The 112,364-nt window shown below is 63.3% G+C and carries 112 protein-coding genes, 1 tRNA gene, 1 other RNA gene and 1 pseudogene (2 of these 115 running past the window's edge); 80 read left to right on the top strand and 35 right to left on the bottom strand.

The features are described 5' to 3' along the window. From atpA to ACSU1G_RS03660, 8 genes are all read left to right on the top strand, one after another. Window positions 1-251, top strand: the 3' portion of a protein-coding gene (gene atpA / locus ACSU1G_RS03695) for a F0F1 ATP synthase subunit alpha (RefSeq protein ID WP_439278536.1). 1,390 nt of this gene lie to the left of the window's left edge; only the last 251 of its 1,641 coding nucleotides appear in the window; its start codon lies off the left edge, out of view; the stop codon is at window positions 249-251. Between the two features lie 20 nt (window positions 252-271). Then, window positions 272-1,174: a F0F1 ATP synthase subunit gamma gene (locus tag ACSU1G_RS03690; RefSeq protein ID WP_439278535.1), complete on the top strand. Its 903-nt coding sequence runs from the start codon at window positions 272-274 to the stop codon at window positions 1,172-1,174. Between the two features lie 23 nt (window positions 1,175-1,197). Beyond that, window positions 1,198-2,649: a F0F1 ATP synthase subunit beta gene (gene atpD / locus ACSU1G_RS03685; RefSeq protein ID WP_439278534.1), complete on the top strand. Its 1,452-nt coding sequence runs from the start codon at window positions 1,198-1,200 to the stop codon at window positions 2,647-2,649. A 2-nt stretch (window positions 2,650-2,651) separates the two neighbouring features. After that, the gene (locus ACSU1G_RS03680) at window positions 2,652-2,912 is read left to right on the top strand and encodes a F0F1 ATP synthase subunit epsilon (RefSeq protein ID WP_439278533.1); all 261 of its coding nucleotides are present in this window, start codon (window positions 2,652-2,654) and stop codon (window positions 2,910-2,912) included. A 73-nt stretch (window positions 2,913-2,985) separates the two neighbouring features. Further along, window positions 2,986-3,732, top strand: a complete 747-nt coding sequence (locus ACSU1G_RS03675; RefSeq protein ID WP_439278532.1) for a YaaA family protein — start codon at window positions 2,986-2,988, stop codon at window positions 3,730-3,732. Between the two features lie 96 nt (window positions 3,733-3,828). Further along, complete coding sequence (locus tag ACSU1G_RS03670; protein WP_439278531.1) at window positions 3,829-4,638, top strand: DUF5684 domain-containing protein; 810 nt, start codon at window positions 3,829-3,831, stop codon at window positions 4,636-4,638. Window positions 4,639-4,857: 219 nt separating this feature from the next. After that, a complete protein-coding gene (locus ACSU1G_RS03665; protein ID WP_439278530.1) occupies window positions 4,858-5,715 on the top strand; it encodes a PP2C family protein-serine/threonine phosphatase in 858 nt (285 codons plus the stop codon). A gap of 58 nt (window positions 5,716-5,773) precedes the next feature. Beyond that, the gene (locus ACSU1G_RS03660) at window positions 5,774-8,581 is read left to right on the top strand and encodes an FtsK/SpoIIIE domain-containing protein (protein ID WP_439278529.1); all 2,808 of its coding nucleotides are present in this window, start codon (window positions 5,774-5,776) and stop codon (window positions 8,579-8,581) included. 13 nt (window positions 8,582-8,594) lie between these two features. Here the strand turns inward: ACSU1G_RS03660 and ACSU1G_RS03655 are convergent, their stop codons facing one another. Beyond that, window positions 8,595-9,590, bottom strand: a complete 996-nt coding sequence (locus ACSU1G_RS03655; protein ID WP_439278528.1) for an asparaginase — start codon at window positions 9,588-9,590, stop codon at window positions 8,595-8,597. A 62-nt stretch (window positions 9,591-9,652) separates the two neighbouring features. Here ACSU1G_RS03655 and ACSU1G_RS03650 point away from each other — a divergent pair, with 62 nt between their 5' ends. Beyond that, entirely contained in the window at window positions 9,653-10,129 is a 477-nt protein-coding gene (locus ACSU1G_RS03650; protein WP_439278527.1) for an OsmC family protein, read from the top strand. 2 nt (window positions 10,130-10,131) lie between these two features. Here ACSU1G_RS03650 and ACSU1G_RS03645 read toward each other — a convergent pair whose 3' ends face one another. Then, a complete protein-coding gene (locus ACSU1G_RS03645; RefSeq protein ID WP_439278526.1) occupies window positions 10,132-10,953 on the bottom strand; it encodes a lysophospholipid acyltransferase family protein in 822 nt (273 codons plus the stop codon). Window positions 10,954-11,099: 146 nt separating this feature from the next. Between ACSU1G_RS03645 and ACSU1G_RS03640 the strand changes: the two genes are divergently transcribed. Then, window positions 11,100-12,050 (top strand): FKBP-type peptidyl-prolyl cis-trans isomerase, encoded by a 951-nt coding sequence (locus ACSU1G_RS03640; protein WP_439278525.1) that lies wholly within the window; start codon window positions 11,100-11,102, stop codon window positions 12,048-12,050. Between the two features lie 29 nt (window positions 12,051-12,079). Continuing rightward, window positions 12,080-13,162 carry a 1-deoxy-D-xylulose-5-phosphate reductoisomerase gene (gene dxr, locus ACSU1G_RS03635; RefSeq protein WP_439278524.1) on the top strand — a complete coding sequence of 361 codons (1,083 nt, stop codon included), beginning with the start codon at window positions 12,080-12,082 and terminating at the stop codon, window positions 13,160-13,162. Between the two features lie 49 nt (window positions 13,163-13,211). Here dxr and ACSU1G_RS03630 read toward each other — a convergent pair whose 3' ends face one another. The 3 genes from ACSU1G_RS03630 to ACSU1G_RS03620 form a co-directional block, all read right to left on the bottom strand. Beyond that, window positions 13,212-14,828 carry a Mur ligase family protein gene (locus ACSU1G_RS03630; RefSeq protein WP_439278523.1) on the bottom strand — a complete coding sequence of 539 codons (1,617 nt, stop codon included), beginning with the start codon at window positions 14,826-14,828 and terminating at the stop codon, window positions 13,212-13,214. Between the two features lie 94 nt (window positions 14,829-14,922). Then, on the bottom strand, window positions 14,923-15,627 hold the full coding sequence (locus tag ACSU1G_RS03625; RefSeq protein ID WP_439278522.1) for a YcnI family copper-binding membrane protein: 705 nt from the start codon (window positions 15,625-15,627) through the stop codon (window positions 14,923-14,925). Window positions 15,628-15,703: 76 nt separating this feature from the next. Further along, window positions 15,704-16,276, bottom strand: coding sequence for a hypothetical protein (locus ACSU1G_RS03620; protein WP_439278521.1), 573 nt, complete (start codon window positions 16,274-16,276; stop codon window positions 15,704-15,706). A 51-nt stretch (window positions 16,277-16,327) separates the two neighbouring features. Here ACSU1G_RS03620 and ACSU1G_RS03615 point away from each other — a divergent pair, with 51 nt between their 5' ends. The 3 genes from ACSU1G_RS03615 to ACSU1G_RS03605 all read left to right on the top strand — a co-directional run bounded on the left by ACSU1G_RS03615 (window position 16,328) and on the right by ACSU1G_RS03605 (window position 19,996). After that, window positions 16,328-17,638 carry a M50 family metallopeptidase gene (locus ACSU1G_RS03615; RefSeq protein WP_439278520.1) on the top strand — a complete coding sequence of 437 codons (1,311 nt, stop codon included), beginning with the start codon at window positions 16,328-16,330 and terminating at the stop codon, window positions 17,636-17,638. Between the two features lie 137 nt (window positions 17,639-17,775). Beyond that, complete coding sequence (locus tag ACSU1G_RS03610) at window positions 17,776-18,210, top strand: hypothetical protein (protein ID WP_439278519.1); 435 nt, start codon at window positions 17,776-17,778, stop codon at window positions 18,208-18,210. Between the two features lie 151 nt (window positions 18,211-18,361). Continuing rightward, window positions 18,362-19,996 (top strand): DUF222 domain-containing protein, encoded by a 1,635-nt coding sequence (locus ACSU1G_RS03605; RefSeq protein ID WP_439278518.1) that lies wholly within the window; start codon window positions 18,362-18,364, stop codon window positions 19,994-19,996. Window positions 19,997-20,047: 51 nt separating this feature from the next. Here the strand turns inward: ACSU1G_RS03605 and ACSU1G_RS03600 are convergent, their stop codons facing one another. Continuing rightward, window positions 20,048-21,937, bottom strand: coding sequence for an anthranilate synthase family protein (locus tag ACSU1G_RS03600; protein ID WP_439278517.1), 1,890 nt, complete (start codon window positions 21,935-21,937; stop codon window positions 20,048-20,050). A gap of 203 nt (window positions 21,938-22,140) precedes the next feature. Between ACSU1G_RS03600 and ispG the strand changes: the two genes are divergently transcribed. Next, window positions 22,141-23,292 carry a flavodoxin-dependent (E)-4-hydroxy-3-methylbut-2-enyl-diphosphate synthase gene (gene ispG, locus ACSU1G_RS03595; protein WP_439278516.1) on the top strand — a complete coding sequence of 384 codons (1,152 nt, stop codon included), beginning with the start codon at window positions 22,141-22,143 and terminating at the stop codon, window positions 23,290-23,292. Here the strand turns inward: ispG and ACSU1G_RS03590 are convergent. Together ACSU1G_RS03590 and ACSU1G_RS03585 are read right to left on the bottom strand one after the other, a co-directional pair. Then, complete coding sequence (locus tag ACSU1G_RS03590; RefSeq protein WP_439278515.1) at window positions 23,282-23,800, bottom strand: NUDIX hydrolase; 519 nt, start codon at window positions 23,798-23,800, stop codon at window positions 23,282-23,284. The two genes, ispG and ACSU1G_RS03590, sit on opposite strands and share 11 nt — an antisense overlap. Then, complete coding sequence (locus tag ACSU1G_RS03585) at window positions 23,761-24,426, bottom strand: helix-turn-helix transcriptional regulator (protein ID WP_439278514.1); 666 nt, start codon at window positions 24,424-24,426, stop codon at window positions 23,761-23,763. Before ACSU1G_RS03585 ends, ACSU1G_RS03590 begins: the two co-directional genes overlap by 40 nt. 98 nt (window positions 24,427-24,524) lie before the next feature. Here ACSU1G_RS03585 and folE point away from each other — a divergent pair, with 98 nt between their 5' ends. The 4 genes from folE (at window position 24,525) to ACSU1G_RS03565 (ending at window position 28,015) form a co-directional block, all read left to right on the top strand. Beyond that, window positions 24,525-25,130, top strand: coding sequence for a GTP cyclohydrolase I (gene folE, locus ACSU1G_RS03580; RefSeq protein WP_439278513.1), 606 nt, complete (start codon window positions 24,525-24,527; stop codon window positions 25,128-25,130). Between the two features lie 24 nt (window positions 25,131-25,154). Then, window positions 25,155-26,384 (top strand): NAD(P)/FAD-dependent oxidoreductase, encoded by a 1,230-nt coding sequence (locus tag ACSU1G_RS03575; RefSeq protein ID WP_439278512.1) that lies wholly within the window; start codon window positions 25,155-25,157, stop codon window positions 26,382-26,384. Window positions 26,385-26,456: 72 nt separating this feature from the next. Further along, window positions 26,457-27,278, top strand: a complete 822-nt coding sequence (gene folP / locus ACSU1G_RS03570; RefSeq protein ID WP_439278688.1) for a dihydropteroate synthase — start codon at window positions 26,457-26,459, stop codon at window positions 27,276-27,278. Next, on the top strand, window positions 27,275-28,015 hold the full coding sequence (locus tag ACSU1G_RS03565) for a pyrimidine reductase family protein (protein ID WP_439278511.1): 741 nt from the start codon (window positions 27,275-27,277) through the stop codon (window positions 28,013-28,015). Before folP ends, ACSU1G_RS03565 begins: the two co-directional genes overlap by 4 nt. A gap of 31 nt (window positions 28,016-28,046) precedes the next feature. On the opposite strand, the gene ACSU1G_RS03560 is transcribed toward ACSU1G_RS03565, so the two are convergent. Continuing rightward, entirely contained in the window at window positions 28,047-29,468 is a 1,422-nt protein-coding gene (locus ACSU1G_RS03560; RefSeq protein WP_439278510.1) for an RNB domain-containing ribonuclease, read from the bottom strand. Between the two features lie 51 nt (window positions 29,469-29,519). Here ACSU1G_RS03560 and ACSU1G_RS03555 point away from each other — a divergent pair, with 51 nt between their 5' ends. The 8 genes from ACSU1G_RS03555 (at window position 29,520) to ACSU1G_RS03520 (ending at window position 40,160) form a co-directional block, all read left to right on the top strand. Then, window positions 29,520-30,290 carry an isocitrate lyase/PEP mutase family protein gene (locus ACSU1G_RS03555; RefSeq protein WP_439278509.1) on the top strand — a complete coding sequence of 257 codons (771 nt, stop codon included), beginning with the start codon at window positions 29,520-29,522 and terminating at the stop codon, window positions 30,288-30,290. A 42-nt stretch (window positions 30,291-30,332) separates the two neighbouring features. Then, complete coding sequence (locus ACSU1G_RS03550; protein WP_439278508.1) at window positions 30,333-32,087, top strand: proline--tRNA ligase; 1,755 nt, start codon at window positions 30,333-30,335, stop codon at window positions 32,085-32,087. A 1-nt stretch (window position 32,088) separates the two neighbouring features. Continuing rightward, a complete protein-coding gene (locus ACSU1G_RS03545; protein ID WP_439278507.1) occupies window positions 32,089-33,129 on the top strand; it encodes a TIGR00730 family Rossman fold protein in 1,041 nt (346 codons plus the stop codon). Window positions 33,130-33,209: 80 nt separating this feature from the next. Then, complete coding sequence (nusA, locus tag ACSU1G_RS03540) at window positions 33,210-34,193, top strand: transcription termination factor NusA (protein WP_439278506.1); 984 nt, start codon at window positions 33,210-33,212, stop codon at window positions 34,191-34,193. A gap of 41 nt (window positions 34,194-34,234) precedes the next feature. Next, window positions 34,235-34,507, top strand: coding sequence for a YlxR family protein (locus ACSU1G_RS03535; RefSeq protein WP_439278505.1), 273 nt, complete (start codon window positions 34,235-34,237; stop codon window positions 34,505-34,507). Between the two features lie 59 nt (window positions 34,508-34,566). After that, window positions 34,567-37,347 carry a translation initiation factor IF-2 gene (gene infB / locus ACSU1G_RS03530; RefSeq protein WP_439278504.1) on the top strand — a complete coding sequence of 927 codons (2,781 nt, stop codon included), beginning with the start codon at window positions 34,567-34,569 and terminating at the stop codon, window positions 37,345-37,347. Window positions 37,348-37,407: 60 nt separating this feature from the next. Then, on the top strand, window positions 37,408-37,863 hold the full coding sequence (gene rbfA, locus ACSU1G_RS03525) for a 30S ribosome-binding factor RbfA (protein ID WP_439278503.1): 456 nt from the start codon (window positions 37,408-37,410) through the stop codon (window positions 37,861-37,863). A gap of 86 nt (window positions 37,864-37,949) precedes the next feature. Beyond that, entirely contained in the window at window positions 37,950-40,160 is a 2,211-nt protein-coding gene (locus tag ACSU1G_RS03520) for a LuxR C-terminal-related transcriptional regulator (protein ID WP_439278502.1), read from the top strand. Between the two features lie 16 nt (window positions 40,161-40,176). Here ACSU1G_RS03520 and ACSU1G_RS03515 read toward each other — a convergent pair whose 3' ends face one another. Next, complete coding sequence (locus ACSU1G_RS03515; RefSeq protein ID WP_439278501.1) at window positions 40,177-41,076, bottom strand: A/G-specific adenine glycosylase; 900 nt, start codon at window positions 41,074-41,076, stop codon at window positions 40,177-40,179. 62 nt (window positions 41,077-41,138) lie between these two features. Here ACSU1G_RS03515 and truB point away from each other — a divergent pair, with 62 nt between their 5' ends. The 6 genes from truB (at window position 41,139) to ACSU1G_RS03485 (ending at window position 47,388) form a co-directional block, all read left to right on the top strand. Further along, window positions 41,139-42,032 (top strand): tRNA pseudouridine(55) synthase TruB, encoded by an 894-nt coding sequence (gene truB / locus ACSU1G_RS03510; protein WP_439278500.1) that lies wholly within the window; start codon window positions 41,139-41,141, stop codon window positions 42,030-42,032. Then, entirely contained in the window at window positions 42,029-42,397 is a 369-nt protein-coding gene (locus tag ACSU1G_RS03505) for a hypothetical protein (RefSeq protein WP_439278499.1), read from the top strand. The genes truB and ACSU1G_RS03505 overlap by 4 nt, the downstream gene beginning before the upstream one ends. Window positions 42,398-42,470: 73 nt before the next feature. After that, window positions 42,471-42,863 (top strand): hypothetical protein, encoded by a 393-nt coding sequence (locus ACSU1G_RS03500; RefSeq protein WP_439278687.1) that lies wholly within the window; start codon window positions 42,471-42,473, stop codon window positions 42,861-42,863. Next, a complete protein-coding gene (locus ACSU1G_RS03495; RefSeq protein WP_439278498.1) occupies window positions 42,860-43,816 on the top strand; it encodes a bifunctional riboflavin kinase/FAD synthetase in 957 nt (318 codons plus the stop codon). The genes ACSU1G_RS03500 and ACSU1G_RS03495 overlap by 4 nt, the downstream gene beginning before the upstream one ends. Window positions 43,817-44,008: 192 nt before the next feature. Further along, window positions 44,009-46,144 carry a DEAD/DEAH box helicase gene (locus ACSU1G_RS03490; protein WP_439278497.1) on the top strand — a complete coding sequence of 712 codons (2,136 nt, stop codon included), beginning with the start codon at window positions 44,009-44,011 and terminating at the stop codon, window positions 46,142-46,144. A gap of 215 nt (window positions 46,145-46,359) precedes the next feature. Then, entirely contained in the window at window positions 46,360-47,388 is a 1,029-nt protein-coding gene (locus tag ACSU1G_RS03485) for a 6-phosphofructokinase (protein WP_439278496.1), read from the top strand. Between the two features lie 124 nt (window positions 47,389-47,512). Here the strand turns inward: ACSU1G_RS03485 and ACSU1G_RS03480 are convergent, their stop codons facing one another. Beyond that, on the bottom strand, window positions 47,513-48,022 hold the full coding sequence (locus tag ACSU1G_RS03480; RefSeq protein ID WP_439278495.1) for an endonuclease domain-containing protein: 510 nt from the start codon (window positions 48,020-48,022) through the stop codon (window positions 47,513-47,515). Window positions 48,023-48,569: 547 nt separating this feature from the next. Next, the gene (locus ACSU1G_RS03475; RefSeq protein ID WP_439278494.1) at window positions 48,570-50,663 is read right to left on the bottom strand and encodes a S9 family peptidase; all 2,094 of its coding nucleotides are present in this window, start codon (window positions 50,661-50,663) and stop codon (window positions 48,570-48,572) included. Between the two features lie 153 nt (window positions 50,664-50,816). Here ACSU1G_RS03475 and ACSU1G_RS03470 point away from each other — a divergent pair, with 153 nt between their 5' ends. The 3 genes from ACSU1G_RS03470 (at window position 50,817) to ACSU1G_RS03460 (ending at window position 54,121) form a co-directional block, all read left to right on the top strand. Next, window positions 50,817-52,229: an inorganic phosphate transporter gene (locus ACSU1G_RS03470; RefSeq protein ID WP_439278493.1), complete on the top strand. Its 1,413-nt coding sequence runs from the start codon at window positions 50,817-50,819 to the stop codon at window positions 52,227-52,229. Further along, on the top strand, window positions 52,226-52,561 hold the full coding sequence (locus ACSU1G_RS03465) for a peptidase (protein WP_439278492.1): 336 nt from the start codon (window positions 52,226-52,228) through the stop codon (window positions 52,559-52,561). Before ACSU1G_RS03470 ends, ACSU1G_RS03465 begins: the two co-directional genes overlap by 4 nt. Before the next feature lie 99 nt (window positions 52,562-52,660). Continuing rightward, a complete protein-coding gene (locus tag ACSU1G_RS03460) occupies window positions 52,661-54,121 on the top strand; it encodes an aspartate ammonia-lyase (RefSeq protein WP_439278491.1) in 1,461 nt (486 codons plus the stop codon). 43 nt (window positions 54,122-54,164) lie between these two features. On the opposite strand, the gene ACSU1G_RS03455 is transcribed toward ACSU1G_RS03460, so the two are convergent. Beyond that, window positions 54,165-55,034, bottom strand: coding sequence for a fumarylacetoacetate hydrolase family protein (locus ACSU1G_RS03455; protein WP_439278490.1), 870 nt, complete (start codon window positions 55,032-55,034; stop codon window positions 54,165-54,167). 61 nt (window positions 55,035-55,095) lie between these two features. On the opposite strand from ACSU1G_RS03455, the gene ACSU1G_RS03450 reads away from it, so the two are divergent. The 3 genes from ACSU1G_RS03450 (at window position 55,096) to ACSU1G_RS03440 (ending at window position 57,616) form a co-directional block, all read left to right on the top strand. After that, complete coding sequence (locus ACSU1G_RS03450; RefSeq protein WP_439278489.1) at window positions 55,096-56,310, top strand: PrsW family intramembrane metalloprotease; 1,215 nt, start codon at window positions 55,096-55,098, stop codon at window positions 56,308-56,310. 236 nt (window positions 56,311-56,546) lie between these two features. After that, a complete protein-coding gene (locus ACSU1G_RS03445; protein WP_439278488.1) occupies window positions 56,547-56,915 on the top strand; it encodes an FKBP-type peptidyl-prolyl cis-trans isomerase in 369 nt (122 codons plus the stop codon). 146 nt (window positions 56,916-57,061) lie between these two features. Beyond that, window positions 57,062-57,616 (top strand): YceI family protein, encoded by a 555-nt coding sequence (locus ACSU1G_RS03440; protein ID WP_439278487.1) that lies wholly within the window; start codon window positions 57,062-57,064, stop codon window positions 57,614-57,616. 28 nt (window positions 57,617-57,644) lie between these two features. Here ACSU1G_RS03440 and ACSU1G_RS03435 read toward each other — a convergent pair whose 3' ends face one another. Then, window positions 57,645-58,928: an MFS transporter gene (locus ACSU1G_RS03435; protein WP_439278486.1), complete on the bottom strand. Its 1,284-nt coding sequence runs from the start codon at window positions 58,926-58,928 to the stop codon at window positions 57,645-57,647. Window positions 58,929-59,098: 170 nt separating this feature from the next. Here ACSU1G_RS03435 and rpsO point away from each other — a divergent pair, with 170 nt between their 5' ends. The 3 genes from rpsO to ACSU1G_RS03420 all read left to right on the top strand — a co-directional run bounded on the left by rpsO (window position 59,099) and on the right by ACSU1G_RS03420 (window position 60,704). Further along, window positions 59,099-59,368: a 30S ribosomal protein S15 gene (gene rpsO / locus ACSU1G_RS03430; RefSeq protein ID WP_439278485.1), complete on the top strand. Its 270-nt coding sequence runs from the start codon at window positions 59,099-59,101 to the stop codon at window positions 59,366-59,368. Window positions 59,369-59,536: 168 nt separating this feature from the next. Then, complete coding sequence (locus tag ACSU1G_RS03425; RefSeq protein WP_439278484.1) at window positions 59,537-60,397, top strand: hypothetical protein; 861 nt, start codon at window positions 59,537-59,539, stop codon at window positions 60,395-60,397. Beyond that, window positions 60,390-60,704, top strand: coding sequence for a transcriptional regulator (locus ACSU1G_RS03420; RefSeq protein ID WP_439278483.1), 315 nt, complete (start codon window positions 60,390-60,392; stop codon window positions 60,702-60,704). The genes ACSU1G_RS03425 and ACSU1G_RS03420 overlap by 8 nt, the downstream gene beginning before the upstream one ends. On the opposite strand, the gene ACSU1G_RS03415 is transcribed toward ACSU1G_RS03420, so the two are convergent. Beyond that, entirely contained in the window at window positions 60,692-61,702 is a 1,011-nt protein-coding gene (locus tag ACSU1G_RS03415) for an isopenicillin N synthase family dioxygenase (protein ID WP_439278482.1), read from the bottom strand. The two genes, ACSU1G_RS03420 and ACSU1G_RS03415, sit on opposite strands and share 13 nt — an antisense overlap. Window positions 61,703-61,775: 73 nt before the next feature. On the opposite strand from ACSU1G_RS03415, the gene ACSU1G_RS03410 reads away from it, so the two are divergent. Continuing rightward, a complete protein-coding gene (locus ACSU1G_RS03410) occupies window positions 61,776-62,219 on the top strand; it encodes a hypothetical protein (RefSeq protein ID WP_439278481.1) in 444 nt (147 codons plus the stop codon). On the opposite strand, the gene ACSU1G_RS03405 is transcribed toward ACSU1G_RS03410, so the two are convergent. Further along, entirely contained in the window at window positions 62,220-63,356 is a 1,137-nt protein-coding gene (locus ACSU1G_RS03405) for an acyltransferase family protein (RefSeq protein WP_439278480.1), read from the bottom strand. It lies immediately after the preceding gene. Window positions 63,357-63,466: 110 nt separating this feature from the next. Here ACSU1G_RS03405 and ACSU1G_RS03400 point away from each other — a divergent pair, with 110 nt between their 5' ends. Together ACSU1G_RS03400 and ACSU1G_RS03395 are read left to right on the top strand one after the other, a co-directional pair. Then, a complete protein-coding gene (locus ACSU1G_RS03400; protein ID WP_439278479.1) occupies window positions 63,467-64,693 on the top strand; it encodes an LLM class flavin-dependent oxidoreductase in 1,227 nt (408 codons plus the stop codon). Between the two features lie 2 nt (window positions 64,694-64,695). Further along, the gene (locus tag ACSU1G_RS03395) at window positions 64,696-65,340 is read left to right on the top strand and encodes an FMN reductase (RefSeq protein ID WP_439278478.1); all 645 of its coding nucleotides are present in this window, start codon (window positions 64,696-64,698) and stop codon (window positions 65,338-65,340) included. Between the two features lie 96 nt (window positions 65,341-65,436). Here the strand turns inward: ACSU1G_RS03395 and ACSU1G_RS03390 are convergent, their stop codons facing one another. Continuing rightward, window positions 65,437-65,616 (bottom strand): DUF5302 domain-containing protein, encoded by a 180-nt coding sequence (locus ACSU1G_RS03390; RefSeq protein ID WP_439278477.1) that lies wholly within the window; start codon window positions 65,614-65,616, stop codon window positions 65,437-65,439. 156 nt (window positions 65,617-65,772) lie between these two features. Between ACSU1G_RS03390 and ACSU1G_RS03385 the strand changes: the two genes are divergently transcribed. The 4 genes from ACSU1G_RS03385 (at window position 65,773) to ACSU1G_RS03370 (ending at window position 72,071) form a co-directional block, all read left to right on the top strand. Beyond that, on the top strand, window positions 65,773-67,701 hold the full coding sequence (locus ACSU1G_RS03385; RefSeq protein WP_439278476.1) for a GDSL-type esterase/lipase family protein: 1,929 nt from the start codon (window positions 65,773-65,775) through the stop codon (window positions 67,699-67,701). A gap of 160 nt (window positions 67,702-67,861) precedes the next feature. Further along, window positions 67,862-70,138: a polyribonucleotide nucleotidyltransferase gene (locus tag ACSU1G_RS03380; RefSeq protein ID WP_439278475.1), complete on the top strand. Its 2,277-nt coding sequence runs from the start codon at window positions 67,862-67,864 to the stop codon at window positions 70,136-70,138. Window positions 70,139-70,351: 213 nt separating this feature from the next. Beyond that, window positions 70,352-71,380 carry an aldo/keto reductase gene (locus ACSU1G_RS03375; protein WP_439278474.1) on the top strand — a complete coding sequence of 343 codons (1,029 nt, stop codon included), beginning with the start codon at window positions 70,352-70,354 and terminating at the stop codon, window positions 71,378-71,380. A gap of 88 nt (window positions 71,381-71,468) precedes the next feature. Next, entirely contained in the window at window positions 71,469-72,071 is a 603-nt protein-coding gene (locus ACSU1G_RS03370) for a histidine phosphatase family protein (RefSeq protein WP_439278473.1), read from the top strand. Window positions 72,072-72,105: 34 nt separating this feature from the next. On the opposite strand, the gene ACSU1G_RS03365 is transcribed toward ACSU1G_RS03370, so the two are convergent. Continuing rightward, window positions 72,106-72,576, bottom strand: coding sequence for a GNAT family N-acetyltransferase (locus tag ACSU1G_RS03365; protein ID WP_439278472.1), 471 nt, complete (start codon window positions 72,574-72,576; stop codon window positions 72,106-72,108). A gap of 78 nt (window positions 72,577-72,654) precedes the next feature. Between ACSU1G_RS03365 and dapB the strand changes: the two genes are divergently transcribed. After that, entirely contained in the window at window positions 72,655-73,401 is a 747-nt protein-coding gene (gene dapB / locus ACSU1G_RS03360) for a 4-hydroxy-tetrahydrodipicolinate reductase (RefSeq protein ID WP_439278471.1), read from the top strand. Next, complete coding sequence (locus tag ACSU1G_RS03355; RefSeq protein ID WP_439278470.1) at window positions 73,398-73,835, top strand: hypothetical protein; 438 nt, start codon at window positions 73,398-73,400, stop codon at window positions 73,833-73,835. The genes dapB and ACSU1G_RS03355 overlap by 4 nt, the downstream gene beginning before the upstream one ends. Before the next feature lie 79 nt (window positions 73,836-73,914). On the opposite strand, the gene ACSU1G_RS03350 is transcribed toward ACSU1G_RS03355, so the two are convergent. The 3 genes from ACSU1G_RS03350 to ACSU1G_RS03340 all read right to left on the bottom strand — a co-directional run bounded on the left by ACSU1G_RS03350 (window position 73,915) and on the right by ACSU1G_RS03340 (window position 75,420). Continuing rightward, on the bottom strand, window positions 73,915-74,340 hold the full coding sequence (locus tag ACSU1G_RS03350) for an OsmC family peroxiredoxin (RefSeq protein WP_439278469.1): 426 nt from the start codon (window positions 74,338-74,340) through the stop codon (window positions 73,915-73,917). Between the two features lie 70 nt (window positions 74,341-74,410). Next, on the bottom strand, window positions 74,411-74,983 hold the full coding sequence (locus ACSU1G_RS03345; protein ID WP_439278468.1) for a DUF4395 domain-containing protein: 573 nt from the start codon (window positions 74,981-74,983) through the stop codon (window positions 74,411-74,413). Next, window positions 74,980-75,420, bottom strand: coding sequence for a TlpA family protein disulfide reductase (locus ACSU1G_RS03340; RefSeq protein WP_439278467.1), 441 nt, complete (start codon window positions 75,418-75,420; stop codon window positions 74,980-74,982). The genes ACSU1G_RS03345 and ACSU1G_RS03340 overlap by 4 nt, the downstream gene beginning before the upstream one ends. A 110-nt stretch (window positions 75,421-75,530) precedes the next feature. Between ACSU1G_RS03340 and ACSU1G_RS03335 the strand changes: the two genes are divergently transcribed. From ACSU1G_RS03335 to ACSU1G_RS03325, 3 genes are read left to right on the top strand one after another with little or no spacing between them, the layout of a single operon-like run. Then, window positions 75,531-76,340, top strand: coding sequence for a thymidylate synthase (locus tag ACSU1G_RS03335; protein WP_439278466.1), 810 nt, complete (start codon window positions 75,531-75,533; stop codon window positions 76,338-76,340). Then, window positions 76,337-76,813 carry a dihydrofolate reductase gene (locus tag ACSU1G_RS03330; RefSeq protein WP_439278465.1) on the top strand — a complete coding sequence of 159 codons (477 nt, stop codon included), beginning with the start codon at window positions 76,337-76,339 and terminating at the stop codon, window positions 76,811-76,813. The genes ACSU1G_RS03335 and ACSU1G_RS03330 overlap by 4 nt, the downstream gene beginning before the upstream one ends. Continuing rightward, a complete protein-coding gene (locus ACSU1G_RS03325) occupies window positions 76,813-77,574 on the top strand; it encodes an SDR family NAD(P)-dependent oxidoreductase (protein ID WP_439278464.1) in 762 nt (253 codons plus the stop codon). Before ACSU1G_RS03330 ends, ACSU1G_RS03325 begins: the two co-directional genes overlap by 1 nt. A gap of 16 nt (window positions 77,575-77,590) precedes the next feature. Here ACSU1G_RS03325 and ACSU1G_RS03320 read toward each other — a convergent pair whose 3' ends face one another. Beyond that, window positions 77,591-78,136, bottom strand: coding sequence for an NUDIX domain-containing protein (locus ACSU1G_RS03320; RefSeq protein WP_439278463.1), 546 nt, complete (start codon window positions 78,134-78,136; stop codon window positions 77,591-77,593). Window positions 78,137-78,191: 55 nt separating this feature from the next. On the opposite strand from ACSU1G_RS03320, the gene dapA reads away from it, so the two are divergent. The 12 genes from dapA (at window position 78,192) to ACSU1G_RS03260 (ending at window position 90,644) form a co-directional block, all read left to right on the top strand. Further along, window positions 78,192-79,169 carry a 4-hydroxy-tetrahydrodipicolinate synthase gene (gene dapA, locus ACSU1G_RS03315; protein WP_439278462.1) on the top strand — a complete coding sequence of 326 codons (978 nt, stop codon included), beginning with the start codon at window positions 78,192-78,194 and terminating at the stop codon, window positions 79,167-79,169. Window positions 79,170-79,262: 93 nt separating this feature from the next. Continuing rightward, window positions 79,263-80,939 (top strand): ribonuclease J, encoded by a 1,677-nt coding sequence (locus ACSU1G_RS03310; protein WP_439278461.1) that lies wholly within the window; start codon window positions 79,263-79,265, stop codon window positions 80,937-80,939. A gap of 63 nt (window positions 80,940-81,002) precedes the next feature. Further along, window positions 81,003-83,819: a DNA translocase FtsK gene (locus ACSU1G_RS03305; RefSeq protein WP_439278460.1), complete on the top strand. Its 2,817-nt coding sequence runs from the start codon at window positions 81,003-81,005 to the stop codon at window positions 83,817-83,819. After that, window positions 83,819-84,397: a CDP-diacylglycerol--glycerol-3-phosphate 3-phosphatidyltransferase gene (pgsA, locus tag ACSU1G_RS03300; protein WP_439278459.1), complete on the top strand. Its 579-nt coding sequence runs from the start codon at window positions 83,819-83,821 to the stop codon at window positions 84,395-84,397. The genes ACSU1G_RS03305 and pgsA overlap by 1 nt, the downstream gene beginning before the upstream one ends. Next, the gene (locus ACSU1G_RS03295; protein ID WP_439278458.1) at window positions 84,390-84,872 is read left to right on the top strand and encodes a CinA family protein; all 483 of its coding nucleotides are present in this window, start codon (window positions 84,390-84,392) and stop codon (window positions 84,870-84,872) included. Before pgsA ends, ACSU1G_RS03295 begins: the two co-directional genes overlap by 8 nt. Before the next feature lie 156 nt (window positions 84,873-85,028). Next, window positions 85,029-85,337, top strand: a complete 309-nt coding sequence (locus tag ACSU1G_RS03290) for a helix-turn-helix domain-containing protein (RefSeq protein ID WP_439278457.1) — start codon at window positions 85,029-85,031, stop codon at window positions 85,335-85,337. 9 nt (window positions 85,338-85,346) lie between these two features. Continuing rightward, a complete protein-coding gene (locus ACSU1G_RS03285) occupies window positions 85,347-85,571 on the top strand; it encodes a DUF3046 domain-containing protein (protein WP_439278456.1) in 225 nt (74 codons plus the stop codon). A 261-nt stretch (window positions 85,572-85,832) separates the two neighbouring features. Beyond that, window positions 85,833-86,888: a recombinase RecA gene (gene recA / locus ACSU1G_RS03280; RefSeq protein WP_439278455.1), complete on the top strand. Its 1,056-nt coding sequence runs from the start codon at window positions 85,833-85,835 to the stop codon at window positions 86,886-86,888. Further along, window positions 86,888-87,550 (top strand): regulatory protein RecX, encoded by a 663-nt coding sequence (locus ACSU1G_RS03275; protein ID WP_439278454.1) that lies wholly within the window; start codon window positions 86,888-86,890, stop codon window positions 87,548-87,550. Before recA ends, ACSU1G_RS03275 begins: the two co-directional genes overlap by 1 nt. A 55-nt stretch (window positions 87,551-87,605) precedes the next feature. Then, window positions 87,606-89,165: a tRNA (N6-isopentenyl adenosine(37)-C2)-methylthiotransferase MiaB gene (miaB, locus tag ACSU1G_RS03270; protein WP_439278453.1), complete on the top strand. Its 1,560-nt coding sequence runs from the start codon at window positions 87,606-87,608 to the stop codon at window positions 89,163-89,165. Further along, window positions 89,158-90,069, top strand: coding sequence for a tRNA (adenosine(37)-N6)-dimethylallyltransferase MiaA (gene miaA, locus ACSU1G_RS03265; protein ID WP_439278452.1), 912 nt, complete (start codon window positions 89,158-89,160; stop codon window positions 90,067-90,069). The genes miaB and miaA overlap by 8 nt, the downstream gene beginning before the upstream one ends. Window positions 90,070-90,101: 32 nt before the next feature. After that, window positions 90,102-90,644, top strand: coding sequence for a dihydrofolate reductase family protein (locus tag ACSU1G_RS03260; RefSeq protein WP_439278451.1), 543 nt, complete (start codon window positions 90,102-90,104; stop codon window positions 90,642-90,644). Here ACSU1G_RS03260 and ACSU1G_RS03255 read toward each other — a convergent pair. Continuing rightward, complete coding sequence (locus tag ACSU1G_RS03255) at window positions 90,608-90,838, bottom strand: PLDc N-terminal domain-containing protein (protein WP_439278450.1); 231 nt, start codon at window positions 90,836-90,838, stop codon at window positions 90,608-90,610. The genes ACSU1G_RS03260 and ACSU1G_RS03255 overlap by 37 nt on opposite strands. A 98-nt stretch (window positions 90,839-90,936) precedes the next feature. Here ACSU1G_RS03255 and dapF point away from each other — a divergent pair, with 98 nt between their 5' ends. Both dapF and ACSU1G_RS03245 read left to right on the top strand, forming a co-directional pair. Further along, the gene (gene dapF / locus ACSU1G_RS03250; protein ID WP_439278449.1) at window positions 90,937-91,809 is read left to right on the top strand and encodes a diaminopimelate epimerase; all 873 of its coding nucleotides are present in this window, start codon (window positions 90,937-90,939) and stop codon (window positions 91,807-91,809) included. A 4-nt stretch (window positions 91,810-91,813) separates the two neighbouring features. After that, window positions 91,814-92,476 (top strand): HAD family hydrolase, encoded by a 663-nt coding sequence (locus tag ACSU1G_RS03245; protein WP_439278448.1) that lies wholly within the window; start codon window positions 91,814-91,816, stop codon window positions 92,474-92,476. A 32-nt stretch (window positions 92,477-92,508) separates the two neighbouring features. Here the strand turns inward: ACSU1G_RS03245 and ACSU1G_RS03240 are convergent, their stop codons facing one another. Next, the gene (locus ACSU1G_RS03240; RefSeq protein WP_439278447.1) at window positions 92,509-93,150 is read right to left on the bottom strand and encodes a class I SAM-dependent methyltransferase; all 642 of its coding nucleotides are present in this window, start codon (window positions 93,148-93,150) and stop codon (window positions 92,509-92,511) included. Between the two features lie 59 nt (window positions 93,151-93,209). Between ACSU1G_RS03240 and hflX the strand changes: the two genes are divergently transcribed. Continuing rightward, entirely contained in the window at window positions 93,210-94,715 is a 1,506-nt protein-coding gene (hflX, locus tag ACSU1G_RS03235; RefSeq protein WP_439278446.1) for a GTPase HflX, read from the top strand. A 102-nt stretch (window positions 94,716-94,817) separates the two neighbouring features. Here the strand turns inward: hflX and ACSU1G_RS03230 are convergent, their stop codons facing one another. Continuing rightward, entirely contained in the window at window positions 94,818-95,489 is a 672-nt protein-coding gene (locus tag ACSU1G_RS03230) for an SIMPL domain-containing protein (protein WP_439278445.1), read from the bottom strand. Window positions 95,490-95,619: 130 nt separating this feature from the next. Between ACSU1G_RS03230 and ssrA the strand changes: the two genes are divergently transcribed. Next, window positions 95,620-95,989, top strand: a transfer-messenger RNA (tmRNA) gene (gene ssrA / locus ACSU1G_RS03225). A gap of 294 nt (window positions 95,990-96,283) precedes the next feature. Here ssrA and ACSU1G_RS03220 read toward each other — a convergent pair. Further along, window positions 96,284-96,703, bottom strand: a complete 420-nt coding sequence (locus ACSU1G_RS03220) for a tyrosine-type recombinase/integrase (protein WP_439278444.1) — start codon at window positions 96,701-96,703, stop codon at window positions 96,284-96,286. Window positions 96,704-96,760: 57 nt separating this feature from the next. Between ACSU1G_RS03220 and ACSU1G_RS03215 the strand changes: the two genes are divergently transcribed. The 7 genes from ACSU1G_RS03215 to ACSU1G_RS03185 all read left to right on the top strand — a co-directional run bounded on the left by ACSU1G_RS03215 (window position 96,761) and on the right by ACSU1G_RS03185 (window position 104,138). After that, window positions 96,761-98,959, top strand: coding sequence for an McrB family protein (locus ACSU1G_RS03215; protein ID WP_439278443.1), 2,199 nt, complete (start codon window positions 96,761-96,763; stop codon window positions 98,957-98,959). Beyond that, window positions 98,949-100,193 carry an McrC family protein gene (locus tag ACSU1G_RS03210; protein ID WP_439278442.1) on the top strand — a complete coding sequence of 415 codons (1,245 nt, stop codon included), beginning with the start codon at window positions 98,949-98,951 and terminating at the stop codon, window positions 100,191-100,193. The genes ACSU1G_RS03215 and ACSU1G_RS03210 overlap by 11 nt, the downstream gene beginning before the upstream one ends. Window positions 100,194-100,354: 161 nt before the next feature. Beyond that, window positions 100,355-101,989, top strand: coding sequence for an AAA family ATPase (locus tag ACSU1G_RS03205; protein ID WP_439278441.1), 1,635 nt, complete (start codon window positions 100,355-100,357; stop codon window positions 101,987-101,989). Between the two features lie 8 nt (window positions 101,990-101,997). After that, window positions 101,998-102,438, top strand: coding sequence for a hypothetical protein (locus tag ACSU1G_RS03200; protein ID WP_439278440.1), 441 nt, complete (start codon window positions 101,998-102,000; stop codon window positions 102,436-102,438). Continuing rightward, complete coding sequence (locus ACSU1G_RS03195) at window positions 102,435-102,653, top strand: DUF2997 domain-containing protein (RefSeq protein WP_439278439.1); 219 nt, start codon at window positions 102,435-102,437, stop codon at window positions 102,651-102,653. Before ACSU1G_RS03200 ends, ACSU1G_RS03195 begins: the two co-directional genes overlap by 4 nt. Continuing rightward, window positions 102,650-103,507, top strand: coding sequence for a ComEA family DNA-binding protein (locus ACSU1G_RS03190; protein ID WP_439278438.1), 858 nt, complete (start codon window positions 102,650-102,652; stop codon window positions 103,505-103,507). Before ACSU1G_RS03195 ends, ACSU1G_RS03190 begins: the two co-directional genes overlap by 4 nt. Window positions 103,508-103,529: 22 nt before the next feature. Then, window positions 103,530-104,138, top strand: coding sequence for a 4Fe-4S single cluster domain-containing protein (locus ACSU1G_RS03185; RefSeq protein WP_439278437.1), 609 nt, complete (start codon window positions 103,530-103,532; stop codon window positions 104,136-104,138). Window positions 104,139-104,808: 670 nt separating this feature from the next. Here the strand turns inward: ACSU1G_RS03185 and ACSU1G_RS03180 are convergent. Together ACSU1G_RS03180 and ACSU1G_RS03175 are read right to left on the bottom strand one after the other, a co-directional pair. Further along, complete coding sequence (locus ACSU1G_RS03180; RefSeq protein WP_439278436.1) at window positions 104,809-106,671, bottom strand: alkaline phosphatase family protein; 1,863 nt, start codon at window positions 106,669-106,671, stop codon at window positions 104,809-104,811. 191 nt (window positions 106,672-106,862) lie between these two features. After that, window positions 106,863-107,651, bottom strand: coding sequence for an inositol monophosphatase family protein (locus tag ACSU1G_RS03175; protein ID WP_439278686.1), 789 nt, complete (start codon window positions 107,649-107,651; stop codon window positions 106,863-106,865). A 121-nt stretch (window positions 107,652-107,772) separates the two neighbouring features. On the opposite strand from ACSU1G_RS03175, the gene ACSU1G_RS03170 reads away from it, so the two are divergent. Beyond that, a tRNA-Lys gene (locus ACSU1G_RS03170) sits at window positions 107,773-107,845 on the top strand. 146 nt (window positions 107,846-107,991) lie between these two features. On the opposite strand, the gene ACSU1G_RS03165 is transcribed toward ACSU1G_RS03170, so the two are convergent. From ACSU1G_RS03165 to ACSU1G_RS03145, 5 genes are all read right to left on the bottom strand, one after another. Further along, a complete protein-coding gene (locus tag ACSU1G_RS03165) occupies window positions 107,992-108,813 on the bottom strand; it encodes a DUF1206 domain-containing protein (RefSeq protein ID WP_439278435.1) in 822 nt (273 codons plus the stop codon). Between the two features lie 154 nt (window positions 108,814-108,967). Continuing rightward, window positions 108,968-109,525 (bottom strand): Dps family protein, encoded by a 558-nt coding sequence (locus tag ACSU1G_RS03160; protein ID WP_439278434.1) that lies wholly within the window; start codon window positions 109,523-109,525, stop codon window positions 108,968-108,970. Window positions 109,526-109,551: 26 nt separating this feature from the next. Next, window positions 109,552-110,181, bottom strand: a complete 630-nt coding sequence (locus tag ACSU1G_RS03155) for a DUF488 domain-containing protein (RefSeq protein ID WP_439278433.1) — start codon at window positions 110,179-110,181, stop codon at window positions 109,552-109,554. 5 nt (window positions 110,182-110,186) lie between these two features. Further along, window positions 110,187-110,405, bottom strand: a complete 219-nt coding sequence (locus ACSU1G_RS03150) for a DUF2945 domain-containing protein (RefSeq protein WP_439278432.1) — start codon at window positions 110,403-110,405, stop codon at window positions 110,187-110,189. Window positions 110,406-110,441: 36 nt separating this feature from the next. Next, the gene (locus tag ACSU1G_RS03145; RefSeq protein ID WP_439278431.1) at window positions 110,442-110,579 is read right to left on the bottom strand and encodes a hypothetical protein; all 138 of its coding nucleotides are present in this window, start codon (window positions 110,577-110,579) and stop codon (window positions 110,442-110,444) included. Window positions 110,580-110,764: 185 nt separating this feature from the next. On the opposite strand from ACSU1G_RS03145, the gene ACSU1G_RS03140 reads away from it, so the two are divergent. Both ACSU1G_RS03140 and ACSU1G_RS03135 read left to right on the top strand, forming a co-directional pair. Continuing rightward, window positions 110,765-111,127 (top strand): DUF7882 family protein, encoded by a 363-nt coding sequence (locus ACSU1G_RS03140; protein ID WP_439278430.1) that lies wholly within the window; start codon window positions 110,765-110,767, stop codon window positions 111,125-111,127. Between the two features lie 188 nt (window positions 111,128-111,315). Continuing rightward, window positions 111,316-111,636, top strand: coding sequence for a hypothetical protein (locus ACSU1G_RS03135; RefSeq protein ID WP_439278429.1), 321 nt, complete (start codon window positions 111,316-111,318; stop codon window positions 111,634-111,636). Between the two features lie 43 nt (window positions 111,637-111,679). On the opposite strand, the pseudogene ACSU1G_RS03130 reads toward ACSU1G_RS03135, so the two are convergent. Next, window positions 111,680-111,742 (bottom strand): annotated as a pseudogene (locus tag ACSU1G_RS03130) (hypothetical protein); the annotation flags it as partial. Window positions 111,743-111,766: 24 nt separating this feature from the next. Next, window positions 111,767-112,364, bottom strand: the 3' portion of a protein-coding gene (locus tag ACSU1G_RS03125; protein WP_439278428.1) for an FUSC family protein. It continues 503 nt past the right edge of the window; 598 of the gene's 1,101 nt are visible here — the last part of the coding sequence; its start codon lies off the right edge, out of view; the stop codon is at window positions 111,767-111,769.

The raw sequence follows: 112,364 nt of genomic DNA, 5'->3' as shown, positions 1-112,364 counted from the left end.
ATGTGCTGCGCTTTGAGCGCGAGCTTCTCGACCACCTGCGTCGCAACACCAAGGTGCTCGACACCCTGCGTGAGACGAACGTTCTCTCTGACGACACCGTTGCCGAGCTCAACAAGCAGGTGGACGCGTTCATCCTTGAGTTCCAGGGCGGCAACGGCAAGTCCATCGGTGCCGTTGGCAACGAGGCGCACGCTGCGGCTGAGGCGGAAGACGTCAACCAGGAGAAGATCGTCAAGGGTCGTCGCGCGTAATCGCGTGAGGAACGGAAAACATGGGCGCTCAACTCAAGGTCTATAAGCAGAAGATTTCTTCTGCTCAGACGACCAAGAAGATCACGAAGGCGATGGAACTCATCGCGGCTTCGCGTATTCAGAAGGCGATGGCGCGTGTTCGCGCGTCGTCGCCCTTCGCGCGCGCCGTGACTCAGGCCGTCTCTGCCGTCGCGACATATTCCAATGTCGACCACCCGCTCACCCGTGAGCCAGAGACGATCACGCGCTCCGCCGTCGTGGTCTTCTCCTCGGACCGCGGCCTTGCCGGTGCCTTCAACTCGCAGATTCTTCGCGAGGCGATGGAACTGGGTGAGCTCATCCGCTCACAGGGCAGCGAGCCGGTGTACTTCCTCGTCGGACGCAAGGCCGTCGGGTACTTCCAGTTCCGTGGCATCAAGGCTGCGGCCGAATGGACGGGCGACACCGATACTCCGCAGTTCAAGACTGCGGAGGAGATCTCGGCGTCACTGCTCGAGGCGTTCAACCGTGGCGGCGACGATGGCGGTGTGGATGAACTCCACCTCGTCTACAACCGCTTCGTCAGCATGATGACGCAGACGCCCGAGACTGTGCGCCTGCTTCCGTTGGAGATCGTGGAGAACGAAGCTGCGGTCGAACCGAGTGGAGCGGTGTACCCGCTCTACGAGTTCGAACCGGATGCCGAGACCGTGCTTGACGCGATCCTGCCGGTGTACATCCAGAGCAGGGTCTTCAACGCCCTGTTGCAGTCGTCGGCCGCCAAGCAGGCCGCGACGCAGAAGGCGATGAAGTCGGCCAGCGACAACGCTGACAAGCTCATCACCGACTACACCCGTCTGCGCAACAACGCGCGTCAGGCGGAGATCACGCAGCAGATCGCTGAGATCGTCGGCGGTGCCGACGCCCTCTCCTCGAGCAAATAGACCATCAAGAAAGAGACGAAGATATGACCCCCACCGCCACAGCTGAGGCTGGGACCGCGGTCGTCGGGCGCGTCGCACGCGTCACGGGCCCGGTCGTCGACATCGAGTTCCCGCACGACTCGATTCCTGACATCTACAACGCGCTGAAGACCACCATCGTCATCGGCGAGGAGTCGACCGAGATCACCCTCGAGGTTGCACAGCACCTCGGCGACGATCTGATCCGCGCTATCGCATTGAAGCCCACCGACGGCATCGTCCGCGGCCAGGAAGTGCGCGACACCGGTGAGCCGATCTCGGTTCCCGTCGGTGACGTCACAAAGGGCCGGGTCTTCAACGTGATCGGCGAGGTGCTCAACGCCGAGCCTGGCGAGCAGATCGAGATCACCGAGCGGTGGCCGATCCACCGTCAGGCTCCGCCCTTCGACCAGCTTGAGTCGAAGACGCAGATGTTCGAGACCGGCATCAAGTCGATCGACCTTCTCACCCCGTACGTGCTGGGTGGAAAGATTGGACTCTTCGGTGGTGCAGGTGTCGGTAAGACCGTCCTCATCCAGGAGATGATCCAGCGTGTCGCTCAGAACCACGGTGGTGTCTCCGTGTTCGCGGGTGTCGGCGAGCGTACCCGTGAGGGCAACGACCTGATCCACGAGATGGAAGAGGCCGGTGTCTTCGACAAGACCGCCCTCGTCTTCGGCCAGATGGATGAGCCGCCGGGAACGCGTCTGCGCGTCGCCCTTTCGGCTCTGACGATGGCGGAGTACTTCCGTGACGTGCAGAAGCAGGACGTGCTGTTGTTCATTGACAACATCTTCCGCTTCACGCAGGCCGGTTCCGAGGTATCCACGCTGCTGGGTCGTATGCCCTCCGCTGTGGGTTACCAGCCGAACCTCGCCGACGAGATGGGCCTCCTTCAGGAGCGCATCACCTCGACCCGTGGCCACTCGATCACCTCGCTGCAGGCGATCTACGTCCCCGCCGACGACTACACCGACCCGGCTCCGGCCACGACGTTCGCGCACCTTGACGCAACGACTGAGCTCAGCCGTGCGATCGCGTCGAAGGGCCTGTACCCGGCCATCGACCCGCTGACGTCGACCTCGCGCATCATGGACCCCCGCTACCTAGGCGAGGACCACTACCGCGTTGCGACCACGGTCAAGCAGATCCTCCAGAAGAACAAGGAGCTGCAGGAGATCATCGCCATCCTCGGTGTCGATGAGCTCTCTGAGGAAGACAAGATCGTCGTGTCGCGTGCACGTCGCATCGAGCAGTTCCTCTCGCAGAACACCTACATGGCGAAGAAGTTCACCGGTGTTGAGGGCTCGACGGTTCCGCTCAAGGAGACCATCGCGTCGTTCGACGCGATTGCCAAGGGCGAGTTCGACCACGTGGCTGAGCAGGCATTCTTCAACGTCGGCGGCATCGGCGACGTGGAAGAGAAGTGGGCTCAGATCCAGAAGGACAACGGCTGATCATGGCGCTCAATGTCAGCCTCGTCTCTGCAGACGCGGAGATCTGGACGGGACAAGCGACACTCGTCGTCGCCAAGACCGTCGAGGGTGAGATCGGCATCATGACCGGCCACGAGCCGATCCTGGCCATCCTCGCTGAGGGCCAGGTACGCATCACCCAGCTGGACGGTACCAAGGTGCTCGCCAACGCTCAGGATGGTTTCCTCTCCATGGAGGGAAACCAGCTGACGGTTGTCGCGGGTAACGCGGCGCTCATCGCCTGAAACAACTCATCGCGGACGCGTCCGCCCATCATCCTTGAGATGTTGGGCGGGCGCGTTCTCGCCTGTGGAGCTCATGAAGATCCTGCTTCCTCCCTCTGAGACCAAGCGCGCCGGTGGCAGTGCAAAGCCGCTCGCCTTCGAGGCTCTCGCGTTGCCAGTGTTGTCCGCACAGCGCGTTGCCGTCGCCGACGCGCTCATCGCGTTGGCACAGGATCCCGTCGAGGCGCGCCGCGTGCTCAAGCTGAGCGATCGACAACTCGGCGATATCGAACACAACGCGGCGTTGCGCTCCGCGCCCACGATGCCGGCGATCGATCGTTATACCGGTGTGTTGTACGACGCGCTGGATGCTACGGCACTCGACGCCAAGGCACGGCGCTGGCTCGGGCAGCACGTGTGGATTCACTCGGCGCCGTTCGGCCCGATCGGCGCGCTCGACCGCATCCCCGCATACCGGCTCGCCGCAGGAACCTCCCTGCCCGGTGTGCCGCCATTGCGCCGGCACTGGGCGGATGCGACATCCGCGGCGATGGCACAAGAGGAAACGTCCTTCATCCTCGATTTGCGCAGCGAGGCGTATGTCGCACTCGGTCCGTTGCCGGCATCCCTTCCCTCCGCGTACGTGCGGGTAGTCACAGAGCACGGACGCGCCCTCAATCACTTCAACAAGAAGGCGAAGGGGGAGTTGGTTCGTGCGTTGTCTGAAGATCGCCCACGTGTGCGGGGGTTCAGCTCTTTGCAGGAGTGGGCGGCCACGAGAGGAATCATCATTCGTTCGGGGGAGCAGCTCGGAGTTATCGAGCTCGTCGTCGCGTCCTGATCCGACACGGCGAGGCAGACGGGTGCGCTGGCCCAACAGGCACGCTAATGTGTGTCACGCGACGCGGAATGCGTCGCTCACTCCATGGAGGGGCTAATGGACTCTTACTACAACGACAGCGGCGCTGCGGCGGCCGTGCTGGTCGTGATGATGCTGTTCGGCTTTATTTTCGCCATCGCCGGATATGTGCTGACTTCGCTGTTCCTGATGAAGATCTTCGAAAAGGCCGGTGTTCAGGGCAAATGGCGCGCGTGGGTCCCGGTGTACAACGCGATGGTCTTCCTCAAGCTCGGTGACATGAGCCCCTGGCTGATTCTGTACGGTGTCGGTGCAACGATTCTGCTCGGCTGGGTTCCGGTCATCGGCCAGATCGTCGGCATCGCCGCCGGTGTGCTCATGGTCCTCGCCGCATACCGCGTGGGTCAGAAGCTGCAGAAGGAGGGCGCATGGGTCGTTCTCTACATCTTCCTGTCTGTCATCTGGCTCGGCATCAACGCCTTCGACAAGTCTCGATGGAACACGCAGATTCCTCCTGCCCCGTGGGCCGGTAACGCGTTCTTCGGCGACCGCACGGTCTGGGATGGCGTTCCGGTTCAGTCCTCAGCACAGGCCGCTCCCGGCTACGGAGCAGTGCCTCAGGGCTACGGTGGCGCACCGCAGGGCTACGCGCCGCCGCAGGGTTACCAGCCGCCAGCAGCTCCTGGCTACCAGCAGCCGGCAACCCCCGGATACCAGCCTCCGGCCGCACCGGCCACGCCTCCCGCAGCCCCGGCGGCTCCGGCAGTGCCTCCCGTGACACCGCCGCCGGCCGCGCCGGGGACGCCCCCGGCACCGCCCACCGCGCCGCCTGCCGCGCCGCCGGTTCCGCCCGCACCGCCGGCCGACCCGACTCAGCCGTCTGCGTGATGGGTTGAGCTCTGCCAGCAGAGCTCAAGGTCGGCTGCAAGCCTGAACGAAGGACTCTCGATTTGATCGAGGGTCCTTCGTCGTTTTGCCGTCCATACTCCGATAACGTTGATGCATGGTCATGTCGCAGCGACTCAGCGCACACAGTGCACAGTTCCACTACGATGTCTGATTATCCTGCGGCTACCCGAATCGCCGCTTTCACCCCGGAGGCTTCCTTTGTCTGAGACGACTACGCACACTCAACGCGTTGTCGTCGCCGACGGTGATGAGGTCGTTCTGACGTGGGCGGGGATCACCGACACTGGCCGTCGCCGTGACAACAACCAGGACGCGTTTCTTGCCCAGTATCCGCTGTTCGTCGTCGCTGACGGTATGGGCGGCCATGCGGGCGGCGAGGTAGCCAGTCAGAGCACGATCGCTCAGTTGCAGGAAGTCGTCGACTCAGGTTCGGTGACGACCAGTGCGATCGAGCGTGCACTCGAACGGGCCGTCGCAGACATCGCGTCGCATCCGGAGACCACGGACGAGGGTACCGGAACGACGCTGACCGGCATTTTCCTCGAATCATCCGCAGACGAACCACGGTGGGTGTCGCTGAATATCGGTGACTCGCGGGTATACCTGCTGCGCGAAGAGCGCCTGGTGCAGGTCACGACGGATCATTCCGTGGTTCAGGAGCTGATCAGTTCTGGCAAACTCAGCCCAGAAGAGGCGGAGAGTCACCCCTACAGCAACGTCATCACCCGTGCCGTCGGCGCCAGCGAACTCAACGCCCCTGACTACCTCGGCATCGAGGTTCTCGACGGCGACCGTTTCGTCATCTGCTCGGACGGGTTGACCAAAGAGCTCACCGATTACGGCATCCAGCACTTCTTGCGAGAGCAGTCGGATCCGGCAGCCGCAGTGGATGCGATGCTGGCGGCGGCACTGGAGAACGGCGGGCGTGACAACGTGACGCTGATCATCGTAAAAGTGACTCGTACCGGGACAGGAATTGTCACCGACGAGGTTGTCACATCGGTGATCCCGACCGTCGATGACTCTTCCTCCACAGCGGAGCAGTCCGCCGAATAGTCCGGCAGGGCTGTGCACAACGGCATCCGTCGATATCGGATGCCGTGCAATAGGGGGTATGGACCTCGAACCGCTGACGCTTCCTGCTGGAGCCGCAGCACCCCGCAAACAGCCGGTGCCCGTGCTCGCAGCCGTCGTGCCGATCGCTGCGGGTGTTGTGCTGTGGCTGGTCACAGGATCGATCTTCTCGTTGTGCTTCGCCGCTCTCGGTCCGTTGATGATCGGCGCCTCTCTGCTGGACGGCCTGCGAACTAAACGTCGCGATCGGCGAACAGCCGCAGAGGATGAGACTGCCGGGTGGCGACGTGCCGAGCAGGAGCTGCGGCGGCGGCACCAGCGGGAGCGCCGAGAGCTGCGACGCGTGCATCCGGATGCGGCGGCGAGCATACAAGATCCGCCGCTTCGCGACCTCCAGTCGGTCGACGACACCACACCATTGGTCATCGGTGCAGGGTCGCAGCGCAGTGCGTTGCGGGTCACGGGAGATGAGAGCGAACGGGCTCGAACTTTCCGAGAACGCGCGGCCAACGTCACCGACGTTCCTATCGTCGTGGCGATGCGGCGCGGTGTCTGCTTCCGAGGCCCGACACCGATAGCGTCGGCCGCCGCGCGAGCTCTCATCGTTCAGCTTTGCCTGCGGCATGCTCCGGCGCAGCTCGCGTTGGTGGGCAACGGCCTGGAGCCACTGGGGCTCAATGGATTTCCCCATGCCGGGCGGCCTCGTCGTGGTGCGTGGCGACTCGCCGTGGTTCTGGGAGAGGGTGATGACGCGGATGCCTCGGCTCAGGTGCGGGTATGCGGCGTTGGAGGCGATGTGCCAGAGGGGGTGACAACGGTTGTGGATTGCACCGGCCCCGCGCATGCGCGCCTTCGAACCGGCGCCGGCGTCGAGGAGATCGCGATGGAGTGTCTCTCTCGGGCGCAGGCCGTGGCCATCGCGTCCAGCAGCGTCGAACGAGAAGGTGATGTCGCGCAGTTGCCAGACAGCGTCGCCCTGGCAGATCTGATGATGACGTCAGTTGATGACGCGCAGGGGCTTCGCGCCGCGATTGGACGCACGGAGAGCGCGGACGTCATCCTCGATCTCGTCGAGGACGGCCCACACGCCATCGTGACCGGGATGACGGGGTCAGGCAAGAGCGAACTTCTTGTCACGTGGATCGCGGCGATGGCCAGATCGCACGGTCCAGAAGAAGTGGCATTCGTGCTCGCTGACTTCAAAGGCGGGACGGCTTTCGATCCATTGCGGGCGCTGCCGCATGTGGCCGCGGTGATGACCGATCTCGATGAAGAAGGCGCCAGGCGCGGTGTGCAGAGTCTCACGGCCGAGCTGCGACGCCGAGAGGCGGTTCTTGCAGAGCTGGGTGCGCGCAACATCGCTGAAGCACACGGGCAGTTGCCACGCCTGGTGATCGTGGTCGACGAGTTCGCTGCACTCTTGCAGGAGCATCCCGATCTGGGGGCGGTGTTCACTGACATCGCGGCTCGAGGGCGAGCGCTGGGCATGCACTTGATCCTCGGCACGCAGCGTGCGGCAGGTGTAATCCGTGACGCTCTGGCTGCGAACTGTCCGCTGCGAGTGAGCCTGCGCGTGACAGAGGCGGCTGACAGTCGCCTCGTCATCGGATCAGATCACGCGGCTGAGCTTCCGGGCGGATCCGGCTCACGCGGACTCGCGTTCGTGCGTCGCCCGCAAGACTCGGAGGCTGTAGCCGTCCGCATCGCGCTGGCGGGGGCCGCAGATCTACGCGGAGCCGCAGCGCGGTGGGAGAGCGCAGCGGAACCCGCGAGTCCGTGGCTGCCGTCGCTTCCTGCGCAGCTCACCCTGGACGAGCTGCGTAACGGGACTGTCCCTGACGGCTCGCTGTTCCTCGGGCTCGTGGACGAACCAGAGCGACAACGCCAAACGCCGAGAATGCTGCGTCCTGGTATTGACCGTGGCATCGCGGTGATCGGTGGCAGCGGATCAGGCAGGTCAAGCGTGTTGCGGGCGCTGGCCGCGCAGAGTGACCGGTACGTCCTGATTCCTGCTGATCCTGAGCGTGCGTGGGATGCTGTCGCGGAGCTTGCCGAAGGAGGCCAGGGGAGCGCGGATCTTGTTCTGTGCGATGATCTCGACCAGCTGACGGCATCGTTCCCTGTCGAGCACGCGCAGGTGTTCATCGATCGCTTCGAGAAGCTGGTGCGCTCTGCTGCCGTGCGTGGATGCACAGTCGTGGTCACCACCGGGCGCGCGTCCGGGCAGAACGCTCGCGTCGTAGACGCCCTGCCGACGCGGATGTTCCTGAGGATGGGCACCAAGATGGAGCACCTCGCAGCAGGCGGCGACAACGACGGCTACCGCCGCGACCGACCGGCGGGGCGTGCGCGCATCGACGAACTTGAGCTGCAGATCGCGTGGAGCCCGGATGCGGCGACCGCTCTCTCAACGGATGCGAGTGACACCGCCACTCGCACGTGGACGCCGGCCGCCGCGCTCGTCGGGGTCATCGCGCCCGGGGTGCGTCGTGTCGTCGAGTGCCTGCGCGGGGCGTTCCCAGAATACGTAGTGGTGCCGGTGAGCGATCGTAGTCCGGACCCAGCCGCGTTGCCGCAGCAAGGGTCGGCAGTTTCGTTGTCATCACGCCCGGTGCCGACGATCCTGGTCGGCGATGCCGAGAGCTGGCAGCGGCAGTTCGCTCAGTGGCAACGCATCCGGGTCGAAGGAGAGATGCTGATCCTCGCCGAGTGCCAGAGCGAGCTCCGGTCCCTGGCTGGATGGCGCGAGCTGCCACCCTATGCCGAGACGCATATGGGACGAGCCTGGGCTCTCCACGACGGTGCGTCACCACAACGTGTGATCGTTCCAGGGCTGAACGGACGGTGAGGGTGTCAGCCCCTCAGATTCCGGCGCCGGGACGGATCATCCCGACGTCGATCCCTCCGCCGAGGACAGTGAGGGGAAGAGCTGTGGCGAGCACGGCGACATCCGCCTCGCTGAGCGCCCCGGTACGAGCGAGTAGCGTAGCCGCCACGATCGTTGACGCCCGCGACGAACCATCGAGCATCTTCAACGCGACAGTGGCGCCGTTCGGGGCAACCATGACCATGATTCCCTCGGCGCCACCCTTGGCGAACACTCCGAGAGTCTCAATCGCGACCGTGTCCGGTTTGCCTGGGCCTTCGATGGTCCACGGGTTCTCCTTGACGGCGCGGACGAGAGTGCCGGCAACGCGGTGCAGTGCGAACGGCGAACGCTCGGAGGCCGTGCCGATGCGGTGGATGCCACGGGCGAGACCTGAAAGCGTCATGGCGTGCACGGGGGCACCGCAACCGTCCACAGAGGTGTGGGCGATCTTCTCGCCGGTCAGTCGCTCGACAACTTCGCGGATGTGCAGCTGTAGCGGGTGTGAGAGGTCGAGATATCCTTCGACCGGCCAGCCGGTTGCTACGCAGGCGCGCAGCATCGCTGCATGCTTACCGGAGCAGTTCATACGAATACGCGTTTGCTGGCCGTGCTCGCGGACGAGTTCGTCACGGCTGGCGCTGTCACTAGGCCATGCCGATGGGCACGCCAGGTCGTCTTCGGTGAGGCCACCTGCCATGAGCACCTCACGCACGACATCGGCATGCCGATCGGTGCCGACGTGGCTTGCCGTCGCGAGGGCGAGCTGCTCACCGGCCAGATCTGCACCGGCCGTGATGCACGCAACGGCCTGCAGCGGCTTCAGGCTGGAGCGGGGGAGGATCAGCGCGTCGGTGTTCCCCAGCTTTCGGAGAACCTCTCCGTCAGGAGAGAGCACGATCGCCGCCCCCGAGTGGCGGGATTCAATGAGCCCGCTTCGTTCGACGACGGCAAGTTCGACAGCATCCGCGACAGTGAGAGTCTCCAGCACCTCACAAGCCTAGCCCCGTCGGCTTTCGCCATGATGGTGGCGCACCGTGCCAGACTGACGCCATGAAGCTCGGCGAACATCATTACGCACTCACGGCGACGTGGGACGGCAATCGAGGCAGTGGCACCAGCGGGTACAGAGACTACTCCCGAGACGTCACGATCGCGGTCGAGGGCAAGCCGCAGCTGCTGGCATCGGCAGACAGACCATTTCGAGGTGATCCGCAGCGCTGGAATCCTGAGGACCTGCTGCTGGCCGCGCTGTCGGAGTGTCACCTGCTGTCCTACCTGCACGCGTGCGTGACTGCCGGTGTCGTCGTGGTCGCCTACCGCGACAGTGCGAGCGGTGTGATGACCGAGGACGGCAATAGCGGAGGCGCGTTCACCGACGTCCTGCTCCGGCCGCAGGTTGTCGTGGCCGACGCATCGATGATTGACGCAGCTCAGCGTGCGCACGATGACGCACACCGTATGTGCTTCATTGCGAACTCGGTGAACTTCCCGGTACGCCACGAAGCGACCATCACAGCGGTGGCGTAGGGTCAGCGCCGTTCGTGGGGCAGAGCCTGTTTGATCTTCTCGAGCGCGCCCTGCGCAGGCGGCTCGTTGTAGACGCCGGCGAGTTCCTGACCGCTGAGCGCGTGGATCGCCGTCATGATCTGATCGGTGGCGAGGCGGCGCGCTTTGCCGCTTGTGGAGGGGCCGTGCACTGACACATCGATCGGATCACCGAATCGGACGGTGATCCGCTTCGTCATCGACGGCATCTTGGCGTCCCTCGGCATCACCGTGTCGGTGTCGATGAGGCCGACCGGAACCACCGGTGCGCCTGTCTGCAGAGCGAGGAAGGCGACGCCGGTGCGCCCCTTGTAAAGCCGTCCGTCTGAGGAGCGGGTGCCCTCCGGGTAGAGCGCGACGGCCAGCCCCTCATCAAGCAGCTGCCGCTGCTGGTCCAGCGCGTTGAGCGCCGCTTGACCCGCACCACGGCGAACGGGGATCGCGCCGATCGATTGGAAGAACTTGCGCATCATCGTGCCGCGGAACCCGGTTCCTTCGAAGTACGTCGATTTTGCCAGGAAATGCACCGGGCGGGGTGCGGCGACGGGAATCGCGATCGAGTCGATGAAAGACAGATGGTTGCTTGCAAAGATCACGGGCCCGGTTGCGGGAACTTTGCTGCGGCCCTCGACACGCGGCCGGTAGATGACGCGAGCGACGGCGCGACCGGAAGCATAGATCGCCCCCGCATGGCGCGGTGTCGCGGACTTCTCTGCGTCGGTTTCCGCTACGTCAGTCCCCTTTGCTTCCGGTTCCGGGGTCGTCTCAGGGGTCGACTCGGGATTTCCGGACTGCTCAGAGGTCATCAGATCAGGCTACTCCGCGATTCATGCCTTCAGTGGCATGCGCCAGAGGCACAGTTATTCATGCCGAACAGAGGTGCTTCTCAGCCGAGGCAAAGGCGAATGGGAGAGTATTGGGCCGTCCCTCCCTACGATCTTGAGGTCTCACTGTGCGCAATCGTTCGCTAATCGCTCTTTCTGCTATCGCCGCCGCAACCCTGCTTCTGGCCGGGTGTGCTGGCACCAAGGGCGAGACGGGTGAGGATGTCGAGCCCACGGCGAGTGATCTCTGCTCGGCCACGGTCGAGTCGGGTGCAGCGGCCGAGGGAGTCAGCATCGATGGCGATTTCGGCACTGCGTCGACCGCGACCTTCGAGCTCGGACAAAAGGTTGACGAAGCGCAGCGCACAGTGCTCAGCGACGGCGACGGCGCCAAGATCTCCGAAGGCGACTACGTCAGCTACGCACTCAGTGCCTTTGACGGCGAGACCGGTGATCGCATTGGCGACGCCGGATACGTCGGTGGCGAACTCCTCCCCGTTGCCTTGACGGCGGATGCTCCGTTGGGTCAGCTCATCGGCTGCGCGAGCGTCGGCTCGCGCCTGTCGATCGTGTTCCCCACGACGGAGCAGGCTGCCGCACAGTTCTACATCCTCGATGTTCTCGACATTGTCTCCGCGGCCTGGGGCGAGGAGCAGGCTCCCGTCGAAGGCATGCCGATCGTCACCCTCGATGAGGATGGCGCACCCACGGTTGAGATCCCGGATGCTGCTGCCCCCACAGAGCTGCAGATTTCCGTGCTCAAGGAGGGCGACGGTGTTGCTGTTGAAGACGGCGACACCACTCTGCTCCAGTACCACGGCGTGGGCTGGGACAGCGGTGAGGTCTTCGACTCTTCTTGGGCGAATGGCGCGCCGATCTCAAGCGAGGGCAACGGCTACGTTCCTGGCTTCGTCCAGGCACTCGCAGGACAGAAGGTCGGCTCGCAGGTGCTCGTCGTCATCCCGCCGGCACTCGCGTACGGCGAGGGCGAAGTCAACGACGCTGACCTGAAGGGCCAGACTCTCGTCTTCGTGATCGACATCCTCGCGACCATGCACCCGGTGGCTGCCGCCGAGTGAAGTTGCGCGTCGGGGCATAGGCTGGCGGCATGCGTCGCATCATTGTTCTCGGCTCCACCGGCTCTATCGGCACCCAGGCGCTTGACGTCATCCGATCCAATCCCCGTCGCTTCGAGCTGGTGGGACTGGCTGCCGGCAGCAACTCAGAGCTTCTGAATCAGCAGGCAGAGCAGTTTCAGGTCGATGACACGGCGCTCGGGGCTGAGCAGGCAGAGCAGCTCGTTCGCGATGTGGAAGCGGATGTCGTCCTCAACGCGATCACCGGATCGATCGGGCTCGGCTCGACACTGGCAGCGTTGAAGGCAGGGCGCACGCTCGCCCTCGCGAACAAGGAGTCGCTGATCGTCGGCGGCGCGCTCGTCACGGCGGCCGCAGCCGAAGGACAGATCGTGCCCGTCGACTCCGAGCACTCGGCGCTGGCGCAGGCGCTGCGCTCCGGAACACACGATGAGATCCGTCGACTTGTGGTCACCGCATCCGGTGGACCGTTTCGCGGACGCACTCGCGAGCAGATGGTCTCCGTCACGCCAGCCGAGGCGCTCGCGCATCCCACCTGGAACATGGGTCGTGTCGTCACGACGAACTCTGCGACGCTCGTCAACAAGGGGCTGGAGGTCATCGAGGCGCACCTGCTGTTCGACGTCGACTATGACGACATCCAGGTCGTGGTGCACCCGCAGTCGATTGTGCACTCGATGGTCGAGTTCATCGATGGCTCGACGATCGCGCAGGCATCGCCACCCGACATGCGGCTGCCGATCTCGCTCGCGATGGACTGGCCGCACCGTATCGGCGGTGTCGGACGGCCGTTGGATTGGACGCAGGCGAGCAGCTGGGACTTCGAACCGCTTGACGACGAGGCATTCCCCGCCGTTGCGTTGGCGAAGAGCGTCGGCCGCGCTGGTCGCACGTTCCCCGCAGTGTTCAACGCAGCCAACGAGCAAGCTGTAGACGCGTTCCACGAGGGCCGGCTGCCGTTCCTGGGCATCGTCGACACGATCGCGCGCGTCGTAGATGCGCACGATTCACCGGACCAGCTGACCGTCGAGTCCCTTGCCGAGGCTGAGGCCTGGGCCAGGGCAACGGCAGATCAGCTGATCACCAAGGCCTGAGGTCACACCAGATCGTCGCGCGACGAGCATCGCTGCGAAACAGCTCCGCTCAGTCGGGGTAGGGCACCGGCCAGTGCGGCTCTGGTACCGGCCACCCGGCATCTCGGAGCGCGCGCCGTGCAAGCTCGCGGGCTGAGTATGGCGTGCGGACGCCGCGAATGTCGCGGTAATCCTGGTGTCCTGGGCCTGCCCAGAGAATTGCGTCTCCTTCGCCGACCAGACCGACTGCGGCAATGATCGCCTTCTCCGGCGGCGAGAACTCGTGGATCTCCGCATCCGGCTGCGCCAGACGAGCGCCCTCGATCAGGGTCGCACGGATGGATTCGGGATTTTCGAAACGAGGATGGTGATCGGTCACGACGAGGATGTCGCTGCCTTCGACCGCCGTGCGGCCCATGTCATGGCGCTTGGTCGCGTCACGGTCGCCATCGGCGCCGAACAGCATCACGGTGCGACCGGGGGTCACGCGGCGGATAGCGGCGAGTGTCTTCTCGAAGGCATCGGGGGAGTGTCCGAAGTCGACGAACACTGCCGGGCCTGTTTCACCTGAGACGAGCTCGGTGCGTCCGGGCAAGTACGCGTTGATGTGGCCGTCGCGCTCGAGAGCCGCGGTGATGCGCTCCCAGGAGTAGCCGCCCTCCAGCAGCATCACGATCGCGAGGGCTGCGTTGGCCGCCATGTGCGGGCCGATGACAGGAACGACAGTGGTGAGCGTGCGGCCAGCGGGTCCGGCCATCGTGAAGCGGGTTCCGCGCTGGCGCTCCTCATCAATCGTGACGACCCAGTCGGCTCGTGCCGCGCTGTCAGCGTCGGCTGCGATCGCAGGCGTGCCGACGGTGACCACGGGGATCTCTGAGGCAGCCACCACATCAACGCCGGATGCTGAGTCGAGGCAGATGACCGCGCGACGTGCGCGGTCGGGTGTGAATAAAGGCAGCTTTGCCTCGAAGTACTCCTGCATATCGACGTAGTCGTCGAGGTGGTCGTGGCTGAGATTAGTAAACCCTGCGACATCGAAAACGATGCCGTCCACGCGCTTGCGAGACAACGCCTGCGCACTGACCTCAACGGCCACAGCCTCGACGTCACGCTCACGCATCAGCGCGAGAAGCGCATGCATCTCGGATGCCTCCGGCGTGGTGAGCCGGGAAACGATGACCTCGCCGGCGATATGGCGCTCTGCCGTGGACGACAGGCCGGTGACGACGTCAAGCTGGCCGAGGATGCCTTCGAGCAGATGCGAGACGCTCGTCTTGCCGTTCGTGCCGGTGGTGGCGAACAGCAGTGGCAAGCTGTCATCGGCGCCGGTGCCGTAGACCCAGGCGCTGAGCGAGCCGAGGATTCCCCGGGGGTCATCGACGATGACGATCGGCACCCCGGTGTCGGCGGCGATCTCAGCGCCGGCATGATCGGTGATGATCGCGACTGCGCCCTTCGCCACTGCGGCGACGGCGAATTCGGCACCGTGCTTGTTGATTCCTTGGATGGCGACGAACGCTTCGCCGGCACGCAGGTCGGCGGTGGCGAGTGTGATTCCGGTCAGGAAGACGCCGGCGAGGTCACCGCGGGTGGCAGTGGCAAAGCGCTCGGCGAGATCCGTCAGCGACCGCTGTGGCGGAGCGTCGGGACGGAGCACGGGAGGAAGGCTGGGCTGAGTGGTCGACATAGCACTTCAATGTTCTCACGAGCCGCTGACAGGGACGTGCTCGCGCACGTGTCGGGCGCGCCCCTGCCAGATTGCTCAGTAGACCCCTGAGGGGTTAGGCCGAGCGGCGGTACGCGAGCACCGCGACGATCAGCGCGGCAATGCCGGCGAGCAGCCCTCCAGCACCAAGGATCGTCCCGAGTGGGGCAGCGGCGGAATCTCCCACCTCTGCGGCTTCGTTATTCTGAGCGTTGCCGTGCTCACCGTGCGTAGCATCCGATGCGGTCTGATCGGCGGTCGTGACGGTCACGACGGGCGCCGGCGCATCGAGCTCGTGCGGATCAGCGCCATCCTCGGCGATCTCCACCCATTCGGCAACTCCCACCTCGCACTGCTGCTCCACGGGAAAGGCGAGAGCGGCTGGCGCGGCCTCTCCGAGGCGGATGGCCATGCTCGCGGCGCCTCGTAGATCGCTGGGGATCGGAGTGAGAGCGGTGTAGGTGACCGCCGAGACGAGGCCGTTGTCGGCGCGTTCGACGGCGATGTCCCAGTTCGCGTCGACGGTGGGTGAGACGGATGCCAGTCCCTCCGGCATCGTGATGCGCAGTGCAGTGGTGGGGGAGTTCTCACAACCGTGCGTGAACGAGAAGGTGATCACGGCGGAGCCGTCGGCCCGAACGGTATCGGGGCTGACTCCGACGTGTGCCTGTGCTACCGCGGGTGCAATCAGGACGAGGCCCGCTGCAAGAGCAGCGATGGTGGCGCCGCGGCGGGTGTATCGGAATTTTGATGTTCGGGAAGTGGGTGTCTTTGAGGACATGGGTGTTCTCCAGTGTGTGTGCGGGCGCACCGATGGCACGCGAAACCGCGAGAGGGTGTGTTGACGTGTGCGGCGCTCAGCCGCAGGAGAACACTGGAGGACCGCGTCGGGAGACGTCGCTTGTACGAGTCGCAGCGACGAAGGCGGGTGCCGTTTCTGGGCAGGATGCGGGAACCGGCCAGTCGCTGTGCAGGCGCGGTAGACGCACGCGCAGCGCAGCGCGGACCCAGTGTGCGATGCCGCGGAGTATCCGTTCGCCGCGCCACAGCAGGGCGATCGTCACGGCGGCAGCGAGGAGGTGGGCGCCGAGCATTCCGGCATCCGGTGCCACCGTCGACGTCAGCGGGCCCAACGCCATGACGTGCTGGTGTCCGGTGGCGATGCCTGGGGTGGTGAGCGTGGCACCCAGCGCGACGAACAGCACGTGGAAGATGGTCTGCGCGAGCAGCACGGTGACGCTCAACTTGCCAACGCTCAGGGTGCGGCCCACCAGCAGGGCAGCGACAGGCGTGAGAAAGACGCTCAAGGCGAGCACCAGCAGAGGATGCGGGGGTGCGCCGCCGCCGGTCGTGTGCGAGACGGCGGCAATGATCGTGGCGACCGACGAGGCGGTGGCTCCACGCAGGAGTCGCAGCTGCCGAGAAGTCACGGCTCTAGCTTATGCGGCGGATTCCTAGTTCGTGGGCAGTAGCGTGGGCACGTGGAGATCCTGTTGTATGTCGCCGGCATCCTGTTCATGCTGGTGGGCCTCGGTCTGTCGATCGGGCTGCACGAGATCGGTCATCTCGTGCCGGCGAAGCTGTTCGGCGTGCGTGTAGGGCAATACATGATTGGCTTCGGGCCGCGGCTGTGGTCAAAGCGGATCGGGGAGACCGAGTACGGATTCAAGGTGCTACCCGTCGGTGGTTTCATCTCGATGTCGGGGATGTATCCGGCATCCGAGGGTAAGCAGGTGCGCGGGCTGTTCCGGACGCTTGTACAGGATGCTCGCTCCGCGAACGACGAGACCATCGCTGAGGGTGCGGAGAGCCGTGTCTTCTACCGGCTGCCGGTGTGGAAGCGCATCATCGTCATGCTCGGCGGTCCGCTGATGAACCTGATCCTCGCCATCATCATCTTCACCGTGTTGGCGTCAGGAATCGGCCTTCAGCAGGGCACAACGACGATCGCGTCCGTCACCGAATGTGTGCTCCCGGCCGGTACGACGCAGAGCGAGTGCGAGCCGTCGGATCCAGCATCCCCGGCCGCTGAGGCGGGCATCCTTCCTGGCGATGTGCTGGTGTCGATCGATGGGATGCCGGTATCGAACTTCGCAGAGGCAACCGCGATTGTGCAGGCCGCTCCGGGCGAAACTCTCGACATGGTCGTGTCACGCGAGGGTGATGATGTCGCACTAACCATCACTCCGATTGCCGCCGAGCGTTCACTTACGGATGCGTCGGGTCAACCGGTACTTGACGGGGATGGGGAGCAGGTCGTCGCCGAGGTCGGTTACGTCGGTATGGGCGCCCAGATGGGCTTCGTCCCGCAGCCGATCGGCACCGGCGTCGAGATGGCGGGTGAGAACACCGCACGGGTGGCGAATCTCATCGTGCAGTTGCCGGTGAAGCTCTGGGATGTCGGTGTATCGCTGGTGACCGGGACGGAGCGCGATCCGAACGGCCCGCTCAGCGTGGTTGGCGTGGGCCGGCTCGCCGGTGAGGTCGCGGCGACGGATGCTCCGGTGCTGAACCGGTTCGTTGTGCTGTTGAGTCTGCTGGGTTCGCTGAACATCGCGCTGTTCGTCTTCAACCTCATTCCGTTGCTTCCGTTGGACGGCGGTCATATCGCGGTGGCGCTGTGGGATGGCATCCGCCGGGCCTGGGCGAAGCTCTTCCGCCGCCCGCCGCCGGCGCCCGTCGATGCGACGCGTCTCGTTCCGCTGACCGTGGTCGTCGCCGTCGTGCTGATAGCCATGGGGGCCTTGCTGATGATCGCCGACGTCGTGAACCCGGTGAACCTGTTCCAGTAGTGGTGTAGGTCGTGGCGGGATGCGGTGGCGGTATGCGTGACGGGATCGATCAGGAATCGAGAAGTGCGCCAGGACAGTGAGTCGTATCGTGGTCGTACGCGCGGAAATGGCCGCCGCACATCGATAAGGAGCACGACATGACTGAGAAGATCGCTGGACTGTCCAAGGATGAGCGCGACGCCGTTAAGCAGCGTGCCGCAGAACTTCGTGCGCAGGAAAAGGCCGGGAAGTCTCGTGCCGCCGGGGAGAAGGCGGTACGCGAGGCAATCGCGGCGATGCCGGATGATGATCGAGTCCTCGCCGAGGGGATCGACCGGATCGTCTCCGAGGTCGCCCCGCAACTCGTCCCGAAGACTTGGTATGGGTTTCCGTCCTACGCTGACGAGGACGGGAAGGTCGTCGTGTTCTTCAAGGCCGCCTCGAAGTTCACCACTCGCTATGCGACCCTCGGGTTCGAAGAGTCGGCACAGCTGGATGACGGCGACCTCTGGGTGACGTCGTTCGCCGTGATTGCGTTGACTCCGGCGACGGAGAAGGCGATCGCAGAGCACATTCGCAAGGCCGCTGGCTAAGCCGTCTGGCTGGTCTGAACCTCGCGACTGTGGCGGGCCACTGATTCTCCACAGATAGACGTTCTCGGGAGTTATCCACCATTCGTGAATGGCTTCTGATCTGGGTTTTATCTGGCGGGCGAATGTCTGTGGCCTCCTGTGTAATAGAGGTATGACATCCCTTGCACAGGAACTGGAGAGCGTCGATCGGCAGCTGGCCGACGCGATGACCGGTTCCGCAGCGCGTGGGGGCGTGCGGTTGGTGGGTGATGGTGAGCTTGTTGACATCGTGCAGGCTTTGGGGCGTATTCAGCGCCGGTTGGATGGTGCGATCGTTGAATCCACGGACCGGGTGGTCGAGCGGGATCAGTGTGAACGCGACGCCCGGCTGACGACACAGCTCGGATGCCGGGACGCCGCGGAGTTGCTGCGACGGACACTGCTTATTGATGGGTATGCGGCGAGGCGGTACGTGGCGGCGGTGGCGGCTGTGCACCGCGATCTGGACATCACCTCAGGTGGGCTGCTACCAGCGCCATTCCCGGAACTGTCGGCGGCGTTGGCTGCGGGGGCGATGTCGTTGAGTGGATTCCTGGCGTGCACGACACCGCTGCTGAAGGCCAGACGGCTAGGGACCGCGGACCGGTTGGCTGCGGATGCCGTGCTCGCCCGCTTCGCGACCGGACGGCCGCTGGACGGCGATGATCTCTCGCTTGATGACGACGCTGACGCTGATGCTGACGATGACGCGTCCGGGGCCCGTGAGACGGCTCCGCTGCCGACGACGGATGAGCTGGCGGGGTTGACCGCGCACATCATCGACCGCCTCGATCCGGACGGTGCGGAGCCGAAAGACCGGGCGGGCAAGCGCCGCCGGTACTTCACGATCGGGCGCCTCCGCGATGGATCCGTTCCCGTACGCGGTGAGCTCCTTCCGGAAGTCGCCGCCCAGTTGGAGAAGCTGATCGACAGTCTGATGAACCCGAAAGTCGATGACGAGGCCAGTACCGGGAGCGGAGTGCGATTCCGGCCCTCCGACGACGTGGCCGACAATGACGGTGATGGTTTCGAGGCTAAGTACAGCACGGCGGCTGATGCCGCGTCCGCCGCTGAGGGTGACACGCTCACCGGCCGTGCGGACGGGCTCCCGGCCCACAAGGCCGCGTCGCCCCCACCGGATGCCGCGGACCTGCGCACGCACGCGCAGAAACGGCACGACGCGTTCGCGAGCATCATCATGGTCGCAGCCGCATCCGACGGCATGCCCACACTCGGCGGCGCCGCACCCACCCTCGTCATCTCCGTCAGCGCCGAAGACTACCTCGGCCGCACCGGACGGGCAACGGTCGAGGGTGCCGGATACGACGTGCCCCTCGGCGCCGCCGACCACGCCGCGTGCGCGGGCGGTGTGGAACGCGTGCTGTTCGATGAGAATGGTGCGATCGTGGGCATCAGCACCACTGCGCGCATCTTCAACGCCCGCCAACGCCGCGCGATCGTGCTCCGCGACCGCAAATGCCTCATCCCCGGATGCAACATCCGTGCGGAATGGTGCGAAATCCATCATGTGACCGAACATGCCCGTGGCGGACCGACCCACACCAGTAACGGGGTACCCCTGTGTTGGCACCACCACCGCACCCTTGACGAGAACATCTGGCTCATCCGAATGCGCGACGGGACACCTGAAATCCGCGGACCGAACTGGTGGGACCCCTACGCCCGATGGCGAGCACCACACCTGAACTACACCGCCATCGACGAAGCACTCGACACCGAGAAGGATCGAGCCTGGACGACCTGGTAGCGGCGCGATTCTCAGGCGAATGCGGAAGTGATCAGGCGAATGCCATTGTGATCAGGCGAATGCGGAAGTGATCAGACGCTCGAGGGTGTGGATCCCGTCGCGAGACAGGATCGACTCCAGATGCCCCTGCACGCTGGCGAAGCCGGGGCCGCGCAGTGCATAGACATCGCCGTTGTTCGCGTCCGCCGAGATCTCGGCTACGCCAGCTGCGGTTGTGCCGGGGGAGACCCGTGCCGTGAAGGTGTTGTAGAAACCGATCGACGCGTCCTCGCCGAACATCGGCACAACCTTCTGCAGGCCCTGGTGCGGCGTGTCTAGTGGGGCGAGTTCGATGCCGAACCGGTCAGCAAGGATCTGGTGGCTGAGGCACACGGCAAGCAGCGGAGCGCCCTGCTCCAGACGGCGGGCGACGATGTCCCGCATGCGCGCGATGCGAGGTATCGCGGCATCACGCGGATCACCGGGCCCAGGGCCGGCGACGAGCAGTTCTGTGGCATCCAGATCTGCGTCGGTGACCTTGTCCCAGGGGATGATCTTCGCGTCGAGGCCGAGATGGTGTAGCTGGTGGGCGAGCATCGTCGTGAACCGATCCTCCGCATCGATGACGAGTGCGCTGCGTCCGGCGAACGGGCCGGTCGTGCCGTCCTCCTGCGGGTTCAGCCAGAACTCGGCGAGACGCGTGTTGCGAGAAGCGAGCAGCTCGGCGACTTCGGGATCATCGGCGAGCGAGGTCTTCGTTGCAGGTTCGTCGCCATCGACCTTCGTCTCAGCGACGCTGTCACGGGCGATGGCGCCGATCGCGCCCAGCACGCCGGCCGCCTTGCCATGGGTCTCACTGACCTCACCGTAGGGGTCAGAGTGGCGAACGAGGGTCGCACCGACCGGGACGCGCAGCTGTCCGTTCTCCAGATACACGGTGCGGATCAGGATCGGTGCGTCCATGTCGTGCCCGCCGTCGCTGTTCGGGCTGAACAGTGCGGCGACACCGGAGTAATACCCGCGGGGTTTGCTCTCGTGGCGACGGATCACGGCGCATGCATTCTGCATGGGGGAGCCGGTGACAGTGGGGGCGAACATCGTCTCGCGGAGGATGTCGCGTGGGTCGAGGCGGCTGCGCCCGCGCAGCATGTACTCGGTGTGCGTGAGCCGTGACATCTGCTTGAGGTGCGGGCCGGTGATGCGGCCACCATCAGAGCACACCGCGCTCATCATCTTGAGCTCCTCGTCGACGACCATGAAGAGCTCCTCAGTCTCCTTGGTGGAGGAGAGGAATTCGACCAGCGTCTCCTTGGTGGCGCCTCCGGCCGGGTGGCGGAAAGTGCCGGAAATCGGATTCATCGTGACAATTCCGTCACGAGCGACGACGTGTGCTTCGGGACTCGCGCCGACGGCGATGTGCCCGGGAGTGATCACGGCAAAAGTCCAGTACGCGCCACGTTCGTGCGTGAGCAGTGCTCGGAACCAGGTCAGAGCAGTCGTGCGCTCATCGGCGTCGACAGTTGCGGTGTAGTCGCGGCGGATGACAAAGTTCGCGCCTTCGCCGCGGCCGATCTCGTCGGCGATGACCGTCTTGACGATCTCGGCATAGTCCTCGTCAGCGATGTCAAAACCGGCGTTGTTAAGCGGAACCGGGTCGCTGGGCAGCGCTGCGAGTACGTCAGCGAGCGGCAGATGAAGGTGCTCGTCGACGAGCAGACAGCGCAGCGGCGTGCCGTCATCCTGTGCATCGAAACCACGTTCGCGCACCTGGCGGTAGGGCACCATCGCGAAGACCTCGCGCGGGATGCCATCGACGGTGAGCGGGATGTCGGCGAGCAGATCGACGTCGTCGATCTCGCCGGTCAGCAGTTCAACGCTCTGGGCGCCGTCGCGGGCGATCAGCACGAAGGATGCGGTGGCATCCTGTGCCAAAGCGGCGAGCAGGGCGGCGGTGTCAGTCATCGAGGTCTCCTGTGCAGGGCTCCGGCTCGGGCCACTAAAAAGACCGCCCCGGAGGCGGTCTGGATTCGTGGGATCGCGAACACACCGCCTAGAAGGCGGGCCACCAGGTGAAGTTCGCGGGCATGGGCTGAAACTATCACAATGCGACGCGTCGACTGAGCCGCATCCAGCCTCCGTTGATCAGGTCAGCGTAATCTGGAGATGTGCCTGCAGTGAATCTTGGGATGCCGCGCGTCCCCGAAGTCCTGAGTCCCCGTCGCAAGACCCGTCAGATTCGGGTCGGAAAGGTGTTGGTCGGCGGCAACGCCCCCGTCAGCGTCCAGTCGATGACGACGACGAAGACCACCGACATCAATGGCACGCTCCAGCAGATTGCGGAGCTCACAGCATCCGGCTGCGAGATCGTGCGCGTCGCCGTTCCTCATCAGGACGATGCAGATGCACTGAAGATCATCGCGATGAAGAGTCAGATTCCGGTCATCGCCGACATCCATTTCCAGCCGCGGTACATCTACACCGCGATCGACGCCGGCTGTGGTGCGGTGCGTGTGAACCCGGGCAACATCCGCGAGTTTGACGGAAATGTCGGAAAGATCGCTGCAGCGGCGAAGGCTGCCAACGTCTCGCTCCGGATCGGCGTGAATGCGGGATCTCTCGACAAACGGATTCTGGAGAAGCACGGCAAGGCCACGGCGGAAGCGCTCGTGGAGAGCGCCGTCTGGGAAGCATCACTGTTCGAAGAGCACGACTTCCACGACTTCAAGATCTCCGTGAAGCACAATGACCCAATCGTGATGGTGAAGGCCTATCGGATGCTTTCCGAGCGTGGCAACTGGCCGCTGCATCTCGGTGTGACCGAGGCTGGCCCTGCGTTCCAGGGCACGATCAAATCGGCCACGGCTTTCGGCATCCTGCTGTCGGAGGGCATCGGCGACACGATTCGTGTCTCGCTGTCTGCACCGCCCGCAGAAGAAGTCAAGGTCGGCCACCAGATCCTGCAGTCGTTGAACCTGCGCGAGCGCAAGCTCGAGATCGTCTCCTGCCCGTCATGTGGACGCGCCCAGGTGGATGTTTACACGCTGGCCGACGATGTCACCGAGGGCCTGAAACACATGACGGTGCCGCTGCGCGTTGCCGTCATGGGCTGTGTCGTGAACGGTCCTGGTGAAGCACGTGAAGCGGACCTTGGCGTTGCCTCCGGTAACGGCAAGGGCCAGATCTTCGTGAAGGGTGAGGTCATCAAGACTGTTCCTGAGGCGGACATCGTGAAGACGCTGATCGAAGAGGCGAACCGCCTCGCCGCGGAGATGGGCCCGGATGCTGCGCTGGGCGCTGCTCAGGTGATCACGGCCTGAATCCAAAGCCAGTGCTGAATCCAAAGCTCATGAACGCGGTGAGCTGGCCGTGGGCGAGAGCGTCAAGGACAAGGCGTTCATGCGGCGGCATCGCGTCTGGCAGTGACTGAAGCGCGAACCACGCAATTTCAGCACACTTGCGAGGTTCCATAACCAACGGTGTGCCTTCCCACGTGGAAGCGGTGAAGAACCAGTCGGCGCGTTGTTCGATCGGCGACGTCGTGCCGTCTGTGCGCTGCATGACGGTCAACGGGACGAGATCGCGCTCGCTGAGCACGACGTCCAGTTCCTCCCTGGTTTCGCGGCAGGCTGCCGTCGCTGCCGTCTCACCGAGCTCGATGTGTCCTGCCGCGCCTGCGGCCCATGTGCCATCCATGTACCCCGTGTTCTGCCGTTGCTGGAGCAGAACCTCATCGCCACGCCGGAGATAGACGTATGCAGCGGGAATCACCGCGAAGCCGCGCGCGTTCATGCGTGCGGCGGCGCTGGATGAACGATCACGCAGCAACGGCCTTCCCCGGGGCAGAGTTCTGCCCGTTCGCGATCATCATTCGCGCCCGCCAGGGTGCCTCGAATGAAGGCGTGGTTGAGGTTGCAGGCCAGCTCGGTGTGCTGCTGGACAATGCTGTGGAATGGGCAGTTCTGCAGAACGATGTCACCATTATCCGTGGTGACCGGTTCGAATCCGGCTGTGCTGAGCGCGGTCTGGATCGTATCGAGGCTTTCGCCCAGTGCTCTGCCCTCCTGCTCGGCGGCAGCATCAAGAGCCGCGCGGAGTTCACCGGACGGGGCCGCCTCGACAGCGGTGGCAAGCACTTGGGCCAGCAGGCTGTAGTTCCGAGGCGGGAAGCTCACCGACAATTCCCGGTCGCTGCGTGAGTAGCGCTTCGCTGGCCGCCCGGATCCAGGCCCGGATCGACCATTCGTTCGGGCATAGCCAACATCCAGCATCCCGGCATCCGCGAGCTTGTCGAGGTGATATGCGGCCAGGCTACGGCTGATGCCCGTGGCGGTCGCGACTTCCTCGCGTGTCACACCCGAGCGCGCGGCCGTGAACTCATATAGGCGACGCCGGACGTCGTCTGACAGCAGTGCCAGGTCATCCAGATTTCCTTGCGGGGTGGGAGTGTCCATCAGCGTCATCCTTTCTAAAACCAGGCTACCTTGACGAAACCCTGGCATGGTGCGATTCTAAAAGATATAGAACTTATTTTTAGAAGGGGATGCAGATCATGACCACTGTGGATATTGCCCGACTGCCGGCTGCGAGTGTGTCAGCATCTCCTGATCTGGCTCAGGCAGAACTGGCGGCAGGAGATTTCCTACGCGCACTCGGCATGTCGTTGGACTCTGAACACTTGATGGAGACGCCTGGCCGGATGGCTCGAGCCTGGGCGGAAATGCTCACACCACGCCCATTTGAATTGACGACATTTCCGAACGAGGAAGGCTACGACGAGTTGGTGATCGTGCGAGGCATCCCCGTGCGGTCGATCTGCGAGCATCACCTGCTGCCATTCACCGGCCAGGCCAGCATCGCCTATCTTCCCGGCGACCGAATCGTCGGGCTGTCGAAACTGGCACGAATCATGGAGCATTTCGCCTGCCGTCCGCAGACACAGGAACGCCTGACGAAGCAGGTCGCCCAATGGCTGCAAGACAACCTCGATCCTGTCGGCGTCGGGGTCGTTGTCTCCGCTGAGCACGCGTGCATGACACTTCGTGGCGTGCAAGCGATCGGCACAAGCACGCTGACTTCGACGCTGCTGGGACAGCTGCGCGATGATCCACGGTCGCGACAGGAGTTCCTCGCGCTTTCGGGACTCGCATCGGCGTAAGCCAAGACAACTCAGGAGAATCTGATGAGTACATTGCAGAACATCGTCATCATCGGCGGCGGCCTGGCCGGCGCCAAAACGGCTGAAGCGTTGCGGGAGAAAGGGTATGACGGCGCAGTCACACTGATCGCTGCGGAGGACCATCTGCCATACGAGCGTCCTCCGATGTCGAAAGATTATCTCGTAGGTAAGGCGACCTTCGACGATGCGCTCGTCCATCCTGCCGACTGGTACCAGGAACACGACATCACGGTGCGTCAGCGCACGCGTGCGACCGCGATCGACACCGCGGAGCACCAGGTCACGCTTGACGACGGGTCGCAGCTCTCATACGACAAACTCGTGCTTGCGACAGGTGCGACCGCTCGTCATCTTCCGATCGAGGGCGCGGATGCTGCTGGCGTGTTTTACCTGCGCACGGTCGAAGACGCGGATGCCATTCATGGCACATTCGGTGAGGGGAAGAGACTCGTCCTCATCGGGGGCGGGTGGATCGGTTTGGAAGTCGCGGCCGCTGCACGCGCGACAGGAACGAACGTGACGGTCTTGGAAGGCGCGAAGCTGCCGCTCCTGCGGGTGCTGGGTGATGAGATCGCTCAGGTCTTCGCTGACCTGCACACCTCACACGGTGTGGACCTACGCACAGAAGTCCAGGTCGCTGAAATCGTCACCGAAGGGGGCCGCGCCACGGGTGTGCGCCTCGCAGGTGGCGAAGTCGTGCCTGCCGACGCGGTGGTGATCGGTATCGGTGTCGCGCCGGTCACTGATATTGCCGAGGATGCCGGAATCGCCGTTGACAACGGGGTGCTTGTCGATGCTTCACTGCGCAGCAGCGACCCGGACGTCTTCGCGGTCGGCGATATCGCCAATCATCAGCATCCGATTCTCGGCCGCAGGGTGCGTGTCGAGCACTGGGCGACCGCGTTGAATCAACCAGCCGCTGCGGTCGCCGCACTCCTGGGCGAGGAGAGCATCTACACCGAGCTGCCGTACTTCTACAGCGACCAGTACGACCTCGGCAGCGAATACATCGGCAACGCGATTCCAGGATCGTACGAACGCGTGATCGTGCGCGGTGACTTGGCCGCCCGCGAGTTCGTGGCGTTCTGGGTCGACCATGAACGTCGTATCCAGGCGGCGATGAGCGTGAACGTCTGGGATGTGATCGACCAGATCAAGCCGCTGATCGCCGCGGGCACGTCCGTCGACCCGGACAAGTTGGCTGATCCGGGCGTACCGTATGCAGAGCTTTGAACGGGGGGAAGATCTGTGAGTGAACAAAGGATTGGACTGCGCACGTTCGACTTCGAGCGTCAGGTGGCGGTCATGGCCGTCGTCAATCGCACGCCGGATTCGTTCTACGATCGGGGCGCAACGTTCGCGCTCGATCGCGCGGTCGACGCAGCGCTGCACGCCGAGAGACTCGGCGCGGATTGGGTCGATATCGGCGGTGTGCCGTTCGGGCGCGGCCCGCACGTCTCTACAGCGGAGGAGATCGATCGCACGGTTCCCGTCGTCGCGGCCATCATCGCGGCTAGCGATGTGGTCGTCTCGGTCGATACAAACAACGCACGCGTCGCCCGCGCAGCGATCGAAGCAGGAGCCTCGGTCATCAACGACACCAGTGGGCTTGGTGATCCCGACATGGCCTCGGTCATCGGTGCCAGTGACGCTCATCTTGTGATCACCCACAGCGTGGGGCCACCGCGGGCGGAGAAACCCGCTGCGCACTTCGGCGATGTCGTCCAGGAAGTGCGGAGGTTCTTGGAAGAGCGTGTTGAACGTGCAGAGGCAGCCGGGATACGACGCGATCGGATCATCATTGATCCAGGGCATGACCTCGACAAGAACACCCTGCATTCGCTCGAGATCACTCGTCGCCTCGGTGAGCTCACCAGCCTCGGGCTGCCGGTGCTCGCCGCAGTGTCGAACAAGGACTTCATCGGGGAATCGATCGGTCGCGAGCAGGGGCATCGGCTGGCCGGGTCGATCGCGGCCATGGTCGCATGCATCGAGCGCGGTGCGCGGATCGTCCGTATGCACGACGTGGCGGCCACCGTTGATGCTGTGCGTATGGTGGAGAACATCCTTGGCCTACGACACCCTGTCCGGTTGGAGCACAACATGCACCCGACGAGCAACGTATGAGCACCCGCATCGATCGGCTCTGGCCTCAGCCCGCCGAACAACTCGACGACGACGGCATCCTTGCCACCTACCAGCTACCGGATGGCCCGTGGCTGCGGATGAACTTCGTCTCGAGCGTTGACGGTGCCGCCACCCGTGATGGTCGCTCCGGCGGTCTCGGTGGGGCAGCAGATCGTCGAGTCTTCGAGCTGCTGCGTCGCCAGGCCGATGTTGTGCTCGTCGGTGCCGGCACGGTGCGAACCGAGGGATACGGCGCGATGCGGCTTCAGGACGATGCGGTCACATGGAGGATGGATCGCGGACTCCCCGCGCATCCGACCTTCGCGCTGGTTTCCGGACGCCTCGACCTCGACCCCGAATCGGACGTGTTCACCGGCGCACCCACCCGACCGATCGTGTACACCGTCGGCACCGCGTCGGACAGTCGACGCGAGGCGCTGAGCGCAGTCGCCGACATCGTCGATGCCGGTTCCGAGACGCTCGACCCGCGGAAGGTGCGCGAAGATCTCGAGGCGCGCGGGCTGTTGCACATCCACTCCGAAGGGGGACCGAGCCTGTTCGGGTCGTTCATCTCCGCCGGGGCGGTCGACGAGGTGTGCGTGACGATCGCGGCCGAGTTGGATGCTGGCGATGCGAGCAGAATCGCGCACTCGAAGCACGCGGCGCCGACCGCGATGAGTATGGCGGCGCTGCTCAAGGGTGGCGAGGAGCTCCTTCTGCGCTACACACGGCGTTAGCTGGACGCGTGAGCCTTGCAGTTCGTGTCGTTCATTCCGCGAACTCCAATTCACCGCTCGCGATGTCAGCGCGCACCAGCTCCACAGAAACGGTCGCTCCTGGCTTCGTGCCAGCAGGCACGGAAGCGGAAGCAGTCACCGCGGGATCGGCGATCTGAATCGCCGCGCGTTCGCCCCCATTGCGAAGCTCGATCACCGTGGCCTCGATCGTCGAGCCCACCAGCGGCACCATGAGCGCTGCCTCCACCCGATTGATCGTGTCGGCGTTCAGTCTCGAGGCACGCTGGCCCGACTCCTGCATAAGCGCCGGCAGTTCCGAGAGGGAATCGCGCGCCCACGCGGGCACTTCTTCGCCACGAGAAGCGGCGAGACAAATCGTCAGAGACCACCGATCGACGAGCCGACGCAGGGGAGCGGTGGCGTGTGCGTACGGCGCCGCAATCGCGGCCTGTTCGATATCGGCCGGCACCGAACCATCGAAGGTCACATATCCCGCGCCGCGGAACAGCGAAGCGGCTGCTTCGAGCACGGGGAGCGTCATCGGATCCGCACGGTCGAGCGTACGAAGATACGCGCCGTACTTTCCGGTCTTCCACGGGCGGCCGAGTGCCTCGGCCTGTCGACGGAACGCGTTGAATGCCTTCTCGTCCGGTTCCGGCATCGTGCGCAGCACGCCGATCTTCGTATCGACCATGAGGGATGCTGCGGCCATCCCGGTCATCAGTGAGAGTTGCGCGTTCCAGTCCTCGATGGCGAGTGGATGCCGGCGTTCGATGCCGTAGGTGCCGTCCTCGTGCTGCACAACCTCTTCGTCGGGCAGGTTCAGGCTTGCTCCACCGCGCTGCGCTTCGAGCTCCTGCCGCAACCCGCCGATGACGGGAAGCAGCGCCAAGGGCGAATCCTCGCCGTGGTCAAGTGATTTCTGCGCTGCCACATAGTCCAGCTGTGCGCGGGAGCGAATCAGCGCCCGCTCCAGCCGGAACTCCGACACGACGCCGGCGTCATCCAGGTCGAAGGTCCATACCAGCGCCGGCCGATCCTGATCTGCCAGCAGAGAAGCGTGATCTTCGCTCAGGATGCGCGGATGCAGAGGGATGGACCCATCTGCCGCATACAGAGTCTGGCCTCGCTGACGAGCCGCCGCATCCACCGCGCCGCCGGGCGTGACGAACCCAGGAACATCCGCAATCGCGTAGCGGACCTCAAAACCCGAACCGCTCTTGGCAAGATGCATTGCCTGGTCCAGATCGCGGGAACCCGCAGGGTCAAGCGTGATGAACGCAACATCGCGCAGATCGAGATCAGGCGCTGGCGCGGTGGCAGCTTCGGCCTCGGCGAGGGCCGCTGGGTCGAACTCGGCCGCCACTTCCAATTTCTCGCGAAGATCGGTGAGCGCCGAAGCAAGCTCACTCTGCGCAGCGGACGGGGCGACATGTGATCGGCGCTGAGGCATGCATTCACCCTAAGCCGCCCATCCGTGCGCGGTCGGTATTAGCGTGGACTCATGACCATTGCACAGAAGGCTCAGACTCTCATCGGACTCCACGAAGCCCCGGAGATCCTCCGCGTTGTGAACGTCTGGGATGCCGTTTCGGCGAAGGCGATAGCAGCCCTCCCCGAAACCAAGGCCCTCGCTACCGCGGGCCACTCGATCGCCGCTACATTCGGCTATGCCGATGGCACGATCCCGCGTGAACTCATGCTGGACATGGTTTCGCGCATCGCAGCATCCACAGACCTGCCAGTGAGTGCCGACCTCGATGATGGCTACGGCGACGCGGGGGAGACCACCCGCCTCGCGATCGCAGCCGGTGCAGTCGGTGCGAATATCGAAGACCGCCTGAAGCCGCTTGCCGAGTCGGTCGCGAACGTCGAGGCGATCGTGAAGGCAGGCGAGGCAGAAGGGGTCCGCTTCGTGCTGAACGCCCGCACAGACGCTTTTGTGCGCGCAGGCGATCGGCCTGTCGAGGAGAGCATCGCGGACGCCATCGAGCGCGGCCGTGCGTTCCTCAGCGCAGGCGCGACGTGCGTGTTCATTCCCGGCATCTTGAACGCCGATGTCACTCGCCAGCTCGTCGACGGCATTGGAGAGCGCAAGATTAGCGTCATCGGGCTTCCGGGCGCGCTGACCGCAGCCGAGTACGAGTCGCTCGGTGTGGCACGAATCTCCTACGGCCCCATGACACAGCGGGTGGCGCTCACCTCCCTGCAGGATCTCGCCACGAGCCTGTACTCGGACGGCGTCATCCCAGCGGGAACGCGCGCTCTGAACTGATTCGTCCGAGAACGAGTGACCACGGGTCACTAGACTTGACCCGTGGTCACTCGTCTCTCGAAATTCTTCCTCCGTACGCTCCGTGAAGACCCCGCCGAGGCGGAGGTCACCGGTCACAAGCTGCTGCTGCGCGCCGGGTATATCCGGCGTCAAGCCGCCGGCATCTTCGCCTGGCTCCCACTGGGCTTGAAGGTGAAGGCGAAGATCGAGACCGTCGTCCGCGAGGAGATGGCGAACGCGGGTGCTCAGGAAGTGCACTTCCCGGCTCTCATGCCGCGCGATCCCTATCAGGCGACGGGCCGCTGGGATGAGTACGGCGATCTGCTGTTCCGTCTGCAGGACCGCAAGGGCGGCGACTACCTTCTCGCCCCCACCCACGAAGAGGCGTTCACGCTTCTCGTGAAAGACATGTACTCCTCGTATAAAGACCTGCCGCTGACGCTCTTTCAGATCCAGGACAAGTACCGCGACGAGGCTCGCCCTCGTGCCGGCCTGCTGCGTGGCCGCGAGTTCACCATGAAGGATGCCTACTCCTTCGATGCATCCGACGCAGGACTTGACGCCAGTTACCAGGCGCAGCGGGATGCCTATGAGCGCATTTTCCAGCGACTAGGCCTGGAGTACGTCATTGTGCAGGCGGATGCGGGGGCCATGGGCGGCTCGCGTAGCGAGGAATTCCTGCACCCGACGCCCGTGGGCGAAGACACCTTCGTGCGCAGCGACGGCGGCTATGCCGCGAACGTTGAGGCGTTCACGACGGCCGTCTCCGACGCGATCCCTTTCGACGACGCACCCGAAGCGACGATCTTCGACTCCCCGAACACTCCGACGATCGAGACGCTTGTCGCACACTCGAACGCGGTGCTCGACGGCGAGTACACGGCCGCTGACACGCTGAAGAACGTGGTCCTCGCACTTACGCATCTCGATGGCACGCGCGAGCTTGTGATTGTTGGCATCCCCGGCGACCGTGAGGTCGATCAGAAGCGTGCAGAGGTCGCTTTCGCTCCCGCCGAGGTCACCACGGCAATCGACGAGGACTTTGCGAAGTATCCGCTGCTCGTGAAGGGCTACATCGGACCCTGGTCACCCACAGGTGCCGTGCTCGGCGAGGAATCCGCCACCGGCATCCGCTATCTCGTAGACCCTCGCGTCTCAGAGGGCACCCGCTGGATCACCGGCGCCAACGTCGACCAGAAGCACGCGCACACCGTCATCGCCGGTCGCGACTTCGAGGCCGATGGCATCGTCGAGATCGCTAATGTCCGCGCAGGCGACCCCGCACCCGACGGGTCAGGACCTGTGACTCTTGCTCGCGGCATGGAGATCGGCCACGTTTTCCAGCTCGGCCGCAAGTACGCCGAAGCTCTCGGGCTGAAGGTGCTCAATGAGAACGGCAAGCTCGTCACCGTCACGATGGGGTCCTACGGCATCGGCGTCACCCGCATCCTCGCGATCATCGCGGAGCTGAACAACGACGACAAGGGGCTCATCTGGCCCGCGTCCGTGGCGCCGTTCGATGTGCACGTTGTCGCAGCCGGTCGTGATCAGGTCGCCTACGAGGTCGCAGAGCAAGCATCCGCACAGCTCGAGGCTGCAGGCATCGATGTGCTCTATGACGACCGTCCGAAGGTATCGCCCGGCGTGAAGTTCGGCGACGCAGAGCTCGTTGGCGTCCCGCGTGTTCTCGTCATCGGACGTGGCGCCGCAGAAGGCCAGGTCGAGCTTTGGGACCGTCGTACAGGGGAACGCGATGCGCTCTCACTGGACGACGCCATCGAGCGACTGATCCGCTGACATGACCGACGCGCAGCCCGACGAGTTCACCGCCGCGGTCGACGAGATCATGACCGAAGCGGGGATCACCGCCAACCGCACGCTGATCCGACGGATACTCAGCACCGGCATCCTGCTCGGCCAGGAAGACACCGACCGGCTCGATCTCAAGATCGCGTCGGCGGCACTCGTCGAGATGCGCGATGCGTTCCGATTGTTCCGCCCGTACGCAGACATGCCCAAGGTCACCGTTTTCGGATCGGCGCGCACCAGACAGGACGACCCGCTTTACGTGCAGGCACGCTCGGTGGCCTCGGTGCTCGCCGAGCGCGGCTGGATGGTCGTCACCGGAGCCGGCCCTGGCATCATGCAGGCCGCAGCCGAAGGCGCGGGTGAGCAGATGGCGCTGGGCGTCTCGATCAAGCTACCGTTCGAAGAGAAGCCGAATGCCGTGGTCGCGAAGGACACGCACTCGGTGGAGATGAAGTACTTCTTCACCCGCAAGCTCATGCTCGTGAAGGAATCCACCGGCTTTATCTGCCTGCCTGGCGGCTTCGGCACGATGGACGAGATGTTCGAGCTGTTGACTCTGCAGCAGACCGGCAAGGCGGAGCCCGTGCCGATCGTGCTGCTGGATGAGCCTGGCGGCACCTTCTGGAAGGGGCTGGAACACTTCATCGCCGAGAGCCTGATCCCCGCTGGGGTTATCTCTGTCGATGACTTCGACCGAGTGCTCGTCACCGATTCCGCAGAAGCAGCGGTGGCCGAGATCACCGGATTCTGGCGCAACTACGACTCGTTGCGCTGGGTTGACGATGTGCTGGTGCTGCGACTGAAGCACACACCTACCGGTGCCGAGGTAGAGAGCCTCAACGACGAGTTCGCGCCGTTCTTGGCAGAGGGGCGCATCGAGTACGCAGGCGCACTTCCCGTTGAGATTGCGGACAACGACCGCGTCGATCTGCCACGGCTGTCCCTGCGTCTGCGACAGCGCGAGGTCGGCGGCCTCTACCGGCTCATCGACGCGATCAATGCACTGGGCTCGGCGCACGCCGTCGGCTGACACCTTCTCCGAGAGCGGGTATCGTAGTACGGTGCCGCGCGTGCAGGATGCTGCGGCGAGAGCTGAATATGGAGGCCGTTATGGACATCGAACTGGGGCTGCTGCGCGGTATCGAGAAGGAGAAGGCGATTCCCTTCAACGAACTCGTCGCGATCATCGAGCAGGCCGTTCTGACGGCGTACGGAAAACACGTCTCTGAAGACGGCACCATTCCCGCCGGCGTTCGCGTCGAACTTGATCGCAAGTCGGGGCACGTTTCCATTCTTCAGCCGGTCACCGACGAAGAGGGCGCCATCATCGGCGAAGAGGATGCCACGCCGGATGATTTCGGCCGCATCGCTGCCTTTGCTGCCAAGCAGGTCATCAGTCAGCGCCTCCGTGACATCGCCGATGACGTTGTGCTCGGTGATTTCAAGGACAAGGAAGGCGACATCGTCGCGGGTGTGATCCAGCAAGGACCGAACCCCCGCATGATCCACGTCGACCTCGGCAGCATCGAGGCCATTCTTCCCCCCGAGGAGCAGGTGCCGGGCGAGGACTACACCCACGGTTCCCGTCTGCGCGTCTACGTGACCGCCGTCGCCAAGGGGCTCAAGGGACCGCAGATCACCGTCTCGCGCACCCACCCTGGACTCGTGCGCAGGCTCTTCGCGCTGGAGGTGCCCGAGATCGCGGCCGGTCTCGTCGAGATCGTCGCACTCGCCCGTGAAGCGGGTCACCGCACGAAGATCGCGGTGAAGGCCAACGACCCGTCGATCAACGCCAAGGGCGCCTGCATCGGAGAGCTCGGTCGTCGCGTGCGCGCCGTAACCGAGGAACTCGCAGGGGAGAAGATCGACATCGTCGATTACGACGAAGATCTTTCGACCTTCGTCGCTCATGCCCTTTCGCCAGCGAAGGTCACGAGCGCCTTCGTGCTGGATGCGAACACCAAGGCCGTGCGTGCGCTGGTGCCGGACTACCAGTTGTCGCTCGCGATCGGCAAGGAAGGGCAGAACGCCCGACTTGCGGCCAAGCTGACCGGTGCGAAGATCGACATCCAGCCCGACAGCATCCTCGACTGACCGGAAGGTCGCGGAGTTGTCACCCAGCGGCACGGTGTAAGATGGATCCAGTACGAACATGCGTCGGTTGTCGCGTGCGTGCTTCCCGAACTGCTCTGCTCAGAGTGGTGGCTCAGGGCGACGTTCTCATCATTGATGAGAGTGCCGTGCTGCCGGGGAGGGGCGCGTGGCTGCATCCGACACAGGAATGCATGGCGGCCGCACTGCGGCGTCGCGCTTTCGCACGAGCACTCCGTGTGTCCACATCTCTGGATACGCAGACCATCGAGAAACGGCTAAATGGCTATGGAATCAAAGTGAACGGCTCGAAATGAGACCCGTCCGCAACTAGTGGTCTGCCCTGTTTGGGTAGACCAACCCAGACAGGAGAATTGTGGCTGCCAAACCACGTGTACACGAGATTGCCGCTGAACTCGGCGTCGACAGCAAGTTCGCACTCGCGAAGCTGAAGGAAATCGGCGAATTCGTCAAGAGTCCTTCATCGACGATTGAGCCTCCAGTGGCTCGCAAGCTCCGTGCGGCCATCGAGGCCGACAATGCTGCCAAGCCCAAGGCTGACGCGAAGCCGGCTGGCGACAAGCCTGCTGCAGAGTCAAAGCCTGCGACTGCTTCGAAGGCCGCGGCTGCCAAGCCCGGCCCGAAGCCACCGACTCCCGGACCCAAGCCGGGTCCGAAGCCTGCCCCCGAGCCGGCTCCCGTGGAACCTGCCCCCGAGGCAGCTCCCGCGGCTCCAGCACCCGCTGCGGCGGAGCCCACGGCAAAGAAGTCGGATGAGCCGACTGAATCGTCTGCCGGCAAGGGCGCTCCGGCGCCTGGCGCACCGCGCCCCGGCAACAACCCCTTCTCCACTTCGCAGGGGATGGGCCAGCGACCAGCGGGTCCGCGTCCGGGTAACAACCCGTTCGCTTCCGCTCAGGGCATGGGCCAGCGCCCGACGCCCGGAAACATTCCTCGCCCGCAGGCACCGCGTCCCGGTGCACCTCGTCCGGGCGCTCCGCGTCCCGGCGCACCCCGTCCCGGCGCTCCGCGCAGCGGTCCGGGTGGACGTCCGGGTGGCGCACCGTTCCAGCAGCGTCCAGGCGGCCCCGGTCGTCCCGGTGGTGCTGGCGCAGGTACCGGCGGACCCGGTGCACGTCCCGGGGGTGGCGGCGGTTTCGCTGGTCGTCCCGGTGGCGGCGGCGGTCGTGGTCGTGGACCCGGCGGCGGTACAGCAGGTGCCTTCGGTAAGGGTGGCGGCAAGTCCAAGCAGCGCAAGTCGCGTAGGGCGAAGCGGCAGGAATTTGAAATGCGGTCGGCTCCGATCGTCGGTGGCGTCAATGTCACCCGCGGTAACGGAGAGATCATTCGGATGCGCCGCGGCGCATCGATCGCCGACTTCGCAGACAAGATCGAGACGCTGACCGGCTACACAGTGCAGCCGGGCACCCTGGTCACGATTCTCTTCAACCTCGGCGAGATGGCCACGGCCACCGAGTCGCTGGATGAGGCTACCTTCGAGGTTCTCGGAGTCGAGCTGGGCTACAAGATCCAGATGGTTTCGCCTGAGGACGAGGACAAGGAGCTCCTTGAGGGCTTCGGTCTCGATCTTGACAGCGAGCTGGAAGCTGAGAGCGAAGACGACCTCGAGATTCGTCCGCCGGTTGTCACCGTCATGGGTCACGTCGACCACGGTAAGACACGCCTTCTTGACGCGATCCGCAAGACCAACGTCATCGAGGGTGAGGCCGGAGGCATCACCCAGCACATCGGTGCCTACCAGGTCTGGACCGAGCACGAGGGCCATGAGCGTGCGATCACGTTCATTGACACACCGGGTCACGAGGCGTTCACCGCCATGCGTGCTCGTGGTGCACAGGTCACCGACCTTGCGATCCTGGTGGTCGCAGCCGATGACGGCATCATGCCGCAGACGGTTGAGGCGTTGAACCACGCGCAGGCGGCCGGTGTTCCGATCGTCGTCGCAGTGAACAAGGTTGACAAGCCCGAGGCCAACCCGGCGAAGGTCCGTCAGCAGCTCACCGAATACGGCCTCGTCGCAGAGGAGTATGGCGGAGACGTCATGTTCATCGATGTCTCGGCTCGTGCGAACACCGGCATCCAGGAACTCTTGGACGCTGTGCTGCTCGTCGCGGATGCGGGTCTTGACCTGACCGCCAACCCGAACAAGGCTGCCCGTGGTGTCGCCATTGAGGCGAAGCTCGACAAGGGCCGCGGTTCGATCGCGACAGTGCTCATCCAGTCCGGAACGCTGCACATCGGTGACTCGATCGTGGCAGGCACGGCTTACGGCCGCGTCCGCGCCATGCTCGACGAGAACGGCGATGCAGTCGAAGAGGCTTACCCGTCTCGTCCGGTGCAGGTGCAGGGGCTGAACTCTGTGCCGCGTGCCGGCGACGTCTTCATCGTTACCGAAGAAGACCGCATGGCTCGCCAGATCGCTGAGAAGCGTGAAGCCGTACAGCGCAATGCTCTGCTGGCCAAGGCCCGCAAGCGCATCTCGCTTGAAGACTTCACCCGTGCTCTTGAAGAGGGCAAGGTCGAGACGCTCAACCTCATCATCAAGGGTGACGTCTCCGGTGCCGTCGAGGCGTTGGAGGAGTCGCTGCTCAAGATCGAGGTCGACGACACGGTCCAGCTGCGCATCATCCACCGTGGTGTTGGCGCTGTGACCGAGTCGGATGTGAACCTGGCGACGATCGATAACGCGATCATCGTTGGCTTCAACGTCCGTCCTGACCCCAAGGCCCGTGAGGCTGCGGCACGCGAAGGCGTGGATGTCCGGTTCTACTCGGTCATCTACTCGGCGATCGACGAGATCGAGAGCTCCCTCAAGGGCATGCTCAAGCCAGAGTACGAAGAGGTCAAGTCGGGTGTCGCTGAGATTCGTGAGGTGTTCCGCTCCTCGAAGATCGGTAACATCGCGGGTGTCATCGTCCGCTCGGGAACGATCACGCGCAACGCCAAGGCTCGTGTCATCCGCGAAGGCGTTGTCCTCGCCGATGGCCTGGCCATCGAGTCGCTGCGCCGCTTCAAGGATGACGTCACCGAGGTCCGCACGGACTTCGAGGCCGGCATCGGACTCGGTAAGTTCAACGACATCCAGATCGGCGACGAGATCGAGACCACAGAGTTGATCGAGAAGCCTCGCGGCTGATCTGATCGATCTATGAGGGGCGCCTGCGGGCGCCCCTCATTCGTCACAGAGGAGAAGGAAATGGCTGGAGAACGACAGGCTCGTCTGGCAGACCGCATTCGCGTCATCCTCGCGGAACGCCTCGACAAGGGGCTGCGCGATCCGCGACTTGGTTTCGTCACGATCACCGACGTCCGCGTCACGGGTGATCTGCAGAACGCTTCGGTGTTTTATACAGTGCTCGGTACCGAGGAGGAGCGCATCTCCAGTGGTGCTGCCCTCGCTTCTGCGACCGGGCTGCTGCGCAGTGAGGTCGGGCGACACCTGAACACTCGCCTGGTGCCTACGCTTGAGTTCATCCTGGATGCTCTCCCGGACAACGCGAGCAACATCACGGCGCTGCTGCATCAGGCGCAACAGCGCGACGCCGAGGTGGCCAAGCTCGCCGTTGGTGCACAGCACGCGGGTGAAGCTGATCCGTACGCGCACGCTGATGACGACGATGACGAGGATGACGCTGAGGACGGCGCCCGCTAGTCGATTTTTCCCCTTCTGATACTCTGATCCCCATTGTCGCCCCGGCCGGCAGTGAATGGGACTGGAACGCAGAGGGGAGCGGGCTTGTGTCGACGGTGTGGCACGGCGACTTACGTCTGCGCCCGACCGCTGTCGATGAACGTGATCTCATCTCTGAGATCACCCGCGATCTACTCGAACGTGGACTCGCCACCGCGCCGCATGTCGTTGCGAAGCTCAGCCGACGGCTGAACGGTGACGCGCAGACGGTGTGCGAAGTCGCGGCGGCACTGACTTCTGCACAGCGCAGTGGCTACCGGATGCTTCCGCTGTCACTCCCACTCGTACCGTCGATCTCCGCACAGTTCGATCCGATTCGGCTGTCCGCGGAAGAGTTCTTCGTTCTTTTGCTCGCGGCGCTGTGCACCGATGACCACCTTGACACGTTGCTCGGGGCATCGGAGCACCGCGTCGACGACCTCATTGCAGGTGGGCTCGTCGCCCACCTGAACATCGTGCACGGACGCTTCGCTTTTGTCGATGTGCGTATGCCGATCTGGCTGCGTCATACGGCGACCGCCTCGGAGCGCAGTCGAGCACACACGTTGCTGGCCGTCGTGCGGAATGCTCGCGGGGATCAGATTGCCGTTCAGTGGCACACAGCGCGCGGCGCCGTGCAGCGCCTACCCCACATCGTTCCGGCTCTGATCAGCGCGGCACGAGAGCTCGCCGAAGGCGGACATCCGGACTGGGCATTCGTCGTCGCCGCGGAAGCAGCCGATCATGCCATCGGTGCGGATCGCGACGAAGCACGGTTGATCGCAGGCGTCGCGGCGATCGGCGCGGGGTGCGTGGAGGATGCTGCCGACTGGCTGGGCAGCCTGTTCCCGAACGGCGCCGTGGAACACCGAGCGCAGGCATTAGCAAGCCTGTTGATCGCCGAGACAGCGCTTCAAGGCGTCGTTCCGATTCTTGATCCAACCCACCACCGCCCGCGCATCGCGGACGCCGCACGCTGGCAGGCCTGGGCGCGCACCGCGGGGCTCTCATCAGTGCTGTGCGCGGAGCGCGGTGCCACTTCGTCAATGCGCGCGTGGCTCATCGAGCTCCGCGATGCAGATCTGCGATCCGGTGCGGACGGTGTGATCCGAGACTCGGCGCTCGCGCTGTGTTCGACACTCACCCGAGATGTCGAGACAATCCTCTCACCGTCAGAAGGCCCCTTCTCCGGTGGGATGATCGGTGCGCTGCATGCCGCGCTGGACGGCGACATCGAGAGCGGGCTGCAGCTGTTGTCCAGGGCGCAGACTGGGCGGATCCGCGAGACCGATCCGATGGTGGCGGGGTTCGAATACAGCCCCATCGTCGACGCATATCTCGCGGTGACGGAAGCACTGCTGCATTTTTGGCGCGGTGATGTAGCGACCGCCAGAGATCGGCTGATCGCTGCTGCGGTGGACCTTCCCATCGGAATTCCTTTCGCGGGGCTCGGTGCGACACTCGCTCAACGACTCGACATCGCGGTGCTCGGCACGACGGGACCTCTCGCCCAGTCGCTCGTGCAGACGTTGCCGGGTGGGAGCCGAGTCGATCGGCTCGTTGACAACGGACTCGAGGCGTACTTGGCTGGCAACTCCGAGCGTGCAGCCATGGAGATGACCCTGTGGCATGACCGTGGAGCACCGCAGCATCCGTTCGCTGTTCCCGGCCTCGACGAGGTCGGACCGGTGATCGAACGGGTGTGTGTGGAGCCGCGAGCTCTGAGCGAGGCCAGGGGATTGCGCAGGCGCATCCGATCGCTGCCGGAGACGAGTTGGCGGCGGGAATGCGCCGACGTCGCCGACGCTGCACGGAAGCTCCGATCGCCGTTCGCTCGGGGACGGGTTGAAGCGATGCTCGGCTCAGCCCATCTCATCAGGGGTGACGCGCGCGCGGGCAGACGTTTCCTGCGCGCGGCGCGGAGCCTGTTCGATGATGCCGGAGCCGCGGCATGGCGTGACGCTGTCGATGTGCGATTGGCGCGACTGCACACGCAGATCGAGGCCAATGCCCAGATCGCCACGATGCCCATTGCCATCATTCACGATGTCGACCCTCTCGAAGCCAGCCGCATGGTCTGGGCTGCGGTGCTCACAGAGCGGGAACTCGAGGTAGCCATGCGCGTAGTCGAAGGCTCGTCGAACCATGAGATTGCTGTGGAGCTCGAAGTCTCAGTGCGCACGGTAGAGGTGCACACAGGCCGGATCTTCAAGAAGCTCGGTGTGCGCAAACGAGTTGAACTCGCGGTGCTCGCGCATCGCACAGGGCGGCACACCTGAGCCTGCGGCGGCGTGGTCAGCGGGGCAGCCGCAGCATCCCGTCGACTGCCTCGGCGAGACCGTCTTCGATGAGCGAGTCGATTGCACGGTCGCGCTGCGCGGCATCCGTCCAATCGTGAATCACGGAATCGAGCGGAAGCACGCTGTCATCGGCAGCGCGCAATGCCTTCAGGACGGCACCGCGCGCCTGTCGGTCTGAACCCTCGTATCGGGCCTGACGACGCCGGTCGTCACCGGTGTCAGGGCGTCCGGATGCTACCCATGCGCACTGCGCGGCTATGGGGCACTGCTCGCACTTCGGCGCACGGGCGGTGCACACCATGGCGCCGAGCTCCATCATGGCGGCGTTGAAGACGGCAGACTCGGATACATTCACGGGAAGCACAGCATCCATCGCTATGAGATCGCGCCGCGCGGCCGGTCCTGGCTGAGACCTGCCTTCGAGGGCACGAGCCAGCACCCGCCGAGTGTTGGTATCGACGACAGGGTGACGATCGCCATATGAGAAGACCGCGACGGCGCGTGCGGTGTAGTCGCCGATGCCGGACAGAGCGAGGAGCGCATCGACATCGCGTGGTACCTGTCCGCCGTGGCGTTCGGTGATCTCGATTGCGGCGCGGTGCAGCCAGAGCGCACGTCGCGGATATCCCAGATTCGCCCACTGCTGTACGACCTGTGCTGGCGTCGCCTGCGCCATCTCGCGCGGAGTCGGCCAGCGCTCCAGCCATGCTTCCAGATGCGGAATCACTCGGCCTACCGGCGTCTGCTGCAGCATGAACTCGCTCACCAGCGTGCCCCATGCGCCGAAGCTGTCATGGAACTCAGCGCGCCGCCACGGAAGATCGCGTGCGCTGCGGAGATACCAATCCGCGAGCACCGGCGGCAGGTGTGTCGAAGAGATCGATGGCACAGGCACCTCGATAGCCTACGTGCAGTGCGACGGACGCACCTCAGAGCAAGTCTCGGTAGGCTGGAGAGATGGTCGCGCCAGGCATTCTTCTCGTTGACAAGCCCGGTGGGCTGACCAGTCACGACGTCGTCGCTCGTACCCGCCGTGCATTCGGAACGCGCAAGGTCGGACACGCCGGCACGCTCGATCCGATGGCTACTGGCCTCCTCGTGATCGGCATCGAGGGCGCTACCCGATTACTCACTTACGTCGTCGGTGCGGACAAAACCTACTTCGCGACGATTCGGCTCGGGCAGGCGACCTCAACCGATGATGCTGAGGGCGAGATTACGGTGACAGCGGATGCCGCGGCCGTGGCAGCGATCATGGGCGAGCAGATCACCGAGGGCATTGCGGCGCTCTCCGGAGACATCTCTCAGGTTCCCAGCGCCGTTTCGGCAATCAAGGTCGACGGGCGGCGTGCCTACGACCGAGTTCGAGCCGGAGAACATGTGGAGCTCAAGGCACGCGCGGTCACCGTGTCACGTTTCGAACTTCTCGCGCAGCGCGGCAGTGAAGGCCTCATCGATCTCGATGTCGTCGTCGACTGCTCATCCGGTACCTACATCCGTGCGCTCGCACGCGACCTGGGGGATTCCCTCGGCGTCGGTGGGCATCTCACGGCGCTGCGTCGCACCAGGATCGGTCCGTTCGAGGTAACCGGCGCAGTCGGCCTGGATGAACTCGTGGGCGCTGTGACGCTGACGCCGGCTGCGGCAGCATCACAGATACTGCAGCCGCTTGAAGTGTCTGCCGATGAGGCGCGTGATCTGCGCCATGGCAAGCGCCTTGCGGATCAGGCATCCAGGATCGACGGAGCCCTTGCCGCTGCGATCGACCCGGACGGTGCTCTCGTGGGAATCGTCGAAAAGCGGGGGAGCGACGTGAAAAGCGCCATGAACATGCCGGAGGAAGCGCGATGATCCTGTGGTTCACGATTGTTCAGATCGCCGTCGCCGTCGCCGTCGGGCTGTTCTGCGTGATTGCGGGGCTCACTGGCCGTCGCCCGAGCGACTTCACCGTCGGCGCCTTGGCACTGGTCGAAGTGCTGCTGATCGTTCAAATCGTCGTCGGGATCGTCTCGCCGCTGGCCGGCAATCCTCCCACCGGAGATCTGTTGGAGTTCTGGGTGTATCTCGTCTCCGCCGTTCTCGTGCCCGTCGGTGGCGTGATCTGGGCGCTGTTGGACCGCACCCGCTGGAGCACGGTCATCCTAGGGCTGGCCGCAGTTGCGGTCGCGATTATGGTGTGGCGCATGCAAGTCATCTGGACGATCCAGCTCGCGTAGCCTGCGGCGCTGAGCGGTGCCTCGCGCGATTAGGATGGAGGACGCTATGAGCATCACCGAAACCCGCACTCGGATGACCGGCATCGGCCGTGTCCTTGTCATCGTCTATGCCGTGATGGCGCTTGCTGCCACCGGCCGAAGCTTCGTTCAGATCGTGCGCAAGTTCGAGGAAGCGCCCCTGGCGTATTCGCTTTCGAGCCTCGCGGCCGTCGTCTACATCGTCGCGACGCTCGGACTCATCCTCGCCGGCCGTCGAGGCTGGTATACCGTCGCGTGGATCGCGATCGTCTTCGAACTCATCGGTGTCATCGCGGTAGGCATTTTGAGCCTCACGCTGCCGGATCTGTTTCAGCACGACTCCGTCTGGTCGATGTTTGGTCGGGGGTACCTGTTCATTCCTCTGATTCTTCCGGTGTTCGGGATCTGGTGGCTGCGCACCCATAAGCCTGTCGAGGCGGGCGCATGATCGTCTTCCGCGACCCCAGCGAGGTGCCGGACGACTTCGGGCCTGCAGCCGTCGCCATCGGAAAATTCGATGGCGTGCACGCGGGTCATCGGGCAGTTATCGAACGACTCAAGGTGGATGCTGCAGCATCCGGCTCGCGCGCCGTCGCCGTCACCTTCGACCGCAACCCGCTCGCTCTGCTGCGCCCTGAGCTCTGCCCGAAGAACGTGGTGTCGACTGAGCGCAAGCTTGAACTGCTTGGTGAACTCGGGCTCGATGCCACCCTGCTGCTCACCTTCGACCGGGCGCTCGCATCACGCGATGCGGAAGAGTTCGTGGCCGAGATCCTGGTGGGCGCGCTGCATGTGTCCACAGTGCTCGTCGGTAGTGATTTTCGATTCGGCCATCGCGGAGCGGGAACACCGGAGCTACTTCGCACCCTCGGTCCGAAGTACGGCTTCACCGTAGATGTGGTCGAGGACGTGTATCTCGAAGATTCTGAGCGTCGCGTCTCATCCAGTTGGATCCGCGAACTGCTCGCCGAGGGTGACGTTAAAGCGGCAGCAGAAGTGCTCGAACGTGCGGTCGATGTTCGCGGCGAAGTCGTTCATGGACTCAAACGCGGTCGCGAACTCGGGTTCCCGACGGCGAATCTTTCTGAGCTCGTCGATGCGCTCGTCCCCGCGGACGGCGTGTACGCAGGCTGGCTCGTCGACCACGACACCGGTGTGCGGCATCCTGCGGCCGTATCGGTCGGCACGAATCCGACTTTCGATGACGTGTTGGTGCGTCAGGTCGAGGCCCATGTGTTGGATGAGGATGCCCTCGATCTGTACGGCCATGACGTCACTGTCGAGTTCACCGAACGGCTGCGCGGCATGGTCGCTTTCGCCGGTATCGAGGCGCTGAAGGATCAGATGGCGGCCGATGTCGTCGCTGCACGTGCCCTGTTGACGGGTGAAGTACGCGCCTGAATGCCCGCCATTCGGCGTTTTGTCGTGGGTATGACCTAAACTGTTGTCAGATCTTCTTCCGGTGTGCGCCTCAACGGTGCCCTGATGAAGACCAGACAGTGTCCGCACGGTCCTGGCTCACGCCACACGCGGACTATTCGTACGGCACGAACCGCCTCTCATGGCGATTCGATTTTCACGCTCAGGAGGAGCATGCCGACTACGGCAACCGCCGCAACACGGCGCAAGAAGACATCCCGTCGCGACGACGATGCCCCGCTGATCCCGATTCTCGCGCGCAAGGTGCGCGAGATCGAGGCAAAGGCACAGCGCGGCAAGCTCGGTCCCACCAATCGGGTCAAGTTCCAGGTGATCGCCTTCCTGGTGCGCGAGGAGCGCGCCAGAGTGAAGACGGATGCCGCGTTCAGCGATTCCGCACGCGCCGAGCTGCTCAAGCGGCTCGACGGCGTTGCAACGATTCTCGCGAAGACCGCCGCACGTGACACGTCACTCATCCAGTTGCTCGAGGCAGACCAGGCCGCGAGCCCCGTCGCCAAACGCATGCGACGTGACTGGCTGCTGGAATCCGGTGCGGAACTAGCTCCGGAAGAACTCATCATCACTGATGTTGCTCCGGTGCAGGCGCCGGTCGTTCCCGCGGCCCTCGCAGAACGCCAGGTGACGCCGCCGGCTGTCGAATCACGGCAACTTGCCAACCCGTTCCTCGCTCCAGATCTCACGCCGCGCACGACGACGACACCTCGTCGCCGTTTGGACGGCTGGGAACTCATGGGTCCGCTGTACAAGGCGTTCGAGACCGGAGCCGGTGGCTCAGCAGCTTCCATGGAGCTGCCCCCGGTGCCGGAGTACGACCACATCTCGCCCAAAGGCCTTGAGGTCATGGTGCATCAGTCGCGCTTCCTTGAATCCGTGCGCGGGGGACACCGCAGCTTCCTGCTCGCGGATGAGCCGGGCCTCGGCAAAACAGCACAGTCGGTACTCGCGGCATCCATCGTCGACGCCTATCCGCTGCTCGTCGTGGTTCCCAACGTCGTCAAGATGAACTGGGCACGCGAAGTTGAGCGCTGGACGCCGCAGCGGCGCGCCACTGTCATCCAGGGTGATGGCACTGACATCGACGCATTCGCCGACGTGTTCATTGTGAACTACGAGATCCTTGACCGTCACCTGTCCTGGCTCAGCTCGATCGGGCTGAAGGGCATGGTCGTCGATGAGGCGCACTTCATCAAGAACCTTTCTTCGCAGCGTTCGCAGAATGTGCTCGCACTCGCGACCCGGGTGCGGGAACACATGCGTAACCCGCTCATGCTGGCGCTCACCGGTACGCCGCTGATCAACGATGTCGAAGACTTCGATGCGATCTGGCGTTTCCTGGGCTGGACCACTGGTGACAAGCCTGGGGCCGAGTTGATGGGCAAGCTGGATGCAACCGGACACACGCCCGCCGACAAGGCGTTCTACCCCGAGGCGCGCGATGCGGTGATCTCGATGGGAATCGTCCGGCGTAAGAAGAAAGACGTCGCAGCCGACCTGCCAGACAAACTCGTTGCCGACCTGCCTGTGCAGTTGGATGACGAGTTCGGGCGCGGCATTCGTCAGGCCGAGCGCGAGCTGGGCGAGCGACTGGCCGCCAAGTACCGTCGCATCCTCGAGGCGCGCGGTGACCGCGGTCTTGCCCCTGGTGAGATTGACGAGGACATCGTCCGCCTTGTCGCACACAACGAGCTGGAAGAGTCGAAAGCGGCCGGAACCGGCGGAGACAACGTCTTCACGATGGTGCGCAAGATCGGCCAGGCCAAGGCTGGGCTGGCAGCCGATTACGCGGCACAGTTGCAGCGCTCGGTGGGCAAGGTCGTCTTCTTCGCCAAGCACATCGACGTCATGAATCAGGCAGAGGCGCACTTCGCGTCCGCGGGCATCCGCTACGTCTCGATTCGTGGAGATCAGACCACGCCAGCGCGGCAGCAGGCGATCGATGATTTCAACGGCGACGAGAACGTCGGCATCGCGGTGTGTTCGCTCACCGCAGCCGGTGTCGGTCTCAACCTGCAGGCGGCGTCGAACGTGGTGCTCGCCGAGCTGAGCTGGACCGCAGCCGAGCAGACTCAGGCGATCGACCGCGTACACCGCATCGGACAGGATGAGCCGGTCACCGCCTGGCGCATCATCGCTGCGCACACGATCGATACGAAGATCGCTGAGCTCATCGACCAGAAGCAGGGCCTTGCGGCTCGTGCACTGGACGGCGAAGCGTTCGACGAGACCCCGAGCGAGTCTGTGCAGGTGGCAGCACTCATGCACCTGCTGCGTCAAGCCCTCGGGTCCTGACGTCGGAGGCGCAGCAAGGCGCAAGAACTGCACTTCTTTCGGGTCGATTCGGGGATTTTCTGCACGATCTGCAGAAGATCCTCGAATGGCCACGAATCAGTGCGCAAGATTGAAGGTTCTCGCGCCCATCGAATGGCGCGGGACTCTGATGCCCACTAGGGTCGAGATCAGGCAACGTCGCCCGTCCTACTCCCGAGACCTCTGAAGGCATCAGCATGAAGATCGGTATTCTTACCAGCGGCGGCGACTGCCCCGGACTCAATGCGGTCATCCGCGGCATCGTGCTCAAGGGCACCACCAGCTACGATCTTGAATTCGTCGGCATCCGTGACGGATGGCGAGGAGTCGTCGAGGGCGACTTCATGCCGCTCACCCGCCACGAGGTCAAGGGCCTGTCGAAGGTTGGCGGCACAATTCTCGGCACCAGCCGCACGAACCCTTATGAGGGTGATCGTGGTGGCGCAGAGAACATCGCCAAGACGCTTTACGGCCACAAGATCGATGGAATCATCGCGATCGGCGGCGAAGGCACGTTGGCCGCGGCCGACCGGCTCGCCAAAGACGGGCTGAATGTGCTCGGCGTGCCGAAGACGATCGACAATGATCTGCGAGCGACGGATTACTCCTTCGGGTTCGACACTGCGGTCAACATCGCCACCGACGCGATGGACCGACTGCGTACCACCGGTGACTCGCACCAGCGCTGCATGGTCGCCGAGGTCATGGGTCGCCACGTCGGCTGGATCGCCCTGCACGCAGGGATGGCCGCCGGTGCGCATGTCATCTGCATCCCTGAGGTACCGATGTCGATCGATGACATCACAGAGCTCGTCGCCAGCGCCCACGATCGCGGTCGCGCACCTCTCGTCGTAGTCTCGGAGGGGTTCAAGCTTCTCGGTATGGACGAGGCGTTCAGCGACAAGGGGCTGGATGCCTTCAACCGGCCCCGTCTCGGTGGCATCGGCGACCTACTCGCACCCGAGATCGAGCGCATCACCGGCATCGAGACCCGCGCGACGATTCTCGGCCACATCCAGCGTGGCGGCTCGCCGTCAGGCTTCGACCGCGTTCTCGCGACACGCCTCGGTCTGCACGCGGCTGACGCCATCGTCGCAGGCGCGTGGGGCCAGATGGTGGCCATGAAGGGCACCGACATTGTGCGCGTGCCGTTCGAAGAGGCTCTGGGCGAGCTCAACACGGTGCCGCGCTACCGCTACGACGAGGCTGCCGCACTGTTCGGCTGAGTTGTTGGCTGCTGGCTGCTGGCTGCTGGCTGCTGCGTCGCCGAAATCAGGACATCCGCCCCAGATCAGGAGGAATCTGCAGATTCCTCCTGATCTGGGGACTTCGTCCTGATCTCGGATGCTGTCAGGCTGCGAGATGCAGGCCCTGAGCCATCGCGATCCGGATGGATTCCTGCACCCACTTTGGTTGGAACAGCACCTGCTGGTAGTCGAACCGAAGCACCGTGAAGCCGAGTAGCCGCAGTCTGACGTCCGCGGCGATGTCGCGTCGACGGTCGCCAGCGTTGCTGTGGAACGCGAATCCGTCGAGCTGGACGATCAAACGGTCGCCGATCAAGGCGTCGACCGGATGTCCGTCGATCCAGACCTGCTGGCGTACGTTGACGCCGACTGCGCGCATGAGCTCAACGAAATGTGTTTCCAGCCCGGAATCGGACAGAGCGGATGCCAGCGCAGCCAGGCTGTTCGCGGCATCACTGTGCCAGGCAACTGCCTTCAGGATGTCAATGTTGATCAGCTTCTTGTTGAGGGCCGACTCCCAGATCGCCAGCGCATCGGCGCGTGGCTGACAGCGTGCGACATGGAACAGCACATTGATCAGCGGATCGATCGCGGCTCGGTGCTCATATGGCATCGGCCCATCGGACCAGTGCACATGGATGCCGTCGCTGTTCAAGCGTGCTGCAGCGGGGGACACCGCTACATGGATTTCATCATGGACTGGGGCCCACAGCTCGAGCGTCTGGGCTGCACTGACACAGGTCAGACGCCCTCCGACACGAGCGGCAGTGGCGCGTGCTGGATCGCAATCGCGTAGAAGGAGCCAAGACCGCCGTACGCGCAGCATCCGCCCGCTTTTCACGGAGGCTGCGACCGCATGCTTACTGAATCCGGCGGCGTAGATCTGGGAGCTGTGTGCGACGCCGTCACGCGATCGCATCCATTCTTCGAGGAACATGCGTCCACAATGGAGCCTCGGCCATGCCACGCGGAGGGCTAAACCCATGAATGGGGGAGAAGTGCCGAGTTTCGGCAACTGTGCAGTAGAGGACGCCGCGGCCCAAATCAGGACATCCGCCCCAGGTCAGGAGGAATCTGCAGATTCCTCCTGATCTGGGGACTTCGTCCTGATTTCGGGCGGGCGCGACCCGTGACCCGTGACCCGCGACGCGGGCGCGCGGCTAGGCGAGCCCCAGCGTGTCGAACATCCAGGCCAGCTCGAAGGCTCGTTCCTTCCAGGAGTTGTAGCGACCGCTCACGCCGCCGTGTCCTGCAGCCATCTCGCACTTCAGCAGAACATCGGATGCCCCGGCTTCGCGCAGCCGCGCTACCCACTTCGCGGGCTCGACGTACAGGACGCGGGTGTCATTCAGAGATGTCATGGCGAGGATGCGCGGGTAGGCGACGCCATCCTGCACGTTCTCATACGGTGCGTACGACTTCATGTACTCATACACATCGGCGTTGTGCAGCGGGTCGCCCCACTCGTCCCACTCGATCACGGTGAGGGGGAGCGAAGGGTCAAGAATCGAGGTCAGCGGGTCGACGAACGGCACGGATGCCAGGATGCCGGCGAAGCGGGAAGGCGCGAGGTTGGCGACTGCTCCCATCAGCAGACCACCGGCGCTGCCTCCCTCGGCAACCATCTGCTCCGGGCTTGTCACTCCGGTGCTGATGAGATGCTCCGCGCACGCGACGAAGTCGGTGAACGTATTGCGCTTGTTCAGCATCTTGCCGTCTTCGTACCACTTGCGGCCCATCTCACCACCGCCGCGCACGTGTGCGACAGCGAAGATGACGCCGCGGTCGAGTTCCGAAAGTCGCGCCACCGAGAAGCCGGGGTCGATGGAGTGCTCGTATGACCCGTAGCCGTACAGGTGTACGGGACGCACGTCAGCGCCCGGTTCTCCGAACGAGCGCTTCCAGACCATTGAGATCGGCACCTGAGTGCCATCTGGTGCCGTCGCCCAGGCGCGCGCCTGGGCGTAGTCGGCCGAGTCGTAACCGCCGAGTACCGGCTGCTGCTTGCGCAGCACCAGTTCGCGTGTTGCAAGGTCAAGGTCGTACACAGTGCCCGGAGTCACGAACGAGGTATAACCGAGCCGCAGGAACGGCGAGTGCCACTCGGGGTTTCCTCCCACGCCCGCTGAGTACAACGGTTCGTCGAAGGACAACTCGTCGACAGCATCCGTCGCGTAATCGAGCAGACCGACCTGCTCCAGGCCGTCGCGGCGGTACTCCACTGTCGCAAAATCGCGGAATGCATCCATGCCCAGCAGTCGACGTCCGCTCTCGTGCGCGATCACGACGTGGCGCTCGCCCTGGGGATCGGATGCCGCCACTGAGACGAGCTCGAAATCGAGAGCATCCTGGTTGTGCATGATGTAGAGGCGGTCCTCGCCGTCAACAATCGCGTGTTCGAGTGAGTACTCAACGCCCTCGGTGCGGGGCCAGACCAGCCGCGGTTCAGCCGTGATGTCGCCTTCCAGATCGACGAGGTACTCCTCGCCGGTGACGCTGGATCCGACGCCGATGACCAGGAAGCGGCGGCTGCGGGTGAGCCCCGCACCCAGCCAGAATCGCTCATCCGGCTCGTGAAACAGCGTCACATCATCCTGGACCGGGGTGCCGAGACGGTGCAACCACAGCGTGTCTGGACGCCAGGCCTCATCGCGGGTCGTGTAGATGATCCCTGTGCCGTCTGGCGTCAAGAAGCCGCCACCGGTCTTCGGGATCTCATCGGGGAGTGTTTCGCCTGTCACCAGATCGCGCACGCGGATGGTGTACAACTCATCGCCCTCAAGGTCGGGCGCCCACAGCAGCTTCGTCGCGTCATCCGAGATGTCGAAAGAGCCGAGAGAGAAGAATTCGTGGCCCTCTGCTTCGACATTGCTGTCCAACAGAATCTCCTCGCCAGGCACAGGAACGCCTGGCTCGAGTACCGGGGGAGTCCAATCGCCACTGACTGCGGCCGCACGACACTGGATGCCGTACTGCGAGCCTTCCTCGGTGCGTCCGTAGTACCACCAGTCGCCCCGGCGGGTCGGCACAGACAGATCTGTCTCCTGCACGCGGCCCTTGATCTCTTCGAACAGCGTCTCGCGGAGGCTCTCGAGGTGCGCGCTCTGATCATCGGTGTGCGCGTTCTCCGCCTCGAGATGCGCGATGACTTCTGGCGATTCCTTCTCACGCAGCCACTCATAAGGATCGTTGAAAGTGTCTGCGTGATGCGTGCGGATATGGGTGCGGCGAGCGGCGATAGGAACGTTGGTCACGGTTCCACGCTAGTCGGTGTCGAGTTGACCGATGCCGAGGAGGGTGCGAGGATTTATCTGGGCCGGTTAACGGAAGTAAAACCCACGGTGAACTCTTCGTTCAGCACGCCGATCACGTCGGCACATCCCTGCTTGAGACAACCGAAAGCGAACGTGGAAACCGCAGCCCTCATCGTCGTGCTGGTCATCGTGCTAGCGCTCTTCTTTGACTTCACCAACGGCTTTCACGACACCGCGAATGCGATGGCAACGCCCATCGCAACCGGTGCGTTGAAGCCCAAGACCGCCGTGCTTCTCGCCGCCGTGTTGAATCTTGTCGGCGCCTTCCTCTCGACCGAGGTCGCCAAGACAGTGTCCGGGGGCATCGTCCGTGAGGATGCCATCATCAAGATGGGTGCGGATGTCTTCCTGCCGCTGATCTTCGCTGGACTCATCGGTGCGATCACGTGGAACATGCTCACGTGGCTCCTCGGCCTGCCGTCGAGTTCATCGCACGCGCTGTTCGGCGGTCTCATCGGAGCAACCCTCATCGGCGTCGGTACCAGTGGCATCGACTTCGGAATGGTCCTGTCCAAGATCATTCTGCCTGCGCTTATCGCGCCGGTCACTGCGGGCCTCATCGCGCTGCTGGTAACCAAGATCGCCTACTCGATCACTCGTCGCTACGACAACAAGCCGGACGGGCGCGACGGCTTCCGTTGGGGGCAGATCTTCACCTCGTCGCTCGTCGCCCTCGCGCACGGAACTAATGACGCGCAGAAGACCATGGGCGTGATCACGCTCGCTCTCATCACCGTCGGCTGGCAATCCGGCGAGCACCACGAACCAGAGTTCTGGGTGATCGTGGCCTGCGCCTTCACCATCGCGCTCGGTACGTACCTCGGCGGCTGGCGCATCATCCGTACCCTCGGTAAGGGACTCACCGACGTCAAGCCGGCGCAGGGCTTTGCCGCTGAGAGTTCCACAGCCGCGACGATCCTCGCCTCCAGCGCACTCGGCTTTGCGCTCTCGACGACACAGGTCGCCTCCGGCTCTGTCATCGGCTCCGGGCTCGGACGCCGTGGTTCCACGGTGCGCTGGGGCACTGCAGGCCGCATCGCGATCGGTTGGGTGCTGACGCTTCCGGCTGCAGGCGGCGTCGGTGCACTTGCCGCACTGCTGGTGGTGTGGCTGGGCAACTGGGGTATCGCGATCGATGCGGTTCTTGCGCTCGCTGTGATCGTCGGACTCTTCATGCGCTCCCGTCGTGACGCGGTCACCTCGGAGAACGCGATGAGTGATGTCGCGGAGTCTGGCCACGCGATTGAGCTTCCAGACACGCCGCCGCCCACGCGTCGCCAGCAGCGCATCGAGGAAGCGAGAGCTGAGCTCAAGGCCCGAGCCAAGGCCAAGGCCGAAGCGAAGGCCAAGGCGAAGTCCGAGGGCAAGTCCAGGTTCAAGCCCAAGGGCAAGTCCAAGGACAAGGTGAAGGACAAGAACGGTAAGCGCAAGGGCAAAAAGAAGGCAGAGCCCGACGCCGGTACGGAGAACCTGCCTGTGACAACGACGCAGGAGGGCGCAGAATGAGTGTCGTCATCGATTGGTCCGCTTTCCTGCTGGTGTTCGCCGCCGCACTCATCGGCGCCACTGTCATCGTCACGTTCTACGCTCTCGGACTGCGCATGCTCGTACGCTCCGGTCATGCACCGGTGGTGTCTCCTGCGGAGTTCACAGATGCGATCACTGTCATCACTGACAAAGAGGCCAGTCGTGCGGCCAAGCAGGCTGCCAAGGCAGCACGGAAGAACCCGCTGACCCCAGGGCAGAAGCGTGTTGCGCTTGTCGGCGCCTACGCCTGTTTCGGGGTGTGTGCTGCGGCTGTGCTCGCTGGCATCCTCATCATCGTGGTGGGTCACTGATACGACTCATTCGCGTGATACGACTCATTCGCGTGCGGACACACGAGGCATAGACTGAGATCATCACCGTAATTTCGCCACGACCCACAAGGATGTGACATGGCTTCTGCCGCGCCCACTGCTACTCGCACCGAGACCGATTCTCTCGGGAGCATGGAAATTCCCGCCGAAGCATATTGGGGCGTTCACACGGCCCGCGCTGTCGAAAACTTCCCGATCGCGAAGCGGCCGATTTCGGTCTACCCCGATCTGATTCGCGGTCTCGCCATGGTCAAGCAGGCCAGTGCGCGGGCGAACAAAGAGATCGGCGTTCTGGATGCCGAGCGAGCAGATCTCATTGATGCTGCCTCGCAGCGAGTGATCGACGGCGAGTTCCACGATCAGTTCACGGTCGGTGTCATCCAGGGCGGTGCTGGTACCTCGACGAACATGAACGCCAACGAGGTCATCACCAATATCGCCCTCGAGATGGCCGGACGAGAGAAGGGTGACTATGCCTTCCTCGGTCCCATCGACCACACCAACCGTAGCCAGTCCACGAACGACGTCTATCCGACGGCGATCAAGATCGGGCTGTCACTGACCCTGCGTTCGCTGCTGGACGAGCTCGACCTCCTGCGTCGCTCGTTCCTCGGCAAGGCTGGCGAGTTTCACAATGTGCTGAAAGTTGGGCGTACCCAGCTGCAGGATGCCGTGCCGATGACGCTCGGCCAAGAGTTCCACGGGTTCGCGACGACGTTGGGGGAGGATCACGCTCGCCTCACCGAGAATGCGACGCTCATGTTCGAGATCAACATGGGCGCTACTGCGATCGGCACAGGCATCACGACCCACGCTGGCTACGCCCCGTATGTGCTGAAGCACCTGCGTCAGATTTCTGGGCTTGATCTGGAGACCGCGACAGACCTCGTCGAGTCGACGAGCGATACCGGTGCCTTCATGTCGTTCTCGTCATCACTCAAGCGCAATGCCATCAAGCTTTCGAAGATCTGCAACGATCTGCGTCTGCTGTCTTCCGGTCCGCAGGCGGGCTTCGGTGAGATCAATCTTCCCGCGATGCAGGCCGGATCGAGCATCATGCCGGGCAAGGTCAACCCCGTGATCCCCGAGGCAGTGAACCAGGTGGCCTTCGCAGTGGTCGGCGCGGACATGACTGTCACTATGGCGGTCGAGGCTGGTCAGCTACAGCTCAACGCCTTCGAGCCCGTGATCGCGCACTCGATCTTCCAATCGATCACATGGATGCGACAGGCGATGTGGACTCTGCGCGTCAACTGTGTGGATGGCATCACCGCGAACGAAGACCGCCTCGGCGCCATGGTCGGCGCCTCGGTCGGTGTCATCACCGCGCTGACGCCGTTCATCGGCTACGCAGCGGCTGCGGCTCTGGCGAAGGCCGCGCTGCTGACGAACCGCAGTGTCGCAGATCTCGTCGTCGAGGCAGAGCTGATGTCTCGCGAAGAGGTCACCAAACAGCTTTCGCCGGCACGTCTGTCCGGGCTGGAGGCAATCACCTCGGCCATCACGGTGATCTCGCCGGATGACCTGATTCAGATCTGACGCCTGCGTCGCGACCCTGCGTCGCGGCCCGCAGCCGAGGCCCTCAGTCGAGGATTCGGCAGTGGGTGGTCAGCTCCCCGATACCGTCGATTCCGACGGTCACGGTGGAGCGGTCCCGGAGGAAGATCTGCGGGTTACGTGAATAGCCGGCGCCGCCTGGACTTCCCGTGGAGATGAGCGTTCCCGGCTGCAGGGTGATCGACTGTGACAGGTGCGCGATGAGCTTGGCGACAGGTCTGACCATCTGCTCGGTCGAGGCATCCTGCACGGTGTGACCGTCGACGACGGTCCAGATGTGCAGATCCTGCGGGTCCGGAATTTCGTCTGCGGTCACCACGAATGGTCCAGTCGGTGTGAACCCGTCAAAAGACTTGCATCGCGACCACTGGGCCTCAGCAAACTGAATATCTCGAGCTGTGATGTCGTTGACGACCGTGTAGCCCCAGACATGATCGAGGGCGTCCTCGACGGAGACATCCTTTGTATGACGTCCGATCAGTACGCCGAGTTCGGCCTCGTAGTCGATGGACTCGCTGAGGCTGCGGGGCCATTCGGTTGTGGCCTCGTGTCCGGTGAGTGAGTTCGGCCAGAGCGTGAAAACAGTCGGCGCGGTGTCGGTCTTCAGTCCGAGCTCACTGGAATGCGCGGCATAGTTCAGCCCGACGGCAAGTATCACCGGTGGATTCACTACTGCAGAGCCGAAGCTGAAACTGGCGAGCGGATGCCGCGCTGCCGCGCCTGTAGCGAGTGCTGCCCGCAGCGCAGTCAGTGTCTCCTCACCCCCCTCGATGAGATCCTGGAGAGTGAGGGGTGCGGATGAGAGGAGTTCGGCGACCATGATGGCAGCGGAGTCCTCGATGACCGCGAGCTGGATGTCGGAACTGTCTGGCCGGCGAAGATGGGCGAAACGCATACTGTCTACGTTATCGGTCGTGCGTTGCGACTGGCCTGAACAGTACCCCTAGGCTTTGGCTATGACATTCGGAGGACCGGCACAGCCGCACTACGCCCCGCCGGCTCAGCAGCCCACATATGCATCGACTCTCGCGCAGCCCGTGAGCTATTCTCCGCCGGCTCCGGTCGCGCCTGTTTCGGCCCCTGCGCTGCCGACGCTGCCGGTTCCCGCGAAGCGGGGACGAACGGTATCGATATGGCTGTTCGGCGTGCTGGGATTCGCACTCGTCCTTCTGATCGCCTACTTCGTGTCGGCGCTGGGGGTTGTGGCATCCGGAATCGGCCTCGTCCTCGCACTGATCCCGCTCACCATCGTTTTCCTCGGTGTGTACATCATCGATCGATGGGAACCGGAACCGAAGCTGTTCATCGCCTTCGCGATCGCCTGGGGCGCCATCGCAGCCGTTGGCATCACGCTGCTCGTCGATCTCGCAATCACTTTGCTCATCGGCTTCCGTTCTGATTCGCTCACTGCGGTCGTTCAGGCGCCGATCGTCGAAGAGCTCGCCAAAGGCTTGGGGATCTTCCTCATCTTCGTGATCGGTAAGCGGGCTTTCGATGGACCAGTCGACGGAATCGTCTACGGAGCATTGATCGGCGGTGGCTTCGCTTTCACCGAGAACATTCAGTACTTCGCGATCAGTCTGATCGAGGGGGGCGGGGCGAACCTGACCGCGACGTTCGTGATGCGCGGACTGCTCTCGCCCTTCGCACATGCAATGTTCACAGCGCTGACCGGGTTCGCGATAGGGCTGGCAGTACGCCGTCACGCCTCTACCGGTGCAGTGCTTCGCACAGGTGCGCTCGGATTGCTCGGAGCGGTGCTTTTGCACGGCTTCTGGAACGGCTCAGCGATATTCGCCGACTTCTTCCCGCTGTACATCACCCTGCAGGTGCCGCTGTTCATCAGCTTCATCTTTGCGATCGTCGCACTGCGCAAGGAAGAGGCCCGGATTACGCGAGAACGCCTCGGAGAATATGCCGGGGCGGGCTGGTTCACCCCAGAGGAAGTGACCATGCTTGCGACTCCGGCCGGACGTAAGGTCGGACTCAACTGGGCTGCGTCGCTGCGCGGTGACCGTAGGCCGCTGATGAAGCAATTCATCAAGGATGCGACGGCTCTCGCGGCCGTCCGCCAGCGTGCTCTCACCGGTCGTGACCCACTCGCGGCTGACGACGAGCGTGCACTCCTGACGCGCACGCGCGCGACGCGCGCGGCACTGCTGGCGTTCTGAGACGGCACTGCTGGCGTTCTGATCCGGACCGCTCCAGGCGAGACTCAGCGCCCGGTGCTGCGGCAATGCCTGCGAGGCTCCCGGGCGCTGAGTTGATCTGACACAAGGTTGCACCCGACCGCGGATGATGTCAATAGCCACTTCGCGAGACGGCTTGCACTGAGCGCGTCGAAGTGTTCGCTCTGGGCTGGTGCGCTCACATTGACCGAGCCGCACTGCTCCGGTTGGATGGAGTCATGACTGATCGCACAAAGCCCGAGTTCGACGCCCCGACCGGCCCCGCGCCCGCAGAGCTCGTCATCCGAGACATCATCGAGGGCGACGGCGCTGAGGCAAAGCCCGGCGACACCGTGACCGTGCACTACGCCGGAGTCGAGTTCGACTCTGGTGAAGAGTTCGACTCATCCTGGGGTCGTGGCGAGACGATCCAGTTCCCGCTGCGCGGTCTGATCCAGGGCTGGCAGGACGGCATTCCCGGTATGAAGACCGGCGGACGTCGCGAGCTGGTTATCCCGCCGCACCTGGCATACGGTCCTGCCGGTTCCGGTCACTTCCTCTCCGGGAAGAGCCTCATCTTCATCATCGACCTGGTTGCCGTCGGTTGATCTGACCGCACCGTAGGAAGGCCTCTGTTCCCTGTCGGGACAGGGGCCTTCAACTTTTCTTCTGAATCTCGGAATAGATACGCGCGCATAGAAGTTGTGTCTGTGTGAATGCCGCCACGCGGCCCTAATCTTTGAGGAGCAACTCCATGACCGCAATTGACATCCCCGGCTACCGCGCAGGCACCTGGATTCTTGACCCCGCACACAGCGAGGTCACCTTCAGCGTCCGCCACATGATGATCTCGAAGGTGCGCGGCACCTTCGGTATGAAGAGCGCGACGCTTATCGCTCCGGAGAACCCGCTTGAGGCGAAGGTCGAGGCATCCATCGACGTCACTTCCATCGACACCAACGATGAAGGGCGCGACGGCCACCTGCGCTCCGCAGACTTCTTCGACACCGAAACTTACCCGACCATGGAGTTCGTCTCCACTGGTGCGCGCGTCGAGAACGGCGACTTCTTCATCGATGGCGACCTCACGATCCGCGACACCACCAAGCCGGTCAGCTTCGAGTTCGACTTTGGCGGCTTTGGCACCGACCCCTACGGCAACTACAAGGCCGGTGCGTCCGCAACGACCACGATCAACCGTGAGGAGTTCGGCCTCACCTGGAATGCTGCGCTCGAAACCGGCGGCGTGCTCGTCGGCAAGGACATCACGATCAACCTTGACCTGCAGGGCGCTCTGCAGCAGGACTGATCACACTTCTCAGGCAACCCCGGGTCCGTCAGGGCTCGGGGTTCTCTGCGTCGTAGTCGCGGAATCGAGGCGTGAGTCGGACGAGCATCGCCACCAGTACGATCACGACGAAGCCGCCGAGCAGCGGCGGGAACCAGAGCGACGTGAGAGTTGCGAGTGTGCCGGCGTAAAGTGCGCCGATGCGCGGACCGCCTGCGACGACGATGATGAAGATTCCCTGGAGTCTGCCGCGGATGCTATCGGGCACAGACGACTGCATCATCGTGCTCCGATAGATGGAGCTGACATTGTCGGACGCTCCGGATGCCGCGAGTGCGATGCAGGCGGCAATGATGAGGCCGAGATTGGCCGTGGTTTCGCTGACCGGTGGCAGCCACGCGCCGATCAACAAGACCGCGCCGAATACGAGGATGGATGCCCCGTATGCCTGAATGGCACGCTGGATCCCTCGACCGTGCCAGCGATAACGCACGATGCGACCGGAGAACAGACTCGACAGGAATGTGCCCGCGGCAACCGCTGCCGTTAGTGCTCCCGTCGTGACAGCGCCGCCGCCGAGCAGTAGCGTGCCGAGCGCGGGGTAGAGCGCGAGTGGCTGGCCGAACGTCATCGCGATGATGTCGAGGATGTACTGCATCCGGATGTTGCGGGCGCGCTGGAGGAAGCGCCAGCCGTCGACCAGCGATTCCAATCCAGGGCGCACGATCGTGCCCTCTGGGCGCAGCGGCGGCAGAGCCCACAGCCCCATGAACATCGCGAGCATCAACACGACGTCGATCGAATACGTCCAGCCGTAGCCAGTAGTGGCCACGAGAACACCAGCGAGAGCTGGTCCGACCATCACCATCACGCCGATTGTGATGCCGTTCAGAGCGGATGCCGAGGCCAGCAATTCCCGCGGGATGAGGCGCGGGATGATCGCGCTGCGAGTCGCCATCCCGACGGAGTTTCCCGCGGCGTTGACTGCGCTAAGCCCGTACAGCCACCAGATGGTCTCGAGTTCGGCCCAGGTGAGCGAGGCGAGGAGGACAGTGGAGGCGAAGGTGATGACGGCGGCGATGAGGGCCACCTTGCGCCGATCGAACGCGTCGGCCAGCATCCCGCCGTATAAGCCGGCCAGGATCATCGGGATGAGACCGGACACCGCGACCATCGCCACTGCAAATGTGCTGGCAGTGAGTTCGAACACATGCAGCATCACCGTGACAAGAGTGAGCTGCCCGCCGAGCCCCGAGAGAGTGGAGCCGATCCACATCTTCGTGAACGCCTTGCTCGCGCGGAACGGGCGCAGGTCGATGAGGGCGTTGAACACTACACGAGGCTATCCGCTTGGTCAGGTGTCAATCGTTTCCGTTGCCCGGTCTCTGAGCTCGCCTGCGGGCTGGTAAGCTATTGAGGTTGCCGTTTGATCGGCCGCGGATAAAGAGAGCTCACACATCAGGTGTTGGGCGCCGCGCAGTGAACTGAAAGGGGATCCCATCTATGGCACTCGAATCTGACGCTAAGAAGGCGATCATGGAAGAGTACGCGACGCACCCCGGTGACACCGGATCCCCCGAGGTGCAGGTTGCAATGCTGACGCAGCGCATCAAGGACCTCACCGAACACCTCAAGGACCACAAGCACGACCACCACTCGCGTCGTGGCCTGTTCCTTATGGTGGGTCAGCGCCGTCGTCTGCTCGGCTACCTCCAGGACACCGAGATCGCGCGCTACCGCACGTTGATCGAGAAGCTTGGACTTCGCCGCTAAGGCAGCGCACCAGCGTAATATCGCACTTCTTCCGAAGGCCGTCCCAGGTGTGGGGCGGCCTTCGTCGTTTCCTGTCGCGGTCTGATCTGTTGCTTTCCTCATGGAAAGTCGGTAGCTTCGATTGGGATGACGAGCTTTCCATCAGGAAAGTAGACCAGGGGAGATGCAATGGAACAGCGTCCGATAGACGGGGCGGCGCCCCTGAACCCGCCCGATTCGGAAACCGCACACGCATATCTCGACGAGCTCAACCGCGTGCGCGCTCGTCGCGAAGAGCGAATCGATCGCCGCGCGTTGGCCGTGTTCGCTCTCATCAACGCGGTCGTCCTGTCGGTCTACGTCACGATAGCGATCTTCACGATCGGGGTGACGCAGGCGAACTCGTCGTTCCTCGTCTTCTTGGCACTTTTTCTACTTTGGGTCCAGCTCGGCACCGAGTATCGCGAAGGGCACGGCGCATCGAGCTCGTCGCTCTCATCGTCCAGGGCGGTGACCCTGTCGATCGTGGCGGTGTTGATCATCGTCGTAGTTGGCGGGCTCGTGGTCGCAGTGGTGGGCGTAGAGCTCCCTGTAGTCGCGCGGCTGATCCCCGGGATCGTCACGCTCTGCCTTATGGGTATCCCCGCCGTTCGTGATATCCGCCGCTCGGTGCGCCGCGAAGCTGCAGCGCGTAGAGGGCTGACGCGCTCGGAGCGGTGGGAGACCATCGTCATCGGTGCGATCGTCGCGGCAAGTGTCTGGGTGCTCGCGATCGGGAATCCCTTTGCGGTGCTCGGCTTCGCGATGCTTCTGATGTGTGGCTACCTCGCCTGGTGGGTCGCCGGTCGCATCACTGAGCGTCTTCCCGTGGTCGGCGCAGTATGGGCCTGGCCGCAGTGGTTGGCGTTCGCCCTCGGTGGCGTCGCGGTCGTCGCGGTCATCGTCGCGCAAATTATCGGTCTGACAGCTTCAGGTGTTGCGCCAGCGGGCGCCGTGATCATTCTGCTGCTGTTCATCGGTAGCGCGTTCCTGGACGGTCGGGATGGCTGACAAGCATCCGCGTCTGCGCCTGGATGACAACTTTGCCAGCCCCATCCGCTTCTCGCTCATGGCTGCACTGCTCGACGGGAACGAGCTCGACTTCGCAACCCTCGCCGATATCCTCCAGGTGGGCGACTCAGCGCTCAGTAAGTCCATCTCCCATCTGCATGCCGCCGGGTACGTCGCGACGCGCAGGGGTGATGTCGGAAGCCGTCCTCGCACATGGGTGCGCTCGACTGCCAAGGGAGAGCGCGCCTTCGCTGCGCACCTGCAGGCTCTTCAGGAGATCGTGGAGTTTGGCGGTCAGCGCGGCTGATCCGCGCCCACCAGATCCGAATGGTGAATCGCGGCGACATCGGGGTGTGCGCGCAGGCGCGATTTGAGGGCGTTCTCCCCGTACAAGCTGTGGATCGGGTTTGTCGGGTCATCCGTCACGCCACGGGCCTCGGCGGCAAGCTCTGCAGGCAGCTCGATGAGCGGCAGCTTGGCGTCCAGTGCCGGGTTGAAGAAGAACGGCACCGAGATGCGCTCGTCTGGAGCCGTCGGCGAGATGACCCGGTGGTTGGTGGCCTTGAGATAGCCGCCGGTGGCGTACTCGAGAAGTTCGCCGATGTTCACCACGAAAGCGCCGTCGACCGGGGGCGCGTCGACCCATTCGCCGTCGCGCTCCACCTGGAGTCCGCCCTTGCCTGGCTCGACCCAGAGCAGTGTGAGTACACCTGAATCTCGGTGTGCGCCGACGCCCTGCTGCGGCTCCGGCTCATCCGTGCCGGGGTAGCGCACGATCTTGATCAGTGTCGACGGTTCTCCGAAATTCGACTCAAAGTACGACTCGTCGGCGCCGAGTGAGAGCGCCCAGGCGCGAAGCAGCTTACGCGCGACCCCACTGAGGTGTGCATGCCATTGTGCGACCACCTCGCGCAGCTCAGGCTGCGCGGCCGGCCACAGGTTCGGTCCGATCAAGCGGTTGAAGGCGGGCCCGCCCTCGATGGCTTCTCGCTCCGGGCCGATGTCGATCTGCTCGCGCCAATCGACCTTGCCCTGGGTGCGCTCTCCGCCGACCCGCGTGTAGCCGCGGAAATGTGGGCTCTTCACGTTCTCGATCGAAAGCTTCTCCTCCTCGCTGAGCGCAAAGAAATCGAGCGCTGCCTGATGCAGGCGCGCCGAGAGTTCGGGTGTCACCCCGGTGCCGGTCAGATAGAAGAAACCGACGTTATGCGTGGCGGCGCGCAAGTCGTCGCGAAATAGTGCGGCGGCTTCCGGCCCCTCGTCGAGCCGGGAGAGGTCGAGGACGGGGAGGTTCAGATCAGCCATTACCCGAGGCTAGGACGATTTTGCATCGACTGCGTCGAGTATTGCGCCGCATTACCGTCGATATCCTGGATGTATGGCTCGTCTGTGGATTTCCCTGCGTCTTGTGTTGCCCGCCGTCTGGATCGGACTGATCATCGGGCTGAGTTTCATGGAAACTCCGCTGAAGTTCCACGCGCCCGGCATCACGACAGCGCTGGGTCTCGGTATTGGTCGACTTGTGTTCGTCGCGCTCTCGGTTGCGGGTTGGATCATTCTTGTCGTGCTCACGCTGATCGCCCAAGCCCGGCCTCGCGAGACCAGGCGAGGTTGGCTGCTGATCGGTGTGATGTGGGTGATCATGGCGGTCGAGTCATTCGTCATCAGGCCCGCACTCGCTGCACGTAGCGACGTCATCATCGCTGGAGGGGACCCGGGGGAGTCCTGGCTGCACTACGGCTACATCGCCGCTGAACTTCTGCTGCTCGCTGCGCTCGTCTGGTATCTCGTGCTCGGCGCGCGTCGCATCAAAATCGCCTGATCAGCTGTCGCGCGGGCGTCGCGAGCCTGTCGGATCGTCGCGTCGTGACGTGTCGCTGCCGAGCCGTTCATCCGAGAACAACCAGCGCGCCCGCGGCTCGACGAGCGGTCGAAACAGCCACCTGACCGGTTTGGTCGCCAGTACCAGTGCGATCACGACGGACAGCACGATCACAGTGGGCAACCAGATCCAGGTCGGCTCTGCATCGCGCAGTATGCCGGACTCGCGGAACGGGTAGAGCACGAACGAATGAAGCAGATACACGTACATGGTGTACTGCCCGAATTTGCTCCACCAGGTGGTGCGACGGGGAATCAGCACGAAGAAGGCGGCGCTGAGCAGCAGTCCGATAGCGATGAGGAGCAGACGGATCCCGCCAGACCACCACTCATCGCCGCCGAGATCTGCGTAGGTGTCGTTGTAGAAGAACCATTTGTCGAGGTCGATGCTGGCCCAGAGCTCTACCCAATTCCAGGCGATGAACGCATCCACAGCGAAGATCAGCACCGCGATCAGACGCAGCCACCACGGTCGGAAATCGATCAGGCGGAATCGGTCAACTACATCGTGCTCACGCAGCCACCAGCCGAGCACGAAGAACGGCAGGAAACCGAGTGTGCGCGAAAGGGAGAACGTGCTGTCGACGTTGTTGAGGTAGCCCGCACCAATGGAGATCAGCAGACTCCATACCAGGGGCCAGCGCAGCAGGGCGAGATACGGGAGCACCAGGCGGAAGATGCCGAGTGCGAGCAGGAACCACAGTGTCCAGGACGGTTCGGTGATGTTCGGGTTGGCTTGTCCCTCGACAAGCCATTTCGTCAGCGTCCACAGCAGTTCGAAGATCACATAGGGCACCAGGATGTCAGTGATGACCCTGGCCATCTGCTTCTTCGTCGGAGGCGTGGATTTGGAGAAATAGCCGGCGATGATCGCGAAAGCCGGCATGTGGAAGGCATAGATCGCGAGATACATCGCCATCGCGATGTCGGAGTCGTACGTGAGGCGCTGGATCGCGTGCCCGAGAACGACGAGAACGATGCAGGCGTAGCGCGCGTTATCCCAGAAAGGCACGCGCCGGCGAGGCCGCGCGATGCTCCCGGTGACCGGTCCGGTCGGTGTTCGTGCGGTACTGCTCATTCAATAAGGCTACCGGTCGGGAATAAAGTTGCGTGGATGGCGTTATCTCATATACATTCATTTGCATGGAAGTGGATGTCACCAGCATCCCTCGAATCACGGAGAACATAATGAGCGAACCAGCCGACACCTCGGGCATCCAGTTCGGACTCTTCACCGTCAGTGACGTCACGCAGAACCCGGTCACGGGTGAGACGCCTACCGAAGGTCAAAAGATCAAGGACGCGATCACCATCGCGAAGCACGCCGAAGAGGTCGGTTTGGACGTCTTCGCCATCGGTGAGCACCACAACCCGCCGTTCTGGTCCTCGTCTCCGTCCACCACGCTGGCCGCGATCGCGGCGCAAACCGAACGCATCATCCTGTCGACCTCGACGACACTGATCACGACGAACGACCCGGTGAAGATCGCCGAGGACTTCGCGATGCTGCAGCACATCTCCGACGGCCGCACCGACATCATGCTCGGACGAGGTAATACTGGCCCCGTCTACCCGTGGTTCGGCAAAGACATCCGTCAAGGCTTGCCCCTCGCGATCGAGAACTACGCACTGTTGCGCAAGCTCTGGGACGAAGACGTCGTTGACTGGGAAGGCAAGTTCCGCACGCCGCTCCAGGGCTTCACCTCAACCCCTCGTCCGCTCGACGGTGTGGCGCCGTTCGTCTGGCACGGCTCCATCCGCACACCGGAAATCGCCGAGCAGGCCGCTTACTATGGCGACGGATTCTTCGCGAACAACATCTTCTGGCCGAAGGAGCACTACCAGCGCCTGATCGAGCTGTACCGCCAGCGCTACGCACATTACGGCCACGGCGCGCCGGAGCAGGCGATCGTCGGCATCGGCGGCCAGGTGTTCATGCGCGCCAAGTCGCAGGATGCCGTGAACGAGTTCCGTCCGTACTTCGACAACGCGCCGGTGTACGGTCATGGCCCGAGTATGGAGGACTTCACTGAAATGACGCCGCTGACGGTCGGCTCACCGCAGCAGGTCATCGACCGCTACGCGGCGATGCGCGACACGTTCGGTGACTACCAGCGCCAGCTGTTCCTGATCGATCACGCAGGACTCCCGCTGAAGGTTGTGCTTGAGCAGCTCGACATCTTGGGTGGCGAAGTGGTGCCAGCACTGCGCAAGGAGCTCGCGAAGAACCGTCCGGCGAACGTCCCTGATGCTCCGACGCACGCAGCGCGCGTCAAAGCGGTGTACGGAGACGGTCCGAGCCGGCAGGCGCGTCCTGGCGTGAACCGCGGCGACAACCTCACCGCTGGTTCTCCTTACCAGGACACGCCTGCGCCCGCGGGTGCCTCATTCGGTCTCGGCCGGAAGGATGCATGAGCATGAGCACACGTCGCATCGCCGTCATCTCTTCGGGACTCTCCAATCCTTCATCCACGCGGATGCTGGCCGATCGCATGGCTGCGGAAACAGTGAAGCAGCTCGCTGAGCGGGGTATCGAAGCATCCATCGACGTGATTGAACTGCGTGATCTGGCGCACGACATCACCAACAACCTGCTCACCGGTTTCGCTCCGGCCGCGCTGGAGTCCGCCCTCAACTCGGTGTATTCCGCGGATGCGCTGATCGCCGTGACGCCGATCTTCTCCACGAGCTACTCCGGGCTGTTCAAGTCATTCATCGATGTTCTGGACCCGGATGCGCTCACCGGAAAACCGGTCTTGATCGGTGCGAATGCGGGGACGCCGCGGCACTCGCTCGCAATCGACTACGCGATCCGTCCGCTGTTCGCCTACCTGCACGCCGAAGCGGTCTCCACGGGAGTGTTTGCCGCCTCGAGCGACTGGGGTGATTCTGGAGACCAGGTCGCCCCGCTGGCGAAGCGCGTCGAGAAGGGCGCCCGTGAACTCGCCGAGGCCGTCGCGCGCAAGGAACCGGTCACCTCGACCGACCCCTTCGACCCGGCGAACTACCTCGGTGATGGGCGCTCATTCGGGCACCTGCTCGGAGGGCTCGCGGGCGAGTAGCGGCAGGCTCGATGCCTAGCGCGGCCATGGGCAGAAAAAGCCGCCACGAAAAGCAAAAAGATGAGGGCCACCCCGATCGGGGTGGCCCTCAGGCGGTCAACCGCTCTTGCGTCGGAACTCGCGCCGCGTCTGCGGGGCGTTTGCCGCATGGACGGCGGAGTCGCCATCCAGATGCGTCTCACCATTGCGGTGATGTGCGTTCTTCTTCTCGAGCGCTTCCTTAAACTTGCGCTTCATGTCCTCAGAGGAGGAGGCTGCGCCTTCTTCGGTGCTCATAGCGTCAGCCTACTCTGACGTTGGCGCCGCTGGAAAGAGATGGAAGCCGAGCGGTGAAGGAATTCGGTGCAACCGATGAACTCTCGGTGCAATGATGCGAATGTGTGCGGGAGGGCGTGATCGACGCGGCATCCTGACATCGTGAGAGTCGCTATCGTGACCGAATCCTTCCTGCCACACATGAACGGTGTGACGGGGTCTGTGCTGCAGATCCTGCGTCACCTCGAGCGCACCGGACACGAGGCGCTCGTGATCGCCCCGGATGCCGTGGACATTCCTCGGACGGTGCACGGCGCCTCCATTGAGCCGGTGACGAGCATCGCGCTGCCCGGGTATCGAGACGTTCGGGTGGGCACGGCGACCGCCCGCAGTATTTCTGCTTCGCTGGAGCGTTTCCGCCCGGATGTCGTGCACCTCGCCTCACCGTTCGCGCTGGGGTGGAGGGGCGTGTCTGCGGCATCGCACCGCGGTATACCGGCGGTCGCGGCGTACCAGACTGACATTGCTGCCTACACCGAGCGTTACCGTCTCGCGGCGACAACGGCGTTCGCGCAGAACCACATCGTCCGGCTGCACCGCAGAGCAACGCTCACGCTTGCACCGTCCGGCGAGTCTGAACAGCAGCTCGCCGCGCTGGGGGTCGATCGCCTCCGACGGTGGGGGCGCGGAGTGGATGCTGAGCGCTTTCACCCCTCGCGTCGTGATGAGCAGTGGCAGCGTGATGATTCAGGCAAGGTGATCGTCGGCTATGTGGGACGGCTTGCCGCGGAGAAGCAGGTCGAGGATCTGCGAGCTGTGCAGCAGCTACCGGGCGTTCGTGTCGTGATCATTGGAGACGGACCGTCGCGATCACGGCTGCAGGCGATGCTGCCGGGAGCTGTTTTCCTCGGCCACCTCGACGGTGATGCCCTTGCGCGGGCGATGGCATCTATCGACATCTTCGTGCACCCAGGCGAGAGCGAAACGTTCGGGCAGACCTTGCAGGAGGCGCACGCCAGTGGAGTCCCTGTGATCGCCACCGGACGGGGAGGACCGCTGGATCTGGTGCGGATGGGAATCGATGGATGGCTGTACCGCCCCGGTGACCTGGATGACTTCCGGATGCGGGTCGCCGACCTCGCCGGTGATGCGCGCAAACGGCGTGCCTTCGGCAGAGCGGGTCGTACCGCCGTCGAGGGACGAAGTTGGGAGACGATCTGTGATCAGCTGCTGGGGCATTTCGAGGAGGCGCGTGAACTGCACGGTGTGGACCGCTCGTTGCGCTCGCCACGCCTCAGAAGGCCGGAACTGGCGGTGCCCGCCACCGGGCGCCGCTGGCAGCGTTATGTCGCACTCGGCGACTCGCTGACAGAGGGCCTGTGCGATCCGGCTCCCGATGGTGCACTGCGCGGATGGGCCGACCGGCTCGCTCTGCTGCTCTCGGCGCGCGGTGGTCTGCATTTCGCCAACCTCGCCGTGCGCTCGCGTCGAGTTCGCGATGTGTGCGGCGAGCAGCTCACCAGAGCGAGAGAACTGCGACCCGACCTGGTGTCGATCCTGATCGGTGCCAACGATCTGGTGAAGTCGCATGTCGATGTCGAAGGGCTTGCCACGCAGTTGGAAGATACGGTTCGCACACTTCGCGAAGATGGTGCGGACGTGCTGCTCGTCACGCCCTTCCTGCCTGACCGCCGCGCCGCGCGCCTGTTCAGTGAACGTTTCGCCGATTTTGCGAGCCGGCTCGCCCGCATCGCCGAACGGCATGGGGCGATCCTGGTTGACACCGATCTGCATCCGGAGCTGCCTGCGCGACCCAACTGGGGAGAGGACCTCGTGCACTTGAGCAGTCGAGGTCACCGCTTCCTCGCATACCGCGTGGGGGAGATGCTCGGCGTGCCGCACGCTGAGACGCTCGGAGCACTCGACCAGGTGCTGCACGATGTGGATGCGACCACGCGAGCGGCCTGGTGGCGCAGACACGCGCTGCCGTGGGTATGGCGACGCATGCGCGGACGTGTGGCCGGTGATGGTCTGCTCGCCAAGCACGACGACTACGTCTACATCGGCCGTGCCTCGGTCATGGAACGGCGTATTGCCGGGCGGTGAAGATACGCCGCGATCCCAGATCATCGCAGGAATTCAGGCGCTCGCTGATAGGATGAACGGCGGACTGCTGTGTGCAGTTTTGCGTGCTCAATGCGCACGCGTACGTACGACCTCGCCCCTCACACGGATGGACGAGTCTAAACAAAGAAGGAGAGACCTCTTGGAAGGTCCTGAAATCACTGCCGCCGAGGCCGTTCTTGACAACGGCCGTTTTGGCACCCGCACCATCCGCTTCGAAACCGGTCGCCTTGCTCAGCAGGCACAGGGTTCGGTTGCGGCATACCTCGACGGCGAGACGATGATTCTCTCCGCTACCAGCGCTGGCAAGCACCCGCGTGAGGGCTTTGACTTCTTCCCGCTGACCGTTGACGTTGAAGAGCGTTCCTACGCAGCAGGCAAGATCCCCGGTTCGTTCTTCCGTCGTGAGGGTCGCCCCTCGACTGAGGCGATTCTGGTTTGCCGCCTGATCGACCGTCCGCTGCGTCCGTCGTTCGTTGACGGTCTTCGCAACGAGGTCCAGGTTGTCATCACTGTGCTGTCGATCGCTCCTGGCGAGTACTACGACGCACTTGCGATCAACGCGGCTTCCGCGTCGACGCAGATCTCGGGACTGCCGTTCTCCGGTCCCATTGCCGGTGTGCGCCTCGCGCTCATCCCCGGCCAGGGCGAGAACGCCGACCAGTGGGTCGCGTTCCCGAACGAGGCTCAGGTCGCTGAAGCAGTGTTCGACCTGATGGTCGCCGGTCGCGTCGTCAAGAAGTCTGACGGCACCGAAGACGTCGCGATCATGATGGTCGAGGCAGAGGCAACTGAGAACAGCTGGAACCTCATCAAGGGCGGCGCAGTCAAGCCGAACGAAGAGGTTGTCGCCGGTGGCCTCGAGGCCGCCAAGCCGTTCCTCAAGCAGCTCGTCGAGGCGCAGGCCGAGATGGCTTCACACTCCTCGAAGGCTCCTGGCGTCTACCCGGTCTTCCCGGCGTACGAGCAGGGCACGTACGACTTCATTGCGGCGTCCGCGAAGGCTGACCTCGAGAAGGTCTACCTGATCGCCGACAAGATCGAGCGCCAGACTGCCGATGACCAGGTCAAGGACCGCGTCAAGGCTGAGGTTGCTGCTGCTGTCGAGGCTGGCACGCTGCCGGCATCCGCCGCTGGTGAGGTCTCTGGTGCATACAAGTCGCTGACGAAGACGATCGTCCGCGGCCGTGTCCTGGCTGAGGGCGTCCGTATGGACGGCCGTGGCCTTGCTGACATCCGCCCTCTGGACGCTGAGGTGCAGGTCATCCCGCGCGTTCACGGATCGGCGATCTTCCAGCGCGGCGAGACTCAGATCATGGGTGTCACCACGCTGAACATGCTCAAGATGGAGCAGCAGATCGACTCGCTGTCTCCGACCACGAGCAAGCGCTACATGCACCACTACAACTTCCCGCCCTACTCGACCGGTGAGACCGGCCGCGTTGGTTCGCCGAAGCGTCGCGAGATCGGGCACGGCTTCCTTGCCGAGCGCGCTCTCATGCCGGTTCTGCCGAGCCGCGAGGAGTTCCCGTACGCGATCCGCCAGGTGTCTGAGGCTCTCAGCTCCAACGGTTCGACGTCGATGGGTTCCGTCTGCGCATCGACCCTGTCGCTGCTGAACGCGGGTGTGCCGCTGCGCGCAGCCGTCGCCGGTATCGCCATGGGCCTTGTCTCTGACGAGGTTGACGGTCAGACGCGCTACGCCGCTCTCACCGACATCCTGGGTGCAGAAGATGCTCTCGGCGACATGGACTTCAAGGTTGCAGGTACCAGCGAGTTCATCACCGCGATCCAGCTCGACACGAAGCTCGACGGCCTCCCGTCTGACGTCCTCACCGGCGCACTGACGCAGGCCCGCGACGCGCGTCTGACGATTCTCGGTGTCTTGAACGCTGCGATCGACACGCCCGACGAGATGGCGCCGACCGCGCCTCGCGTCATCAGCGTGCAGATCCCCGTCGACAAGATCGGTGAGCTGATCGGCCCGAAGGGCAAGACGATCAACGCGATCCAGGATGAGACCGGCGCTCAGATCTCGATCGAGGAAGACGGCACCGTGTACATCGGTGCTGTCGACGGCCCGTCGGCTGAGGCCGCTCGTGCCCAGGTCAACGCGATCGCTAACCCGACCAACCCCGAGATTGGCGAGCAGTTCCTCGGAACCGTCGTGAAGATCGCATCGTTCGGTGCGTTCATCTCGCTGCTGCCTGGCAAGGACGGCCTGCTGCACGTCACAGAGGTGCGCAAGCTCGCCGGTGGCAAGCGCGTGGAGAACGTCGATGACGTACTCTCCGTCGGCCAGAAGGTCCTCGTCAAGATCACGAAGATCGATGACCGCGGCAAGCTGTCGCTGGAGCCCGTCATCGACGGTGCTGCTGCAACAGATGCTGCGCCCGAGGCGGAGTCCGCTGACGCGTAAGTCATAGACGTCGGCCCGGTTTCTGCTTCTCGAGAGCGGAAACCGGGCCTTCTTCGTATCTGAAGTGATCAAAACGTTATGAGAACTTTGCCTGACGTTACCTGTAATTGCAGGCGACGTCACCGTTCTCGTTTACCCTCGAAGTACGCACCGGGGGGTGCATGCATAGCTCGCAGGTCTCCACCGGTAGACAGGCGCGGAGGTGGATGAAGGATGCGATTGTTCAGCGCAGGTGCCGCTGCTCAGCCCGAGAGCGCGCAGGAGTATCCATTGGAGCATCCTTCTGCGCCGATTCCGGTCGTGGGCCCAGGCATTGGCGAGAATATTCGCGTGCCGATCGGTGAGACCGGCATCGAGACATTCCCGCTCATGCTCGGAGCCGCAGAGTTCGGCTGGAACGTCGATCTCGAGACCAGCCATGCGATCCTTGACCGTTACATCGAGTTCGGTGGCAATGCGGTTCACACCGCTGACGGATTCTCCGGCGGACGCAGCGAGCACATCATCGGCCAGTGGCTTCGCTCCCGCGGTCTTCGCGATCGGGCGGTGCTGAGTGTTCGCATCGGCGCTCACGCTGACAACCCCGGCCTTGGCTCCACCAACCTGGTGCGAGCGGTCGAAGGCTCACTCACCAGGCTGGGGGTCGAGCGCATCGACGTGCTCTACCTCGACGCCACGCTCGATGCGACAACGAACCTCGAAGACACTCTTTCGACCGTCGAGTGGCTCAGAGACGCCGGCAAGATCGGTGCGCTGGGGGCCTTCCGCTTCGCTCCGGAACGGCTTGTGGAAGCCCGTATCCTCGCATCGGCCGGTTACCCGCGCATCGAGGTTCTGGATGAGCCGTACAACCTCATCAGACGCGAGGCGTTCGAGGGAGATCTGAGACTCGTCGCCGGGGCTCAGAGCCTGGCGGTCACGCCTTCGCACGCGCTGGAGCACGGATTCCTCTCCGGCCGTCACCGTAGCAAGGCGTTGGTTTCACAGGGTGTGCGAGGCGATCAGTTGCGTGGGCACCTGAACCGCCGCGGCATCCGGATTCTTCGTGCGCTGGACCAGGTTGCCTCTGAACTCGCAGCTCCCGTCGCAGCCGTGTCGATCGCGTGGCTGCTTGCGCAGCGCACCATTGCCGCTCCCATCGTCAACACGTTTGCGACGCAGCACGTGGAGGAGTTGATGCAGGGCGCTGGCATCAGCCTTTCTCGTACGCAGATCGCGGAACTCACGCGCGCCGGAAACTGATTCGTCTCGGTTCATAGCCCGCTGCTCACAGGCGTGGCATAGGGTGGAATGACGCCTGGGCGAAAGCCGACGACGAATTGAGTAGTTTGTGACGCATTACATTTATCTGGTCAGACATGGCGAGCATCAGGATGCCGAGTATGGCATCGACGACGGACCCCTCTCGTCGAGGGGGCAGCGACAGGCGGAGTTGATCGCCGACCGTCTCTCCGGTCTTCCACTTGACCGCGTCTGGCATTCCCCGCTGCTGCGTGCGACCGAGACTGCACGCGCTATCGCCGAACGGCTCCCGTCTGTTGATCCTGAGCCTTCTGCCCTGCTGTTCGACTGCGTGCCCACCGGTATGACGGCAGAGACGCCGTCAGTCTACGAGCCCTTCTTCGGCTCGATCACGGATGCGGAGATCGAGGCCGGCAGCGCTCAGATGGCGGATGCTGTGAACGAGTTCCTCGTCCGCAAGCAGGGCGATGTGCACGAGGTGTTGATCACTCACAACTTCGTGATCTCATGGTTCGTGCGCGAAGTGCTCGGCGCACCGGAATGGCGTTGGATGACGCTGAACCAGGCACACTGCGGGGTGACGGTGATCGCTCAGAAGCAGGGCCGGCCCTGGACGCTGATCAACCACAACGATCTTGGGCATCTGCCGGTCGAGCTGCGCACCGGCCTGCCGGATCCGATTCCGGTCTGAGCTGACGCTCGTAGCTGCTTACGGGACCAGCTGCTTACGGGACCAGCGACTTACGGTACCAACGGGTCGCGTTGGGGTTCTCGTTGTAGCGTTCGATCGATTCGAAACCGCTGCGCGCGTACAGGGCGCCAGCGGCCTCCAGCGTGTGGTGTGTGTCGAGCACGAGCTCACTAGCTCCCCACTCGCGTGCGCGGCGCTCAAGCTCTTCCAGAATCGCGCGGCCCCATCCTTGGCCGCGGGTGTCTGGGCGCAGGAACAGGTGTTTGACCTCATAGCGGATACCGGCGGGGGAGTCTTCGAGACGTCGGATGCCACCGCATCCCACCGGTGCACTGATCGGTCCTGCCAGGAGGAACACTCCGGTCGGAGGATCAAACGCCGACGCCGTAGGAAACGTCGGCGTGTAGCTGCCGCCGGGGAACTCCGCGGCACGAAGAGCGAAGTACTCGACGAGGATTGCGTGCGATTGTGCAGCGGTGGGCGACGCGGGGCGGAACTCAAGCATGGATCAACGCTACTCGTGTGTCTGGGTGCTGCCGTGCGCCTGGTACGCGAGCAGCGCGGGCGTAAATAGACTGGGTCCATGACCAAGCAGGTGGCACTTGTCGGCAGTACAGGGAAGCTCGGGACGATCATCAAACAGGTGATTGATGAACTTGAGGGCTTCGAGGTGACGCGCGTGCTCTCCTCCTCGAGTGATCTTGCCGAACTCGCGGGCGTAGATCTCGTCGTGGATGCGTCGACACCGCAGGTGAGCATCGATGTCGTTCGCACGGCTGCGGACCTCGGCATCAACGTGCTGGTCGGCACCTCCGGATGGTCAGCCGAGCGCATCGCGCTGGTGCGTCCGTTGGTGCAGGCTGCGGGAACCGGCGTGGTCTTCATTCCGAACTTCTCGCTGGGGTCGGTGCTCGGCTCCGCGTTGGCCGCGGCGGCGGCTCCGTTCTTCTCCTCTGCGGAGATCATCGAAGCCCACCGTGACACCAAGATCGATTCGCCCAGTGGCACGGCTGTGCGAACGGCCGAGCTCATTGCTGCGGCTCGCGTGGATCAAGGGCCGGTCAACGCACCTCACGCCGATCAGCGTGCGCGTGGGCAGCAGGTGGCGAGTGTTCCGATCCATTCTTTGCGCCGCCCCGGCGTGATCGCTCGTCAGGATGTCATCCTCTCCGGACCGGGCGAATCACTCACGATCACCCACGACACGGTGGAGTCCGCGCAGGCTTATGCCCCGGGCATCCGTCTCGCGGTTCCGTTCGCGGCAGAGGCCCGCGGGGTCATTGTGGGCCTGGAGAACATGATCGACATCGGAATTCAGGCTCGTTCATGATGACGCGCATCTGGGTCGGGCTGATCGGTGCTGCCCTGGTTCTCTATTTCATTCTCATGGGCCAGAAGGCGGTGCTGTTCATCGCGAGCGGCGACCCGGTCGGCATTGCAATGGGTGTTGCGCTGATCGTGCTTCCTCTGATCGGAGTCTGGGCGCTCGTGCGCGAGATCCAGTTCGGCGTGCAGGCAGAGCGACTCGGCACCACGCTCAACGCCGAGGGCGGTATGCCTGAAGCCGAGACGGAGCTCACACCCAGTGGTCGTATCGCCAAGGCAGACGCGGAACCGCTCATTCAGCGGTACATCGCTGAAGCTGATGCGGCATCGGATGACTGGCGTGCGCGGTATCGACTGGGTGTGGTTCAGGATGCTGCCGGCCGCCGCAAGGACGCGCGCGCCAGCATCCGAGCCGCGATCACCCTCTCCAAAAACTAAACGCGAGACTTCACCACTGTCACCGAAATCGAGAGATTTCGTGACAGTGGTGAAGTCTCGCGGGCGGTGATAAGGCGCGTTAGGCCAGCGTCGCCTCTAGGGTGATGGTGATGCCGGAGAGCGCCTGCGAGACAGGGCAACCGGTCTTCGCGCCCTCGGCGATCTCCTGGAACTGCTCCTGCGTCAGGCCGGGAACGGTGGCATTGACGTTCAGGTGGCTGCCGCTGATGCCCACGCCGGGCGTGAAAGTGACCGATGCGCTGGTGTTCACGTGCTCCGGCGGGGTGCCGTTTTCGCTCAGTGCGTGCGAGAGCGCCATGCTGAAGCATGAGGCGTGGGCTGCCGCGATGAGCTCTTCTGGCGTCGTCGTGGTGTCAGAACCCTCGCTGCGGGCCTTCCAATTGATCGGGAAGGTACCGAGGTTCGAAGACGAGAAGTGCACGGTTCCTGAACCCTCGGCAAGGGATCCGGTCCAGGTCGTGTTGGCTTCACTGGTGACAGGCATGATTCCTCCAGGGTTGTGGCGGGTTGTTGAGCCAGCCTATCCATCCCGAGCCATACGGGGAACCGCTGCTTCAGGCGGCCGGAGCCGCCCTACCGATGACTCCAGCACGCTGCAGCAGTAGATAGATCTGGCAGCCCAGGCAGAATGCGAAGGCTGCGTTGAGGAACGCAGCGATGAAGGCGGCGCCCGCGGCGATCGGCAGCGCCCACGGCACGCCGATCAGGTGGAGAAGTAAGCCGATCGTGACGACGGCGAGGCCGATGCCCTGCGCGAACCGCGGCGGGCGCGGGTCTTCCAACTCGGTGGGGGCGGCGAGTCGCGGTCGTACGAATCGGCGGAAGATTGCACCCCACGGGGCGGTGCGCGGTGAAATGACACCCCAAAGGAACAGCAGCGCGATGATCGCGAGCAGCAGGAAGCCGGGGTCGAGGATGCGCTGCAGCACACTCGCGGACTGGATCGCCCAAGTACCTCCGGGAGTGAACGTGGATCCGTTGGAGGGCATGATCGCGAACCATCCCGCGGAGGCCCGTGCGGTCGACACCCCGATCAGGCTGAGCACGAGCGCGACAAGTAGCAACGCCGAGGTAATTGTGGCTGCGAAACGCGGGCCCCTCGGGTCGATTCCGGTGGGGTGTGTCATCTCTGCTCCTGTGTCCGAACGGCGGGGATGGTCGAGAGTGCGTCTTCGATCGCGCGACGGTCCGGCACTCCACCCCAGCGCGACTGCACCGCGCCGGATGCGTCGACGAGGAAGGTGGTTGGCGTCTGGAGTACGTGATAGTGCGTGGCGAGATCGTTGCGGTTCGTCAGATCGATCTCGACATGAGTGACACCGTCATCGGTGTCGGCGATCGCGGTGAGCATGCGACGCACCTGCGGGCAGCGTGCGCACAACTCGGTGCTGAACTGCACGAGGGTGGCACGGGATGCGAGCGCCTTACCCGGCAGATCTTCGCGGAGTACCAGGAGATGCCCGCCCGAGCGCCTGCGGCCATCCTGCGCGCGCAGGATCACACCGGACACGATCGCAAGCACGACGACAGCGCCAGCGATGAGGAGGGCGGTGGAGACGGGCATGTCCTGAGGATAACCGCCACACCGCGGACAGGGCCGATATGACGGACAATGACGGGAACGAGCGCCCTGACTCCGCCGCGGGGAGCTGTGATCCCGGTATCCTGGCAGACATGAGTGCAGCCGTACCGACGCCGTATGAAGACCTCCTCCGTGATGTGCTCGAGCACGGCACACACAAAGATGACCGCACCGGAACCGGAACCACGAGTGTGTTCGGCAGGCAGATCCGCTTCGACCTGTCGAAGGGGTTCCCGCTGATCACGACGAAGCGCGTGCACTTCAAGTCCATCGCCTATGAGCTGCTCTGGTTTCTGCGTGGCGACTCCAACGTGAAGTGGCTGCAGGATAACGGCGTCTCGATCTGGGATGAGTGGGCGGATGCCGACGGCGATCTGGGCCCGGTCTATGGCGTGCAGTGGCGTTCCTGGCCGACTCCCGACGGCGGCCACATCGACCAACTGTCCCAGGTGATCGAGCAGATCAAGGCGACTCCGGACTCCCGACGCCTGATCGTGTCGGCCTGGAACCCCGCTGACATCCCAGACATGGCGCTCGCTCCGTGCCATGCGCTGTTCCAGTTCTACGTGGCCGACGGCAAACTCTCCTGCCAGCTCTACCAGCGCAGCGCAGACATGTTCCTCGGCGTGCCGTTCAACATCGCAAGCTACGCGCTGCTGACCATGATGATTGCGCAGCAGGTAGGGCTCGAACCGGGCGACTTCGTGTGGACCGGTGGCGACTGCCATGTCTACGACAACCACATCGAACAGGTGACTGAGCAGCTGAGTCGTGATGCGTACGCGTTCCCGACACTCCGCTTCGCTCGCACGCCCGAGTCGGTGTTCGATTACGACTTCTCGGACTTCGTCATTGAGGACTATCAGCACCATGCTCCGATCCGCGCGGTGGTGGCCGTATGACCTGGGTCGGCCTGATTTGGGCTGAAGCTGCGGGTGGTGTCATCGGCGCCGAGGGTGGGATGCCGTGGCACGTGCCCGAGGACATGGCGCACTTCAAAGAGGTCACGCTGACCGCACCGGTCGTGATGGGGCGCAAGACCTGGGATTCGTTGCCTGAGCGCTTCCGGCCGCTGGTAGGGCGCGAGAACATCGTGGTCACACGTCAGCAGGACTGGGCTGCCGACGGTGCGCGCCGGGCGGCCAACGTCGCCGAGGCCGTGCGCGGGCTTGAGCGAGTGTGGGTCATCGGCGGTGCGGAGATCTACGCGCAGGTCATCGCTGGCGCCGATCGGCTCGAGATCACGGAGATCGACCTCGAGGTCGCCGGCGACGCCTACGCGCCGCCGAAGGCCGGTTGGCGACTGACATCCGAGGGGGAGTGGCAGACCTCGCGCACCGGCATCCGCTACCGCTTCCTCGGATACGAGCGCTGATGCCCACCGCTCTCATCACAGGTGCCAGCGCGGGTCTGGGGGAGGAATTCTCCCGTCAGCTCGCGGCACGAGGAGCCGACCTCGTCCTGGTCGCGCGCTCGGTCGAGACGCTCGAAGACCTCGCTGCAGAACTGCGTGAGTCCCACGGGATCTCCGTCGAGGTGCTGGCGGCTGATCTGGTGATCACGGATGATCTGGCTCGTGTCACGGCGCGCATAGTTCAGCCGGAGCAGCCGATCGATCTGCTCATCAACAACGCCGGTTTCGGGCTTCCGCTGCACTTCGCGGATAACCCCATCGAGGATGAAGTGCGTCATCTGCGCCTCCATGTAGAGGCGCCCCTGCATCTCATGCACGCCGCGCTCGGCGCGATGCGCGGACGCGGCGGACGCATCATCAACGTCGCCTCGGTGGCCGGATTCATCTCACGTTCGACCTACTCCGCATGCAAACAATGGCTCATCGGGTTCAGCCGTTGGGCGAATGCCGAGTATGCACGTGACGGCGTCACGGTCACGGCGCTGTGCCCCGGATTCACACACACGAACTTCCACGAGCGAATGGGCCTGGCTCCTGGCCGCGAGGGAATCCCCGCGATCGGATGGCTGCACGCGAAGGATGTCGTAAGTGTTGGCCTCCGCGATGCTGCGCGTGGCAATGCGGTGTCGGTGCCGTCGCTGCGCTACAAGATCGTCGTGGCACTCACCAAGGTGCTGCCCACCGCGCTCACCGCGGGCGCAGCGCGCCGCGGGCGCGTCTGATCAACTTTCCTCCGGCTCAGCGGAACCTTCCGAGATGGATGCCGGCATACGCCAGCGCAGCAACCGTCTCACCGTCGCTGATTCGACCGTCGGCGACCATGGCCAGCACATCACTGAACGGCACCCAGGAGACGTCTTCGATTCCCTCCGCGTCGCGGGCATCGAAGCGGGCATCGTCGTTTGCAGTGTGGACGCCGCGGGCAAGGAATACGTGTTCGGGAGCCACAGTGACGCCGTTCAGCGCGTTCATCGTGCCGATCATGGTCCACTCATCGGCCCGCAGTCCGGTCTCTTCGCGCAGTTCGCGCTGCGCGGCGAGCAGCGGATCCTCGCCGTCGCTGCCGCCGGCCGGAACCTCGATCGACCGGCCTACCGTGTAGCGATCGAGCGTGACGAGACATATTCGGTCTTGATCATCGACGGCGACGATGAACACGGCAGGATGCCGAAGCGTCACCACCCCGTAGATGCCGTCGCCGGCAGGGCCAGTCACCGCATCCTCACGCACTGAGATCCAGGGGTTCTCGTACACGAGCCGGGAGTCGTTGGTCTGCCACGTCATGACCGCGAGCATATCCGGAGCGAAGCGAGCGCCCCTGAACCTATACGCTGGGAGTATGACGCACTCGGGCAATCCTTTCGGACAGGTTCTCGTCGCGCTCGTCACTCCGATGACGGCCGATGGTGAAGTCGATTGGCCCGCCGTCGAGAAGCACATGGATTCCGTCATCACCGCTGGTGCAGACGGAATCGTTGTGACGGGCACGACCGGCGAGACCTCGACACTGACGGACGCCGAGAAGCTCAAGCTCGTCGAGGTCGGAAAGTCCGTCGCCGCGGGCCGCGCCAAGATCATCACCGGCGGTGGCTCCAACGAGACCGCGCACGCGATCGAGCTTTACAAGGCCAGCGAAAAGGCCGGCGCCGACGGCATCATGATCGTCACGCCGTACTACAACAAGCCCACGCAGGCCGGCATCCTCACGCACTTCCGCCTCGTTGCAGACGCCACCGACCTGCCTGTGATCCTCTACGACATCCCCGGCCGCACCGGTGTGCCGATCAAGTACGAGACGATCCTGCGCCTGGCTAATCACCCGAACATCCTCGCGGTGAAGGACGCCAAGGGCGACTTCAGCGAGGTCAGCCGCGTGCTGAACCAGACCGACCTGATGTACTTCTCCGGTGATGACGCGAATGCGCTTGCGCACTTGGCCATCGGGGCGACCGGCCTCATCGGTGTCACGGCGAACATCACCGCAACCCCGTACCGCACGATCGTGGATGCCGTGAACCGCGGCGATCTCGCCACGGCTACGGCTGAGCACAAGCGGCTCGAGCCGCTGGTGCGCGCCACGATGACGCACGTACCTGGCACCGTGTCAGCGAAGTACATCTTGCATGGCCTCGGCCGTATCACCAGTCCCCGCGTCCGCTTGCCACTGGTGGGGCCGGAGGAGTGGGAAGCCGCGATCATTGAAGACGAGCTCTCGCTCGTCACCGGCGTTCCCGGCGCGGACTTCTCGAATTTCCGTCCCGATCGCAACGCCGCCGCCGGCGGTGCCCTGCCCAAGGTGCACGGCACAACGCGCTGATAAGCGCCCAGAAAACGAGTGCGCCCAACGCGTGCGCTAAAAACGCGTCACAAGTATGAACGGACATCAGAACTGTCCGACTGAGGAGACAAAATGTCCATTCCGCTAGCCGATGCAGCGCCCCTCGCCGAAGGGACCCTGCGCGTCATCCCGCTCGGCGGTCTCGGTGAGATCGGTCGCAATATGACCGTGTTCGAGTACGACGGGAAGCTTCTCATCGTGGATTGCGGTGTGCTCTTCCCCGAAGAGCACCAACCAGGTGTCGACCTGATCCTGCCGGACTTCGACCCGATTCGTGATCGCTTGGACGACATCGTCGGCGTCGTTTTGACGCACGGGCACGAAGATCACATCGGCGCAGTGCCGTACCTGCTGCGGCTGAAGAAAGACATTCCACTGATCGGCTCCGGCCTTACTCTCGCTTTCATCGAGGCGAAGCTGAAGGAACACCGAATCAAGGCGTTCACCCTCACTGTGACCGAGGGACAGCAGGAAAAGGTCGGCCCGTTCGATCTTGAATTCGTTGCGGTCAACCACTCGATTCCGGATGCTCTTGCCGTCGCCATTCGCACTCCCGCGGGTCTCGTGCTGGCCACGGGTGACTTCAAGATGGACCAGCTGCCGCTGGACGGCCGTCTCACGGACCTTCGCGCCTTCTCGCGTCTGGGGGAGGAGGGCATCGACCTCTTCCTGGTGGACTCGACCAACGCCGACGTCCCCGGATTCACTCCGACGGAGCGGTCCATCGGGCCGGTTCTCGATCAGGTGATCGCCAAGGCGCCACGTCGCGTCATCGTCGCCAGCTTCTCCAGCCACGTACACCGTGTTCAGCAGGTGCTGGATGCCGCGCACTCGAACGGACGCCGGGTGGCACTGCTCGGCCGCAGCATGGTGCGCAACATGACCATTGCTGAAGATCTCGGGTACCTGAAGGTGCCGGACAACGTCCTCATCGATTACAAGAAGGCACGCGATCTGCCGGACGACAAGATCGTCTACATGTCGACGGGCTCACAGGGCGAGCCGATGGCTGTCCTGAGCAGGATGGCGAACATGGACCATGCGATCGAGGTCGGTGAGGGTGACACCGTCATTCTCGCGTCGAGCCTCATCCCCGGTAACGAGACTGCGATCTATCGCGTGATCGACGGGCTCACCAAGCTGGGCGCGAACGTCGTGCACAAGGCGAACGCCAAGGTGCACGTCTCCGGTCACGCCACCGCGGGCGAACTGCTGTACTGCTACAACATCCTCAAGCCCAGGAACGTGCTTCCGGTGCATGGCGAGTACCGACACCTCATCGCCAACGCGAAACTCGCTCAGGAGACCGGCGTCCCGGCCGAGAACACCATCATCGCCTCCAACGGCACGATCATCGACCTCAAGGACGGCGTCGCCAAGGTCGCTGGACAGCTCGATATCGGCTTCGTCTACGTCGACGGCTCGACCGTCGGCGAGATCACGGATGCAGACCTCAAGGATCGCCGGATCCTCGGCGAAGAGGGCTTCATCTCTGTGATTGTCGTGGTGGATGCCACTACCGGACGCATTATCAGGGGTCCGGAGATCCAGGCCCGCGGCGTGGCCGAGGATGACTCTGTGTTCGACGATGTGGTGCCGAAGATCGCCGCGGCGCTTAAAGAGGCATCCGGCAACGGAGTGCGTGACACGCACGCGCTGTCACAGATCGTTCGTCGCACGATCGGCCGCTGGGTGAACCAGAAGTTGCGGCGTCGTCCGATGATCGTTCCGCTCGTCATCGAGGCCTAGCCGATTCGGCAGAAAGCCGCGTCATTACGCGGCAATGTCGGTGCCCGAACGTAGTCTTCAAGTATGGCCAGGAGTACCCCGAAGACCTCGCGCGCGTCCGAGAAGCCTCCGACGCGCGCGTCCGAGAAACCCGCGTCTGCGAAACCTCCGACGCGCGCGAAGGCACAGGCGGCCCCGAAGAAGTACGTCGACGAGGTCGATAAGCCGGCGTTTGCCGTGCGTGCGTGGGTCGGTATGGCACATGGCGTCGGTGGGCTTTTCCGCGCGTTCGGGCCCGAATCGTTGGAGAAGGATCAGCGTCGCGATGGCTTTCCGCTGCTGCTGGTGCTGCTGGCATGCCTCGGCGCAGTCAATGAGTGGTTCTTCATCGGCAACGAGATCGCGCAGAACATCAGCGCCTACTCGGTCGGCGGCCTGATCGGGCGCACCGCATTTCTGATGCCGGTGCTGCTGCTCGTGCTCGCGGGATGGTTGTTCCGGCATCCGTCTTCGGTGCACGACAACGGTCGTATCGGTATCGGCTTCGGGTTATTCGTCCTTTCGCTCGCCGGTATCTGCCACATCGCGGGTGGTCGACCGGAACCGAAAGAAGGCATGCCCGCGCTGAGCGCGGCGGGTGGGCTTTTCGGTTGGATGCTGGGGGAGCCGCTGTCCTACCTCACCGAGATCGTCGCCTATATCGTCTTGGCGCTGCTGGCCGCGCTCAGCATCCTGATCATCACGAAGACGCCGCCGAACCGCATCGGTGCCCGTCTGGGAGACCTGTACGCGTGGATGTTCGGGGCCGAGCGCGCCGAACCCCAGCCCGAGAAGGCTGTCGAAGAGGTTTCTAGCAACGAGACGGATGATTCGCTTCCCTGGTGGCGGCGAAACAAGACCGGTAGAGAAGAAGACCCCGACGAGGGGTTGGGCTCGCAGGATCTCACCGAGTTCTTGCTACCGACAGACAACATGCCGATTGAGAACCGCGGTGCCCATAACAGTCCCGCCGCGACCACGCCGGTGGACAAAACTGCCTACGATCAGTCGATCATCGTCGCGGATCCATCGGACCCATCGGATGCCGCGACCGAGATCCTCACCGATCTTCAGGGCGTCACGGCCGGTCTCGGCGCGCAGGGATCCACTGCGCTACTAGACGACTTCGGTGACACCGGTGAACAGCCGGAGCTTCCTGGACTCTCTGGCTTCGGCACCGAGGGCCCAGGCGATCGTGGCCTGCATGCTCCGAGTGCTCCGTACATTCTTCCGTCGCCGAATGTCCTGAGCGCCGGACCACCGTCAGTGGCACGCTCCGAGGCGAACGACAAGATCGTTGAGCAGATCACCAGCGTGCTGTCGCAGTTCAAGATCGATGCGAAGGTGACGGGCTTTTCCCGTGGCCCGACGGTGACGCAGTACGAGGTAGAGGTCGGCCACGGCGTCAAGGTCGAGAAGATCACGCAGCTGAGCGCCAATATCTCGTACGCCGTCGCATCGAATGATGTGCGCATCCTTTCGCCGATCCCCGGAAAGAGCGCCATCGGCATCGAGATTCCGAACACTGACCGGGAGACGGTCGCCCTGGGCGATGTCATCCGATCGCAGGCAGCCATTAAGAGTGCGCACCCGATGACGGTCGGCGTCGGCAAGGACGTCGGCGGTAACTTCGTCGTCGCCAACCTCGCCAAAATGCCCCACCTTCTGGTTGCCGGTTCCACTGGTTCTGGTAAATCCAGCTTCGTCAACTCAATGATCACGAGCATCCTGATGCGCGCCCGTCCGAGCGACGTGCGCATGGTGCTCATCGACCCGAAGCGGGTGGAGCTCACCAGCTACGCAGGCGTGCCGCATCTGATCACACCCATCATCACGAACCCGAAGAAGGCGGCGGAAGCCCTGCAATGGGTCGTGAAAGAGATGGACATGAGGTACGACGACCTCGCGTCGTTCGGCTTCCGCCACATCGACGACTTCAACAAGGCTGTTCGCGCCGGTGAGATCGTGCTTCCCGTTGGCAGTGAGCGGGTGCTCAAGCCGTACCCGTACCTTCTCGTCGTTGTCGACGAGCTCGCCGACCTCATGATGGTCGCCCCGCGTGACGTGGAAGACTCGATCGTTCGCATCACGCAGCTTGCTCGTGCCTCCGGCATCCACCTGGTGCTCGCCACGCAGCGACCGAGCGTCGATGTCGTCACCGGGCTCATCAAGGCCAACGTGCCATCGCGACTCGCGTTCGCCGTGACCAGCGTCACCGACAGCCGAGTGATCCTCGACAGTCCAGGAGCAGACAAGCTGATCGGCCAGGGTGACGCCCTGTTCTCACCGATGGGCTCCTCCAAGCCTTTCCGGCTCCAGGGCGCGTGGGTCGAGGAAAGCGAGATCGACGCAGTCGTCAAACACGTCACGGCGCAAGCCCGACCTGACTATCGCCCGGACGTGCAGGAAGCGCTCGAGCCGACCAAGAAGAAGGAAGTCGACGAGGACATCGGTGATGACCTTGAAGTGCTTCTTGCCGCGGCCGAGCTCATCGTTTCCTCCCAGTTCGGTTCGACGTCGATGCTGCAGCGCAAACTGCGTGTCGGCTTCGCGAAGGCCGGACGTCTGATGGACCTGCTGGAGTCTCGGGAGATCGTCGGCCCGTCCGAAGGGTCGAAGGCGCGCGATGTGCTGGTGGCGCCGGAACAGCTTTCGGCTGTCATGGCGCAGCTGCGCGGCGACGGTGAGCCGGCCGCGTCCAACGTGCCGCCCGTCGCTCAGTCCGCGCCAGCGATGCCTGCCGCTCCGGTGGCACCTGCGTACGATCCGATCGAGGCGCAGTTTGAAGGGCTTCCGGTGGTGCACGAAGATGACGGCGACGATGGCGACGAAGACGCCTGGGGATTGACGGGGCGCGACTGATGGCGATTCCACGGCAATTGCCGAACGCGATCACGATCGCACGCATCCCGCTGGCGCTCGTCTTCTTCGTGCTCCTCCTGATCGGCGGCAGCTACGGTCGTGACGACCTGGTCGTTCGCTGGATCGCTGGCGCATTGTTCATTCTCGCGATCTCCACTGACTGGGTCGATGGATATCTTGCACGCAAGTACGACCTCGTCAGTGACTTCGGAAAGCTGTGGGATCCGATCGCAGACAAACTGCTGACCGGTGCTGGCTTTGTCGGACTGGCGATCCTCGGTGAATGGCCGTGGTGGATTGTCGTCGTCATTCTCATCCGTGAGTGGGGTATTACCCTGCACCGCTTCATCGTCTCGAGCAGTCACATCGTTGCCGCGGCGTGGATGGGCAAGCTCAAGACCGTCTTTCAAGCGGTCGCGCTCGGCTGGTGGCTGCTGCCGCTGCATCAGCTGATCGGCATGGACTGGTGGACCGGCGTCGGTGATGTGCTGATGTACGCCACACTCGTGCTGACGATCGCCAGCGGCATCGATTATGTCATCTCGCAGATGCGCGGTACGCGGACGCCGCATGAGTGATGCCGCGGCCCTGGTCCGCGCTCTTCGGGAGCGCGGCTGGACTCTCGGCATTGCCGAATCACTCACCGGCGGTGCTCTTGCCGCCGAGGTCGTATCCGTTCCAGGCGCCTCGGCTACGTTGCTCGGGGCAGTGGTGGCATACGCCACGCCGCTCAAGGCCTCATTGCTCGGTGTGGATCCTGCGCTGCTTGACGAGCACGGCCCCGTGCACGCGCAAGTGGCGCAACAGATGGCCACGGGTGTGCGCCGCGCCGTCCAAGTCGAAGGTCGACCGGCAGATGTCGGAATTTCGACGACGGGCATAGCCGGACCAGAATCGCCCGATGAGCAACAAGTGGGAACCGTACACATCGGCATCGCGACACCGCTCGGCGTACGCGCCTACGCGTTTCAGTTCGATGGTGATCGCGCGGCAATACGCGCGCAGACGGTGGATGCGGCAATCGATGCCCTGGTGCAACAGGTACGGGAATAGTCGAGTGCAGGCGACCGTTGTCTCTAATGTGCCAATGAAAGACGTGCTCACAACCAAAGCACAGCGTGAAACGGTAGCGTTTTCATCAGAGAGTCGGGATAGACTGGCGATCCATTTGGATGAGGCTCCGTTGCGGGGACTGGAGAGGAGGTTCCGATGATTCTTGTACGACAGGAAATCGGCGATGTACTGAGGGACTTCCGCCTGCAGAAGGGGCGTACGCTCCGGCAGGTCGCGAGTAAGGCTTCGGTGGCGCTCGGATACCTCAGCGAGGTTGAGCGTGGACAGAAGGAAGCATCCAGCGAGATTCTCGCTTCGGTTGCTGAAGCTCTTGACGTACCCATCTCCCTGATCATGCGCGAAGTCGGCGACCGGATGTCTGTGCTCGAAGGCATTCAGGTCTTCCCGGATGTTGTCCCGGATGACCTCGTTGCATCGATCGAGCCTGAGCTCTCGCTGCACTGATCAACTTCGATGCGACGTAGCGAGTTTCTTCGTGCGGTCGAACTTGAGTTCGGTGCGCGCGCATCCACTTTGACGACCGATCTCGTTCTCGACGCGCTGGGTAATCGTTCAGCGCTGGAAGCGCTGGATGCAGGTCTGCCGCCCCGCGACATTTGGCTTGCGCTCTGCGTCGAGGCGGATGTGCCGGCGGAACGGCGTTACGGCGTCGGCCGACTGGAGTCGCGAAAGCGCTGAGAGCTCAGGTCCTCTGCGCGTACCCGGCACTCAAAATAATCGGCGTGTCGTCGAATATCTGTTCGAAGTACGCGTAGTGTTCTGCACAAGTGGTTTCGAGGTGTTGTTTTCCACCGTTCCTGGGATCTCCGACGCAATGTCTGAGGTTCCTCCTACGGTGAAGACAGGCCGAAAAGCCATACGCCTTGTCGGAGAGTTCACCCCAGTTGGGGTGGCCGCGACAGCCTACAGGCGGCACCATGCGAACACGAGGAGCACGTCATGCCATCACCCGCAGACCGCGAGAAGTCCCTGGAATCAGCTCTCGCCCAGATTGACCGGCAGTTCGGAAAGGGCTCGGTCATGCGACTGGGTAGTGATGAGCGCGCACCTGTTGCCATCATTCCGACCGGATCCATCGCTCTCGATGTCGCTCTCGGTATCGGTGGCCTTCCGCGTGGCCGCATCGTTGAGATTTACGGCCCGGAGTCATCGGGTAAGACCACTCTGACCCTGCACGCGATTGCCAATGCGCAGCGCGGGGGCGGTATCGCTGCCTTCATCGACGCTGAACACGCGCTTGACCCTGAGTACGCGAAGAAGCTGGGCGTCGACATCGATGCTCTGCTGGTGTCACAGCCCGATACGGCTGAGCAGGCACTCGAGATCGCCGACATGCTGGTGCGTTCCGGCGCCATCGACCTCATCGTCATCGACTCCGTCGCGGCCTTGGTGCCTCGCGCCGAGATTGATGGCGAAATGGGCGACTCGCACGTGGGTCTGCAGGCGCGACTCATGTCGCAAGCGCTCCGCAAGCTCACGGGTGGTCTGAGCCAGACGAACACCACGATGATCTTTATCAACCAGCTGCGTGAGAAGATCGGTGTCTTCTTCGGCTCGCCTGAAACGACCGCCGGTGGAAAGGCGCTGAAGTTCTACGCCTCGATCCGTTTGGATATTCGCCGTATCGAGACGCTGAAGGACGGCACCGACGCCGTCGGAAACCGTACGCGCGTCAAAGTTGTCAAGAACAAGATGGCGCCGCCGTTCAAGCAGGCGGAGTTCGACATCCTCTATGGCATCGGCATCTCGCGTGAAGGCAGCCTGATCGACTTCGGAGTCGAGCACACCATCGTGAAGAAGTCCGGCTCGTGGTACACCTACGATGGCGACCAGCTGGGGCAGGGCAAGGAAAACGCGCGTAACTTCCTGATCAAGAACCCTGACATCGCGCTGAGTATCGAGACGAAGATCAAGCAGAAGCTCGGCATTGGCGGTGCTTCCGTTGAGGATGCTCCGGCCTCCGCTGACGAGCTGGCAAAGCGTCGTCCGGCCTGATGTCTGATTCGAATGGGGGCGAGGATCGCCTCGCCCCCATCATTCCTCTCTTCGGCGGGCAGGTTGAGGTTGAAGCTGACGTAGAAGCTGACGTAGAAGCTGACGTAGAAGCTGACGTAGAAGCTGACGTAGAAGTTGACGTTGACGAGGATGATGACAAGATCCGCAGCTCGGCAGAAGAAGCTCTGGTCCGAAAACTTCGAGCGCGCTCGCTTTCGATCTCTGAAGCTCGGCAGGTTCTTCGCGGATATGCGCTGAGCGCCGCGCAGGTTGACGACGTCATCGAGACTTTCTGCCGTCGGGGATATCTGAACGATGCGGCGCTGGCTGAACAGCTCGTGACCTCCGGCGTTGAGCGGAAGGGGCAGGGGCGCGTGGCGCTTTCACGCGCTCTTGCGCAGCGTGGCGTCTCTCGTGAGGCCATTAGCACCGCGCTGGGAGAGCTTCCCGATGACGATGCGCAACGGGCGCTCGAGTTCGCTCGCACGAAGGCGCGTTCGATGTCTCGATTGGACTTCGAGACTGCGTTGCGCCGGCTCGTCGGGCAGCTGGCTCGCCGCGGTTACGGCGGTTCTGTCGCTACGACCGCTGCACGGACAGCGCTGACCGAGTCCTCCCCGGGCACCCCGACCAGAGGCGTGCGGTTCGTCGATTCCGAGTGATGCTCTTGAACACTTCGGAGATAGTCGCAGATTCCGCTCGTAGAATGGGGTCACCATGACTATTCCGCGCAGTGAACCGACGATCATCACGGCCTCGTCGGCGGCCGTCGACGCCGACGGACATCAGCGAACCTACGAAGTGCGCACCTTCGGATGCCAGATGAATGTGCACGACTCCGAGCGTCTTTCGGGCTCGCTCGAAAGTGCAGGCTATCTCCGAGCAGACGACGGGGCTGAGGCTGACATCGTCATCATCAACACCTGCGCTGTTCGTGACAACGCGTCCGGCAAGCTCTACGGCACTCTCGGTCACCTGGCGTCGGTGAAACGACGCAAGGAGGGCATGCAGATTGCGGTCGGTGGGTGTTTGGCGCAGATGGACAAAGACACAGTGCTCGACAAGGCGCCCTGGGTTGACGTCGTGTTCGGCACGCACAATATGGGTTCGCTGCCCAGCCTGCTTGAGCGCGCGCGTCACAACGGTGAAGCTGAGTTGGAGATCCTGGAATCTCTCGAGGTGTTCCCCTCAACGTTGCCCACCAAGCGTGATTCTGCCCACAGCGGCTGGGTATCGATTTCTGTCGGCTGCAACAACACGTGCACGTTCTGCATCGTCCCTAGCCTGCGCGGCAAGGAGAAAGACCGCCGCCCAGGCGACATCCTGAACGAGATCCGACTGCTTGTCGAAGACGGCGCAATCGAGGTCACGCTTCTCGGCCAGAACGTCAACTCCTACGGCGTCGAGTTCGGCGACCGCCACGCATTCGGCAAGCTGTTGCGCGCAGCCGGCCAGATCGACGGTCTGGAGCGCATTCGCTTCACGAGCCCACATCCGGCCGCCTTCACCGATGACGTGATCGATGCGATGGCAGAGACACCTAATGTGATGCCTCAGCTGCACATGCCGCTGCAGTCCGGCAGCGATCGCATTCTGAAGGCGATGCGACGCTCGTACCGCAGCTCGAAGTTCCTCGGCATCCTCGACACGGTGCGCGAGCGCATTCCGAACGCGGCGATCACCACTGACATCATCGTGGGCTTCCCCGGCGAGACCGAAGAAGACTTTGAAGACACGATGCGAGTGGTCGAGCAGGCACGTTTCGCCAGCGCTTTCACGTTCCAGTACTCCATACGCGAGGGCACTCCCGCAGCCACCATGGAGGATCAGATCCCGAAGGCAGTGGTGCAGGAGCGGTACAACCGTTTGCTCGCCTTGCAAGCTCGTATCGCGCTCGAAGAGAACGAGAACCAGGTAGGTCGCGAAGTCGAGGTGCTGGTCGCCAACGGTGAAGGGAAGAAGGATGCTGAGACGCACCGTCTGACCGGTCGGGCCGAAGATAACCGTCTGGTGCATTTCGAGGTCACGCCTGGGTCGGATCTTCCTCGACCCGGTGACGTCGTTACCGTGAAGATCACACACGGCGCCCCATTCCACCTGCTCGCCGATGACCCGACCGGTGCGCCGCTGCGCATCAGGCGCACGCGTGGCGGTGACGCCTGGGATCGCTCGCTGGCGGAATCCTGCGGCATTCCGACACCTGCGGGCGCGCCAGGCGCGCCTGGCGCGCCGCGTGCGGTGTCGCTGGGTCTTCCCACGCTGCGCGTCGGTGTCTAGTCTCGAGCCGCGCCTCTGGGCGATCGTCGGGGCGACGGGCACGGGAAAGAGCGATCTCGCGCTGAACCTCGCTGAGACACTGCGTGAGCGCGGCAATCCCGCTGAGATCGTCAACGCTGATGCCATGCAGCTGTACCGCGGCATGGACATCGGCACCGCCAAGCTTCCGGTCGCTGAGCGCCGTGGCATCCCGCACCATATGTTCGACGTGCGCGAGGTGGACGAGGAAGCCGCGGTCGCCTGGTACCAGCCACTGGCCCGGACCGCGATCTCCGACATCCAGCGGCGAGGCGGCGACGCGATTCTGGTCGGCGGTTCCGGGCTGTACGTATCGAGTGTCATCTTCGATTTCCAGTTCCCCCCGCGCGATCCTGCGGTACGCGAGCGACTTGAACGCGAACTCTCGGAGCACGGCAACGGTGTGCTTTTCGCACGTCTGCAGGAGGCGGATCCCGCGACTGCGGCGCGTATCGACCCGAAGAACAGTCGTCGCGTGATGCGGGCGTTGGAAGTCATTGAACAGGGCGCCCAGACACACGGTGCGGCTCTGCCGGACAAACCCCAGCTCTGGCACGCGGCCACACGCATCCTTGGCCTGCATGTCGAACGCACCGAGCTCGTCGAGCGCCTTGACCGCCGAGTGGAACGGATGTGGCAGCAGGGGATGATGGGCGAGGTCGCTCTGCTGCGCGAAGCAGGGCTGGAGCGGGGTACGACCGCGCCGCGAGCCATCGGTTACGCCCAGGCACTGGCGCAACTGGCGGGGGAGAAGTCAGAGGCAGACGCGATCGCCGAGACTCAGGCGCTCACGCGACGCTACGCACGCCGTCAGGTTTCGTGGTTCAAACGCTATCCGGACCTGGAATGGGTCAGCCCTGGAACGGATCCCGCGGACGTGATCTGACTGATGTCGGTGGTGGATGCGAGCATCCTTGTATGGCGACTCACTATTTCACCGCGTCCAGCCTCGACGGTTTCATCGCGACGACAGATCACTCACTCGATTGGCTCCTGAAGCAGGATGTCGATCCAGACGGCGCGATGGCCTATCAGCAGTTCGAGAAGACGATCGGCGCGCTGGCGATGGGAGCTTCCACCTACGAATGGGTGCTGGAGCATGAGCAGGGCGAATGGGGTTACACCCAGCCCGCCTGGGTGTTCACACATCGCGACCTTCCCGTGCCGGATGGCGCGGAAGTGACGCTCACTCAGGCGCCCATCGCCGAGGTCCACGCAGCAATGACGGCAGCTGCGGGGGAGCAGGATCTCTGGATCATCGGTGGCGGTGACCTGGCAGGGCAGTTCGCCGACGCCGGCCTGCTCGATGAGGTCTGGGTGCAGTTCGCTCCGGTTACCCTCGGAGCAGGGCCCCCGCTGTTCCCACGCGCGCTCGATCTCGAGCTTTTAGACGTGGCCCGCAACCGAGATTTCCTCTGCGGGCGTTACCGAGTGTCGCGTCGGACACCGAACACGAAGTAGACGGCGGGACCGATCCAGTTCACTAAAATGACGGGGATCCAGGCGGGTTTCGGACCCCGGAGCTGCTCGTCCGCCCGATGTGCCAAATCCCAGAACGCCACAGCTGCGAAGGCGACCTGCACGATTCCCAGCACCGCGAGCGCCGCTTTTCCCGCCGGGCTCACCTGGCTGATGTCTTTCTTCTTGCGTCCCATGTCGTCCTCCTGACTCCATCCTCGACCTCAGCCGCTCCGCGCGCCAGACTGATCGCCGACATCGATCCGACGACTGTCTGATTCTCTAGACTGTTCCCATGGTCGCATTCACCAAGGGACATGGCACCGGCAATGACTTCGTCATCATTGCCGACCCGGACGGCGAGTTAGAACTCACCGCCGAGCAAGTGGCTGCGCTCTGCGACCGGCACTTCGGCATTGGCGCAGACGGAGTGCTGCGGGTCGTCCGTTCTGCCGCGCTGCCTGAGGGGGCCGCCTCCCTGGCAGAAGAGCCGGCAGCCAAATGGTTCATGGACTACCGCAACGCCGATGGATCCATCGCCGAGATGTGTGGCAACGGTGTTCGCGTCTTCGCGCACTATCTGGTGCGCGCGGGTCTCGCGACGATTGAGCCGGGCTCCACGCTTCCGATCGGAACGCGTGCAGGTGTTCGAGACGTCACGACCAGTAGCAACGGCTACCAGGTTGATCTCGGACGCTGGCGTCTTTCTGGAGATGACCCGCTCGCGAAGGCACGCGGTCTGGCTGTTGCCCGCCCTGGCCTCGGCATCGACGTGGGCAACCCGCACGTGGTGGTCGCCTTGGCTTCCGAGGAAGAACTCGCCGGCCTTGAACTCGAGTACATCCCCGAGCTCGAGCCTGCGCTGCCGGCCGGAGCCAACGTGGAGTTCGTTGTGCCGGGGGAGCCCCTCGTGCGTGATGGCATCGGCCACGTCACGATGCGCGTATTCGAGCGAGGCGTGGGCGAGACTCTGAGCTGTGGCACCGGCGTTGCCGCCGCCGCACTTGCCGTGCGTTACTGGGCGGGCGACCGTGCACCCGACAACTGGCGTGTCGAGGTTCCTGGAGGCTCGCTCGGCGTGCGGATGTTCCCCGCAGAGGATGGCGAGCACGTCGCACTCTCTGGCCCCGCGCAGCTCACCTTCTCCGGCGAGGTTGCGCTGGCCTAAGCCCATGCTCTCCGCAGGCATAGACCTGGTCATCTTCGACTGCGACGGCGTGCTCGTCGACAGTGAGGTGCTGTCGGTCGAGGTCGACCGACGCGTGTTGGCAGAGTTCGGATGGCACCTAAATCAGGAACAGATCGTGCACCGGTTCGTCGGCAGGCCGTCGGCCCATTTTCGTGCTGAACTGGAATCTCATCTGGGTCGCGGCCTGCCAGACGAATGGGAAGAGCCATACCTTCCGTGGTACGCCGATGCCTTCGAACGTGAGCTCGTCGCCGTAGCCGGCGTGGAGGAAGCAATCGAACAGATCCCGTGGGCGACGTGCGTCGCATCCAGCGGTCCGCATGAAAAGATCCGTCATACGCTTGGGATCACGGGCCTTCACGCCCGTTTTGAAGGGCGGATTTTCAGCGCCACCGAGGTAGCTGAAGGAAAGCCTGCACCGGACCTGTTCCTGCACGCAGCCGCGCGTATGGGGGTCTCGCCATCGCGGTGCGTCGTCATCGAGGACAGCCGTTTCGGCGTTGCCGCCGCCCGCGCCGCTGGAATGCACTCATTCGGCTACGCGGGCGGTCTCACACCGAGCGAATGGCTGCGTGGAGAGAATACGACGGTGTTCGACGATATGGCTGACTTACCAGGACTGCTCGGACTTCCCGATTATCGATGATTCCGTGGCGAAAAGCGATCAGCGAGCCGCGGTCAACCGACGGTGATCGGCTCCGTTGGCGGGTTGCCGTGCTTGCGCACCTTGATGATCCGATAGCCCTTGCTCGTCGCCGTGCGGAACACGCTGTAATCGGGGTGGAATGTCGCACCGAGCCAGCGTTGAAGTGAATCTGCACCGAGATTGCGTTGCACGACGAGCCAGGCATCGCTGCGCTCGTCTAGCCGGGGGATCCAGCGTTCAAGCATGTCGTGTAGTTCGTTCTTGCCCACGCGGATCGGCGGATTCGAGCGGATCGTCCGGAAGACGACGTCGTCGGGAACATCGTCAGGCCGTACAGCGTTGATGTTAGTAAGTCCCAAAGCCGCGGCATTGCGACGGACGAGATCGAGCGCACGCTCGTTCACATCGACGGCCCACACCGTGGCGTGGGGGGAGGCGAGTGCCATAGTGATACTGATTGGGCCCCAGCCGCTTCCGAGGTCGAGAAAATTGCCGCTCGGAGGTAGCGGAGGCATATTGGCGAAAAGAGCTGCTGTACCGGCATCCAGGCGGTCAGGACTGAAGACACCACCAGCGGTGGTCATCTCCAGTTCTCGACCTGCGAGCGTCAACCGAATGGTCCGCAGGTTCTCCGCACTTGCCGGGGCCGCAGTGAAGTAGTGATCGGACCCCATATGGCGAGCGTACCGGAGTCCGGGGTTAAGGTTAAGGCGCCGCACACAGAAGGCAGAGGATGACGAAAGCAACAGACGACACTCGCACCGACGAGACGCTGGATCGCGTACTCGCGAATGCAGAGCCGCGCACTGAGGCGCGGATATTTGGCGCTGCGCAGGCGCTGCAGGATGATGCGACCACCGCCCACACGAATCGGGACGGTGACCAATGGGATCTAGAAGACCGGCATGCGCTGCGGCGTGTCGTTGGGCTCTCCACAGAACTCGAAGACGTCACCGAGGTCGAATACCGTCAGCTCCGGCTGGAAAACGTCGTGCTGGTCGGCGTGTATCCGCAAGGCGCACAGACGGATGCCGAAAACTCACTGCGCGAACTGGCAGCCCTTGCCGAGACGGCGGGTGCTGTCGTTTTGGATGCGGTGTTGCAGCGGCGTCCGCATCCGGACCCGGCCACCTATCTCGGCCGTGGCAAGGCGCAGGAACTGAAGGACCTCGTCGCCGCGACCGGTGCTGACACCGTGATCGCCGACACTGAGCTTGCACCCAGCCAGCGGCGCGCCCTGGAGGATGTCGTCAAGGTGAAGGTGATCGACCGCACCACGGTGATCCTGGACATCTTCAGCCAACACGCGAAGAGTCGTGAGGGCAAGGCTCAGGTTGAGCTCGCCCAGCTCGAGTACCTGTTGCCGCGTCTGCGCGGTTGGGGTGACTCGATGAGCAGGCAGGCCGGTGGCCAGGTCGGCGCCGGGGGAGCGGGGATGGGATCGCGCGGTCCTGGTGAGACGAAGATCGAGCTCGATCGTCGTCGTATCCGCACCCGCATGGCGATCCTGCGCCGACAGATCCGCGATTTCGGGCCGTCACGCGTCGCCAAGCGCGCTGAACGCAAGCGCAACACGATTCCGTCTGTAGCGATCACCGGGTACACCAACGCGGGTAAATCGAGTCTGCTCAACGCACTCACCAGCGCTGGAGTGCTGGTCGAGAACGCGCTCTTCGCGACGCTGGATGCCACGGTGCGCCGCACTGAGACCTCTGATGGTCGCGTGTACACGTTCACCGACACTGTCGGGTTTGTGCGGAATCTTCCGCATCAACTGGTCGAGGCGTTCCGTTCGACGCTCGAGGAAGTCGCGGACTCCGACATCGTTCTGCATATCGTCGACGGATCGCATCCTGACCCCGCGGGGCAGTTGCTGACCGTACGCGACGTGATCGGGGATGTCGGAGCACGTGACCTTCCAGAAATCGTCGTGTTCAACAAGGCCGATCTGATCTCCGACGACGATCGTCTGGTGCTGCAGGGACTTGAACCTCACGCGCATTTCGTCTCGTCGCGTTCTGGTGAGGGCATTGAAGAACTGCGTGCTGCGATCGATGATGCGTTGCCGAAGCCTGCGGTGGAGGTGCATGCGCTCGTCCCATACGACCGGGGAGACCTGGTCGCCGCGGTTCATGAGACGGGGATGCTGCTGTCCTCGACGCACGGCGAGCACGGTACGAGCATCCACGCGCATGTCTCAGAGCGCCTTGCGGCTGAGCTGGCGCCGTTCACGCAGTGAGCTGACGTTGCCCGGATCAGGAGCTTGCGCCGAGATCAGGACGATTTCGGCGCATATCTCCTGATCTCGAGCGGATGTCCTGATCTCGGGCTGGTCGAAACGCTAGCTCGCGGTGAAGCGGCCCTCGACAGTGGCTGCGACCACGATGTCGTCGGGCTCGTACTCCATCGAAGGCCCAGAGTCGGCGGATGCGGAGAACGCCATGCCGCCGCGTGCTCTCATCGCCTGGAGCCCAGCGGGCGGCTGGTTGTTGGAGATGAGTCCGACATCGGCGATCTCCAGGGGAGTGACGCTACCGAGGCCCAGGGCGCTGGCGTACGCCTCGGCGCGGGCGACCGCGACACCGACGGCAGTGGAGGCTACTTCGCGCTCGATGCGGGCGCGAGTCTCGGGCGTGAGATGCCAGTTGACGCTGCCGACTTCGACGCCATCCCATGCGGAGATGTCTGACACCCAAATCGACAGTTCGGATGCTTCGGTGAAAGTCGCGCTGAAGTCGATGGTGGCGTGGTAAACCAGCGCGAGGCGCTTGCCCTCGTTGTTCCATGGGCGTTCGGCACGTACTGCCAGGCGCTTGCTGGTCCACTCGGCCACGGTGCCGGCATCCTTGCGTTCGGTGATGCTTGAGCGCAGCGGCTCGGCCAAGTTCATCGCCTGTTCGACGACTGTCGCACGGGCAGACCCCTCGGTGCGCACGGTGACGCGGATGGTAGCGCGTTCGGGCGCGATACGCGCCTCGTTCTCGCCGCGGACTGTGATGGTGACATCGCTCATGGGAGCGACTCTACGCCAGCCAGGAATAGCGTGACGCGCGGATCCGTTGTACTCTGTGATGCTCAGGTGTTTCGATGCCTGAGGTGATAAATCCACAGAGTGACAGCGGTCCCTTCGAGAGAAGGACCACGGGGCTGATCGGTTTCGACAGCGCCTGTGAATCCACGTGAAGCGGGCCGAGGATGCAGGGTTATCTCGTGAACGCTCCCTGCAAAACTATAGTTGCCGAAACAAAGCGCAACGACTTCGCCCTCGCTGCATAAGCGAGCCCGATAGTCCGTCAGACCGTATGTGATTCCGATACGGACCCTGGCGTCATTTAGGAATCTTGCTGTGTGATGGCGTTTGGACGTCACACGGGACTCTTCCCAGGCTGGGCTTGTCGACTTAGGTGTCTGTGACAAAGGTCGGAGCCGAGTAGAACGTCTGCACAGACTGCGCCCGGAGAATCCGTGGATACTCAGCGTTGGACGGGGGTTCGATTCCCCCCAGCTCCACCGTGCCGCTGTCACAAGATGAAGCCCCGCGATCCCTTGTAAACACTGGGATCGCGGGGCTCTGTCATTTGCGGCTGAAGCGGCAAAAAGGGCAGGTTCCCCCCCAGCCCTGCTGTGCCGCTGTCAATGATGAAGTCCCGAGATCTCATGTAAACACTGGGATCACGGCGGGCTTCGTCATGTGCGGTCGATTCGGCCGAGAAGGCCATTTGCCCACATTTTGCCCACATTTGTTTGAGCTTCTTGTTTCGGCGAGGCTCCTTTGAGGTGCCCGAACGGACCCTCGCTATTCGATCCTCAGCGCCACAGGCGACCACCATCGGCCGACAGGCTGCCTTCGTTCATGCGGGTGGCTACGTCGGCGAGATCGTTGTCGAAGACGTCGGCGTACGTGTCAAGCGTCATGGCTGCAGACTTGTGGCTGAGCATCCATTGCACAGCTTTGACATTTGCGCCGGAGGAAAAGGCGAGGCTCGCGGCCGAGTGGCGGAGGTCATGCGGAGTTGGGCGCACGATTTTCGCGACGGCGAGAGCGGTACTGAACCAAGACATAGTGCCGATGCTGGTCTTGGCGCGCCGGAGGTAGTTGCCGTCAGGGTCGGTGAAGACGACCCCGTCAGGACCTTTGCCGGCGCAGAGGTCAGTGTTCCACTCGCGGTGAGCCAGCGCTCTGCGCGCAGCAGAGCCGCTGTGACTTTGCGGGTTGAGCCGGGGCACCGGGCCAGGGCCGGATCATCCATAGAATTGGAGGCACTGACTGGCAAAGGAGCTGACGTGGCATCTGACCTCAAAACGCACAGAGGTGAGCGCGCTCGAGCATCGCTTGAGTACCTCGCGACGAACGCCACTGTTGATGAATACGTGCCGATCGCCCGAGTCTGGGAAGACGTACAGCATCGGATCCCATTCACGGAGCATGAGCGGGAACCTACCGCAAAGGGTCGTCCTCGCGGCGAGTCTGATTGGCGGTGGGCGAGCGCCTACCTTGCTCGCGCAGGCTGGCTTCGAAAGCATCCGGATGGTTCGGGTCTCTGGGCGATCACCTCGAGCGGACTCAGGGCGCTGGATGAGCATCCCGGTGATGCGCTCTACGTTGAGGCGGTGCGTTTGTACAATGCGGGCCGCCTCGAACTGCAGTCGAGCATCGATGAGTCGCTGCCGAATGTATGGGTAGTTGACAATGCTGCGGAGCGCCGACTACTCGGGGCTGCGCAGGTGTGGGTTGAGGAGGGATTGCGTTCGGCGGGATCGGTATTCGCCCCCGGACGTGCGGTGTGGGATCCCGAGACCGTGAACACGCTCCATGCCCGTTGGGCCAGCGCTGTGAAGGTCGACGGAAAGAATTTCGTGGAGAACCTCGCGCTGCAGATGGACGGTGCAAGCGACGCGGAGAAGCTCCTCATGGCTGAGGTCTTCTCGATCCAGATTCTGCCAATCTCTAAGGCAATCGGTCACGCGAAGAAAACAGCGAAGGTGCAGTCGGTACTCGACCTGATGGCCCATCCCGTCTCGATCCCGACTGCTTTCGATGAGGCGTTCGGTGGAGGTGCCTTCAACCCAGGCACAGGGATGCTCTCGCGTGTCAACCATGCGATCACGATCATCCTCAACCTCGCGAAAGCATGGGTTGCTCTCGAGAGCGAAGAACAAGAGCGCATCCTGGAGGACCCGCGCGCGTGGCGGGCATTTGTGCTGGGGATCGACGGCGACAGCTTCCCGACGCAGCGATACTCGCTCATGTATCTCGTACATCCGGGTTTCTTCGGACCGATCGTTTCGGAGGATCACCGTCGGCGTGTTCGTGCGACATTTATCGGAGAGATCGGGGGTGAGTTCGGTGAAGACCTTGATGATGATCTGCAGCGGATCGTAATCGCGCTCCAGATGAAAGTCGGCAAGCCGATCGATTTCTACGCTCGTCCGCTCCGCGATCGCTGGATGCCGGACCAGAATCCGGTCGTTGCAGCCGACGACCAGCAAAGTGCGATGGATACGGCGGACCCGGAGCAAAGCGAACTCGACTTGGTCGATCCTCGTGGGTTCACGCCTGAGGGTATCGACGTCACCGCGTTGAGCAAAGAAGTGGACCTGGACTCGGAGTGGATCAGCAGAGTGGTCGGCGCCCTTCATCGCCGAGGCCAGGTAATTTTGTACGGACCGCCCGGAACCGGCAAGACGTTCGTCGCCAAGGCGCTGACGCGTGCTGTGACCGGCCGACAGGATGCCGCGCGGCGCATTCAGTTCCACCCTTCGTACACGTACGAGGACTTCTTTGCCGGGTATCGTCCGAGGGAGAAGAACGGCCAGCTTGTGTTCGAGCTGGTCAAGGGGCCTTTGAGGCGTATTGCGGAGGATGCGCGCAAGGATCCGGATATTGCGCACGTGCTCCTGATCGATGAGATTAACCGGGCCAACCTGTCGAAGGTATTCGGTGAGCTCTACTATTTGCTCGAGTACCGAGATGAGCCGATTGACCTTCTATACGCGGGGTCGGGGACCGATGGTGGCGACACCTTCGCGTTGCCTCCGAACGTGCTCATTATTGGCACGATGAACACTGCGGATCGCTCGATCGCGTTGCTCGACTCTGCGATGCGGCGCCGGTTCTCGTTCTTCGAACTTCACCCCGACGTCGCACCTGTCGCCGGTATCCTCGAGCGTTGGGTCGAGCGGTATCCCCAGACCCTCCCGCTTCCAGAACTGTTCGCAGAACTTAACTCTCGGATTCGTGACCGTGAGGATCGGATTGGTCCGAGTCACCTGTTGCGGCAGGAAAATCTCACTGAAGCCGATCTCGCCGCGATTTGGGCTGAGAATCTTCTTCCTCTCCTCGAGGAACGCCATCTTGGCGTGCAAATGGACGTGGGAGCGAAGTTCGCGCTCAAGACGCTGCTGCGAGCTGTCTCTGCGACGAGGGCTGACACCGTCGCGGAGGCTTACGGCGACTCATCGGTCGTGTCGGGTGACGATTGACGCGGAGATGACGACGCGGACTTACATCGCAGAGAAAGGCCGGACTCATATCCGCCTGACCCTTAACCAGGCGAGGGACATTCAGGCGCTGGAATTCTGTCGTGTGACGCCGACCCAGACTGAGGGGCAGTGGGTAGTAACCGATGTCAAAAAGGTAGGTGTTGCCGTCGTCGATGGGCTGACTCTGCACGTCGTGCCCAAGACGCCGCTTGAGAACATTGTGTACATGGCGTCCCTCGGTGAATACGAGTTGCGCATAGACGACGAGACAGCTCAGGGGATCGACGACGCGCTACCCACAGCGATCGCCAGTGCCTTCCTCATCGAGGTAGAGCGTGCCACGCGGCGTGGGTTAGTGAAGGGATACAGAACAGTCGAGGAGTCCGCGGCCGTCGTGCGTGGACGCTGGGACATTGCACGGCAACTCGCTGTGCGCCCTGGCATCCCGCTGCCTTTGGAAATTGAATTCGATGACTTCACCGACGACATTCTCGAAAACGAGATCCTTACGTCCGCGCTGCGAGTGGTCAGCGGTATCGATGCGCTTCCATCGGCAACTGCGGCGCGTCTCCGCCAACTCCAAGTGACTTTCGCTGACGTCGCGCCGCTCCCGCGTGGCGTCCCGATCCCGGAGCGCCCGCTCACGCCGCTCACTCAGCACTACGCTGCAGCGTTGCGGCTCGCCCGCGTCATCCTAGAGTCGGTCTCTTGGACTCACCGGCACGGTGCGCATGGCGGCGGTACGTTCCTCGTCAATATGGCTGAAGTGTTTGAAAAGTACGTTGCGAGCCGCCTTAGTACGGAGTTGGACCGTGACGGCATGCTACTGACAACTCAAGATAGACGTTGGTGGTTGGACACCGATCGTACCGTTGCGCTGAAGCCAGACATTGTCGTCTCGCGTGAGGCGGATGTCGTCACCGTGGCTGATACCAAGTACAAGGTCATCGGTGACGATGGGAACGCGGCGACGAATGCCGACGTCTATCAGGCGGTTGCCTATGCGCTCGCGCTTGGCGTCCCGGACGCCCACCTCATCTATGTGTCCGGCGACGTCATCGCCAGGGTGTTGCGAATCCCTACCGCTGGAATCAGCGTGCACCTCCACGCGGTGTCACTCGATGGCTCGCCTCAGGAGATCGCGGGGCGCGTCGCCGCACTTGCACAATCAATTGCAGACTCCTCAAGTGCGGAGAGCCGTGCCCACATTCTGTCGACACCCGGCAGAGAATGAGCAAGATTGAGCCCAAATCAGAGCAGACCATTGAAGTGACGTCCGCTGAGTGGTGGTGTTTCTCCCTGCCAGCACTTGGTCACCTGGATGACCGCAAACCGTGCCGCCGTATCTCCCGCCAAGTCGAGCACTAACATGGGAACACTACGAGAGGAGCTGTGGTGACGGAGCTGTCCCATTTTCAGCGGACCCTGACTGAGTTGATCCGTGCTCGAAACCCCGTTTTGCTTGTAGAAACCCAGGAGCCCGATCGGGTATTGGATGCGCTCGACGATCTGCTCGCAAAGGGCGCGATCCCTCGTGGCCGTGCCGTCCGGTCCTACACGCTGACCAGTGGGCTGCACGCTCGGCAAGGCGCGGCAGGCAAGCGCGTCGTCCCTGAGGAGGCCTTGCTCGATGCTATGAAGGCGACCGAACCAACGGTCTTCGTCTTTCAGGATGTCCACCATCAGCTCGGAGTGAGCGGCCGGCCGGCTGAGCCCGGACTCGTTCGGGCGATCCTCGACGTCGCATCAGCGTTCAAGGGCGGTGCGGTCCCGCACACCTTGATTCTGGTCGCGCCTGGACTTACCCTTCCCATCGACCTCGAAAAGGTTGTCACAGTGGTCGATCTCCCGCTCCCGAGCGCGGTAGAGATTTCGACAGCGTTGGAGAGCTTCCTCGCGGCGAACCGCGACGCTATCCGCGTCGAGCTCGATGGCCCAGAACGTGAACGACTCATCCAAGCGGCGCAAGGACTCACGCTAGGTGAGGCGGAGAACGCCTTCGCACGCGCAATCGTCACGGACCGTGTTCTCAATGCGGATGACATCGCGCTCATACTCGAAGAGAAGCGCCAGACGATTCGTAAGTCAGGCCTGCTTGAGTTCATCCCTCCCGCCTCCGGCCTCGGTGATGTCGGCGGCCTCGACAACCTCAAGAAGTGGCTCATCAAGCGCGATGGTGCCTGGCTCCCGGAGGCTGCCGAGTGGACGGTGCCCGCGCCGAAGGGACTGCTCATCACAGGTGTGCCGGGTTGTGGCAAGAGCCTCACTGCTGCGGCCGTTTCGTCGCAATGGGGACTTCCGTTGCTCCGCCTCGATGTGGGTCGAGTTTTCTCAGGCCTCGTCGGTTCAAGCGAACAGAACATGCGTAACGCTCTCAAGCTCGCGGAGGCAGTCGCCCCGTCGATTCTCTGGATCGATGAGATTGAGAAGGGATTCGGATCGGCATCCTCAGGAGGAGGCGACTCCGGGACGAGCTCGCGAGTTTTCGGCACCTTCCTGACATGGATGCAGGAGAAAAAAAGTTCAGTGTTCGTCATCGCGACCGCTAACAAGATCGATGCGCTTCCGCCTGAGTTTCTCCGGAAAGGGCGCTTCGACGAGATCTTCTTCGTCGACCTGCCGACACACGCAGAACGCGAATCGATCTGGGAACTGCATCTCGGCAAGCACCTCACGCCGCCTTCCAGAGCTGGCGGCCAGATTGACCTTTCGTCGCCGACATTCGCGGAGTTGGCGGCTGCTAGCGAAGGGTTCTCCGGCGCGGAGATTGCTCAGGCTGTCATCAGCGGGTGTTTTGACGCGTTCGCGGAACGCAGAGCTGTTGTTATCGAGGATCTGCTCCGAACAATCGCACAGACTGTTCCCTTGTCGGTGACTCAGGCAGAGCAGATCACCCGCATTCGCGAATGGGCCGAGAGTCGCGCGGTGTCGGCGACCTCGGAAGCGGCCCGTGGTGCATACGAGTCCGACGCTCCCACCGACCCGAAGGACGTCTCGTCCTGGCGGGGTGGGCGAGCGATCGAGTTTTAGGGAGATCCATGAGCGTTGAGGTGTTGCTGATCCCTCTGGGCATCGCCGCCTACGGTGCTATCGCGACGTGGGCTAAAGAGGCCCGATCGATAGACCTTTGTGAGAAGTGCAAGACGACGCGCATCATGCAGATGCCCTTGTTGGTCGAGGCTGTGACCGCGATGGGAGTCGTGGTCACATCGCAAACCGAAGATCGACTGACTGGCGCAAGTGCTTGGGGTCCTCTCACGTTCCAGAAAGTCGGGGACCTTTTTCTCGGGCGGGTCGACGGGAATAATGAGGATGCCACGCAATCGATGCTGGCTGCCCTCGACGTGCAGATCGGTCGTATCGCGCAGCTTCGCACCGCAGAACTCGTCGTGCAACGTGCGAAGGAGTTGGGGTTCCGGCTGATCGAACAGCGCGATGAGGACGGCGCATTGAACTATGTATTCGAGGAGACCGCATGACGCGCAAACTAATGATCTCGATTCTTCCCGATGGCACAATCAACGCTGAGGCGAGCGGCACGCCTGGGCCAGACTGTTTGAGCGCCATCGACCAACTGAAGCATCTGCTAAATGCGGAAGCATCTGACTCAAAACCGACGCCCGAATTCGGTGTGTCCGCGGCGCCTGTCAAACTGCTTCGCGAGGAAGACCTTCGACTGGAGGACCGAGCATGACCACTGCTGAGGAACTGCTCTGCAGCCGCAAATGGCGACTGAGCCATGGTCTCTGGATGCTTTTCGGCTGGTTCCCTTTCGCGTTCGCTGCATGGATCGGCTACATGGTGATCGGAGTCAAGGCCAGAAACTGGAAGTGGATTGCTATTTCCATTGCCTTCTTCGCCTTTGGCTCGGTTGTATTCGCGGTCATGATGTGGGTTGGCGGGGAGACGAACACGCAAAAGGGCGAGTCCTTGCCCGAGCCATACGACACCTACTCGAGCATCGCGATGTGGAGCAGCATCATAGTCTGGATCGGAAACGCCGCGGGGGTGCAATGGTGGATTAACCGCAAGTGGCTTGTGTGGCGCGCACATAACGACAAGAGCATTTCGACACCCTGGTACGCAACGGCGACGGCAAGTGGGCCTGTGAATCCACAGCCTAATCCGCAGCGAGTCGCATCGCTGCTCGAGACAACCCTACTGAATGGGTCAGAATCGCGTTTGCCCGGGACTGGTGAGCCCGCACCGATCGCCGCGTCGAGCTATCCGTCGCCGCCGAGTGTTTTTAACGCACCGAGCGTGACACCTGCTTCCGCCACGCTCGACATCAACACCGCTACCCTGGGCGACCTCGCCGCATTGCCAGGGTTCGACTTGGCGACCGCGGCGCAGGTAGTTGCGGCACGTGATCAGGCGGGTGGTTTCCGCGACACTTCGGACCTCGTGACACGGGCAGGGGTGAAGCCGCATGTGCTCGCAGGGGTGCTCGGCCGAATCACTGTGGGTGCGATGACGGGCTTCACCGCGCCAACCTCCGCGCCGCGCGTCGTTCCCGGTCCGGACAATGGTCGACGCCTCGAGTTTTAAAGGGCTACTCCGCGTCGCTCGTGTGATCAACAAGACGAGCGCGGAGGGTCCGGGCAGGCGAACGGCGCTGTGGGTTCAAGGCTGCTCGATCCGTTGCAGGGGATGCATCAATCCTCATCTTTTCTCGGTGAGTGGTGGCTCACTCACGTCACCGGCGATCGTCATCGAGTCGGCACTGGCCGCGGGGGACGAGGGCCTGACGCTGCTCGGCGGCGAACCTCTCGACCAAGTCGAGGCGGTCACTAACCTCGCCCGTCTGGCTCAGGACGCGGGGCTTGGCGTCATCTGCTTCACTGGCTACACGATGGAGACCATCGTTGCGTCGCTTCCCGGCAAGGATCTACTTCGCTACGTCGATCTTCTGATCGACGGTCCCTACCTGGCGGGCGCCGCCGAGGCTGAGCGTGCTTTGGTCGGTTCGACCAACCAACGATTCATTCACCTTACCGACCGCTACGCCGACTATGAACCCGAGCGCACGGCAGACCAGGTAGAGCTGCGAATCCTGCCGACGGGCGAAGTATCCATGGCCGGGTTTGTCACCACTCAGCGCCTCGCGGAACTCGCGAGCGCCCTGGGGGCTCGTCGATCGCTGAAGTCATCGGAGCATTCGAGCCCTAGGCCAATTTGATCGTCGCATGTGGACTCAGCGCGAACCCGCGGATCGGAGAAGCCAGTGTTCTGAGTGCAAGAAGACCGTGCTGAGTGCGTGTTTGCGCCTGGGACGGGCGAGATGACACCCTGCTTAGGTGGAGTACCCGCCGCAATGGTACCGAGAGTTCAAATCGCTCCGTCTCCGCTACACCCCGTGATCAGATGCTATTTTCACACCCTCTGCATTTGGTCTATATCAAATTGCCCACGGACTTGTGGGCGGAAGGCATCGGACTCGCGCCGTGAGCGGAACATTGGATTCATGTCTAAGCATTCTTCAGCGCGGCGCTTGCTGCTGCGAGTGATCGAATCCTGCGTACTTACGGTTGAGGCATTGTCGGCGGAGAAATCTGTGCCCACATTTTGCCCACAACTCAACAACATCGAACCGGACCGAGACAGATCCAGAGAGTATGCAGACCGGCGGTAAACCGCGGAATTCCGCCCTTCCTCGACCCAAACAGATCGAGATGGAACGAGACCGACGCCCACCGACCGAGTTCGATTCCCCCAGCTCCACCGTGCCGCTGTCACAAGATGAAGGCCCTCCTCCTCGGTGAAAACCGAGGAGGAGGGCCTTTGCTGTCTGCATCCGGCCTGTCCAGCTCGTCATTCGCCGGAGCGGAGTCGAGCAAGCCTCTTAGGGATCAGCCGCGCGGCTTCTTCGCCGGCGGAGTTGCCGGCGTAGCACGAGATACGGTCGGCGAGGCGGTTGCGGCCTCCGACGCGGAAGAGGTGCCGTACGCGTTCGTCGCGGTCACGGTGACCGTGTAGGTGACTCCATTGCGCAGCGCATCCAGCGTGGCGGTGAGGGCGGCCGTCTCGACGATGACGGGAACTGCCTGCTTCGACTTGCCCTTGTCGATGACGGGGGTCGCCAGGACGGTGTACCCCGAGATCGGCGAGTGCCCGTCGGCGACCGGTGTCTGCCATGTGACCGTGGCGCTCGCATCGCCGGATGTGACCTGAACGGCGACGGGCTCGCTGGGCGCGGTCGGCTGCGGCTGTTCGAAACTCACACGGTCAACCGCCCAGAATGCGCTGTTCGTGCCCGTGTACCGGAAACGGAACTGTGCGCTCTCGGCGCTCTGCGGCACGTCGAACGTCAGCCGCTCGTTGGCATTGGTGTTGCGCTCATAGCTCTTGATCAGCACGGGCTCGCCGCCGTCGAAGCTGACCAGAACCTCTGCCGACTGGGGGCCGTCGATGTAGTAGGTCGAGGCGAAGGCGAGGGTGGCGTTCGCAGCCCCGGTCAGGGAGTACGACGGGCTGATCAGAGTGGAGTCGAACTGGCCGTTCGCGTGGGGCAGGTCGTCCCACTCGTCGGAGTCGGCGACGGCGAAGACGTTGCGGCTGCGCACGTTGTTCTCACGGTTCTGGCCGCGGTCGACGTTTGAGAAGAACTCGTCTGTGGTGAAGGACCAGCCGGCCCATTCGCGCACACCGCCCTCCGGCATCGCGGAGTTGTCGATGCTCCATCCTTCGGGCGTCTCATGCGTCCACCCGAGCGTATCGGCGCCGGGGGCCGTCTCATCGAGCTGCGTCCGCAGGGCAGATCGAACGCTGTCGAAGTCGTCCGCCTTCAGATCGTCGAGGGCGATGCCGTCCAGATTCCAAGCAGCCTCCGGCTCGATGCCTACGGCGTCGAGCACGGTCGGTGCGATATCGACGAGCTTGGCATCATGACGCACCGATCCGGGCTCGATCCCGGGGCCCGAAGCGATGACGAAGGTCTTGCGCTCGGCGGGAGTATTGCCTCCGTGACCACCGGTGGGCATGTGTCCGTGGTCCGAGGTCACCATGATGAGCCAGTCCTCCTGCGCGCGTGTGGCGCGCGAATCGATGGCCGCGATCATCTCGCCGATCTGCGCGTCGGCGCGCTGGAGCGCGGGGCCGTAGACGGCACCGTCTGTGCCGCCCGAGTGGCCGGCGCCGTCGACCTCGTCGAGGTGGACGAAGAGATCGTCCGTCGCCGGCTCCGACAGCGCGGCCACGGCCTTGGTCGTCGTGCCGGCGTCACCGCCGCCGATGACCCGCTCATCCACGGCCGGCCCGAATACGTTCTGGGCGACGGGGCCCCATGTGCCGATGACCATCGTGGAGCGCTCAGGCGATACCTGCTCGATGCGGGTGAGGTAGTCGGGGAACTCCTCGAAGTTCGGTGCACTGAAGGCGTTGTCGATGACCTCGTGCTTGTCGGGCCAGACTCCAGTGGCGATGGTCGACCAGCCGGGTCCGGAGACGGTGGGAGCCATCGGCTGCGCGTACAGGTTGCTCGTCGCGGTCAGGCCAGCGGTGCGCAGCGCGGCGAGAGTCGGCATGTCCGCAGGTGCGAGGAAGTCGAAGCTCGCGCCGTCGATGCCGACGACGAGGGTCTTCACCTCGCGCGGGGCATCGGCTGCGGGCGTGGTCGCAGCGGCCGTTGTCGGCACGGCTGAGGCACCGGCGACGAGGATGGCGGAGACCAGAACGGTCGGAACGACGCGCGGGGCGCGTTTCGGCGAGGACATAGGTGGATCCTTCGGGGAGCGTGCGAAACGAACAGCGGACGCCGTCGCAAACTCCACTATCGATGGTGGCCACACACTGTCGAACGCGTTTCGGCAAGGTGTATTGAGATGTTCCCCTGGTGTTCAGCGAGGGGTCAGCGGCGATGCGCGGGGATGTCTGAACAACCGGCGGCGATGCGCGCGAACTGTGCTCAGTTGGTCAGGGGATGTGCCAACTCGAGGAACGCCTCATGCAGAATGCCGTTGGTTGCGAGCGACGAACGATCCGAGATTGTGTCGGCACCGTCGAAGGACGTGAAAGTTCCACCGGCTTCACGCACGATGGGCACCGCCGCGGCGATGTCGTACTCCTTGACGTCGAACTCGGCAACCATTTCCAGTCGCCCCTCGGCGAGAAGCATGTACGCGTAGACGTCTCCGTAGGCCCGATCGCGCCACACACGATCGGCGACGCGCAGCAGCGTGGGCAGGTGTCCGGCATCCGCCCACTGGGTAATGCTCTGGAAACTGACGGCAGCCTCATCGAGTGATGCCACCGCTGACGTTGTGACGCGCCGCGGTGAAGCATCCGTCGTGGTCCATGCGCCACTGCCCGTTGCGGCCCACCAGCGGCGGCCGAGGGCCGGCATGCTGACGACGCCGACCTGCGGTACCCCATCAATTGCGAGCGCGATCATCGTGCCCCACAGCGGAACTCCGCGCATGAAATTTGCGGTGCCGTCGATTGGGTCGATGATCCACTGGCGATGGGTGCTGCCTTCGACACCGAACTCTTCGCCGAAGATGCCATCACCGGGGCGCTCATCTGCCAGTAACGCCCGAATGGCACGCTCTGTGGCGAGATCTGCATCGGTGACGTGTGTGCGATCGACCTTGGTTGAGATCTTGAGATCGGCGGCATCGAAGCGCGGGAGGGACTGTGCATCGGCGGCATCAGCGAGCCTGAGTGCGAGTTCGAGGTCGTCCGAAAAATCAGTCATAATGGGGGAGGCGCTCACGTTCTTAGGATACTGGGCGCCGCGCCACGCCGGTTCTCCGCTCGATTTCACCTGAGCTTGAATCGCTGGTAATGTAATTGCTCGGCCGGGAAATCCCAGCCACGCACCTCTAGCTCAATCGGCAGAGCAATTGACTCTTAATCAATGGGTTTCGGGTTCAAGTCCCGAGGGGTGCACGGATAAGCCTCGAAGACACTCTCGCCAGTGTCTTCGAGGCTTTTCTGCTTTGACCCGCGGTCGGCGTGTGGGCTTAGGGTTATAGGGCAAAAAGAGTGGATGGCTCGGGCGTGTCAGCTGCGACCTGCGTGTCTGAGTGCTCTGGCTATAAGCGGGCGTAGCGCGCGCGGAAGAGGCAGAACACGCTGTATGCGATAAAGCCGACGCCGACCAGACCAACGAGAAGCGGGCCATAAGCGACGCCAAGAAGAGCTTGAATGGCGCCGTCGAGCCCACCTGCATTGGATGCGTCAACTTTCGCCGCGGCGACGACCGTCAAGAATCCGACGATGGTCAGCGCCACGCCCTTAGCGATGAATCCGAATACTCCGAGTGCGGTCACAACGGTGCCCACAGGATTCGCAGGTATCGATAGCTTCTTCTTAAAACTGCGCAGCGCGCCCATCACCACGAATGAGACGCCGCCGATGCCAATCCCCACCCCGAGGATGCCGAGTATGACCGGACCCCCGGGCAACAACAGCACGCCTCGGCTGGCTGTCTCTGCGGACTCCTCGCTGTCGACCCGTGCACCGAGCGCGACAGCACCGGCGACTATGCCCAGCACAATGAATATGAGCGACTGACCCCATTCTGAGACGCGGCGACCCCATTTCTTGGCTGAGCCCTTGGCGTCGCCATCCGGATCCCGCGCGAGAATACCTTCGAGAGCGTGCCATATCCCGAGCGCACACAGTGCGACTGCCAGCGCCCAGAGAGCGACAAACCCGAGCGGTGCGGCGGCGATTGCCATGAATGCACCCGACTGATCGCTCGCGCCTTTTCCGCCGAATGCAATGACAATGACGATGACACCGATAAGCAGGTGTACGACACCATTCGCGGCATAGCCAACACGCGCCAGAACACGCAAGGTGGTACTTGACTCGGCCTTACGTGCAGCCCGCTTCGGTGCGGCAGTCCCCATGCGCTTAGGTTATCGTTGCGCCCGGCGGGATTCTATATCGAATGGTTCTCATCGTAGGTTCACCGGAGAGCATCCTCATCTTCGCTCCTGAGGATGCTGTTCCGAGTAGCGACCGCGCTCGGCATCCGAAATGTGCTGCCGGCGCGATGGCAGCTCAGGACCGATCCTTCGCCGGTGAACGATTCTCGGCGCTGACCATCCAGGCGAACTGTTCCAACTTCTCAATCACGGCGTGCAGGATATCTGCGCTCGTCGGATCTTCCTCGTCGACGGCGTCGTGTACGTCGCGCATCGTCGCGACAGTCCTCTCGAGTCGAACGGTGATGAGGTCGACAGTCTCACTCGTATCGATCTCTCCTTGCGGGTACTCGGGCAACGTCGTAGTTGCCGCAACAGTATCGCTTCGTCCGTCGGGCACCGCGTGAAGCGCTCGCATTCGCTCCGCGACGGTGTCACTGAAGGTGCGTGCAGCGTCGATGATGTCATCGAGTTGACGGTGCGTGTCGCGGAAATTTCTACCGACAACGTTCCAGTGCGCCTGCTTTCCCTGCATCTGCAGCTCGAGTAGATCCACGAGCACAGCTTGCAGCTTCAGGCCGAGATCTTTGGACGCGACGAAGCCTTTCTCCGCATTCTGACGTCGTGCGGTCTTCGCTCCGGTACCACCGGGCGCGGCTTGCTTTTTAGGGGCGGTTTTTGTTGTCTTGGTCATGATGATTCGGTCCTCCTAACGGGAGATTATGGGCTGGTTCGTTCCGGGCGATTCGGGTGACTCACGCCGCTATGCTCTGCTTCTCGAACCTGCCGAAGCATCTCGTCAGCATCCGCTTGTTCGTCGACCGGGTACGTGACGGCATGGTCGCTGTGGATGACCGCTCCATCACTCAGTGCTGCGGACTTGATCTGCCGTTTGCCCAGAATATGGTGCACGTCGTCGCCGCGGGCGAGGAGGTGATCGGTGATAATCCGTCGGTGGCACCGCCACCAGACCGCTTCCGAACACATCAGCGCTGTTTGGTGTGCCGCGCCCTGTTCACGGAGCACATCCAACGCGTCTCGAAATTCCGTAGAGAGCGCATGGTCCGCATAGTTGTGGAAGCTCCGGTTCTCCCACCAGCCGTTCACTTCGAATGGCACGTCTTTGTTCACGGGTCGGCGCCCCGTGAGCGCGTCCAGCCGAATCAGATCCATTCCGCGTTCATTGAGGGAAGCCCCGAGTGCGTCTTCATTGAACTGTGGGTACTTGGACGAGCCTGGTAGCTTGCGAACGTCGAGAACCTGCGTAATTGCGCTCTCTTTAAGGAGCTCCCCGAATTCTTCGAGGGGACGGTTCGAGTGACCGATTGTGAAGAACAGCGTGGCATTCACGCCGCTCACTTGCTATCGAGGAGATGGAGGGCACTGCCCTTGTGAGCCGCCACGTGGTCAGTAGTGTCACTCTGGATCTCGTACTGTGGCTCGTCAGCAGACGCCCGGTGATTGTGGCCTTTGTAGTCGAAGTCTGACGTGTGTTTTTTCACGATTCGTCCGGAGACGCGACCCGCCTCTGAATTCCACGAGACGTGGTCTCCGACGGAGAAGTGGTGAGACATCCTTACCCCTCTCTGCGATGCATTTCACTCTCCCACTCAATCGTCGGAGTAGTTCTCCTCTGTGCGCTCCTTCTCGGCGGTGCTGTCGGGCTTCTCTGGAGCTCCACCAGATGCAGTGTCCGCTTCTTCGTTATCGCCGGGGGTGCCTTGAGTGTTGTGCTTATCGCTGTCCATACACCAACTCAACGCTTCTGAAAATGATCGCGCAATCGGGTTGACAACGCTGCGAGGCGGCGCGTAGGCGCCCTATCCTCGCTCTCAACTTTGACTCCGCCCTCATAGATGAGCCTGCACATGTGTGCACCGTTACTTTCTGACAACACGAGCGTTGTCAGTACGTGTCTGGGTAGCGTAGGCCCATGGGCATGATCTATTACGGCGGTGCCGCAGAACCGATTCACATTGAGGATCGTGCGCTGGCGCACCTGAAGGTGGTAATCGCTACCAAACTGCGACGCAACGAGAGTTTCACGCTGTCGTGGACTCATCCGGAGGGAAGTCAGCCCGGGCGGTCGACGATCTGGTTGCATCCGTCGATACCGTTGCGGTTCGTGTTCGACTCCCCGGAAGCGCCTCCGCTGATCGCTGAATGGATTACCGCGATGGCGAACTCCGCGAACTCGAGCGGCGGGATCAAGATGGTCACGGAAGACATGCTGAGCACACCTCACACCGCATCGCCCCCAGTCAAGCCCCTCGGCATCGACGAGCACGGAGCGTAGCGTGGAACACCAGAGTGAAAGGTACGAACATGACTGACCAGAATGCTCAAGTACACCGACCGACCACGACTCATGCCGAATGGGGTGCCGGTAATCCCCGTCTCTTCATTTCTCGACACGACGAGCGATTCGAGCATCATCTGACAGAGGATGTGGTCCGAATCGGATCCGCCACCGGGAATGAACTCATGCTTACAGACGCCGATCCAGTGCACGCGACGATCACTCATGATGATCAAGACGAGTACGTCCTGGCACTACGCGGCGAGGGCGAGATGAACTCGAACCCTGACACCGACAACCTTGGCGGGAAATCGGAAATACTCCGCACGGGTGCGCGATTCACCGTCGGACCGTGGACCCTAGTTTTCTCCCGCGAGGAGTTCGCCGACCATGGACGTCCCTACGGTGGACGCGAAGGGGGAGAGTTGTCGGACCAACCGTCGCAACCGGAGCGTCCGGACTACTCCGCGGAAGCGCGGGCGGCGAATGACATGGACGAAGACTGACCGAAATCTGTTCCGAGTCCCACGATGACAAATAGTGGGGTGCGTCAACCGTTTTCGATTTCGCGGAACCGCGCTGTCGCAGGTAGATGGCGATAGCGACCATCGCGCCGACGGCAGTGTTGGGCTTGGATCATGCAGGTTCCCGTACGGTCAGCATCAGGATGCGGCGAAGGTGCATGGCTGTCAGCACGCCCGGTCCCATCACGCGTCGAACATCGAAAGTGCGTCTATCGACCGTTTCCAAGAGCAGCCGCACAGAGCGTGCGGCATCACCACGTGCACGATGCGCCTCGGGTGAAAGTGGCTGGGGTTGCCCGATCACATCTGCGACTGCGTGACAAGCGGACGCCAATGGGCCAACCAACGCGGGATCGAGTGTCAGGCCGCCCGGACGCTCCCAGATCGTATCCGCGAGACAGTCAGAGATATCGCGGATGTGATGCGTGATCTTGTCGAGAGTGTCAAGCCTCTCGTGGGCTTCACTCGAGTCGCTGGGGCCAAACCACGCGCGAAAATTGCCGCGCCGGCTGTCATCGGCTTCCCAAAGAGCACGTTGCACGCTTCGCGCTGTTTCCGCGAGCGATTCGGCGTCATGCACCCATCCGTCGTGCGCGGGTGGCCAGGATTCCGATACCGCGTTCCCGATATCACGCAGGTGTGCGGCGAGATGCTGCTGGAAGGCATCTACGCGGGCAGTCGCATGGTCGGTGAGCGGGGCAGGGGCGATC

It is taken from the genome of Microbacterium sp. A93, from assembly GCF_051842835.1.
Note: the sequence above shows the minus strand (reverse complement) of the source record. Positions and strands in the feature narration are given on the sequence as shown.

Bases quoted from the DNA above. Each gene is read 5' to 3' on its own strand.
- ACSU1G_RS03690 (WP_439278535.1), top strand. From the start codon at position 272: ATGGGCGCTCAACTCAAGGTCTATAAGCAGAAGATTTCTTCTGCTCAG.
- atpD (WP_439278534.1), top strand. From the start codon at position 1,198: ATGACCCCCACCGCCACAGCTGAGGCTGGGACCGCGGTCGTCGGGCGC.
- ACSU1G_RS03680 (WP_439278533.1), top strand. From the start codon at position 2,652: ATGGCGCTCAATGTCAGCCTCGTCTCTGCAGACGCGGAGATCTGGACG.
- ACSU1G_RS03675 (WP_439278532.1), top strand. From the start codon at position 2,986: ATGAAGATCCTGCTTCCTCCCTCTGAGACCAAGCGCGCCGGTGGCAGT.
- ACSU1G_RS03670 (WP_439278531.1), top strand. From the start codon at position 3,829: ATGGACTCTTACTACAACGACAGCGGCGCTGCGGCGGCCGTGCTGGTC.
- ACSU1G_RS03660 (WP_439278529.1), top strand. From the start codon at position 5,774: ATGGACCTCGAACCGCTGACGCTTCCTGCTGGAGCCGCAGCACCCCGC.
- ACSU1G_RS03650 (WP_439278527.1), top strand. From the start codon at position 9,653: ATGAAGCTCGGCGAACATCATTACGCACTCACGGCGACGTGGGACGGC.
- ACSU1G_RS03645 (WP_439278526.1), bottom strand. From the start codon at position 10,953: ATGACCTCTGAGCAGTCCGGAAATCCCGAGTCGACCCCTGAGACGACC.
- dxr (WP_439278524.1), top strand. From the start codon at position 12,080: ATGCGTCGCATCATTGTTCTCGGCTCCACCGGCTCTATCGGCACCCAG.
- ACSU1G_RS03630 (WP_439278523.1), bottom strand. From the start codon at position 14,828: ATGTCGACCACTCAGCCCAGCCTTCCTCCCGTGCTCCGTCCCGACGCT.
- ACSU1G_RS03625 (WP_439278522.1), bottom strand. From the start codon at position 15,627: ATGTCCTCAAAGACACCCACTTCCCGAACATCAAAATTCCGATACACC.
- ACSU1G_RS03610 (WP_439278519.1), top strand. From the start codon at position 17,776: ATGACTGAGAAGATCGCTGGACTGTCCAAGGATGAGCGCGACGCCGTT.
- ACSU1G_RS03605 (WP_439278518.1), top strand. From the start codon at position 18,362: ATGACATCCCTTGCACAGGAACTGGAGAGCGTCGATCGGCAGCTGGCC.
- ACSU1G_RS03600 (WP_439278517.1), bottom strand. From the start codon at position 21,937: ATGACTGACACCGCCGCCCTGCTCGCCGCTTTGGCACAGGATGCCACC.
- ACSU1G_RS03585 (WP_439278514.1), bottom strand. From the start codon at position 24,426: ATGGACACTCCCACCCCGCAAGGAAATCTGGATGACCTGGCACTGCTG.
- folE (WP_439278513.1), top strand. From the start codon at position 24,525: ATGACCACTGTGGATATTGCCCGACTGCCGGCTGCGAGTGTGTCAGCA.
- ACSU1G_RS03575 (WP_439278512.1), top strand. From the start codon at position 25,155: ATGAGTACATTGCAGAACATCGTCATCATCGGCGGCGGCCTGGCCGGC.
- folP (WP_439278688.1), top strand. From the start codon at position 26,457: ATGGCCGTCGTCAATCGCACGCCGGATTCGTTCTACGATCGGGGCGCA.
- ACSU1G_RS03565 (WP_439278511.1), top strand. From the start codon at position 27,275: ATGAGCACCCGCATCGATCGGCTCTGGCCTCAGCCCGCCGAACAACTC.
- ACSU1G_RS03560 (WP_439278510.1), bottom strand. From the start codon at position 29,468: ATGCCTCAGCGCCGATCACATGTCGCCCCGTCCGCTGCGCAGAGTGAG.
- ACSU1G_RS03555 (WP_439278509.1), top strand. From the start codon at position 29,520: ATGACCATTGCACAGAAGGCTCAGACTCTCATCGGACTCCACGAAGCC.
- ACSU1G_RS03545 (WP_439278507.1), top strand. From the start codon at position 32,089: ATGACCGACGCGCAGCCCGACGAGTTCACCGCCGCGGTCGACGAGATC.
- nusA (WP_439278506.1), top strand. From the start codon at position 33,210: ATGGACATCGAACTGGGGCTGCTGCGCGGTATCGAGAAGGAGAAGGCG.
- ACSU1G_RS03535 (WP_439278505.1), top strand. From the start codon at position 34,235: ATGGATCCAGTACGAACATGCGTCGGTTGTCGCGTGCGTGCTTCCCGA.
- rbfA (WP_439278503.1), top strand. From the start codon at position 37,408: ATGGCTGGAGAACGACAGGCTCGTCTGGCAGACCGCATTCGCGTCATC.
- truB (WP_439278500.1), top strand. From the start codon at position 41,139: ATGGTCGCGCCAGGCATTCTTCTCGTTGACAAGCCCGGTGGGCTGACC.
- ACSU1G_RS03505 (WP_439278499.1), top strand. From the start codon at position 42,029: ATGATCCTGTGGTTCACGATTGTTCAGATCGCCGTCGCCGTCGCCGTC.
- ACSU1G_RS03500 (WP_439278687.1), top strand. From the start codon at position 42,471: ATGACCGGCATCGGCCGTGTCCTTGTCATCGTCTATGCCGTGATGGCG.
- ACSU1G_RS03495 (WP_439278498.1), top strand. From the start codon at position 42,860: ATGATCGTCTTCCGCGACCCCAGCGAGGTGCCGGACGACTTCGGGCCT.
- ACSU1G_RS03490 (WP_439278497.1), top strand. From the start codon at position 44,009: ATGCCGACTACGGCAACCGCCGCAACACGGCGCAAGAAGACATCCCGT.
- ACSU1G_RS03485 (WP_439278496.1), top strand. From the start codon at position 46,360: ATGAAGATCGGTATTCTTACCAGCGGCGGCGACTGCCCCGGACTCAAT.
- ACSU1G_RS03480 (WP_439278495.1), bottom strand. From the start codon at position 48,022: ATGCCATATGAGCACCGAGCCGCGATCGATCCGCTGATCAATGTGCTG.
- ACSU1G_RS03465 (WP_439278492.1), top strand. From the start codon at position 52,226: ATGAGTGTCGTCATCGATTGGTCCGCTTTCCTGCTGGTGTTCGCCGCC.
- ACSU1G_RS03460 (WP_439278491.1), top strand. From the start codon at position 52,661: ATGGCTTCTGCCGCGCCCACTGCTACTCGCACCGAGACCGATTCTCTC.
- ACSU1G_RS03455 (WP_439278490.1), bottom strand. From the start codon at position 55,034: ATGCGTTTCGCCCATCTTCGCCGGCCAGACAGTTCCGACATCCAGCTC.
- ACSU1G_RS03450 (WP_439278489.1), top strand. From the start codon at position 55,096: ATGACATTCGGAGGACCGGCACAGCCGCACTACGCCCCGCCGGCTCAG.
- ACSU1G_RS03445 (WP_439278488.1), top strand. From the start codon at position 56,547: ATGACTGATCGCACAAAGCCCGAGTTCGACGCCCCGACCGGCCCCGCG.
- ACSU1G_RS03440 (WP_439278487.1), top strand. From the start codon at position 57,062: ATGACCGCAATTGACATCCCCGGCTACCGCGCAGGCACCTGGATTCTT.
- rpsO (WP_439278485.1), top strand. From the start codon at position 59,099: ATGGCACTCGAATCTGACGCTAAGAAGGCGATCATGGAAGAGTACGCG.
- ACSU1G_RS03425 (WP_439278484.1), top strand. From the start codon at position 59,537: ATGGAACAGCGTCCGATAGACGGGGCGGCGCCCCTGAACCCGCCCGAT.
- ACSU1G_RS03420 (WP_439278483.1), top strand. From the start codon at position 60,390: ATGGCTGACAAGCATCCGCGTCTGCGCCTGGATGACAACTTTGCCAGC.
- ACSU1G_RS03415 (WP_439278482.1), bottom strand. From the start codon at position 61,702: ATGGCTGATCTGAACCTCCCCGTCCTCGACCTCTCCCGGCTCGACGAG.
- ACSU1G_RS03410 (WP_439278481.1), top strand. From the start codon at position 61,776: ATGGCTCGTCTGTGGATTTCCCTGCGTCTTGTGTTGCCCGCCGTCTGG.
- ACSU1G_RS03405 (WP_439278480.1), bottom strand. From the start codon at position 63,356: ATGAGCAGTACCGCACGAACACCGACCGGACCGGTCACCGGGAGCATC.
- ACSU1G_RS03400 (WP_439278479.1), top strand. From the start codon at position 63,467: ATGAGCGAACCAGCCGACACCTCGGGCATCCAGTTCGGACTCTTCACC.
- ACSU1G_RS03395 (WP_439278478.1), top strand. From the start codon at position 64,696: ATGAGCACACGTCGCATCGCCGTCATCTCTTCGGGACTCTCCAATCCT.
- ACSU1G_RS03390 (WP_439278477.1), bottom strand. From the start codon at position 65,616: ATGAGCACCGAAGAAGGCGCAGCCTCCTCCTCTGAGGACATGAAGCGC.
- ACSU1G_RS03375 (WP_439278474.1), top strand. From the start codon at position 70,352: ATGCGATTGTTCAGCGCAGGTGCCGCTGCTCAGCCCGAGAGCGCGCAG.
- ACSU1G_RS03365 (WP_439278472.1), bottom strand. From the start codon at position 72,576: ATGCTTGAGTTCCGCCCCGCGTCGCCCACCGCTGCACAATCGCACGCA.
- dapB (WP_439278471.1), top strand. From the start codon at position 72,655: ATGACCAAGCAGGTGGCACTTGTCGGCAGTACAGGGAAGCTCGGGACG.
- ACSU1G_RS03355 (WP_439278470.1), top strand. From the start codon at position 73,398: ATGATGACGCGCATCTGGGTCGGGCTGATCGGTGCTGCCCTGGTTCTC.
- ACSU1G_RS03350 (WP_439278469.1), bottom strand. From the start codon at position 74,340: ATGCCTGTCACCAGTGAAGCCAACACGACCTGGACCGGATCCCTTGCC.
- ACSU1G_RS03345 (WP_439278468.1), bottom strand. From the start codon at position 74,983: ATGACACACCCCACCGGAATCGACCCGAGGGGCCCGCGTTTCGCAGCC.
- ACSU1G_RS03340 (WP_439278467.1), bottom strand. From the start codon at position 75,420: ATGCCCGTCTCCACCGCCCTCCTCATCGCTGGCGCTGTCGTCGTGCTT.
- ACSU1G_RS03335 (WP_439278466.1), top strand. From the start codon at position 75,531: ATGAGTGCAGCCGTACCGACGCCGTATGAAGACCTCCTCCGTGATGTG.
- ACSU1G_RS03330 (WP_439278465.1), top strand. From the start codon at position 76,337: ATGACCTGGGTCGGCCTGATTTGGGCTGAAGCTGCGGGTGGTGTCATC.
- ACSU1G_RS03325 (WP_439278464.1), top strand. From the start codon at position 76,813: ATGCCCACCGCTCTCATCACAGGTGCCAGCGCGGGTCTGGGGGAGGAA.
- ACSU1G_RS03320 (WP_439278463.1), bottom strand. From the start codon at position 78,136: ATGACGTGGCAGACCAACGACTCCCGGCTCGTGTACGAGAACCCCTGG.
- dapA (WP_439278462.1), top strand. From the start codon at position 78,192: ATGACGCACTCGGGCAATCCTTTCGGACAGGTTCTCGTCGCGCTCGTC.
- ACSU1G_RS03310 (WP_439278461.1), top strand. From the start codon at position 79,263: ATGTCCATTCCGCTAGCCGATGCAGCGCCCCTCGCCGAAGGGACCCTG.
- ACSU1G_RS03305 (WP_439278460.1), top strand. From the start codon at position 81,003: ATGGCCAGGAGTACCCCGAAGACCTCGCGCGCGTCCGAGAAGCCTCCG.
- pgsA (WP_439278459.1), top strand. From the start codon at position 83,819: ATGGCGATTCCACGGCAATTGCCGAACGCGATCACGATCGCACGCATC.
- ACSU1G_RS03295 (WP_439278458.1), top strand. From the start codon at position 84,390: ATGAGTGATGCCGCGGCCCTGGTCCGCGCTCTTCGGGAGCGCGGCTGG.
- ACSU1G_RS03290 (WP_439278457.1), top strand. From the start codon at position 85,029: ATGATTCTTGTACGACAGGAAATCGGCGATGTACTGAGGGACTTCCGC.
- ACSU1G_RS03285 (WP_439278456.1), top strand. From the start codon at position 85,347: ATGCGACGTAGCGAGTTTCTTCGTGCGGTCGAACTTGAGTTCGGTGCG.
- recA (WP_439278455.1), top strand. From the start codon at position 85,833: ATGCCATCACCCGCAGACCGCGAGAAGTCCCTGGAATCAGCTCTCGCC.
- ACSU1G_RS03275 (WP_439278454.1), top strand. From the start codon at position 86,888: ATGTCTGATTCGAATGGGGGCGAGGATCGCCTCGCCCCCATCATTCCT.
- miaB (WP_439278453.1), top strand. From the start codon at position 87,606: ATGACTATTCCGCGCAGTGAACCGACGATCATCACGGCCTCGTCGGCG.
- ACSU1G_RS03260 (WP_439278451.1), top strand. From the start codon at position 90,102: ATGGCGACTCACTATTTCACCGCGTCCAGCCTCGACGGTTTCATCGCG.
- ACSU1G_RS03255 (WP_439278450.1), bottom strand. From the start codon at position 90,838: ATGGGACGCAAGAAGAAAGACATCAGCCAGGTGAGCCCGGCGGGAAAA.
- dapF (WP_439278449.1), top strand. From the start codon at position 90,937: ATGGTCGCATTCACCAAGGGACATGGCACCGGCAATGACTTCGTCATC.
- ACSU1G_RS03245 (WP_439278448.1), top strand. From the start codon at position 91,814: ATGCTCTCCGCAGGCATAGACCTGGTCATCTTCGACTGCGACGGCGTG.
- ACSU1G_RS03240 (WP_439278447.1), bottom strand. From the start codon at position 93,150: ATGGGGTCCGATCACTACTTCACTGCGGCCCCGGCAAGTGCGGAGAAC.
- hflX (WP_439278446.1), top strand. From the start codon at position 93,210: ATGACGAAAGCAACAGACGACACTCGCACCGACGAGACGCTGGATCGC.
- ACSU1G_RS03230 (WP_439278445.1), bottom strand. From the start codon at position 95,489: ATGAGCGATGTCACCATCACAGTCCGCGGCGAGAACGAGGCGCGTATC.
- ACSU1G_RS03200 (WP_439278440.1), top strand. From the start codon at position 101,998: ATGAGCGTTGAGGTGTTGCTGATCCCTCTGGGCATCGCCGCCTACGGT.
- ACSU1G_RS03195 (WP_439278439.1), top strand. From the start codon at position 102,435: ATGACGCGCAAACTAATGATCTCGATTCTTCCCGATGGCACAATCAAC.
- ACSU1G_RS03190 (WP_439278438.1), top strand. From the start codon at position 102,650: ATGACCACTGCTGAGGAACTGCTCTGCAGCCGCAAATGGCGACTGAGC.
- ACSU1G_RS03180 (WP_439278436.1), bottom strand. From the start codon at position 106,671: ATGTCCTCGCCGAAACGCGCCCCGCGCGTCGTTCCGACCGTTCTGGTC.
- ACSU1G_RS03175 (WP_439278686.1), bottom strand. From the start codon at position 107,651: ATGACTGATTTTTCGGACGACCTCGAACTCGCACTCAGGCTCGCTGAT.
- ACSU1G_RS03165 (WP_439278435.1), bottom strand. From the start codon at position 108,813: ATGGGGACTGCCGCACCGAAGCGGGCTGCACGTAAGGCCGAGTCAAGT.
- ACSU1G_RS03160 (WP_439278434.1), bottom strand. From the start codon at position 109,525: ATGACCAAGACAACAAAAACCGCCCCTAAAAAGCAAGCCGCGCCCGGT.
- ACSU1G_RS03150 (WP_439278432.1), bottom strand. From the start codon at position 110,405: ATGTCTCACCACTTCTCCGTCGGAGACCACGTCTCGTGGAATTCAGAG.
- ACSU1G_RS03145 (WP_439278431.1), bottom strand. From the start codon at position 110,579: ATGGACAGCGATAAGCACAACACTCAAGGCACCCCCGGCGATAACGAA.
- ACSU1G_RS03140 (WP_439278430.1), top strand. From the start codon at position 110,765: ATGGGCATGATCTATTACGGCGGTGCCGCAGAACCGATTCACATTGAG.
- ACSU1G_RS03135 (WP_439278429.1), top strand. From the start codon at position 111,316: ATGCTTACAGACGCCGATCCAGTGCACGCGACGATCACTCATGATGAT.